General features: G+C 65.0%; 72 protein-coding genes, 1 other RNA gene and 2 pseudogenes (1 of these 75 cut by a window edge). 47 read left to right on the top strand and 28 right to left on the bottom strand.

Translation table 11 applies throughout. From position 1 onward, the window contains the following. The first annotated feature begins 242 nt into the window (after window positions 1–242). The 5 genes from rpmH (at window position 243) to mnmE (ending at window position 6,882) form a co-directional block, all read left to right on the top strand. Window positions 243–383 carry a 50S ribosomal protein L34 gene (rpmH, locus tag VZ068_RS21730; RefSeq protein WP_002805908.1) on the top strand — a complete coding sequence of 47 codons (141 nt, stop codon included), beginning with the start codon at window positions 243–245 and terminating at the stop codon, window positions 381–383. A 38-nt stretch (window positions 384–421) separates the two neighbouring features. Next, window positions 422–859 carry a ribonuclease P protein component gene (rnpA, locus tag VZ068_RS21725; protein ID WP_055852557.1) on the top strand — a complete coding sequence of 146 codons (438 nt, stop codon included), beginning with the start codon at window positions 422–424 and terminating at the stop codon, window positions 857–859. Window positions 860–884: 25 nt separating this feature from the next. After that, complete coding sequence (gene yidC / locus VZ068_RS21720; protein ID WP_259158831.1) at window positions 885–2,609, top strand: membrane protein insertase YidC; 1,725 nt, start codon at window positions 885–887, stop codon at window positions 2,607–2,609. Window positions 2,610–2,688: 79 nt separating this feature from the next. Beyond that, complete coding sequence (locus VZ068_RS21715) at window positions 2,689–5,394, top strand: polysaccharide deacetylase family protein (RefSeq protein ID WP_349656476.1); 2,706 nt, start codon at window positions 2,689–2,691, stop codon at window positions 5,392–5,394. A gap of 144 nt (window positions 5,395–5,538) precedes the next feature. Then, window positions 5,539–6,882: a tRNA uridine-5-carboxymethylaminomethyl(34) synthesis GTPase MnmE gene (mnmE, locus tag VZ068_RS21710; RefSeq protein WP_349656475.1), complete on the top strand. Its 1,344-nt coding sequence runs from the start codon at window positions 5,539–5,541 to the stop codon at window positions 6,880–6,882. Window positions 6,883–6,983: 101 nt separating this feature from the next. On the opposite strand, the gene VZ068_RS21705 is transcribed toward mnmE, so the two are convergent. Further along, window positions 6,984–10,028: a TonB-dependent receptor plug domain-containing protein gene (locus VZ068_RS21705; RefSeq protein ID WP_349656474.1), complete on the bottom strand. Its 3,045-nt coding sequence runs from the start codon at window positions 10,026–10,028 to the stop codon at window positions 6,984–6,986. Window positions 10,029–10,795: 767 nt separating this feature from the next. Further along, on the bottom strand, window positions 10,796–11,638 hold the full coding sequence (locus VZ068_RS21700; RefSeq protein ID WP_349656473.1) for a phosphatase PAP2 family protein: 843 nt from the start codon (window positions 11,636–11,638) through the stop codon (window positions 10,796–10,798). Between the two features lie 195 nt (window positions 11,639–11,833). Between VZ068_RS21700 and VZ068_RS21695 the strand changes: the two genes are divergently transcribed. Both VZ068_RS21695 and VZ068_RS21690 read left to right on the top strand, forming a co-directional pair. Continuing rightward, window positions 11,834–14,140 carry a TonB-dependent receptor gene (locus tag VZ068_RS21695; RefSeq protein WP_259158826.1) on the top strand — a complete coding sequence of 769 codons (2,307 nt, stop codon included), beginning with the start codon at window positions 11,834–11,836 and terminating at the stop codon, window positions 14,138–14,140. 249 nt (window positions 14,141–14,389) lie between these two features. Continuing rightward, entirely contained in the window at window positions 14,390–15,490 is a 1,101-nt protein-coding gene (locus VZ068_RS21690; protein WP_349656472.1) for a glycerophosphodiester phosphodiesterase, read from the top strand. A 79-nt stretch (window positions 15,491–15,569) separates the two neighbouring features. Here VZ068_RS21690 and VZ068_RS21685 read toward each other — a convergent pair whose 3' ends face one another. Both VZ068_RS21685 and VZ068_RS21680 read right to left on the bottom strand, forming a co-directional pair. Continuing rightward, window positions 15,570–16,358, bottom strand: a complete 789-nt coding sequence (locus VZ068_RS21685) for a rhomboid family intramembrane serine protease (RefSeq protein ID WP_259158824.1) — start codon at window positions 16,356–16,358, stop codon at window positions 15,570–15,572. 481 nt (window positions 16,359–16,839) lie between these two features. Further along, a complete protein-coding gene (locus VZ068_RS21680; RefSeq protein ID WP_259158823.1) occupies window positions 16,840–17,796 on the bottom strand; it encodes a TerC family protein in 957 nt (318 codons plus the stop codon). 260 nt (window positions 17,797–18,056) lie between these two features. On the opposite strand from VZ068_RS21680, the gene VZ068_RS21675 reads away from it, so the two are divergent. Both VZ068_RS21675 and VZ068_RS21670 read left to right on the top strand, forming a co-directional pair. Then, the gene (locus VZ068_RS21675; protein WP_349656471.1) at window positions 18,057–19,223 is read left to right on the top strand and encodes a class I SAM-dependent rRNA methyltransferase; all 1,167 of its coding nucleotides are present in this window, start codon (window positions 18,057–18,059) and stop codon (window positions 19,221–19,223) included. 313 nt (window positions 19,224–19,536) lie between these two features. Next, window positions 19,537–19,857, top strand: coding sequence for a hypothetical protein (locus VZ068_RS21670; protein WP_259158821.1), 321 nt, complete (start codon window positions 19,537–19,539; stop codon window positions 19,855–19,857). 338 nt (window positions 19,858–20,195) lie between these two features. Here the strand turns inward: VZ068_RS21670 and VZ068_RS21665 are convergent, their stop codons facing one another. Next, a complete protein-coding gene (locus VZ068_RS21665) occupies window positions 20,196–22,061 on the bottom strand; it encodes an Svx/AvrXca family virulence/avirulence protein (protein WP_349656470.1) in 1,866 nt (621 codons plus the stop codon). Window positions 22,062–22,637: 576 nt separating this feature from the next. On the opposite strand from VZ068_RS21665, the gene VZ068_RS21660 reads away from it, so the two are divergent. The 13 genes from VZ068_RS21660 to VZ068_RS21600 all read left to right on the top strand — a co-directional run bounded on the left by VZ068_RS21660 (window position 22,638) and on the right by VZ068_RS21600 (window position 41,610). Beyond that, window positions 22,638–23,225: an RNA polymerase sigma factor gene (locus VZ068_RS21660; protein WP_259158819.1), complete on the top strand. Its 588-nt coding sequence runs from the start codon at window positions 22,638–22,640 to the stop codon at window positions 23,223–23,225. Between the two features lie 2 nt (window positions 23,226–23,227). After that, the gene (locus VZ068_RS21655; protein ID WP_349656469.1) at window positions 23,228–24,214 is read left to right on the top strand and encodes a FecR domain-containing protein; all 987 of its coding nucleotides are present in this window, start codon (window positions 23,228–23,230) and stop codon (window positions 24,212–24,214) included. A gap of 183 nt (window positions 24,215–24,397) precedes the next feature. Beyond that, on the top strand, window positions 24,398–27,160 hold the full coding sequence (locus VZ068_RS21650; protein ID WP_349656468.1) for a TonB-dependent receptor: 2,763 nt from the start codon (window positions 24,398–24,400) through the stop codon (window positions 27,158–27,160). An 11-nt stretch (window positions 27,161–27,171) separates the two neighbouring features. Further along, on the top strand, window positions 27,172–29,304 hold the full coding sequence (locus VZ068_RS21645; protein WP_349656467.1) for a penicillin acylase family protein: 2,133 nt from the start codon (window positions 27,172–27,174) through the stop codon (window positions 29,302–29,304). 82 nt (window positions 29,305–29,386) lie between these two features. Beyond that, entirely contained in the window at window positions 29,387–29,863 is a 477-nt protein-coding gene (locus VZ068_RS21640; RefSeq protein ID WP_349656466.1) for a hypothetical protein, read from the top strand. Between the two features lie 149 nt (window positions 29,864–30,012). Then, window positions 30,013–31,266, top strand: coding sequence for a dipeptidase (locus VZ068_RS21635; RefSeq protein WP_349656465.1), 1,254 nt, complete (start codon window positions 30,013–30,015; stop codon window positions 31,264–31,266). Between the two features lie 467 nt (window positions 31,267–31,733). After that, entirely contained in the window at window positions 31,734–33,044 is a 1,311-nt protein-coding gene (locus VZ068_RS21630) for an MFS transporter (protein WP_259166483.1), read from the top strand. Between the two features lie 23 nt (window positions 33,045–33,067). After that, the gene (locus VZ068_RS21625; RefSeq protein WP_349656464.1) at window positions 33,068–34,237 is read left to right on the top strand and encodes a glycerate kinase; all 1,170 of its coding nucleotides are present in this window, start codon (window positions 33,068–33,070) and stop codon (window positions 34,235–34,237) included. 368 nt (window positions 34,238–34,605) lie between these two features. Further along, window positions 34,606–35,784 (top strand): sugar diacid recognition domain-containing protein, encoded by a 1,179-nt coding sequence (locus tag VZ068_RS21620; protein WP_349656463.1) that lies wholly within the window; start codon window positions 34,606–34,608, stop codon window positions 35,782–35,784. A 138-nt stretch (window positions 35,785–35,922) separates the two neighbouring features. Beyond that, on the top strand, window positions 35,923–37,671 hold the full coding sequence (locus tag VZ068_RS21615) for a diguanylate cyclase (RefSeq protein WP_349657788.1): 1,749 nt from the start codon (window positions 35,923–35,925) through the stop codon (window positions 37,669–37,671). Between the two features lie 269 nt (window positions 37,672–37,940). After that, a complete protein-coding gene (locus tag VZ068_RS21610; RefSeq protein ID WP_259166479.1) occupies window positions 37,941–38,330 on the top strand; it encodes a DUF2628 domain-containing protein in 390 nt (129 codons plus the stop codon). Between the two features lie 374 nt (window positions 38,331–38,704). Continuing rightward, window positions 38,705–39,040: a hypothetical protein gene (locus VZ068_RS21605; RefSeq protein WP_349656462.1), complete on the top strand. Its 336-nt coding sequence runs from the start codon at window positions 38,705–38,707 to the stop codon at window positions 39,038–39,040. Between the two features lie 95 nt (window positions 39,041–39,135). After that, entirely contained in the window at window positions 39,136–41,610 is a 2,475-nt protein-coding gene (locus tag VZ068_RS21600; protein ID WP_349656461.1) for a GH92 family glycosyl hydrolase, read from the top strand. A 291-nt stretch (window positions 41,611–41,901) separates the two neighbouring features. Here the strand turns inward: VZ068_RS21600 and VZ068_RS21595 are convergent, their stop codons facing one another. From VZ068_RS21595 to VZ068_RS21580, 4 genes and pseudogenes are all read right to left on the bottom strand, one after another. Further along, on the bottom strand, window positions 41,902–43,317 hold the full coding sequence (locus tag VZ068_RS21595) for an amino acid permease (RefSeq protein WP_349656460.1): 1,416 nt from the start codon (window positions 43,315–43,317) through the stop codon (window positions 41,902–41,904). Window positions 43,318–43,788: 471 nt separating this feature from the next. Then, on the bottom strand, window positions 43,789–44,409 hold the full coding sequence (locus VZ068_RS21590) for a glutathione S-transferase (RefSeq protein ID WP_349656459.1): 621 nt from the start codon (window positions 44,407–44,409) through the stop codon (window positions 43,789–43,791). A 200-nt stretch (window positions 44,410–44,609) separates the two neighbouring features. Further along, window positions 44,610–44,839 (bottom strand): annotated as a pseudogene (locus tag VZ068_RS21585) (hypothetical protein). A gap of 317 nt (window positions 44,840–45,156) precedes the next feature. Continuing rightward, window positions 45,157–46,080 carry a LysR family transcriptional regulator gene (locus tag VZ068_RS21580; RefSeq protein WP_349656458.1) on the bottom strand — a complete coding sequence of 308 codons (924 nt, stop codon included), beginning with the start codon at window positions 46,078–46,080 and terminating at the stop codon, window positions 45,157–45,159. Window positions 46,081–46,175: 95 nt separating this feature from the next. Here VZ068_RS21580 and VZ068_RS21575 point away from each other — a divergent pair, with 95 nt between their 5' ends. From VZ068_RS21575 to VZ068_RS21550, 6 genes are all read left to right on the top strand, one after another. After that, entirely contained in the window at window positions 46,176–47,183 is a 1,008-nt protein-coding gene (locus VZ068_RS21575; RefSeq protein ID WP_349656457.1) for a zinc-binding alcohol dehydrogenase family protein, read from the top strand. A gap of 723 nt (window positions 47,184–47,906) precedes the next feature. Further along, window positions 47,907–49,427 carry a DNA recombination protein RmuC gene (gene rmuC / locus VZ068_RS21570; RefSeq protein WP_349657787.1) on the top strand — a complete coding sequence of 507 codons (1,521 nt, stop codon included), beginning with the start codon at window positions 47,907–47,909 and terminating at the stop codon, window positions 49,425–49,427. A gap of 528 nt (window positions 49,428–49,955) precedes the next feature. Beyond that, a complete protein-coding gene (locus tag VZ068_RS21565) occupies window positions 49,956–50,339 on the top strand; it encodes a hypothetical protein (protein ID WP_259158737.1) in 384 nt (127 codons plus the stop codon). Window positions 50,340–50,472: 133 nt separating this feature from the next. Beyond that, window positions 50,473–51,024 (top strand): glutathione peroxidase, encoded by a 552-nt coding sequence (locus tag VZ068_RS21560; protein WP_259158735.1) that lies wholly within the window; start codon window positions 50,473–50,475, stop codon window positions 51,022–51,024. A gap of 55 nt (window positions 51,025–51,079) precedes the next feature. Further along, window positions 51,080–51,322, top strand: coding sequence for a hypothetical protein (locus tag VZ068_RS21555; protein ID WP_259166470.1), 243 nt, complete (start codon window positions 51,080–51,082; stop codon window positions 51,320–51,322). Window positions 51,323–51,571: 249 nt separating this feature from the next. After that, the gene (locus tag VZ068_RS21550) at window positions 51,572–52,144 is read left to right on the top strand and encodes a hypothetical protein (protein ID WP_349656456.1); all 573 of its coding nucleotides are present in this window, start codon (window positions 51,572–51,574) and stop codon (window positions 52,142–52,144) included. 189 nt (window positions 52,145–52,333) lie between these two features. On the opposite strand, the gene VZ068_RS21545 is transcribed toward VZ068_RS21550, so the two are convergent. The 6 genes from VZ068_RS21545 to VZ068_RS21520 are packed head-to-tail and all read right to left on the bottom strand — an operon-like array spanning window position 52,334 to window position 56,442. Further along, a complete protein-coding gene (locus tag VZ068_RS21545; protein WP_259166467.1) occupies window positions 52,334–53,389 on the bottom strand; it encodes a VacJ family lipoprotein in 1,056 nt (351 codons plus the stop codon). 10 nt (window positions 53,390–53,399) lie between these two features. Further along, window positions 53,400–53,693: an STAS domain-containing protein gene (locus VZ068_RS21540; protein WP_349656455.1), complete on the bottom strand. Its 294-nt coding sequence runs from the start codon at window positions 53,691–53,693 to the stop codon at window positions 53,400–53,402. Then, a complete protein-coding gene (locus VZ068_RS21535; RefSeq protein WP_349656454.1) occupies window positions 53,683–54,345 on the bottom strand; it encodes an ABC transporter substrate-binding protein in 663 nt (220 codons plus the stop codon). The genes VZ068_RS21540 and VZ068_RS21535 overlap by 11 nt, the downstream gene beginning before the upstream one ends. Continuing rightward, the gene (mlaD, locus tag VZ068_RS21530) at window positions 54,342–54,890 is read right to left on the bottom strand and encodes an outer membrane lipid asymmetry maintenance protein MlaD (protein ID WP_349656453.1); all 549 of its coding nucleotides are present in this window, start codon (window positions 54,888–54,890) and stop codon (window positions 54,342–54,344) included. Before mlaD ends, VZ068_RS21535 begins: the two co-directional genes overlap by 4 nt. A gap of 8 nt (window positions 54,891–54,898) precedes the next feature. After that, window positions 54,899–55,648: an MlaE family lipid ABC transporter permease subunit gene (locus VZ068_RS21525; protein WP_104535395.1), complete on the bottom strand. Its 750-nt coding sequence runs from the start codon at window positions 55,646–55,648 to the stop codon at window positions 54,899–54,901. Beyond that, the gene (locus tag VZ068_RS21520; protein ID WP_349656452.1) at window positions 55,648–56,442 is read right to left on the bottom strand and encodes an ATP-binding cassette domain-containing protein; all 795 of its coding nucleotides are present in this window, start codon (window positions 56,440–56,442) and stop codon (window positions 55,648–55,650) included. Before VZ068_RS21520 ends, VZ068_RS21525 begins: the two co-directional genes overlap by 1 nt. A 390-nt stretch (window positions 56,443–56,832) precedes the next feature. On the opposite strand from VZ068_RS21520, the pseudogene VZ068_RS21515 reads away from it, so the two are divergent. The 5 genes and pseudogenes from VZ068_RS21515 to VZ068_RS21495 all read left to right on the top strand — a co-directional run. Next, window positions 56,833–57,090: pseudogene (locus VZ068_RS21515) on the top strand (autotransporter outer membrane beta-barrel domain-containing protein); the annotation flags it as partial. A gap of 444 nt (window positions 57,091–57,534) precedes the next feature. Continuing rightward, window positions 57,535–60,939: an exodeoxyribonuclease V subunit gamma gene (recC, locus tag VZ068_RS21510; RefSeq protein ID WP_349656451.1), complete on the top strand. Its 3,405-nt coding sequence runs from the start codon at window positions 57,535–57,537 to the stop codon at window positions 60,937–60,939. Beyond that, window positions 60,936–64,904 carry an exodeoxyribonuclease V subunit beta gene (locus tag VZ068_RS21505; protein WP_349656450.1) on the top strand — a complete coding sequence of 1,323 codons (3,969 nt, stop codon included), beginning with the start codon at window positions 60,936–60,938 and terminating at the stop codon, window positions 64,902–64,904. Before recC ends, VZ068_RS21505 begins: the two co-directional genes overlap by 4 nt. A gap of 222 nt (window positions 64,905–65,126) precedes the next feature. Next, window positions 65,127–67,655 (top strand): AAA family ATPase, encoded by a 2,529-nt coding sequence (locus VZ068_RS21500; RefSeq protein WP_349656449.1) that lies wholly within the window; start codon window positions 65,127–65,129, stop codon window positions 67,653–67,655. Window positions 67,656–67,922: 267 nt separating this feature from the next. Beyond that, a complete protein-coding gene (locus tag VZ068_RS21495) occupies window positions 67,923–68,915 on the top strand; it encodes a virulence RhuM family protein (protein WP_349656448.1) in 993 nt (330 codons plus the stop codon). Window positions 68,916–69,148: 233 nt separating this feature from the next. Here VZ068_RS21495 and VZ068_RS21490 read toward each other — a convergent pair whose 3' ends face one another. Beyond that, a complete protein-coding gene (locus VZ068_RS21490) occupies window positions 69,149–69,403 on the bottom strand; it encodes an antitoxin (protein WP_349656447.1) in 255 nt (84 codons plus the stop codon). A gap of 136 nt (window positions 69,404–69,539) precedes the next feature. Here VZ068_RS21490 and VZ068_RS21485 point away from each other — a divergent pair, with 136 nt between their 5' ends. Both VZ068_RS21485 and VZ068_RS21480 read left to right on the top strand, forming a co-directional pair. After that, window positions 69,540–69,953: a hypothetical protein gene (locus VZ068_RS21485; protein ID WP_349656446.1), complete on the top strand. Its 414-nt coding sequence runs from the start codon at window positions 69,540–69,542 to the stop codon at window positions 69,951–69,953. Then, a complete protein-coding gene (locus tag VZ068_RS21480; RefSeq protein ID WP_349656445.1) occupies window positions 69,950–70,342 on the top strand; it encodes a hypothetical protein in 393 nt (130 codons plus the stop codon). Before VZ068_RS21485 ends, VZ068_RS21480 begins: the two co-directional genes overlap by 4 nt. 426 nt (window positions 70,343–70,768) lie before the next feature. Here VZ068_RS21480 and VZ068_RS21475 read toward each other — a convergent pair whose 3' ends face one another. After that, window positions 70,769–71,101: a hypothetical protein gene (locus VZ068_RS21475; protein ID WP_259166444.1), complete on the bottom strand. Its 333-nt coding sequence runs from the start codon at window positions 71,099–71,101 to the stop codon at window positions 70,769–70,771. Window positions 71,102–71,419: 318 nt separating this feature from the next. Here VZ068_RS21475 and VZ068_RS21470 point away from each other — a divergent pair, with 318 nt between their 5' ends. The 3 genes from VZ068_RS21470 (at window position 71,420) to VZ068_RS21460 (ending at window position 74,172) form a co-directional block, all read left to right on the top strand. After that, window positions 71,420–72,184, top strand: a complete 765-nt coding sequence (locus VZ068_RS21470; RefSeq protein WP_349656444.1) for a hypothetical protein — start codon at window positions 71,420–71,422, stop codon at window positions 72,182–72,184. Window positions 72,185–72,250: 66 nt separating this feature from the next. Continuing rightward, entirely contained in the window at window positions 72,251–72,808 is a 558-nt protein-coding gene (locus VZ068_RS21465; RefSeq protein WP_349656443.1) for a hypothetical protein, read from the top strand. Between the two features lie 551 nt (window positions 72,809–73,359). Further along, window positions 73,360–74,172, top strand: coding sequence for a peptidoglycan-binding domain-containing protein (locus VZ068_RS21460; RefSeq protein WP_349657786.1), 813 nt, complete (start codon window positions 73,360–73,362; stop codon window positions 74,170–74,172). 387 nt (window positions 74,173–74,559) lie between these two features. Here VZ068_RS21460 and VZ068_RS21455 read toward each other — a convergent pair whose 3' ends face one another. After that, window positions 74,560–74,892 (bottom strand): hypothetical protein, encoded by a 333-nt coding sequence (locus tag VZ068_RS21455; RefSeq protein WP_349656442.1) that lies wholly within the window; start codon window positions 74,890–74,892, stop codon window positions 74,560–74,562. 243 nt (window positions 74,893–75,135) lie between these two features. Here VZ068_RS21455 and VZ068_RS21450 point away from each other — a divergent pair, with 243 nt between their 5' ends. Further along, window positions 75,136–76,578 carry a hypothetical protein gene (locus tag VZ068_RS21450; RefSeq protein ID WP_349656441.1) on the top strand — a complete coding sequence of 481 codons (1,443 nt, stop codon included), beginning with the start codon at window positions 75,136–75,138 and terminating at the stop codon, window positions 76,576–76,578. A 223-nt stretch (window positions 76,579–76,801) separates the two neighbouring features. Here VZ068_RS21450 and VZ068_RS21445 read toward each other — a convergent pair whose 3' ends face one another. Beyond that, the gene (locus VZ068_RS21445) at window positions 76,802–78,679 is read right to left on the bottom strand and encodes a UvrD-helicase domain-containing protein (RefSeq protein WP_167765576.1); all 1,878 of its coding nucleotides are present in this window, start codon (window positions 78,677–78,679) and stop codon (window positions 76,802–76,804) included. A gap of 2 nt (window positions 78,680–78,681) precedes the next feature. Next, entirely contained in the window at window positions 78,682–80,988 is a 2,307-nt protein-coding gene (locus VZ068_RS21440; protein WP_349656440.1) for an ATP-dependent endonuclease, read from the bottom strand. 713 nt (window positions 80,989–81,701) lie between these two features. Here VZ068_RS21440 and VZ068_RS21435 point away from each other — a divergent pair. Continuing rightward, complete coding sequence (locus VZ068_RS21435; RefSeq protein ID WP_349657785.1) at window positions 81,702–82,592, top strand: RluA family pseudouridine synthase; 891 nt, start codon at window positions 81,702–81,704, stop codon at window positions 82,590–82,592. A gap of 30 nt (window positions 82,593–82,622) precedes the next feature. Here VZ068_RS21435 and VZ068_RS21430 read toward each other — a convergent pair whose 3' ends face one another. Next, window positions 82,623–82,868 (bottom strand): helix-turn-helix transcriptional regulator, encoded by a 246-nt coding sequence (locus VZ068_RS21430; RefSeq protein WP_323487587.1) that lies wholly within the window; start codon window positions 82,866–82,868, stop codon window positions 82,623–82,625. A gap of 111 nt (window positions 82,869–82,979) precedes the next feature. Here VZ068_RS21430 and VZ068_RS21425 point away from each other — a divergent pair, with 111 nt between their 5' ends. Beyond that, window positions 82,980–83,294 carry a hypothetical protein gene (locus VZ068_RS21425; protein ID WP_349656439.1) on the top strand — a complete coding sequence of 105 codons (315 nt, stop codon included), beginning with the start codon at window positions 82,980–82,982 and terminating at the stop codon, window positions 83,292–83,294. A 116-nt stretch (window positions 83,295–83,410) separates the two neighbouring features. Next, entirely contained in the window at window positions 83,411–84,103 is a 693-nt protein-coding gene (locus VZ068_RS21420; RefSeq protein WP_349657784.1) for a DUF2306 domain-containing protein, read from the top strand. A 30-nt stretch (window positions 84,104–84,133) separates the two neighbouring features. Here the strand turns inward: VZ068_RS21420 and VZ068_RS21415 are convergent, their stop codons facing one another. Beyond that, complete coding sequence (locus tag VZ068_RS21415) at window positions 84,134–84,565, bottom strand: hypothetical protein (protein WP_349657783.1); 432 nt, start codon at window positions 84,563–84,565, stop codon at window positions 84,134–84,136. Window positions 84,566–84,798: 233 nt separating this feature from the next. Between VZ068_RS21415 and VZ068_RS21410 the strand changes: the two genes are divergently transcribed. Next, window positions 84,799–85,200, top strand: coding sequence for an antitoxin Xre/MbcA/ParS toxin-binding domain-containing protein (locus VZ068_RS21410; RefSeq protein WP_259158615.1), 402 nt, complete (start codon window positions 84,799–84,801; stop codon window positions 85,198–85,200). Window positions 85,201–85,508: 308 nt separating this feature from the next. Then, window positions 85,509–85,582: non-coding RNA, sX9 sRNA (locus VZ068_RS21405), on the top strand. Between the two features lie 4 nt (window positions 85,583–85,586). Here the strand turns inward: VZ068_RS21405 and VZ068_RS21400 are convergent. From VZ068_RS21400 to VZ068_RS21385, 4 genes are all read right to left on the bottom strand, one after another. After that, window positions 85,587–87,194, bottom strand: coding sequence for an alpha/beta hydrolase-fold protein (locus VZ068_RS21400; RefSeq protein WP_349656438.1), 1,608 nt, complete (start codon window positions 87,192–87,194; stop codon window positions 85,587–85,589). A gap of 355 nt (window positions 87,195–87,549) precedes the next feature. Beyond that, a complete protein-coding gene (locus VZ068_RS21395; protein WP_349656437.1) occupies window positions 87,550–88,524 on the bottom strand; it encodes a DUF3800 domain-containing protein in 975 nt (324 codons plus the stop codon). Between the two features lie 201 nt (window positions 88,525–88,725). Then, window positions 88,726–89,838: a type II toxin-antitoxin system RelE/ParE family toxin gene (locus VZ068_RS21390; protein ID WP_349656436.1), complete on the bottom strand. Its 1,113-nt coding sequence runs from the start codon at window positions 89,836–89,838 to the stop codon at window positions 88,726–88,728. Further along, entirely contained in the window at window positions 89,825–90,031 is a 207-nt protein-coding gene (locus VZ068_RS21385; protein ID WP_046965129.1) for a hypothetical protein, read from the bottom strand. The genes VZ068_RS21390 and VZ068_RS21385 overlap by 14 nt, the downstream gene beginning before the upstream one ends. Before the next feature lie 247 nt (window positions 90,032–90,278). On the opposite strand from VZ068_RS21385, the gene VZ068_RS21380 reads away from it, so the two are divergent. After that, the gene (locus tag VZ068_RS21380) at window positions 90,279–90,803 is read left to right on the top strand and encodes a hypothetical protein (protein ID WP_349656435.1); all 525 of its coding nucleotides are present in this window, start codon (window positions 90,279–90,281) and stop codon (window positions 90,801–90,803) included. 21 nt (window positions 90,804–90,824) lie between these two features. Here VZ068_RS21380 and VZ068_RS21375 read toward each other — a convergent pair whose 3' ends face one another. Together VZ068_RS21375 and VZ068_RS21370 are read right to left on the bottom strand one after the other, a co-directional pair. Then, the gene (locus VZ068_RS21375) at window positions 90,825–92,090 is read right to left on the bottom strand and encodes a phospholipase D-like domain-containing protein (RefSeq protein WP_349656434.1); all 1,266 of its coding nucleotides are present in this window, start codon (window positions 92,088–92,090) and stop codon (window positions 90,825–90,827) included. A gap of 169 nt (window positions 92,091–92,259) precedes the next feature. Then, on the bottom strand, window positions 92,260–92,808 hold the full coding sequence (locus tag VZ068_RS21370) for an RNA 2'-phosphotransferase (RefSeq protein WP_349656433.1): 549 nt from the start codon (window positions 92,806–92,808) through the stop codon (window positions 92,260–92,262). Window positions 92,809–92,997: 189 nt separating this feature from the next. Here VZ068_RS21370 and VZ068_RS21365 point away from each other — a divergent pair, with 189 nt between their 5' ends. Both VZ068_RS21365 and VZ068_RS21360 read left to right on the top strand, forming a co-directional pair. After that, window positions 92,998–93,549, top strand: a complete 552-nt coding sequence (locus tag VZ068_RS21365; RefSeq protein WP_349656432.1) for a YdeI/OmpD-associated family protein — start codon at window positions 92,998–93,000, stop codon at window positions 93,547–93,549. Window positions 93,550–93,742: 193 nt separating this feature from the next. Then, window positions 93,743–94,058, top strand: the start of a protein-coding gene (locus tag VZ068_RS21360) for an MFS transporter (RefSeq protein ID WP_211914464.1). Its footprint extends 1,046 nt past the window's final position; only the first 316 of its 1,362 coding nucleotides appear in the window; it begins with the start codon at window positions 93,743–93,745; the stop codon falls past the right edge of the window.

Below are 94,058 nucleotides of genomic sequence, written 5' to 3'. Positions count from 1 at the left end.
CAAAGTGTGATCATCTGTTGCTGGCTGCGGCGCGCAGCAAGGCGCCGTGCACGCAGCCCGGAAGTGAAAAGAGGATGGACCAGACTAGCACCGTGGGCAGGCTTTTCCCAGACTTATTCACAGGTCCATCCACAGGGTGCGCGCGGTGGCATGGTGGCTAAGGCGTCCGGGGAGTTGACCCGCCCTGCAGCGGTCCTATAGAATTTCCGGTTCTATTCGTCTCCATCCATGCAGAGGGCCCCATGGCCACCAAGCGTACTTTCCAACCCAGCAACCTGAAGCGAGCACGCGACCATGGTTTCCGCGCACGTATGGCAACCGCCGACGGCCGCAAGATCCTGGCTCGCCGCCGCGCCAAGGGCCGCAAGCGCCTGAGCGCTTGATTGCCGCGCCGCTCTCCGCGGCCGAGGCAAGTCCTACAGTGAACGCATCGAACCCGTGCAGGCGATTTCCTCGCTCTGCGCGGGTTCGTACGCGTGCGCAATATACGGTCGTCTTCGACACAGCCCGTCGCACCTCCGATCCGCTGCTCAGCCTGCACTGGCGCACCGGCGACACGCCGCCGCGTCTGGGCATGGCGGTGTCGCGCAAGGTGGACACGCGTGCGGTGGGCCGTAACCGCATCAAACGCGTCCTGCGCGACGCCATGCGGCATCTGCTGCCCGAGCTTGCCGGCGGCGATTACGTGATTGTGGCCCGGTCCGCAGCTGCGAAAGCGACCAATCCACAGATTCGCGACGCCTTTGTGCGCCTGCTGCGCCGTGCCGGCGCATTGCCCCCACCTGCTGCGCCCGGCACAATGCCGCCCGCCAGGACGATGCACCCATCCTCCCTTTCCCCGACAGAGCCGGAACTGTAGTTCCGACTGAGCGAGTTGCTGCCCGATGAACCAGACCCGTGTTTTCCTGATTTTTGCCTGGCTGATGGTCGCGGCGCTGCTGTGGATGGAGTGGGGCAAGGACAAGGCGGCTGCCAACGCACCTGCTGCAGTCGCCACGCAATCGGTACCGGCTGCGCGCGATCTGGATGCCACGGCGCCGGCGGCCAATGTGCCCGCCGCCCAGGCCATCCCGCAGGCGGGCGTACCGGGTGCCGCACCGGCGGCCACCAGCACCACCACGGCTACGCCGGCGGCTGCCGGCGCCGCGCCGGTGATCACGCTGACCTCCGACGTGCTGCGCCTGAAGCTGGATGGCCGCAGCGTGCTGGATGCCGAGCTGCTGCAGTTTCCGCAGACCAAGGACGGCACCGCGCCGGTCAGTCTGCTGACCGAAGACGCCGTGCATCCCTACAACGCCACCAGCGGTTGGGCCAGCGAGCATTCGCCGGTGCCGGGCGTGGGCGGTTTCCGCGCCGAGCAGCCGGGCACCGCGTTCGAACTGGCCAAGGGTCAGAACACCCTGGTGGTGCCGTTCGTGTGGAATGGCCCCGACGGCGTGTCGATCCGCCGCACCTTCACCCTGGAACGCGGCCGCTATGCGATCTCGATCAAGGATGAGGTGATCAACAAGAGCGGCGCGCCGTGGAACGGTTATGTGTTCCGCAAGCTGAGCCGGGTGCCGACCATCCTCAGCCGTGGCATGACCAATCCGGATTCCTTCAGCTTCAACGGCGCGACCTGGTACAGCCCCCAGGAAGGCTACGAGCGTCGCGCGTTCAAGGACTACATGGACGACGGCGGCCTGAATCGCCAGATCACCGGCGGCTGGGTGGCGTTGCTGCAGCACCACTTCTTCACCGCGTGGATCCCGCAGAAGGACCAGGCCTCGCTGTATGTGCTGAACCAGGACGGCCCGCGCGACGTGGCCGAGCTGCGTGGCCCGGCCTTCACCGTGGCCCCGGGTCAGACCGCCAGCACCGAAGCGCGCCTGTGGGTGGGCCCGAAGCTGGTCAGCCTGATCGCCAAGGAAGACGTGAAGGGCCTGGATCGGGTGGTCGATTACAGCCGCTTCTCGATCATGGCCATCATCGGCCAGGGCCTGTTCTGGGTGCTGAGCCATCTGCACAGCTTCCTGCACAACTGGGGCTGGGCGATCATCGGGCTGGTGGTGTTGCTGCGCCTGGCGCTGTACCCGCTGTCGGCCGCGCAGTACAAGTCCGGTGCCAAGATGCGTCGCTTCCAGCCGCGCCTGGCGCAGTTGAAGGAACGCTACGGCGACGATCGCGTCAAGTACCAGCAGGCGACGATGGAGCTGTTCAAGAAGGAAAAGATCAACCCGATGGGCGGCTGCCTGCCGCTGTTGATCCAGATGCCGATCTTCTTCGCACTGTACTGGGTGCTGGTGGAATCGGTGGAACTGCGCCAGGCGCCGTGGCTGGGCTGGATCCAGGACCTGACCGCGCGCGATCCGTACTTCATCCTGCCGCTGCTCAACATCGCCATCATGTGGGCCACGCAGAAGCTGACCCCGACCCCGGGCATGGATCCGATGCAGGCCAAGATGATGCAGTTCATGCCGCTGGTGTTCGGCGTCATGATGGCCTTCATGCCGGCCGGTCTGGTGCTGTACTGGGTGGTCAACGGCGGCCTGGGTCTGCTGATTCAGTGGTGGATGATCCGCCAGCACGGCGAGAAGCCGAGCAAGATCATCCAGGCCAACGCCAAGTAAGTTCAAGAAGGCCCGCCGCAAGGCGGGCTTTCTGCATGCACGCCTGTTTCCGTTTGTTGCCATCGCCAAGGACGCCATCGTGAAGCCATTGCCATTGCATCGCCTGTTGCTGTGCGCAAGCTGCGTGGGACTGCTGGCGCTGGCCGGCTGCGGCAAGCGCTATGCCGGCACCGCGGCACCTGCTTCGGCAGCGGCGACCGGTGGCGCTGCCGATGCCGCTGCGCAAACGGGCGACGCCGCCAATGCGCGTGCGCTGATTGCCCAGCTGCGCGAACAGCTGGATCGGCACCGCCGCATCATCGTGTTGCTGGCCGACGAGGACAAACAGAGCCCGCGCGATCGCGCCACCTCCAGCAGCGTGGGACAGCAGCTGTTCCATGAAAATCTGGAACAACGCGAACGTATCGCAGCAGCGTTCGAGACGGTGCTGATCTCCAGGGATGCCAGCCGGTTCGCGACGATCGGCGCGGTGCTGGACGAAGTGGAATCGGCGCCGGATCTGTTCGATGCCGACCGCCTGGCGTTTGCCGAGGTACTGCGCGAACTGCATGCGCGCATCGGCAAGGATTCGGCGCTGCCGGCAGTGAAACTGCATCAACGTATCGGCGAGGACCTGGAGGCGCTGGATGAGATCGAGCGCAGTTACAACACCGAGCTGACGCAGATCTTCAGTCGCTTCGATCGCAACCGCGCGATCGTGCCCAAGCGCGAAAAGTGGGACGACTACGTGGCGCATCTGCGAAAGTTGTACACGCGCGAAACCATCCTGCGCGACCACGGCGTGGTGGAACCGTATCCGTTCTCCGCGCGCGATAGCGACAGCGAAGTATTCGGCCGCGACCTGCCGCCAAAGACGGTGGTGCTGACCTTCGACGACGGCCCGCACAAGGCCTATACCGAAGAGATCGTGGCGATCCTCAAGCGCTACGACGTGCCTGGCGTGTTCTTCGAAGTGGGGCGCAACCTCGGCAGCCTGGACGCCGACGGCAAGCCGAAGCTGGCGCCATTGTCCAAGATCAGCCACACGCTGATGGAGGAAGGCTATGCGGTGGGCAATCACAGCCTGACCCATGCGCAGTTGTCCAAGACCACCGGCGATGCGTTGCGCAGCCAGGTGCTCGATACCGATACCTTGCTGCGTGCGGTGGACGACAAACGTGCGCCGCTGTTCCGGTTTCCGTATGGCGCGCGCAATGCGGAAGGGCTGCAGCTCCTGGGCGAAGCCGGGTTGAAATCGATCATGTGGAACATCGACTCGCTGGACTGGGCCGACCCGGTCCCCGAATCGATCGTGCAGCGCGTGCTCGACCAGGTAAACAAGGAACAGCGCGGCATCGTGCTATTCCATGATATTCACGACCGCGCGGTGAAAGCCTTGCCGCAGATCCTGGATCGGTTGATCGCCGACGGCTATCAGTTCGCAGGCTGGAACGGCCGCGAGTTTTCGGTGGCACGGGCACCCAGTGCGGTAGCCGACGCAACGGTGACCACCGGTTACGCCAAGTCGTGGGCCATCGTGATCGGTATCGACGACTACGCGCACTGGCCCAAGCTCGAATACGCAGCCAACGATGCGCAGGCGATCGCCAGCACCCTGACCGGGCCGCTGGGATTTCCGTCCTCGCAGGTGATCGTGCTGAAGAACAGCCAAGCCACCCGCAACAACATCCTCGCCGCCTTCCATGACCGACTTGGGGAGGGGCGCGCGCAGACCAACGACCGCGTGTTCGTGTTCTTTGCCGGCCACGGTGCCACGCGTCGGCTCGCCTCCGGACGCGACCTGGGCTACATCATTCCGGTCGATTCGGACCCGGAGCATCTGGCCAGCGATGCGATCGCGATGAGCGACCTGCAGAATATCGCCGAAAGCCTGCAGGCCAAGCACGTCTTGTTCGTGATGGATGCCTGCTACAGCGGGCTTGGGTTGACGCGTGGCGGGCCGACCTCAAGTGCCTACCTGCGCGAGAACGCGCGGCGGATCGCGCGCCAGATGCTCACCGCCGGTGGAGCCGATCAACAAGTGGCCGACAGCGGGCCGAACGGGCATTCGGTGTTTACCTGGGTGCTGCTGCAGGCGCTGGCCGGCAAGGGCGATCTCAATGGCGATGGATTGATCACCGGCACCGAGCTGGCTGCGTATGTCGCGCCGGCAGTATCGGCGGTGTCTGCGCAGACGCCGGCATTTGGTAGCTTGCCGGGATCGCAAGGCGGCGAGTTCGTTTTCCAGGTACCCAGCGGCGAAGAATTCCTGACTGCGGGCACTGCGCAGTTGTCGGCCGATGCGATCGCGCTCAACGGACGCGTGGATGCGGCGCGTCCTGCCGCCACGACCGCCGGCGCGGCGGTGGCGGCGGCGCCGGTCACCGTAAAGACCTTGCAAGGTGGCGAAGCCAGGCTGGTCTTGCCGACGGCAGTCAAGAGCAGCGATCGCCAACGTGCGCAACTGGCAAACGAGCGTGGTCTGCAGCTGTACAAGGAAAAACGCTATGCCGAAGCCGCCGAGCAATTTGCCGAAGCCTTGAAGCTACGCCCGGATTTTGCGCTGGCGGCGAACAATCTTGGGTTCGTGTATTACCGCCAGGAGCGCTTTGCCGAATCGGCGCGCTGGCTGGAAAACACGCTCAAGATCGATCCATCGCGCGCGGTAGCCTATCTCAATCTTGGCGATGCCTACGCCAAGGCGGGCGAGCGCGACAAGGCGCGCAAGGCGTACTCGACTTATCTGGAACTGCAGCCACAAGGCAGCGGTGCGGCACAGGCGCGTGCGCAGTTGCAGTCGCTTTGATGCATGGTGGCGAGCAGCATGGGCATGTGCACTTTCGAAGAAAAACGCGTGCCATCTAAAGCCCGGCCACCGGTCATGCGCCTGAACGCGATGCCGGTGGTTCGATTACCTGTCTGATTTCCAGTCCACGCAAGAGCAGTGCCCATGTCCGCTTCCACGTCCACCATCGTTGCCATTGCCAGTGCTGCCGGAACCGGCGGGGTGGGCATCGTGCGGCTGTCCGGGCCGCAGGCGGTACAGATCGCAACACAGCTGGGCATTGCGCCATTGCAGCCGAGGCATGCGTACTACGCGCGCTTTCGCGATGCGCGGGGCGATGTCATCGATGACGGCATCGCGGTGTGGTTCAACGCGCCACGCAGTTTCACCGGCGAAGACGTGGTGGAGCTGCAGGGTCATGGCAGCCCGGTGGTGTTGCGCCAACTGGTTGCACGCTGCATTGCACTGGGCGCACGCCAGGCGCGTGCCGGCGAGTTCAGCGAACGCGCATTTCTCAACGGCAAACTCGATCTGACCCAGGCCGAAGCGATTGCGGATCTGATCGCTGCCGGCGATGCGCGTGCGGCACGTGCGGCGCGGCGTTCGCTGGACGGCGTGTTCTCGCGCCGCATCGATGCGGTGGGCGAGCGCCTGACGCGCTTGCGCGTGCATGTGGAGGCGGCGATCGACTTTGCCGACGAACCGCTCGATACATTGGGCGGCACGCAGGTACGCGAAGGATTGCAGCAGGCGCGTGGATTGCTGGCGCAGCTGCTGCGCGATGCCGAACGCGGGCGCAAGCTGCGCGATGGCCTGCATGCGGTGTTGATCGGACCGCCCAATGCAGGCAAGAGCTCGTTGCTCAATGCGCTGGCCGGTAGCGATCGTGCCATTGTCACCGATGTCGCCGGCACCACGCGCGATACATTGCATGAAGCGATCCAGCTCGATGGGTTCGAGTTGACCCTGGTCGACACCGCCGGCCTGCGCGATGGCGGCGATGCGATCGAACGCGAGGGCATGCGCCGCGCGCGTGCCGAATTGCAGCGTGCCGATCTGGCGCTGGTGGTGGTCGACGCACGCGACCCGCAGGCCGCGCGCGATGCCATCGGCGATGGCATCGACGCCGTGCCGCGTCAGCTGTGGATTCATAACAAATGCGATCTGCTGGACAACAGCGCGCCGCTGCTCGATGCCAACGCAGTGGCAGTCTCGGCAACGACCGGCCTGGGACTGGAGCAGCTGCATACCCGCCTGCGCGAGCTGGCGTTAGGCGACGGCAGCGAAAGTGCGGGCGGCGAATTCTCCGCACGCACCCGGCATGTGAATGCGCTACGACGTGCCGAGCAACATGCGGACGCGGCCGATCTGGAACTGGGGTTCGAACAACTCGAACTTGCCGCCGAAGAGCTGCGGCTCGCGCATGCAGCGCTGGGCGAGATCACCGGCAAGCTGAGCGCCGACGAGTTGCTGGGCAAGATCTTTTCGAGCTTCTGCATCGGCAAGTGAGCGGCGCTCTGCGATGCGGGCGTGACGAAGACTTGTAAATGGACAAACAAAAATCCGGCCTTTTCAGGCCGGATTCGTAAGGCACACATCGATGCGACTATTTAAAAGTCGTAGCGGGCAGTCAACCGGAACGAGCGTGGCGTCTGATAGTTCACATCGTTCAAGTAGTTCGGGCTGATCACATCACGCGAGGCCTCACTGAACTCGTTGTACTCGGTGACGCGATCGTTGTTGAACAGGTTGAAGACATCAAGCTTGATGCGCAGCTTGTTATCGGCCCAGTTGGGGACGTAGGCCGCCGCCAGATCGAAGGTCCAGGTCCATGGCGTGCGGCCCTCGTCGCCACGTTGACGTAGCACGCGCGTACCTTCAGCGTTCAAGCAATAGAAGCTCGAGCCACTGTAGCCGCTGAGGTTGCCCTGGTCAGGCTGCGGGATGTCATCCAGCGGGATATAGCCCTGGCAATTGACTGGGCGCCCGGACTGAAGGACCAGGTTTCCGCCAAACTGCCATTCCGGCGTGAGGTTATAGGCGCCGAACAGCTTCAGGGTGTGCTGGCGATCGTTCGGGGTCGGCCCATAAGTGCCGTCGGTGAACAGGCGGTGGTCGAAGTCCTGGGTGAGGCCGGCGTCCTCCTGTTCCAGCGTGGAATTGACGTAGCCCTCGACGTTTCCGCGTGTCCTGGCAAACGTATACGAGCCCTGGAAGTTGAACTTTTCGCCAGTACGCTCCCAGAAGAACTCCAGAGCGGTATGCAGGCGGCGGTATTCGGGCAAGCCAAGATACGAGGCCGGCAGGGTCGCAAGTTCCAGTTCGCCATCGCCATTGAGATCGACGTTGATGGTCACATCGCTGCCGGGATTCAAGAAGTAGCAGCTGGGCACCGAGCCTGGATCGAAATCCGGGTAGCCGTTATCCGCCGCCCAGTCGATCCAGGGATTGGTGGTGCAGGTGTCGTCCATCCCGGACTTCACTTCGCGGCGGATCATGCGCACGCCCGCCATCCAGTTTTCCGTCAACTGCAGTTGGCCACCGAGGATGATCTCGTCCTGATACATCGGCGACAAGTTCGTGGACGCGACAGAGGCCGGATTCGGCGCCGTGAGCGAGCCATTGGTCTGGGTCTGGCCAATCTGCGCACCTTGGCCCACTGGCGTGCCATCGGCTTCGCTCCAGCCATTGACGAAGTACCAGTTGGACACGGTCGATTCGGCGCCTGTGGCGCGGATACTGGAGTTGGTCGCCACCGGGATGTAATAGCGGCCTGCGGTACCGAACAGCTTCAAGCTGGAATCGCCCAGCACATCCCAGGAGAAGCCCAGGCGCGGTGCCATTTTGTAATCGGATTCAATCCAGGCAATGCCATCTCCGTTCTTGTTCTCAAATTTCTCACCGCGCAAACCCAGCACGGCAAGGAAGTTTTCGGTGACTTGCCAGTTGTCTTCCAGGTAAAACGCGCTGTTGGTGTTTTCGTATGTGGAGCTGCTGCTCTGAAACACGCGCGAACGTGCATACAGCGCATTGCGCGGCACCAGTTGACCGTTGACCGTGCGACCAGGCCGGCCTGCGAATGCGCCGGTGGCTACCGAATTGCCAGGCACCGTGTAATACGCCCAGTTGATGCCACCGGCATAGGTCCGGCCACGGTGGCTGGATTCGTACTTTTCCTGATCCACGCCGAAGCGCAACCGGTGATCGCCCAGCACCCATTCGCCATCGACACGGAACGCTTTGCGGATGTCTTCGTCAGGCTCGGCATCGCGGTCGGCGATGGTGGAGATCGTGCCCGGGTTGCAGCCGATGTATCGGTCGACCACGCTGGTGGTCAGGCCGAAGCTGTAGGCCCAGGGGCATTCGCTGCCGGCCGGATCGGCAGGCAGGCGTGAGTCAATCAGATTACTCAGGTAGCCGTATTGCGCCGACAAGGTGAAGTTGTCAGTGAAGTAGCCGGTGTATTTGAGGATGCCGATCTTGCCGCCGTTTTCCATCTCGTACTGCTCGATCGGCACTTCGTGCCGGCCGACGTTGTAGCGGTTGTCGCCATTGGCGTCGGTGGCGTATTCGTAGGTGCGGTATTTGGTCTTGGCCTGGTTGTAGATGCCGGTGAATTCGACCAGGTTGCTGTCGTTGATGTACCAATCGAGCTTGACCAGGCCCTGCGGGGTCGTGTCACTGACGCGCCGGCTGGTCAGTGCATAGAAGTTGTCTTCGGTCTCCTGGCGGCCTTCCACCATTGCAAAGAAGAACAAGCGGTCCTTGATGAGCGGGCCGCTGGCATACGCAGAGTAAATGGTGCTGTCGAACTGATCGTCGCTGCGGTATTGGTACAGCGGGTCTGACGCGTCGGGGTCGCGTTCGCGGACGTTTTTACCTGCCGCCGCGCCCCAGTCCGGTGCCCATTCCACGCTGCCGCCGTAGTGCCACTCGTTGGAGCCGGCCTTGGTGACGATGCTGACGATGCCGCCCAGCGAGCGGCCGTATTCGGCGCCATATCCGCCGGTCTTGATCTGCAGCTGACCAATGCTCTGGAACGGCAGATTGGCGAACGACAGGAACGTGCGCATGTTCGTGACGTCGAAGCCATTGATGTAATAGCCGTTCTCGGCCACCGACGATCCGCCGAACGAGGCAAGGTTGCCTGCACCGAGCCCGCTGTCGCCCCGGACCGCGCCAGGCGCGAGCAGCGCGACCGAAGACACGTCGCTGGCCACCGGCAGCGAGACCATCTGGTCGGCGGTGAACACCGTGGTCGATTCCACCGAGGAGACGTCGATGGGGTTGAACGCCTGCGCGCCCACCACTTCCACCCGGTCCAGCGTGGTGGCATCGCCACCAAGCGATACCTGCGCGCCGCTGCCGACCTTGACCTCCACCTCTCGGGTCAGCCCGTTGGAGGTCACGATGTATTTGCCCGGGGGGAGTTGGCTGAAAGTGAATCGGCCATCTGCAGCGGCGGTGGCCGAACGGCTCACGCCCGTTTGCGGGCTCTGGATGGCGATTGTGCTGCCGGGCTGCCCACTACCGAAAATGGAGCCAACCGCGCTCTGCGCCTGCACTCCTCCGATCACGCACATGCCTAGCGCCAGGCTCAGCGCGCTGCGCTTGATGTTGCTGGATAACGAACTACGGACCCCTGGACGCGTCATTCCTCTCTCTCCTGATGAACTCGGTCGCGAACACTGCAGACGTGGGACTCGACTGCGAGCGCAGTCGAGGGGGAACTGGGATTCAGGACGTCATGTAGACAACCTGAACGGATGTCACATTCCTGAAGCCTGTCTGAAGATTAATCGAATATGTACAAAAATGTCATCATCCGGCAACTTTGGCAAATTCAGTGCTTTTGGGCCAGGATTTGGACGCGCGGATGCTGTAAGGAAATGAAGTAATCGGTCGTCGTGCACCGACGCTGGATCGGTGCCGCCGGGGCGGGGGCGAGGCGGTCGAAGCGGTGCGAGGCCAGCGGCGGCGGCGTGCTGCGTCAGATATCGCGGAACAGGCATCGCGCCTGCTCGAGAGATGCGTGCATATCGACCCTGTGCGACCAGGCAGCGTGGGTCCACCGATCAGGGAAGCCAGGCTGGATCGGCATTACATCGAAAGCGCGGTCTTGAAGCGGCGTCCAATTCGATTGGAGCGCCAGCAGCAAAGTGCACGGCACTGTCCGGCCTGATGCCGGTCCTGCATGGCTTGGCTGCTCGATCCATCAATCAGTGGCGCATCGATCATCGCTAGCGCGCTGCTGCCAGCGCCCCTGGCGCGCGGAGGCTCCCGCGTCGCTGTCGCACCTGCGTCCGGCGGCATGGTGCCTGATGCGCGCTGGCCGACCAGTTCGACAACAACACTGCGCCGAGATCAGTGTGCTCAGGTCGGGACGGCAGCTGCCTGCTTACAGAGCAGGCTTCGCTGCTACCTAGAGCACTTCCGGCAACACGGCCTGCAAGGCATCTGTTTCCACCGCGCATGCATCCGGTGCGACAGGCTTGGCCGTTGCGATCTCCCCGCGTGCGGCAGCAAGATCCTTTTGAAATTCCGGGTTGCTGTGCAGCGCGGTGACGGTGGCCGCGCCCATGATGCGGCCCTGCAGGACATCGCTCTGCCAATGCACGTTGCACACCAGGCGGCTGTCGCCGAAGGCGCGGCCGCGTGCCAGGAGCGCGTTGCGCTGGGCGGGAGCGAGTTCCGACAGGATCAGGCCCCAGGCCCAGCCGATGGCGGTGTGGCCGGACGGGTAGGAGCCATTCTTGCGCAGGGCCGCATCGTCGGCCGGGGTACACATCGGTTGTCCGTTGCGCATGAACGGGCGTGGGCGCTGATAGCGTGCCTTGGCGGCGCTGGTGCTGCTGCTGGCGTCGCGCATGCTGCGTTCGAGCAGGCGCAGCAGATGCGGTGTGCCGGCCTGGTCGATCTGCACGCCGAGCGCGCAGCTGAAGTGGCTGGCGGCATCGGGAAAGCTCAGTACCGCGTCGCGCGTGGCCAGGTCCCAGCGCGGTGTGCCGCGCAGCGCGAGCATGGCCTTGGCGATGGCCTCATCGTTGGCGAGCGCGGCACTGCCGTCCTGCGGCGGGGGCGGCACCAGCTGCAGGCTGTCGGGCAACTGCGGTTTTTCCAGATATCCCTGCGCGTCGCTGGCGAGCACCGAATCCGCCGGCTTTGCCGGTTGCCGCGCAGTGGCCACGCCGCTGCCGATCAACAAGGCGGCAAGGGCGAGGCCTGCCAGCGTCTGTTGGCAGTGGCGAGCGATGCGGTGGGCCATGACGATTCCTCGAAGCAGCACGACTGGACGAGCGCGCAGATTACGACGTGCAGATGACACGCGCATGCCAGCACAACGCAGTCGCAGCGCGGGATACGCAGTAGTTGTCTCGGCACTGTCATCTGGGCGTCGCATCGACGCAAGACAGCTGTCGCACGCTTGCCGTCATCTTTTGACTCTTCCCCCATGCCTCTCATGCCCAAGACCCATCTGTTAAGTGCTGCCGTGTTTACCGCGCTTGTGCTGTCGCCAGCCGCACGTGCTGCCGATACGCCGGCCGAGGTGTCCGCCGATACCGGTTCCACCGTGCAGCAACTCGATGCGGTATCGGTGATTGGCCAGGGCGAAACGCGCCAGGTGCAGCGCATCACCCAGCAGGACATTCCGGTGCTGCCGCCAGGCACCAGCATCCAGAAACTGCTCAACCGGATGCCGGGCGTCAACGTGCAATCCAACGATGCCTTCGGTGCCAATGAAGAGTCGCAGACGATCAGCCTGCGCGGCTTCAACGGCACGCGCCTGGGCTACACGCTCGACGGTTTGCCGCTGGGCGATAACGCCTACGGCAATTACAACGGCCTCAACATCAGCCGCGCATTGATCGCAGAAAACTTCGGCGGCGTGGAGCTGGCGTCGGGCATCGGTGCGTTGGGCACCGCGTCCACCAGCAACCTGGGCGGCACCATCCAGTACTACTCGGCCGACCCGTCCAGCGTGTTCGGTGGGCAGGTGTCGCAGACGGTGGGGTCCGATGCCAACCGTCGCACCTTCCTGCGCGTGGATACCGGCGACTACAACGGATTTTCTGCGTATCTGTCGGGTATCGAAGCCACCGCGGACATGTGGGCGCGCCCGGAATCGCCGACTACTACGCGGCAGTTCAACGCCAAGGGTGTGTATCAATTCGATGGCGGAAAACTGACCGCCTTTGCCGATACCTCGCGCACCTCGCAGGCCGACTATTCCTATCTGTCCAAGAGCGGCATGGCGCGCGGCCTGGGCTGGGACTGGAACCTGTATGCGCCGGACTGGAACCGCGCCCTGGCAGCGGCGTACTGCGCGCCGGCCACACGCAATGCCGCACGCTGCGGCTTCAGTGGCGGCGTGGACAACGTGGACGATGCGTACTACCAGAGCCGTGCGTTGCGCGACGACGACCTGTTCTACGTGGCCGGCGACTTCCAGCCCAACGATGCGATCAGCCTGCACACCCAGGTCTATCACCACGAAAACAAGGGCCAGGGCCACTGGTGGTCGCCGGGCCAGGCCTCCAATCCGGGCACGCCGCAAGCACTGCCGATCTCCATCCGCAGCACCAACTACTGGATCAACCGCACCGGCGGCATCGCTTCGCTGGGCTGGGACCTGGGCCCGCATCATCTGGAAGCCGGCCTGTGGTACGAGCGCAACCACCACGATGTAGAGCGCAATTTCTACTGGATCGATGGCCCGGTCAGCGACGACAAGTTCCTGCAGAATCCCAACCGCCGCCTGTTCTCGCAGAACTACGTGATCACCACGCGGCAGTTCTATGTGCAGGGCAACTTCAAGTTTCTCGATGAGCGTCTGAGCCTGGATCTGGGCATCAAGAGCCCGAGCACCGAAATGACCGCACGCGAGACGCCGGGCATCGCGGTGGAAGCGCCGGTGGCGACCGGGTCGATCAAGGCCAGTGAGTCGGTGCTGCCGCAGATCGGGCTGGGCTATCGGCTGGCCGAAGGCCAGGAAGTGTTCGCTTCCTATGCAGAAAACATCGCCGCGTTCCAGGGCGGTGGTGCCGGTGGTCCGCTGCTGGTGACGCAGGCCTCGTTCGATGCCAGCGTCGGTGCGCTGGAGCCGGAAAAATCGCGCACCGTGGAAGCGGGCTATCGCTTTGTACGCGACCGTTTCGAAGCCTCGCTGGTCGGCTACGACGTCACCTTCGACAACCGTCTGCTCTCGCTCAACCCCTGCGCCAGCATCCAGCAGGGCACCACGCCCGCCTGCACCACGCGCTTTTTCAACGTTGGCTCGGTGAGCAGCCGCGGTGGCGAATTGACGGTGATCTGGAAGCCTACCAGCTACCTGCAGTGGTACAACTCGGCCTCGATCAACCGCTCCACCTATGACGACAACTACGTGCAGAACGGGGTGATCATTGCGACTGCCGGCAAGACCACGGTCGATACGCCCAAGCGCATGTTCGCCAGCGAAATCGCCTTCAACTACGCCGGCTGGAACGTCAATCTACGCGGCAAGTACACCGGTGAGCGCTTCTACACCTACACCAACGATCAGGGCTTTGGCGGCTATACCTCGTTCGATGCCGGCGCCGGCTACGAATTCGGCCAGGTCGGCGTGTTGCAGGCGCTCAAGCTCTCGCTCAACGTCACCAACCTCACCGACAAGCGCTACGCTTCCAACCTCACCGCGTTCGCCAACAGCGATCCGAATGGCCGGCAGCTGGCGTTTCACGCCAGTGCGCCGCGGCAGGTGTTTCTGACGCTGGATGCCAAGTTCTGACGACGGGATTGGGGAGTCGGGATTGGGGATTGGTAACAGCGGGTCTTGTTGCTGCTGACTGATTCCCGTGTCGACCGATGTGGATGGTTTTAGAGTGGCTGGCAAGGCTTGGCGCGTGGTTGTCAGGCGGGTACGGACGATGGGGAGGACGCGGGGTATGCGGTCGTACACGCCGCCTCGATCATCGGCCGAGCTCGCCTGGCAGTGACGCAGTGGGTGTTGATGGCTGCTTTTTCGTTGGAGAGAGGCATGATGCAGTTCCACCGTGTGTTGGTGTTGGGAGCGATGATGGTCGGCATGAGCGGGCCCGCGTTGGCAGAGGCGCCGTTGGCGAAAACGGTGCAGATCTTTGCGCACCGTGGTGCCAGCGCGTTGCGCCCGGAGCACACCCTGGCCGCGTATGCCAAAGCCATTGCCGATGGCGCGGATTTTGTCGAGCCGGACCTGGTGTCCACCAAGGATGGCGTGCTGGTGGCGCGTCACGAGAACGAGATCGGCGGCACCACCGATGTGGCCAGCCATCCGGAGTTTGCCGCGCGCAAGACGCGCAAGACCATCGATGGCCAGGCAATGGACGGCTGGTTCACCGAGGACTTCACGCTTGCCGAATTGAAGACCTTGCGCGCACGCGAGCGCTTGCCGCAGTTGCGTGGCAAGCGCTGGGACGGGCAGTTTCAGATTTTGACCTTCGACGAGATCATCGATTTCGTCGCAGCCGAATCTGCCGCGACCGGGCGCACGATCGGGCTGATTCCGGAGATCAAGCACCCGAGCTATTTCAGTGGGCTGAATCTGGCGATGGAAGACAAGGTGCTGACCACCTTGCAGGCGCATGCCTACACCCGTACCGCGCCGGTGGTGATCCAGTCGTTCGAGACCGGCAACCTGCGCTACCTGCGCGGCAAGATCGGGCGCAATAGCAATATTCGCTTGCTGCAGCTGCTGGGCGGCGCGCAGATGGCGCTGCCCGATGCGGGCGTGGGCAACGCGCCGCGCACCTACGCGCAGATGATTACGCCCGAAGGGCTGAAGCAGGTCGCCAGCTACGCCGATGCGATCGGCCCGGACATCCGCAGCATCATTCCGCTGGATGCGCAGCAACGCCTGGGCACGCCGACCAGCCTGGTGCACGACGCGCATGCGGCAGGACTGCAGGTGCAGCCGTATACCTTCCGCCCGGAGAATTACTTTTTGGCTGCCGAAAACCGCAGCAGCAGCGCGGTGACCGAGCGTAACGACGCCGGTGCACTGGCCGAACTCAAGACCTATCTGGACGCCGGCATCGATGCCTTCTTCGCCGACGACCCGGGCCTGGCGCGGCGCGCATTGCAGGGGCGCGCAACGCGTTAAACGCATCTGCGATCTGTAGGAGCGCGCTTGCGCGCGATGAGGCCCTCTCGGTAACGCCCCATCGCGCGCAAGCGCGCTCCTACGTTCCCGGCGGGCGCTCGCGCGGCGGGAAGTGCAGCACCACGTTTTCCGAGCCGTCTTCCTGGCGTTGCCAGAGCACCGGTACCTGACGTGGAGGTGGCGGTTCCAGCATCGCGTGTTCGGGGTTGTTCACTTCCCACGCAGCATCTTCGTCCTCGTCTTCCCAGCTGTAGCGCGGCCTGGCCTGCTGCGGGTCGCGCAGGCGCAACAGCAGCGCGGCGATCAGGCCGGCCACTGCGCCGCCCAGATGCGATTGCCAGGACACGCCGGCTTCGTGCGGCAGGATGGTCACCAACATGCCGCCGTAGAACAGGAAGGCGATCATGCTGGTGGCGATCGCCGGGCGGTCGCGGCGCAGCAGGCCCAGCACGAACACCAGGAACATCAGCCCGTGGGTGACGCCACTGGCGCCCAGATGGCGGCTGCCAGGCTCGCCCAACAACCACGCCCCCAGGCCCGAGCCCAGCCACAGCAACGGCAATGCCATGGCGGTGGCGCGCGGATACACGCTGCCGGCCAGCGTGCCCAGGATCAGTAGCGCCGCCGCGTTGGCGCCCAGGTGCGCGAGCGAGCCGTGCAACAGCGGTGCGGTGAGGATGCCGATCAGGCCGTCTGCCTGCAGCGGCGCCACCGCCCAGGCGCGCCAGTCGAACATGCCCTGCGCGGTGAACACCGCCACCAGCAGCAACACGGCCGCCAGGCTGAAGTTGAAGGCACGCAAGATCCTGGAACGGTCCAGGCGGTCTTGGGTGGTGGTGTCGTCGGTGGCAACAGGAGGCGGTGTCATACCTTCACGGATGGCGTCGCGTGGGTTTTTTTACAAGCCTCTCCGGCGCGGGATAAGCAGGCCCGGCGACGGGATAATCCAGTCCCGCCGCCGATCATTGGCGCAGCGATTTACGTGACATCACGCAGGTGGCCGGGGCGCGCGACCGAACGTGCCGCAGCATCCCGCCCCCACCGGTTCGGCCCGGGAACGCCCCAGCGACCTGGAGCCTGAATCCTGGCGGCCTTGAGAGGTGATTGAACGGCGGGGATGCGTCGGTCGTAGGGCGGACGATCTGCGGCTTGGCTGCAGGGCCCTTGCCCGCCCACCGTCGCGGGACACGCCGCAAGTACGTCCCTGTAGGCTCTTACACGGCATCCATGCCGCGTAAGGTCCCGCGACGGTGGCAGGCAGGGACCAGTCGAGAGAGTCGGTGTGCGCAGTTGCCAGCAATGCACATGGAACTACCGTTCCCGATTCCCGATTCCCGAATCCCAGCCCCTCAGTGCCCGGCCGGCTTGGGCGGGCGCAGCAGGCTCAGCACGATGGTGGCAACCAGGATCGTGACCACCACCGCCAGCGACACCAGCACCGGGATCTTGTAGAAATTGATGATCATCATCTTGGTGCCAATGAACACCAGGATCACCGCCAGACCATACGGCAGCAGGTGGAAGCGGTCGGCCATGCCGGCCAGCAGGAAGAACATCGCGCGCAGGCCCAGCACGGCGAACACGTTGGAAGTCAGCACGATGAACGGGTCGGTGGTGATCGCGAAGATCGCCGGGATGCTGTCCACCGCGAAGATCACATCGATCACCGCGATCAGGATCAACACCACAAACAGCGGGGTGAACCAGCGTTTGCCGTCTTTCATCACACTGAGCAGGTTGCCGTGATACTGCGGGCTCAGGCGCAGATGGCTGCGCATCCAGCGCAACACGGGGTTGGTTTCCAGATCCGGCTCCTTGCCGGCGGAAAACCACATCTTGATGCCGGTCAGCAGCAGGAACGCGCCGAACACGTACAGCAGCCAATGGAACTTGGCCAGCAGCATCGAGCCGGCGAAGATCATGATCGCGCGCAGGACAATCGCGCCCAGTACGCCAATGATCAGCACGCGCTGGCGCTGTTCCTCCGGCACGCCGAAGTAGGTCATGACCATCAGGAACACGAAGATGTTGTCGACCGCCAGCGATTTTTCGACCAGGTAGCCGGTGAGGAACTGCAGCCCGATCTGGTCGGCCTGCGCATCGCCCAGCGTGCCCTGCAGGTACCACCACAGCCCGGCGTTGAAGGCCAGCGCCAGCAGCACCCAACCGATGCTCCACCAAGTGGCCTCCTTGAAGGTCACCTTGTGGGCGCCGCCATGGCGCATCAGCACCAGATCGATCAGCAGCGCGGCGATCACCACGACCCCGAAACCGCCCCATAACCAGACATTGCCAATGGTTTGCATAAAGAATCCCGAAAAGTGAAACGACCTGGACAGCCGGTGGGCTGAGGCCTTGTGACACGGAAATCGTGGATTCCGGGTGACGGACCTTCGCCTGCGCGGCGAAGGTCTCGCTCGCAACCGGCCTGGCCGGTTGCCGTTGCACCGGAGCCTGGCTGGCAGGACTCGTCATGACGGCGACAACGTTGGGAGCTACTCCCCTTCTGGCGCCGATTCTGCGGGCAGGGGCCGGGCACGTCAATCCAGCCGGATACAATAGGTGAATGAATACTCCTGTCCCCGTCGTCCGACTCAAGAATGCGTGGCGCTCCAGCCACCCGTGGATCTTCCAGAAGCTGGTGGAAAAGCCCGCCGCCAAGCCCAAACCCGGCACCATCGTCGATGTGGTCGGCGTGGATGGGGAGTGGGTTGGCCGCGGCTTCTACAACGGCCACTCGCGCATCGCCGTGCGCATCCTGGAGACCGACCAGTCGGTGCCGGTGGATGCGGGCTGGTTCTCGCGCAAGATCGCCGCGGCAGTGAGCCTGCGCCGCGACTGGCTCAAGCTCGACGCGGTGTCCGATGCCTGGCGCGTGGTGCACAGCGAAGGCGACGGCCTGTCCGGCCTGGTGGTGGACCGCTACGGCGATCTGGTGGTGGTGGAGTTCTTCGCCGCCGGCATGTTCCGCCACCGCGAATGGATCTACGAGGCGCTGCGCGCGCAGTTCCCGGGCTGCCGCTTCCACAGCTTTGCCGATGAACACGTGCAGAAGCAGGAAAGCTTCGATTTCCACGGCAACACCACCACCGAAGCGTCGGTGATCACCGAGTACGGCATCAGGTTCCGTGCCGACCCGGCCGGTGCGCACAAGACCGGCTTCTTCGCCGACCAGCGCGAGAACCGCCAGTGGCTGAGCGAGCAGGTCGAAGGCAAGAGCGTGCTGGACCTGTGCTGCAACACCGGCGGCTTTGCGGTGTATGCGGCCGCGCGCGGTGCGTCCGAGGTGCTGGGCGTGGACATCGACGAGGACGTGATCGCCATCGCCAAGGGCAACGCCAAGCTCAACAACGTGCGGCCGAAGTTCGTGCAGGCCGACATCTTCCCGTGGCTGCGCGATGCGTCCAATCGCGGCGAGCAGTTCGATGTGGTGATCCTGGACCCGGCCAAGATGACCCGCGACCGCGAGCAGGTGATCCCGGCGCTGAAGAAGTATCTGGACATGAACAAGCTGGCGCTGGGCGTGGTCAAGCCCGGCGGCCTGTTCGCCACCTTCTCGTGCACCGGGCTGGTGGCCGAGCAGGAGTTCCTGGACATGCTGCGGCGCGCCTCGTATTTCTCCGGGCGCACCATCCAGATCCTGAAGGTGGCCGGTGCCGGTCCGGATCACCCGTTCATGGCGCATGTGCAGGAATCGCGCTATCTCAAGGCGGTGTTCTGCCGCGTGGTGTGATGGCGGTGGCCGTGAGGCAGCGGGCGATGCGTAGCGCCCGTTGCGTGCTTGTGCAGGTCAATGGCATTGCAGACTTGGCCGCCAAACGATGACGTCACACGGCGGCGGCGGCGGCTGCCGGCAAGCGGTGCAGGGCGGGCACTGGCAAGTGGCCACCGCATCGCCTGGCGTGTGATGGTGCGTGCAGCGCGGATGACGCGATGCAACTGTGGTCCATCGTGCAACAGGCGTAACCCGTGCGCAACGGCAACGGTGTATCGCAGCGCGCTGCAGCCGGGATTCAACGCAGACATTCACTAGGGAGCGGCAGCCGATGAGGTCCAGCGACGAAGACGAACGCAAGGCACTGCGCCGTTTGCTGCGCGAGATCGAGCGGCCCCATGCCAGCCTGCTGGCCAGCAACTGGCCGGTGTTTGGCGTATGGCTGCTGTTTTCCGGGGCCTTCATGTATTTGTTCCAGACCGGCAGCGGCTCGCCGTTGCATCCGTTGACGCTGGCGCTGGGCTCGACCTGCCTGGGCGTATTCGGCGCCTGGATCGTGCTGCGCTCGGTGTGGGCGCGGCAGTGGCTGCATCTGCGCGAGCACGTCGATGTGGACAGCGTGCGCGCGCGGTTGGCCGAACTCGAGGATTGAGCCTGCGTCGAACGTGCAGTGATGCATGGCAGCGCCAACCTGCATCGCTGGTGCGCATGCGGCCTTGGCGCTGCAGCAGATGCACGCCTGCAGGCGATCGCAGGCAACCCCACCCATCGCGAAGGACCGCGCGCCGATTCGAACGGGCGGCAGCGGTGATGCGGTGAGGTGACTGGAACAAGCAAGTCATAGCCGACGTACCGGGCCAGGCGACCCGCACTTGCCAGTGACGCGCGCAATCGGCGTACGCGTTGCGCGCGTCCACCGATGGCTGTCCCTGGCCTGTCTGTCGTGTCTTGTCGGACTGATGCGCAGTTGCTGTGTGCAGCTGCGCCAGATCACCAGCCGGCCGGTCGCGCGGTGATTTCCGGCACCGCCTGGCGCAGGTCTGCACCGAACTCCGGGTTGGTCATCGTGGCCGGATCGATAAATCCGTAGAACACCCCCTGCACAGGCGAGGCGCCTTGTTCTTCGACATCGCCACGCAACTGGGCGGTGCCGCCGACGTTGATGGCACCGAACGCGCCCGGCCCCATGAACACCGTATGCGCCTGCGCATTGGCGCCGATGGTGGCGCCTGGATGCCACACGGTGAGCCCGCCGAGCACCGCGTTGCCCTGCACCGTGCCGCCCATCACCGTGGCGCGGCCATCGATGCGCGCATTGCCCAGCACATTGCCGGCCAGCACACGTGCGCGTGGCCCCACGTAAGCGGTGGAGGCGACGTTGGCAGTGTTGGCGACCCAGCCGCCGCCGTTGGCGTGGCGACGCCCCACCGGGGTGGGCGTGGGCGCGTTGGGCTGACTGCCGGCCGGCGCGGCATTGGTCAACGTCACGCTCCACGGGTAGCGGTAGATCGCGTAGTAGGACTGGTCCCACTTGATCTGCTGCATGGTGCTGGGGGCGCCCATCACCATCAGATACACCGCGCGGTCGCCGCTCTTCAGCGGCACGCTGACGTTGGCCTTGGCGCCGCGCTGCAGCGTGCTGTAACGTGCCTTGCCGGTACTGTCGATGGCCACCACGCCCCAGCGCCAGTCCGAGTCCGGGTTGGGAATGCTGGGTGGGTCGTTGAGCAGGCCGGGCAGGCTGGTGACCGCAGGTGCGCTCTGCACCTGTCCCTCGAAGGCGACCTGCATCGTGGTGGCGCCGCTGGCGGGGATCAGCTGCACCAGGTTGTAGCCCCAGCGCTGCGGCGCCCATTCGAACGGCACGCGATAGCGGTTGGCCTGGCCGGCCACCGGGTCGAGCACGGTCATGCGCAAGGCGCGGTCGCGGTTGTCCCAGTCCTGGGTGCGCTGCGGGTCGAACGACAGATTGCTGCCGTAGCGCGCCCGATACAGCACGCCCTGGTCGCTGCCGTCGGGATTGGTGTAATCCCAGTTGACGTTACGCATCGCCCAGTCGCCGAATACATCGTTCATCTGCGACTGCGTCCAGCCCATGTTGGCCTTGATCACCGAGAACGGATCGGCGCTGCGCCGCGCCGGGTTATCGATGCGCGGCGCCTTGCTCCACATGTCGTTGATGATGGCGTAGCCGTAGCGGTTCTTCAGATACTCCATGAACTGCCAGTTGCAATAACGGTCGCGCGTGGAGCCCAGATACACATGCGGGTAATTCACCAGCATGCTGGAGCAATGCACGTCGCTGCTGTGGAATTCCGGCAGCTGATGGGTCATCCAGTTGGCGTGCGATTCCCAGATCCAGCCGGTGTACTCGGACTCCTGCAAACCGCCGGCCTGGTACTGCAGTGCATGGGTGAGTTCGTGCGCCAGACCCCAATGGTCGCGCAGGCCGCCCGGCGCCATCCACATGCCCATGCCGCCGCTGCCGGTGGCACCGCCACTCAGGCCGAAGCTCGGGTCCAGATGCAGGTTGGCCTTGTACTTGGTGGCCACGTTGCAGAACGGCTCGGGAAACTGCAGGCGATTGATGAAGGTGTCCCAGACCATTTCCAGGTGCTCGCCGGCGGCGCGCACGTCCGCATCGGAGACGCCGTTGCCATTCCAGCGGAAGGCGAAGTGCGCCGTTTCGTAGCGCACCGGCGGCATGCCGACTTCATTGACGCGCGCGACCCAGCTGCCGGCCGTGCATGCCGCGCTGGCGCTGGAGGCCGCGCCCAGGCCGGTGGCGATCATGGTGGCGGCCAACAGGCGGCGGGTGAGCTGCCGACGCGGCAGCGGAGACGATGCGGTGGACATGACAATGCTCTCGCAGACAGGGAATGGAACACGCACGCGCAGCCACACGCACGCAGCCGGGCGTGGTGTCTGAGTGAGCTGGGGAATGCCGCCGGCAGCGGGGACTGCGCAAGTGTGCGGAGCCGCGCGCACCGTGCAATTGATTCAATGATGTATTTTTCCGAACTGCAACGCGTGCATCGCTCGTGCTGTGGCGCGGGTCGGAGTTGTGCGCTCCGGTACGGCAGCGACGCGATGGCGATACGTGACGCACGTCTGGCGCATGCGCATCTGTGGACACGTTGAGCGATCGCGACGATCGGCCGCGCACGCAACGCTGACGTGCGCTCGCATCTGGCGCGATCGCGCAGTCGGTGCGCCAGGCCCGCCTGCTCCCAGCACCCAGGGTCCGAACCCCGTACCTACCGCGATTGATGCGGCGGGTAGTGCCGCAACGTCACCCCACCCGTCATACGCAATGGCGGATCTGTGCCCCTGGTCCATCGTTGACAAGGGAGCAGGGGATTGGCTCGACACTCGGAGAATGCAATGACGTCCTCACCGCAGCGTGCCGACACCGCACAGGCCATGGCCTAGATGCCGGCCATCGACTCACAGCGCGCCGCCTGGCTGGCGACGCAGATCCTGCCGCACGAGCCGGCGCTGCGGCGCTGGCTGCGCAAGCACGCTCCCGGCAACGTCGATTGCGACGACGTCATCCAGGAGACCTACGCCATCCTGGCCGGGCTGGGCGAGGTGGCCCACATCGCCAACCCGCGCGCCTATCTGTTCACCGCCGCGCAGTCGGTGCTGCTGCAGCAGGTGCGCCGCGCCAGGATTGTTTCCATCGAAAGCGTGGCGGAAATCGAGCGCCTGGACATCACACAGGACGAGCGCTCACCCGAGCGCCACGCCATTGCCGGTCAGGAGCTGCGCCGCATCGGTGAAGCGCTGGCGGCACTGCCGGACAAATGTCGCCAGGTATTTGTGCTGCGCAAGGTCGACGGCCTGTCGCAGCGCGAGATCGCCGCGCGGCTCGGAATCAGCGAGAACACCGTGGAAAAACACATCGTCAAGGGACTGCGTTTGCTGATGGCCCGGATGGGCCGCAGTGCCGCCCCCGCACCGGCCGCCACTGCCGGCACTGTGGCGTCGCAGCGCGTCGAAGAGCAGCACGGGCACTAGGCATGAGCGAAATCGACGACATCGCCGCTGCCTGGGTGGGACGCGAGGACGGCGACCGCCTGACCCAGGCCGAGCGCACACAGCGCGACCGCTGGCTGGCCGCCGATGTGCGCCATCGCGGCGCCTATGCGCGTGCGCATGCAGTGCACCTGCACTTCGATCGCGCGCGTGCGTTGGGGCAGGGCTTTACCGCCGAAGCGACGCAAGCACGCCGCACGCATCGACGCGGCACCTGGCTGGCTGCACTCGCTGCCAGCGTGGTCGCTGCGGCCACCGGCATGCTGGCATTGCAGCAGTCCGTCCCTGGGCATGATGGCGCGCCCGGCAGTGAAGCGCCCGGCAGCGGCCATCACCTCACCCGCATCGGCGAGGTGCTGCGGCTGCCGTTGGCAGACGGCTCGGCAGTGACGCTGAACTCCGGCTCGGAAGTGGTGGTGGAGTTCAGCGCCAACCGGCGCCAGATCCAGTTGCTGCGCGGCGAGGCCTTGTTCGATGTGGCCAAGGATCGCCACCGCCCGTTCGTGGTGATGGCGGCCGGCTCGCAAGTGCGCGCGGTCGGCACCAGCTTCAGCGTGCGCCGCCGCCAGGACGATGCAGTCAAGGTCGTGGTGCGCGAAGGCACCGTTGAAGTGGATGCCGACCAGCGCGCACCGCAACGGGTGGCAGCCAACATGCTGGCCATGGTCAGCCCGACGCGGGCAGTGCAGCTGCAGCCGCTGGATGCGCAACGCGTGCAGCAGCTGTTGGTCTGGCGCGACGGCATGATCGCCTTCGATGGCGACACGCTGGCGCAGGCGGCCGCCGAATTCGCCCGCTACAACGACATGCGCATCCTGATCGACGACCCCGCCGTAGCGCGACGCACCGTGGTCGGCCTGTACTCGGCCAACGATCCGGAAGGCTTCGCACGCGCCGTCGCACTGAGCATGGGTCTGCAGATCGAACACACCCGTGGCGGCATCCATCTGCGCGGGGCAATCGCGCAGTGATGCCCATCGATCTGCAGCCAGGCCGCCGGCAGCTGCGATGTCGATGTCGATGTCGATGTCGATGGCGGAAACGCGGCGGCTGCGCATCCAACCAGATGCGAGCAAGACAACAACGGTGACGACGACCAGACAGCGGCGCACGCGCGCCAGCGGAGAGCAGTGATGCAGGCAGCAACCAGGCGTTTGAGCAAGGCAATCGCGGCGGCAACCGCAATGATGGCAGCGGGACATGCGTTGGCAGCGTCACCGCAGGGGCGCACGTTCTCGCTACCGGAGGGCAATGCGGTGGCGGCATTGCCCGAATTCGCGCGGCAGGCCGGCGTGCAGATCGTGGCGCCGGGCGAGTATCTGCAGCAGGTGCGCACACCGGCGGTGCAGGGCACGCTGGAATCGCGCGTGGCATTGCGGCAGTTGCTGGCCGGCACCGGCTTGAGCGTGGTCCAAGACGATGGCGAACGCATCACGCTGGCCTCGGCGCAGCCGCTGACGGCCGCGTTGCACGGGCATCCCGGTGCGGGCTACGCACAGGTGGGCGCATCCGCAACCACGCAGCCAGCCGCCGCACCGCCCGCAGATGCCGCAGTCGGCAACCTGGATGCGGTGGTGGTCACCGGCGCGCGCGGCGTGCAGCGCACCGTCACCGAAAGTCCCACCCCGATCGATGTGATCGGCGCGGCGGAACTGGAAAAGACCGGCCGCCCGGGCCTGCTGGCGGCGCTCAACGATCTGGTGCCCTCGTTCAATGCACCGGCCAAATCCGGCAACGGCACCTCGTATGTCATCGCCACCGGCGGGCTGCGCGGGCTCAACCCGGATCACACCCTGGTGCTGGTCAACGGCAAGCGCCGCCATCGCACCGCCAGCATCAACATCGCCGGCATCGTCGGCCGCGGTTCGGTGCCGGTGGACATGAGCCTGATCCCGGTCTCGGCGGTGGACCATATCGAAGTGCTGCGCGATGGTGCGGCCGCGCAATACGGCTCGGATGCGATCGCCGGCGTCATCAACATCCTGCTCAAATCCGATGCCGACGGCGGCAAGGCCGACATCCTGTGGGGCCAGAACATCGACCGCGCCGATGGCGACAGCAGCAGCGCCAGCATCGGCAAGGGCCTGGCACTGGGTAGCGACGGCTTCGTCTATCTGGCCGCCGACGCCCGCTATCAACAGACCTCCAACCGCGCGGTGCCGGTGGCCGACGACTACCGGCTGTACTACCCGGTCAACGGCCAGCCGGACCCGCGCGAGGCCACCGCCAGCCGCCTGATCACGCGCAACTTCGGCCAGCCCTGGCAGAAGGGCGCCAACCTGTCCTACAACGCCGAACTGGGCCTGGGCGGCGAGCTGCGTGGGTATTCCTACGCCACCTACAGCCGCCGCCTGAGCGACCTGGAATGGTCGTTCCGCAATCCCAACGCCAACAACACCCTGCAGGAGATCTATCCGGACGGGTACAGCCCGCGCCTGCGCATCGACGAGACCGATTACGAGTTCACCGCCGGCATCAAGGGCCTGTGGGGCCAGTGGGATTGGGACCTGGCCACCAGCTACGGCAGCAACGCCTCCGAACGCGACGGCCTGCACACGCTCAACGCCAGCCTGGGGCCGACCAGCCCCACAGAATTCTATCTCGGCCAGCTGACCTCCACCGACTGGACCACCAGCCTGGACATCACCCGCGGCCTGCAACTGGCCGAGCGCCCGCTGCAGGTGTCGCTGGGTGTGCAGCATCGCTACGAAAAATACGAGATCCAGGCCGGCGAGCAGGCGGCCTATGCGGCCGGCAACTACGTGTTCCCGGCCGGGCATCCGCGCGCCGGGCAGGCGCCGCCGCCCGGCGCGCAGGGCGCGATCACCTTCCAGCCCGACGAAGCCGGCAGCCTGGATCGCAACAGCGGCGCGGCCTATGTCGACCTGACCTGGGACGTGGCCGACAGCGTGTCGCTGGGCCTGGCCGGACGCTACGAGCGCTTCGACGATTCGGCCGGCGACACCGCGGTGGGCAAGTTCACCGCGCGCTGGGCCATTACCCCGACCTTCGCGCTGCGTGGCGCGGCCAGCACCGGCTTCCGTGCGCCGGCCCTGGCGCAGGCCCTGTACGCGGCCACCAACAGCAGCTGGCGCACGCTGGACAACGGCGACCGCGAGCTGTTCCTGGCCAAGACGCTGCCGGTGGATTCCCCCGCCGCGCTGGCACTGGGGGCCGAACCGCTGAAGCCGGAGGAATCCACCAATGCCAGCATCGGCTTCACCTACAACCCCACGCGCGCGCTCAGCCTCACCGTGGATGCCTACCGCATCGATCTGGACGACCGCATCGGCATGACCGGCTACATCACCGGTGCGGCGATCACCGACCTGCTCACCCGCGCCGGCGTGTCAGGTGTCGACAGCGCGCAGTACTTCACCAACGCCATCGACACCCGCACCGAAGGCGTGGACGTGGTGGCGACCTGGCGCATGGAGGCCGGCGATTGGGGCCGGGTCAACTGGAACCTGGGCTACAACTACAACACCACCGAGATCACCCGCATCGCCGACAACCCGGCCGCACTGGACTCGCTGGGCGCCGGCTACGAACTGTTCGACCGTGCCTCGCGCGGCTACCTGTCGCGCACGCCGCGCAGCAAGCTGCTGCTGGGCGGCAATTGGGTGATCGGCGACTTCGCGCTCAACGTGCGCGTCAACCGCTTCGGCAGCTTCGACGTGCTGGAAAACAACCCGGCCAACGACGAACACGTGCCGGCCAAATGGATCACCGATCTGGAAGCGTCCTACGCACTGTCCGGGCGCATCACCTGGACGCTCGGCGCCAACAACCTGTTCAACCAGTACCCGAACAACATCGGCGCGGTCGCCAGTACCGGCAGCGGTTTCTATGTGACCAGCGTGCCGTACGGCTTCACCGGCGGGTCCTACTACACCAAGTTGACCTACACCTTTTGAGGAGTGACCCAGTGCCGCGACTTTCTTCGATGCGGGCGCATGCGCGCAGCGCTTCCATCCGCGCAGGGCTGTTGATCGCGTTGGTATGCGCTCCGCTGGCGGCGCTTGCCGGCGCCGGCAAGGACACCGGCGAGATCCTTTGGGACCGCTACGGCGTGCCGCATGTCTATGCCAGGACCGAAGCCGGCACCTTCTACGGCTTCGGCTGGGCACAGACCCATAGCCACGGCAATCTGCTGCTGCATCTGTATGGCGAAGCACGCGGCCGCGCCGCCGAATACTGGGGCGAAAAGTACGCCGAACAGGATCGCTGGCTGGCCACCAATGACGTCTACCCGCGCGCGCAGCAGTGGTACCGGCAGCAGGCCCCGGGCTTCCGTGCCGACCTGGACGCCTTCGCGCAAGGCATCAACGACTACGCGGCCGCACATCCCGAGGCGCTGGATGCAGAGGTCAAGGTGGTGCTGCCGATCACCGGCGTGGACGTGGTGGCGCATGCGCACCGGCTGATGAATTACGTCTACATCGCCTCGCCGGCCAAGGTGCTGGGCGAGCCGCCCAAGGATGGCCAGGCGCGCGATGGCTCCAACGCCTGGGCGCTGATGCCAAAGAAAACCCGCGATGGCCACGCCATGCTGCTGGCCAACCCGCATCTGCCCTGGGGCAGTGGCTTTTTCACCTACTACGAAGCACATCTCAACGGGCCGGGTGTGGATCTGTACGGCGCCACCCAGGTCGGCCTGCCGATCCTGCGTTTCGGCTTCAACAAGCAGCTGGGTTTCACCAATACGGTGAACACGCTGCTGGGCCAGACCACCTACAAACTCACGCTGTCGGGCGAGGGGTATCTGCTGGACGGCAAGGTGCTGCCGTTCAAGCGTGAAACCAAAGCGCTGAAGGTTCGTCAGGCCGATGGCTCGCTGAAGGAAGAAACGCTGCAAGTGCGGCATGCGATGCAGGGCCCGGTGTTCGAGCGTTACGACGGCAGCACCGTGGCGCTGCGTGTGGCCGGCCTGGATCGTCCCGACATGCTCAAGCAGTACTGGGACATGGGCAAGGCGCAGGACTTTGCGCAGTTCCAGCGCGCGCTCAAGCAACTGCAGGTGCCGATGTTCAACATCGTCTACGCCGACAACGCCGGCAACGTGCTGTTCCTGGACAACGGCATCCTGCCCAAGCATGCGCAAGGCGATTTGAAGTACTGGAGCGGCCTGGTGCCAGGCGATACCGCGTCCACGCTATGGCGCGATGTGCACAGCTACGACGAGCTGCCCAAGGTGATCAACCCGGCCGGCGGTTTCGTGCAGAACACCAACGATCCGCCGTGGTTGGCGAGCTGGCCGCGCGTGCTGGACCCAAGCGCATTTCCGGCCTATGTCGCACCCACCGGGCCGATGTCGTTGCGGGCGCAGAACTCGGTGAAGATGCTGGCCGAACACGACAAGATCGACTTCGATCAGCTGGTCGCGCTCAAGCGCACGGCGCAGGCGCTTGCGGCCGATCGCACATTGCCGCAGCTGTACGCCGCTGCGGCGGACAGCACCGACCCGGACATTCTCGCCGCGATCAAGGTGCTCAAGGCCTGGGACCGCCACTTCGAAGCCGACAGCCGTGGCGCGTTGCTGTTCGAGGAATGGGCGCGCCTGTTCACCGGCGATGCGCGCTACCTCTCGCAGGCCGGCTACGCCACGCCGTGGTCGCTGGAGGCGCCATTGACCACACCCAGCGGCCTGAAGGACCCGGCGCAGGCGCTGCGCCAACTCAAGCAGGCCGTCGCCAGCACCAAGAAGACCTATGGCGCGATTGATCGGCCGTACGGCGAAGTTTCGCGTTTCCATCTCGGCGATGTCGATGTGCCTGGCCGCGGCGGCTTCGGCAATCTCGGCGCGTTCGACGTCATCACCTGGAACCCGCCCAACGCCGCCGGCCAACGCCTGCCGCAGCACGGCGAAACCTGGGTGTCGCTGGTGGAGTTTTCCACTCCGCTCAAGGCCAAGGGGCTGATGAGCTACGGCAATGCCAGCCAGCCTGGTTCGGCGCACATCAGCGACCAGCTGCCACTGCTGTCCAGGGGCGAGTTCCGCACCTTGTGGACCACGCGCGAGCAGGTCGAACAGCACCTGGAATCGCGCACCGACTTCTGATGCCCACCTTCCGACGATCGCCCAACTCCAAGCAGCTACCCGACAGCACCGCCCACCATCCCAGCATCCAAGGACACCGCCCATGCGCACCTTTCTGACCGCCGCCTTGTTCGCCGTCTCGGCGTTGACTGCCACGTTCGCCGCATCGGCGGCCGATCCGCACGACGGCGCCTGGACCCTGGTGGAATCCAAATCCAACTGGAGCGACGGCAAGTTTCCCAAGGGCATGCGGCTGACCATCAACGTGCAGTTCTCCGACAACCGCATCGAGTACCACTCCATCAACACCACCCGCCCGGACACGCCGTACAAGGTCGATTACGTCACCACGCTGGATGGCAAACCCAGCCCGCTCAACGAGCAGGCGCGCTTCAACCAGATCGCGGTGAGCAAGACCGGCGCCGACACCTACCAGATCCTCAAGATGAAGGACGACGACGTGATCGTCGGCGAGTTCTGGACCTTTTCTGCCGACGGCAAGACGCTGATCCGCAATGGCGTGGGCAAGTCGCCGGAAGGCAAATCCAAGGCCTATCACGAGTTCTTCGTACGCAAGTGACGCGTTGGTGCGTGGTCGCAGGCGCTGATGTCTGCGATTGCGCATCGCGTCAGCCCGCGCCCCGCGCACTCACGTTCTGCGTTCAGCGCAGGGATCGGCCGATCCCTGCGCGGCTATGATCGATACACCCCCACCTTCTGCGAGCTGCCATGACCCTGTATCGCCTGTGCACTGCCATCGCGCTGAGTCTGGCCGTGGCCGCACCCGGCCACGCGCTGGAGTTTTCCAAGGCCGAGCTGGCGCGCGCCACCGCGCTGCAACAGCGCCTGGTCACGCTGGATTCGCATCTGGACACGCCGGCCAACCTGGAGCGCCCCGACTTCGACGTCTTGCAGGCGCATGCCGGCAACCGGCTGTCGCAGGTGGATTACCCGCGCATGGTCGAAGGCGCGCTCGATGGTGGCTTCTGGGCGGTCTACACCGGGCAGGGCAATCGCAGTGCGGCCGCGCACCTGGACGATCGCGATGCCGGCCTGCAGCGGTTGTTGAAGATCCACACGCTGCTGGCCGCGCAACCGCAGCGCTTCGCCTTCGCCACCACGCCGGCCGATGCCGCGCGCATCAAGGCCGATGGCAAGCGCGTGGTGTACATCAGCATGGAAAACGCCAGCCCGCTGGTGGCCGACCCCACGTTGCTGCGGTTCTATTACGCGCAGGGCCTGCGCCTGATGAGCACCGTGCATTTTCTCAACAACGAGTTCGCCGACTCGGCCACCGACCCCAAGGGGCCGGAGTGGAAGGGCCTGAGCCCGGCCGGCAAGCAACTGGTGCAACAGGCGCAGGCGCTGGGCATCGTGATCGACCAATCGCATGCCTCCGATGCGGTGTTCGACCAGTTGATCGCGCTGTCGCCGGTGCCGATCGTGCTCTCGCACAGCGGCGCGCGTGCGGTGTTCGACCATCCGCGCAATATCGACGACGCGCGGCTGAAGGTGCTGGCCGCACACGGCGGCGTGATCCAGGTGAATTCCTATGGCGGCTACCTGGTCGACAGCGGCGCCAGCCCCGAGCGCAAGGCCGCCGAGAAGGCGCTGACCGAGCAGTACGGCGGCTGGGAGCACATCAAGATCGCCGACGGCACCGCCCTCAGCGCCGCGCTCAAGGACCTGGATGCGCGCTACCCGATCAAGCGCGCCACCGAGGAGGATTTCTTCGCCCATCTGGAGCATGTGCTCAAGGTGGTCGGGCCCGAACACGTGGGCATTGGCATGGACTGGGACGGCGGCGGTGGCGTGGTCGGCCTGGAAGACGTCTCCGACCTGCCGCGCATCACCGCCTGGCTGCTGCGCAAGGGCTACACCGAGCCGCAGATCGCCGGCATCTGGGGTGGCAACCTGCTGCGGGTGATGGGGCAGGCGCAGGCGTATGCGGTGGGGAATGGGAAATCGGGAGTGGGGAAGTAGTGCTGGGATTGGGGATTGGGGAGTCGGGATTCGCAAAGCCGGTCTGTCGTGCGGGGCTGTTCCTGCATAGGGCCGGGCGGTGGGGCACCGGCGTAGTTGTTGGTGCAGGGCTGGGATGCAGGCGCGTTGCTGCTGCGGCATCGCTGGATTGGCTGATCGGGGAGCGGAGTGCGTCAGCGCTAGCTATAGGCAGGTGGTCGCGTGGCCGTGCTGCATTGGGGCGGCCAGCTCTGCACTAGCCGCATGACGGGCAGTGCGACCGCCGCGGCGCTCCGAGCCTGCAGCACCCCGGGTGCCTGGTACGGATTTGGGCATTTGCACAAAAACCGGCGTTTGCCTGCCCGCGGATTGGCAGCAGCCTGACGATGCTTCCGGGAAAAACCTCCAACTAGAATGCGCCGACCCCTGTGTGGTGCCGGTGCCAGGGCACTGCGCGCCGGTGGGCCCACCGACTGCTGGAGCGTGCGATGACCCAAGCCTCCCGGCCCCTGCCGCCCTCCGACGGCCTGGGTCCCACCTACCGCAGGATCCTGTGGCGGCTGATCCCGTTCCTGTTCGTCTGCTACCTGTTCAATTACCTGGACCGGGTCAACGTCGGCTTCGCCAAGCTGCAGATGCTGGGCGATCTGGGCATGAGCGAGACGGTGTATGGATTGGGCGCGGGCATCTTCTTCATCGGCTACCTGGCCTGCGGGGTGCCGAGCAACCTGATCCTGCAGCGCATCGGTGCGCGCCGCTGGGTGGCGATCATGATGGTCAGCTGGGGCCTGCTCTCCACCTGCCTGATGTTCGTGCGCACCCCCGCCGGTTTCTACACCCTGCGCCTGCTCACCGGTGCGGCCGAGGCCGGCTTCTTCCCCGGCATCGTGCTGTACCTGACGCGCTGGTTCCCACGCGCGCAGCATGGCCGGGTCATGACCGTCTTCATGTCGGCCATCCCGATCTCCGGGGTGCTGGGCGGGCCGTTGTCGGGCTGGATCCTCAGCCACTTCTCGGCCGGGCAGGGCGGTCTGGCCGGCTGGCAATGGATGTTCCTGCTGCAGGGTCTGCCCACCGTGCTGCTGGGCATCGGGGTGTGGTTCCTGCTCAGCGACGGCGTGCAGCAGGCGAGCTGGCTGGACCCGCAGGAGAAGCAGGCACTGACCCGCGCGCTGGCCGCCGACGAAGCAGGCAAGCCGGCCGGTGCCTCCACCTCGCTGGGCGCGGTGCTGCGCAACCCGGCGGTATGGATGCTGGGCACGGTGTACTTCTGCATCCAGAGCGGGGTGTATGCGATCAATTTCTGGCTGCCCTCGATCATCCAGGGCAGCGGTGTCACCGACCCGACCCGGATCGGCCTGATGAGCGCCATCCCGTATCTGGCCGCGGCGGTATTCATGGTGCTGATGGGCCGTTCGGCCGACCGCCGCGGCGAACGCCGCTGGCATCTGGTGATCCCGTTGCTGATGGGCGCGGCCGGCCTGTGCATCGCCGCCAGCGTCACCGACAACCTGGGCCTGGCCCTGTTCGGCATGACCCTGGCCACGATGGGCGCGGTCAGCGGCTTGCCGCTGTTCTGGCCGCTGACCAACGGCTTTCTCACCGCCGCGGCTGCGGCCGGCGGGCTGGCGCTGATCAACTCCACCGGCCAGGTTGCCGGCTTCGTCAGCCCGTACCTGGTGGGCTGGATCAAGGACGCCACCCACAGCACCGAGCTGGCGCTGTACGTGCTGGCCGGGGCCATGCTGCTGGGCGCGGCGCTCGTGCTGCGGGTGCCGGCACGCGCGGTGAACCAGTGATGTCCATCCAGGCGAGTGTCCCCATGAAGATCGTCATCGCCCCCGATTCCTACAAGGAAAGCCTGTCCGCGCTGGAGGTGGCCACCCAGATCGAGGCCGGCTTCCGCGAGGTGTTTCCCGATTGGCACTACAGCAAGGTGCCGGTCGCCGATGGCGGCGAGGGCACGGTCGACGCCCTGGTGGCGGCCACCGGCGGGCGGGTGATCGCCTGCACGGTCAGCGGCCCGCTCGGCACCCCGGTGCCGGCGTTCTTCGGCCTGACCGGCGACGGCCGCACCGCGGTGATCGAAATGGCCGCCGCCAGCGGTCTGGCGCTGCTGCCGCCGGCCGAGCGCGCGCCGCTGCGCACCAGTACTGCGGGCGTGGGCGAGTTGATCCTGGCCGCGCTGGATGCCGGCGCGCGGCGCTTCATCATCGGCATCGGCGGCAGCGCCACCAACGACGGCGGCGCCGGCCTGGCGCAGGCCCTGGGCGTGCGGTTGCTGGATGCGCGCGGCGAGGCGATCGGCCCCGGCGGCGGCGCGCTGGCGGCGCTGGCCCGGATCGAGACCGACGGCCTGGACGTGCGCCTGCAGGACTGCCACTTCGAAGTGGCCTGCGATGTGGACAACCCACTGATCGGCCCGACCGGCGCCTCGGCGGTGTTCGGCCCGCAGAAAGGCGCCACCCCCAGCATGGTGCGCCAGCTCGATAGCAACCTGCAGCACTACGCCAACCTCCTGCAGCGCGACCTCGGTGTGCAGCTGCACGACCTGCCCGGCGGCGGTGCGGCCGGCGGCCTGGGCGCGGCGCTGGTGGCATACCTGGGCGCGCAGTTGCGCCCGGGGGTGGAGATCGTGGCGCAGGCGCTGGGGCTGGATGCGCTGATCGCCCAGGCCGATCTGGTCATCACTGGCGAAGGCCGTCTGGACAGCCAGAGCCTGCACGGCAAGACCCCGGTGGGCGTGGCGCGGGTGGCGCAGCGGCACGGCAAGCCGGTGATCGCCATTGCCGGTTGCCTGGGCAACGGCGCCGCGCTGCTGCATGGGCATGGCATCGATGCGATGTTCGCGGTGGTGCATCGCGCCTGCACGGTGGAGCAGGCGCTGGCCGAAGCCGCCGGCAACGTGCGCATCGCCGCACGCAATGTGGCGGCGGCGCTGCAGGTGGGCAGGGCGTTGGCGCCGGCGCCGGCAGCCGGAGACGGCCGCTGACGGCAGCGCATGGATTCCTGACGCAGGCCCTCCTCGTGCCACCTGTCCCGCTGCAGCACATCGCCGCGCAGAGCAGGCCTGGCGCCCGCAGGGCGACCGCGCGACGCGGCGCGTTGCCGGTTTGACTGCCACCGATTCCGGGAAGCCGGCTGCTCACCGACGACGGGTGCGCAGCGTGCCGGCAGCAGGCGTCGCAGCGCGCCGCATCTTCGCCCGACGCATCCGCATCGAACCGCGCGCGGCAGGCTGTCAGCAACGGCGGTCGAAGCACCCGCCGCCGCACCCTGCACCGTCACACACGTATCGAACATGCATGCGCCGACCATGGCACCGTGAACTCCCTCGATCGCGTCAACAGACCCCAGCCCATGCTCACGCTCGACCGCACCCTGGCGCAGTCCATCGTCGACCGCGCGATGACCATCCTCGACGGCAACGTCAATGTGATGGACCACACCGGCGTCATCATCGCCAGCGGCGAGCCGGCGCGCCTCGGTCAGCTGCACGAGGGCGCGCTGCTGGTGCTGTCCAGGCAGGGCCGGGTGGAGATCGATGCGGCGCTGGCGCAGCAACTCGATGCAGTGCGCCCCGGCGTCAACCTGCCGCTGATCGCCGATGGCCGCATCGTCGGCTGCGTCGGGCTCACCGGCGACCCGCAGCGGATCGGGCAACAGGCCGAACTGGTGCGCATGGCCGCCGAAGCCATGCTGGAGCAGGCCGGCCTGCTGCGCCTGCTGGCCCGCGATGCGCGCCTGCGCGAGGAAGTCACGCTCGGCCTGATCCGCGCCGACGGCCCCACCCCGGCACTGGCCGGCTGGGCCGAACGGCTGGGCATCGCGCTGGACCTGCCGCGCGTGGCCGCGGTCATCGAAGTGGAAAGCGACACCCTCGACCTGGACGCCATGCTGGTGGAACTGCAGCGCCTGCACACGCTGCTGTCCACGCCCGAGCGCGGCAACCTGATCGCCGCCACCGCGCTCAACGAACTGGTGGTGCTCAAGCCCGCACTGGACCGCCGCGGCCACTGGGACGTGGACGAACAACGCCGCCGCGCGCACAGCTTGCTCGAGCGCATGCGCGCCAGCAGCCCGCTGCGGATCCGCCTGGCGCTGGGGCAGTACTTCCCGCAGCCCGGCGGGCTGGCGCTGTCGCACCAGATCGCGCGCACCACCATGCGCATCGGCAAGGCGCGCGCGCCGCAGGCCGATGCGTTCTTCTACGACGACCATCGCCTGCCGGTGCTGGTGGACGACCTGCGCCAGGCCTGGCAGGCCGAGGAACTGCGCAAGCCGCTGCAGGCGCTGCTGGCACAGGATCGTCGCGGCGACCTGTTGCAGACCCTGTCGGTCTGGTTCGGTGCCGGCATGCGCATGGCATCCACTGCCAAGACACTGGCCATCCACCGCAATACGCTGGATTACCGCATGCAGCGCATCGCAGAACTGTGTGGCGTGGACCTGCGCAACACCGACGACTGCGTACGCCTGTATCTGGCCTTGCAGATGCGCGATGACGGCGCCGCCCCGCAGGCCGATGCCCACACCTGACGGCGCGCCGGCAACCCGGCACCGGCACGCCCCGGCGCCGCTGTGTGCAATGGCGCACGGAACGTCGCGCGGCCGTCGCTAACAGGTATGCCCGGTCCGATAGACTGGGCGGATTACCGGGCACGAGCGAGCTTGCCGTTGAATCAGCGCGACACCGTTGCGTCATCCACCACCCGCGAAGCGCAGCGTCTGGCGCGGCTGGCGCTGTTGCAGGTGATCGACACCGACTCCGAACCGTTCTTCGATGCGCTGGCGGCGGCCGCGCAGGCCATCGCAGGCACGCCGATCGCGCTGGTGTCGCTGGTGGACGAGCATCGGCAATGGTGGAAGGCCAATATCGGCTTGCCCGGCGTGTCCGAGACCGCGCGCGAGCTGGCGTTCTGCGCCTACGCCATCCAGAGCGATGCGGTGATGGAAGTGCGCGATGCGCCGGCCGACCCGCGCTTTTGCGACAACGCCTTGGTCACCGATGCGCCCGGCATCCGCTATTACGCCGGTGCCCCGATCGTGCTGTCCGACGGCTTGCGCATGGGCACGGTGTGCGTGATCGACCAGCGCCCGCGTCACCTGGAGCCGGCCCAGCTGGCGGCCTTGCAACAGCTTGCCAAGGTCGCCGCCGAAGGCCTGGAGCAGCGCCGCGAGATGCTCGAGCGCGCCGACACCAATGCCCGGCTGCAGCAGCGGCTGCGTGAGAGCGAGGCGTTCCTGGAACGCACCGGGCGGGTGGCCGGCGTGGGCGGCTGGGAAGTGGACGTTGGCACCAATACGCTGACCTGGTCGAATGAAACCTGCCGGCTGCACGACCTGCCGCCGGGCTACCAGCCCACCCTCGGCGAAGCCATCGCGTTCTATCCGCTGGAAGCGCGCGCGGTGATCACCGAGGCGGTGGATGCCTGCGTCAATGAGGGCATTGCCTGGGATCTGGAGCTGCCGTTGATCAGCAGCACCGGTCGCCACCTGTGGGTGCACAGCACCGGCGCGGTGGAACATGTGGATGGCCGCATGCGCCTGGTCGGCGCCATCCAGGACGTCACCGACCGGCACCGTGCGGTGGATGCGCTGGCGGCCAGCGAACGCAAGTTCCGCAAGATGTTCCAGTACAGCCTGGGGCTGATCTGCACCCACGACATGGAGGGCCGGCTGATCAGCGTGAATCCGGCGGCGGCGCGCTCGCTGGGCCGCAGCGTGGAAGAGATGGAAGGCCGCTCGCTGTTCGAGCTGATCCGCCCGGAGCGACATGGCGGCCTGCGCGGCTACCTGTCGCGCATGGTGCTGGACGGCCAGGATTCGGGCGTGATCGAACTGGTGGCCGGCGATGGCAGCCTGCGTCACTGGAAGTACCACAACGTGCTCGACGTGGAAGCCGACGCCACCCTGGTCCTGGCCCACGCCCAGGACATCACCAACCAGTATCAGCAGGAAAAACAGTTGCTGGAATGGTCGTTCACCGACCCGCTGACCAACTGCTCCAATCGCCGCCTGCTGGACGATCTGGACAGGCGCGATGCCAGCGTGCGCTGGGGCTGCGTGGTGGTGGACCTGGACAAGTTCAAACTGGTCAACGACACCTACGGCCATCAGCGCGGCGATGAAGTGCTGGTGCAGATGGCCTGGTTTCTCAACGATCCGCTGCGCCGCCAGGACCACCTGGTGCGGCTGGGCGGCGACGAATTCCTGGTGCTGCTGCACCAGGCCAGCGAGCAGCAGCTGCAAGGGCTGGTGCGCACCTACCTGGCCGCCGGCGACAACGCGCCGATCCAGTTCACGCTGGGCACGGCCTTGCGGCAGGAAGGCGAAGCGCTGACCGCGGTGGTCGACCGCGCCGACCATGCGCTCTACGCGCGCCGCCGCGCGCGCCGCGGCACCGGTGTCAGCCAGCAGCGATAGCGGCTGGCCTTGCAGGACCCTGGCCTTGGGCCTCGTATTGGAGTCGGCCGGGCACTCCCTGGCCCGCGTGCGCTGGCCGGCGCCGCCGCCGCGCGCGCCCCGGCACTGGTGTCAGCGAGCAGCGACAGCGGCTGGTATTGCGGGACGGAAGTCGGCCGGGCAATCGCCGGCTCATGTGTGGGCCGGCTGGTGTCGAGCTCGCTGTAAAACACGTGCCGCTGAATACGCAATCGCCTATCATGTAACCGTTTTCAACTACATGGATTGGAATGGACACCTTTGACCGCACCCAGCTCAGCCCCAAGTGGCAGTTCCGCTTCGACTTCTTCGACCGTCACGGCGGCCCCAAGGATCCTGCCTACAAGGAAGCGCTGAAGACACTGCCGTTCGGCGAGAAGCTCAAGGTCGGCATGAACTTCTATGCGCTGTTCTTCGGCTTTATCTACTTCTTCATCCTGGGCCTGTGGCGCAAGGCGTTGGGCTTGATCGGCATCGGGTTGGTGGTGGGCATCATTGCCTCGTTCCTGCCCGGTTCGCTGGGCAATGCTTTGAGCATCCCGCTGGCCCTGCTGGCCGGCATGAGCGCCAACTACGCCTACTACCTGGACAAGGTAAAGGGCAGCACCAGCTTCAACCCTTTCGAAGGCATGCGCTGGTAAGTCACGGCCGCCAGGCGGCGGACCCTCCCACTGCCGCCCTGACGCCAAGCCCGGTCCGACGACCGGGCTTTTTTTATGGGCGGCTCATAGACGGGCCGTACCCGCCGCTCCCTCCCACCGACCTCGTCCACTGCCGTGCACACGTGTCAGAAGACGTCTGCTGCAACGGCGGCTGGCACCGCTCGCCGCCCCTCGCCCTGCGCTTGCAGTTTCAGCTATTCCCCCGCAGCGCCTCCTGGTAGATCCGCAGCGCCTGTCCGGCAATGGCTACCCACCCGGCTGCGTGCAGCGAGGATCCGCCATGCACTCAAGCCAGCTCATCTGTTGGTTCTGCTGACAACAGGCCCGGCACCAGGACTGAATCGATCAAGGCCTTGATCCAATTGAATTTCAATCCCAAGAGTCTGCTTGAGGCCGCCAGCCTTGCTGTGACGCGGCGTGGAGCATGGGACGCCGAATGCTTACTCTTTGCCATCTGCCAGAGCACCCGCAAGTACTACGGCCGCGCGGGCCCGGCGATCACCTGGAACGTCAATCCTGGCTACCGCATCACCCCGGCGATGAAGCTCAACCTCTACGTCAACAACCTCTTCAACAGCACCGGCTACAACCACAAGGACCCGTACAAGCTCGATCACGAGTTCTACAACAGCCGCCTGTTCCGCCCGGTCGGCCGCGAGATCGCGGCAGAATACGTGTTCGATTTCTAGAACGCAGTTGCGCGTGTCTGCCGGTGCCCCGGCGCGGCAGGCACGCTTCCCACCTGCGACGTTCGCGTCGCCCTCTCCCCCGAGGTGATTCCCGCATGTTGTCTGCCGTGTCCCGTGCCACCGCTGCATCGTCCCTGTCCTGCTCCTGGTGGCGCCGCGCCGCCGCCGGCCTGTGCCTGCTCGGCGTCACGCTGGCTGGCCCGCTGGCTGCGCAGGACCCGGCACAGGTCAACACCTTCATCGGCAGCAAGGACGACGGCAATACCTTTCCCGGCGCGTCGGCCCCATTCGGCCTGATCCAGGTCAGCCCGATCGGCGCCCACTACGCCGGCTGGCGCTACGATGACCCCAGCATCCGCGGCTTCGGCCATTCGTTCCTGTCGGGGGCCGGCTGCTGGGAGCAGGGTGGGCAGGTCTCGGTGCTGCCGGTCACCGGCAGCATCGGCCCGGGCGGCGATTTCGATACCAGCGACGCCAAGGCCTTCGACCACAAGCGCTACGCCGCCCGCTACACCCACGATGGCGAAGTCGGCCAGGCCGGCTACTACAAGGTGCGGCTCACCGACTACGGCGGCATCGACGCCGAAGCCAGCGCGCTCACCCGCGCCGCTGCCGAGCGTTACACCTTCGCGCCCGGCGCCGACACCGGCCATGTGCTGATCAACGTGGCCCAGGCCAACGACCGCCACGTGGTGATCGGCAGCCAGGTGCAGATCGTTGGCGACCGCGTGGTCGAAGGCAAGCTGGTCACGCAAAGTTTCTGCGGCGGCCATGAATACACCACCTGGTTCCGGCTGGAGTTCGATCGTCCGTTCACCGCGCACGGAGTGTGGGGCGAAGACGGCGGCGTACCCGGCACGCGCCACGGCATGGGCGGCGAACTCAAGCCCAACGGCGCCTGGCTCAGCTTCCCGCTGGGCAAGGGCAAGCATGCGCGCGCGGTGACCGTGATCAGCGCCATCTCGCACGTGGATGCCGAGGGTGCACGCAACAACCTGCGCGCCGACGGCATGCTCGGCGGCAAGCTGCTGGGCCTGGAGCAGATGCGCCAGCGCGCGCAACAGGCCTGGCGCAAGGAACTGGCCAGCCTGCAGCTGGCCGGCGCCAGCGCCGACGATCGCACGGTGGCCTACACCGCGCTGTATCACGCCTTGTTGCAGCCGCTCACCGGCAGCGATGCCGATGGCCGCTACCGCGGCTTCGACGATGCGATCCATCGCGCCGATGGTTGGACCTACTACGAGTATTTCTCGCTGTGGGACACCTATCGCTCGCAGAACCAGCTGCTCGCCTTGATGCAACCGGCGCGCGCGCGCGACATCGGCCGCTCGCTGCTGGCCATCCACGAGCAGGGCGGCTGGCTGCCGCGCTGGGGCTATGCCAACTTCGACACCAACATCATGACCGGCGATCCGGTCACGCCCTTCATGGTCGACCTGTGGCGCTTCGGCGCGCTGCAGGGCAACGAAGCCCAGGCCTACGCCGCGTTGCGCCAGAACGCCTTCGGCCAGCCGCCGATCAACTCGCGGCATTCGGGGCGCTCGGGCAACGCCAGTTATCTTGCCAATGGCTACGTGCAATACGACCGCGCCTTCCCTTCCAAGGGCATGGACGTGGACCCGCACCACGGCGGCTCGGCCACGCTGGAATACGCGCTGGCCGATTGCGCGCTGGCGCAGATGGCGCAGGCGCTCGGCCACCCCGACGACAGCGCGCTGCTACGCACACGCGGCGGCAACTGGCACAACGTCTGGGACGCCGGCGTGCGCGATGCCGACACCGGCTTCAGCGGCTTTCCGCGCCCGCGGCTGGAAGACGGCAGCTGGTACGCACCCTCGGACGATCACTACAGCCCACGCTCGCAGCACGGCTTCCACGAAGGCACCGCCTGGCAATACCAATGGCTGGTGCAGCAGGACATTCCCGGCATGCTGCAGGCCATGCACGGCAGCGAGCAGGCCGGCAAACGCCTGGACGCCTTCTTCGCCTACGAGGACCTGCTCAAGGATCCGCTCAACGGCGCGCGCACGCACTGGGTGGTCGGCCCGTACAGCTACTACAACCAGTACCGCTACAACCCCAACAACGAGCCGGACCTGCATGCGCCGTGGATGTACACGTTGATCGGCCAGCCATGGAAGACCGCCACCGTGGTGCGCGCTGCGCAGCAGTTGTTTACCAACGCACCCAACGGCGTCACCGGCAACGACGACCTCGGCACGATGTCGGCCTGGTACCTGTTCAGTGCGCTCGGCCTGTATCCGGCGGTGCCGGGCAGCGGGCAGTTCCTGCTGCACGCCCCGCGCTTCAAACGCGCCACGCTGGAGCTGGGCAACGGCAAGCGCCTGCGCATCGACGCCCCCGGCGCGGACGGCCGCGCGCTGCAATACGTGGACAGCGTGCGTTTCAACGGTAGACCGCAGCGGCAGGTGTTCCTGGACTGGGCCCAGCTGCAGCAGGGCGGCACGCTGTCGGTTGCGCTCACCAGGCAGGCACCCACGCAAGGCTGGGGCACCCAGGCGGATGCACGTCCAACCTCGTTCTGCGCCACACCTGCAGCAGCGCAGTGAGCGCAAGCGTCGCTGCGTCGAGCGAGCGACGCCTGGCCTGAGCCGCTCTCCTTCGGGCGAGAAGGCGCTACTTGCGCGCCGTGGCGCGCGTGCGCTGGAGCGCCCGCGGCGCAAGCGCGGACCAGTAGTGTGCAGCTTGAAGCCCCTCTCCTGGCGGAGAGGGGTTGGGGTGAGGGTACGGGGCAAAGCCACTGACCAAGGTGGATGACACCAGGCTTCGCCCGTCCCCTCATCCGGCCCTTCGGGCCCTCTTCTCCCCCCATGCAGGGGGACAATGTCCCGCCGGGAGAACTACTGCACCTTCGCCAGCCGGCTATTGCGCCGCCCATAGGCCAGGTACACCAGCACGCCCAGCGCGTTCCACAGCAGGAACCAGCCCTGCGTGGTGCTCGGCAGGCTCCAGAACAGATACAGGCAGCCCAGGATCGCCACCGGTCCCACCACCCAGGCCAGCGGCGTACGGAAGGCCCGCGCACGGCTGGGCTCGCGCACGCGCAACACCAGCAGGCACGCCGCCACCGCCGTAAACGCGGCCAACGTACCGGCGTTGGCCAGCGCGGCGATCTCGTCCAGCCGCGCCACACCCGCCAACGCGGCCACCAGCACCGCGGTGAACAAGGTGATCGCCACCGGCGTGCCGGTGCGTGCGTTGACCTTGGACAGGCCGCGCGGCAACAGGCCATCACGCGACATCACGAAGAAGATCCGGCTCTGCCCGTACAGGAATGCCAGCAGCACCGTCGGCAGCGCGATGATCGCCACCGCACCGATCACCAGCGCCGCCTTGCCGTGGCCGAGTTCGCGCATGATCAGCGCCAACGGCTCCGGGCTCTTGCCGAACACGGTAAAGCTCATCGCGCCCACCGCCGACAACGCCACCAGCACGTAGATCAGCGTGCAGCCGATCATCGAGCCGACGATGCCGATCGACAGATCGCGCCCCGGGTTCTTGGTCTCTTCGGCCGCGGTGGAGATCGCATCGAAGCCGTAGAAGGCAAAAAAGATGATCGCCGCTGCCGCCATCACCCCGCGCTCCACGCCATCCGGGCCCATCGCCTTGGAGAAGCCATACGGCATGAACGGCTGCAGGTTGGCGCTGTTGAACGCCGGCAGCGCGATCGCCACGAACACGCCCAACGCAATGGTCTTCAACACCACCAGCACCGCGTTGAGCGTGGCGCTTTCCTTGGTGCCGGCCATCAGCATGCCGGCCACCAGGAAGGTGATCACCACTGCCGGCAGGTTCACGATGCCGCCGGCATGCGGCCCGGCAATCAAGGCATGCGGCAGATTGACCCCCAACCACTGCAGGAACCCGACGAAATAGCCCGACCAGCCCACCGCCACGGTGCTGACCACCAGCGAATATTCCAGCACCAGGCTCCAGCCCACCACCCAGGCGATGCTCTCGCCGAGCGCGGTATAGCTGTAGGTATAGGCGCTGCCGGCGGCCGGCATCATCGTGGCCATCTCCGCATACGCCAGCGCCGCGCAGGCGCACACGATGCCGGCCGCCACGAACGACAGCAGCACCGCCGGCCCGGCCTTGTCCGCGCCCACGCCGATCAAGGTATAGATGCCGGTGCCGACGATCGCGCCGATGCCCAGCGCGATCAGGTGCGGCCAACTCAGGCTGCGCACCAGTTGCCGGCCAGCCTCGTGCACGGTGACCTGATCGATGGATTTGCGCCTGAGCCAAGACGACATGCGGACCTCGAAGGAACCAAAAGAATCCCCGAGTGTCGCCCAACGCGCTGCAGCAAAGCTATCGGTCCAAGGTCATGCGGCCGAAGCGGGCAGGGCGCGCGTTGCCTGGCAGCAGAACGACAAGTCGCACCCTCCATGCCGCGATTCCTGCAACGAGCGCGCCGTCGCCCGGGCCGGAACGGTCGGTGCAGACCTTGTGGGGCTGCGTCCGGCTCGGGCGCACGCACAGGCAGGATGCGCAAGCGTCTGGCGGGACGTGGCCCAGGTGCCGAGCGCGAGCGGCCTGGTGGCGGGCGCTGCTTACCGGGTGTGTGCCTGCGATCGGCACGCACGGCCGTGCAGGCGCTGCGCGGCCGCCAGGCCAACGCTGCCACGCAGCGACCCGCGCGACGGCGATGACCGCGCGATCTGCCGTATGCCATGCGCACTCGCAGCGTCTGGCATGCGCCCTGCGGCCATGGCACGACGCATTCAAGGCGCGGTGCAGCCGTGGCGCTGAAAGCCCGCCCGGGTCTTCAACAGCGCGTAATACGCCGCAACCGCCGCCAGCGGCGGGCGCTCGATGGGACTGGCGAACCAGCGCTGCGTGGACACGCCCAGCACGATATCGGCCAAGGTAAAGCCCGCGCCCAGCACATAAGGCCCGGCGCGCTGCAGCTGCGCCTCCAGGATGGTCATGTGCCGGTTCCACTCGGACACGCTGGTCGCGATGCTGTGCAGATCGGTATGCGCCGCACTGCCGCGCACGGTGGCCATGAACGCGTAGCGCCAGGCGGTGTTGAGTTCGGTGGCCTGCCAGTCCATCCATTGTTCGACCAGCGCGCGCGCGGCCGGCGCGGCCGGCAGCAGATCCGCGCGCTGGCTGTGTGCGGCCAGATAGCGGCAGATGGTGTTGGACTCCCACAACACCAGGTCGCCATCGCGCATCACCGGAACCAAGCCGTTCGGGTTGAGCGCCAGAAACTCGGGTGTGTCTACCGCGGCGAACCCGCTGCCATAGGCATGCAGGCGGTAGTCCAGCGCCAACTCGTCGCATAGCCACAGCACCTTGCGCACGTTGATCGATGTCGGCTTTCCGTAGATGTCCAGCATAGGCGCCCGAGGATGGATGTGGTGAGTGCGCGGAGACGACGGCGCTGGTTGCTGCGCTGCGTTTTGCGAATGCGTCGATGCATCATCGCAGCAGCACGGCTGCCGCGTCTGTGTTCAACGCAGCGGCTGCTGCAATGTGCATTTGTATCTTCGTGCAACCGTGCAGAGCGACGCGTGCAACCTGCTCCGTCGCCGCTCGGCTACAACGCACTCTTGTCCGCATCCCTGTCGCGCACGCTCTGGCTGATATACGTGCTCAAGCCGCGCCCCGCCTTGGCCAGGCGCTGCATGGTCGCCACCACCTCTGCGCCGGCGCTGTCGGCGGTGTACACATAGGTTTGGCCACTGCCAAAGCGCACGGCGATCGCTCCGTCTGCCAACGCATAGGCCCAACGCCGGAGTGGCCTTGGCGATTGCCGTAGCGCTGCATCGACGGCAAGCGGCGGGCTGATATGCACGCAGGCCAGAAGCCGCGCAGTGACGGGCGCCTCAACGAGCGCGGCAGTCGCGCAGACCTATGCCGCGCTGCGATGGCATGTTGGTCGTAACCGACGCTTCGCCTTCCTCAACGGAATCGCCCTGGCGAGGCCGCCGAATCCACTACCGAAGCGTATCGATCCCGCAGCAGCGGGGCGCAGGAACGCCGATGCATCCGCTGCGGGCGCAATGCGCCTGGCCCGTCCAACGATACGTGCGGCTTGCCGAAGCGCGTGTCCATTCATCGCGTCCATCTTCCGGCGCAGCAGGTCAACGCGCATCGGAAGCCAGCGGGTACAACGCCGTCATCGCCTGGCAGCGCTGCGTGAACTCTGCATGCAGCTGGCGGATGGCGGGTGAGAACTGTTTGCGATGTGGGCAGACCAACTGCAGCGGCAGCCGGTCGCCGTATACGGGCAGCACCACCTCCAGGCGCCCCGCCTGTACATCGGCGCAGATATCCAGCCACGATTTGTAGGCGATGCCTTCGCCGGCTACCGCCCACCGCCGCACCACGTCGGCGTCGTCGCACAGCATCGCCCCGCGTACCGGCACGGTCTGGCGGCGGCCATCGACCTCGAACTGCCAGCGCTCATACGGGCGCCCGGCCAGCACGTACAGCAGGCAGGCATGGTCGCGCAGTGCCTCCAGCGTGTCCGGTCGCCCATGCCGGCGCAGATAGTCCGGCGCGGCCACCAGCACCCGGCGGTTGTCCGGTGCCAAGGGCAGCGCCACATGCTCGGCATCGTCGATGCGCCCGAGCCGGAACGCCACATCCACCGGCGCGCGATACAGGTCCGCCACCTGGTCGGACAGGTGCAGGCGCAAGGTGAGCCGTGGATGGGCCGCGCGGAACGCGGTCAGCCAGGGCAGCAGCACGTTGCGTCCCAGATCCGAAGGCGCGGTCACCTGCAACAGCCCGTGCAGTGCCTGGTCGCCGCCGCGCACCTGCTCGCGCCCATCGCGCAGCAGCTCCAGCACCTGGCGTGCGTAGGGCAGGTATTGCTCGCCCTCGGCGGTGAGCCGCAGGCTGCGCGTGGAGCGCGCAAACAGGCGCAGGTCCAGCGCCCGCTCCAGCCGGGCGACGGCCGCACTCGCCTGGCCGGGCAGCAGGTCGGCCTCGCGCGCGGCGCTGGAAAAACTGCCCAGCGCGGCGGTGCGCACGAACAGTGCCAGGTCATCGAACCGGACCATCTTCTCTCCAATGGTGAAACTGCTTGCGCAGTTTGCCGGTTTTTCCGGGAATCGCGATGGCGCACCCTGCAGTTCCCCGCTCAACGGTCAGCCCCATGAAAGCCATCGCCTATCCGCAACACGGCCTGCCCATCGACGACCCGCGCGCGCTGGTCGCGCTCGAGCTGCCAATGCCCGAGCCCGGCCCGCGTGACCTGCGCGTGCGCATCCATGCCATCTCGGTCAATCCGGTCGACACCAAGGTGCGCGCCAATGCGCCGGTGGAGTCGCCGCGCGTGCTGGGCTGGGATGCCAGCGGCGTGGTCGATGCAGTGGGCAGCGAGGTGAGCCTGTTTCAACCTGGCGACGCGGTGTACTACGCCGGCGCGCTGACCCGCCCGGGCACCAATGCCGAATACCATCTGGTGGACGAGCGCCTGGTCGGCCGCAAGCCTGCCACGCTCGACGACGCGTCCGCCGCGGCGCTGCCGCTGACCGCCATCACCGCCTGGGAGCTGCTGTTCGACCGCCTGCGCATCGCCGAAGGCGGCGGCCAGGGCCAGGCCCTGCTGGTGGTCGGCGCCGCCGGTGGAGTCGGCTCGATCCTGGTGCAGCTGGCGCGCACGCTGACCAGGCTGACCGTGATCGGCACCGCCTCGCGCCCGCAGACCCAGGATTGGGTGTATGCGCTCGGTGCCCACCATGTCATCGACCACACCCAGCCGCTCAGCGAGGGCTTGCAGCGCATCGGCATCGCCCAGGTCGAGCACGTCGCCAGCCTGACCCACACCGACCAGCACTTCACTCAGCTGGTCGACGTGCTCGCGCCGCAGGGCCAGCTGGCGCTGATCGACGACCCGGCCACGCTGGATGTGCTGCCGCTCAAGCGCAAGAGCGCGTCGCTGCACTGGGAATTCATGTTCACCCGCTCGCTGTTCGCCACCGACGACATGATTGCCCAGCACCACCTGCTCAACCGCGTCGCTGCGCTGGTGGACAGCGGTACGCTGCGCAGCACGCTGGGCGAGCACTATGGCTGCATCAGCGTCGACAACCTGCGCCGCGCCCACGCCGCCCTGGAATCGCATCGCACCCGCGGCAAGCTGGTACTGGAAGGGTTCTGACTGCAGCCAGGCATGGATCGCGCCATGTTCCGGTGCGCCGAGCAATGCGTGCTTGCCGCAGAGCGGGCGTCTGGGCGGGGTCGGCCTCGAACAGGCCCGGGCGCAGCGCGATGCACAGGACGCGGCGCACTGCAGCGTCCAGCCGCCGCCCGGAATCGCCGACGTGCAGCGCCCGGGAGCCGCTACGCGTCAGTGTCTCTGCCGACGTGTCGCCGCGTGCGACCCTGCCGGGCGCAGGTCGTGCGATCGCCAGACACGGCATTGCGCACGCGCACCGCTGGGCGATGTGCATTGCGGAGCGATACGCGCCAGGTCGTCGTGGGCGACTGCGCACGTCGCAGTAGGTCATGCGGCGATCGTGTCGGTCCGACGATGCGACCGAAGCGATGTCGTTGCCGGATGGCCTGCATGGTCTTCTGCGACGACCGCCGCGCTCATCCCGCGCGCAGGCGATCGCCACCGCTTGCAGATCGCAGCTGTCGGCGCGTGGCAACGATTGGCTACCGACAAGCTAAGTGGCGCACGGCCCGGCTCGCCACGTCGTTAGCCGCACTGAAGTCGCCGATGCGCATTGCCGCAGGCGCAACGTCCCGAGCGCCTGCGGCCTGATCACCGACCACCCAGGCCGCCTCGCACCGACGCAGCCGCTGCGACCGGCCCGGCTACACTTCACGCATGTCATCCGAATCCCTGATCCTTCTCGGACTCCTCGTGGTAGTCCTGGTGTTGCAGCTGCTGGCCCTGCTGCGGCGTCCCTCCACCACTGCGCTGGAGCATGCGCTGCGCAGTGAACAACGTGACGGCCGCGGCGAACTGCGCGAGCAGCTCGAAGGCCTGGCGCGCCAGCAGGACGGCCGCCTGGAAACCTTTGCGCGCAATCTCACCGAACTGTCCACCCGCACCGACCAGCGCCTGGACCTGCTGCGCGACGCGCTTGGCGAAGACGCCCGCAAGGCGCGCGAGGAAAGCGCCCTCGCGCAACAACGCACCGGCGAACTGCTCACCCTGCGGCTCACCGAATTGCGCACCCAGCTCGATGGCTTCGGCCAGCAGCAGGAAACCCGCATCCAGGTGTTCGGCCAGCAACTGACCGAGCTGATCGCACGCACCGACACCCATATGGCCGCGCTGCGCGACGCGCTGGCCGAAGATGCCCGCAAGGGCCGGCAAGAGGCCGGCGAGTCGCAGCAGCGCTTCACCGAGGCGCTGGGCCAACGCCTGACCGAACTCACCCAGCGCAATGAACTGCGCATCGGCGAAATGCGCGCCACGCTGGAACAACAGCTGGCCAACCTGCAGAACGACAATGCCAGCAAGCTGGAACTGATGCGCGCCACCGTCGACGAAAAACTGCAGACCACGCTCAATACACGGCTGGATGCGTCTTTCAAACTCGTCTCCGAGCGCCTGGAGCAGGTGCAGCGCGGCCTGGGCGAAATGCAGCAGCTGGCCACCGGCGTCGGCGATCTCAAGCGCGTGCTGAGCAACGTCAAGGACCGCGGCGGCTGGGGCGAAGTGCAGCTGGAGAACATCCTCGAGCAGACGCTGACGATGGAGCAGTACGCGCGCGGCGTGCGGGTCAAACCCGACAGCGCTGAAGCAGTGGACTTCGCGATCCGCCTGCCAGGGCGCGGCGATGACACGGTGGTGTGGTTGCCGGTCGACGCCAAGTTCCCGCGCGAGGACTACGAACGGCTGATCGACGCGCAGGAAAAAGGCGACCTGGACGCGATCAAGAATTCCACCGCGCAGCTGGAGCGCGCCATCCGCGTGCAGGCCAAATCCATCAGCGACAAGTACGTTTGCCCGCCGCACACGACGGATTTCGCGGTGATGTTCCTGCCGACCGAAGGCCTGTACGCCGAGGTCATCCGCCGCGCCGGCCTGGTCGATCTGCTGCAGCGCGAACATCGCGTGGTACTGGCCGGCCCGACCACGTTTACCGCCCTGCTCAACAGCCTGCAGATGGGCTTCCGCACGCTGGCGATCGAAAAGCGCTCCAGCGAGGTCTGGCAGGTGCTGGGCGCGGTGAAGAGCGAGTTCGGCAAGTTCGCCGGCATTCTGGAGAAGGCCGAGCGGCAGATCAGCACCGTCGGCAAGAGCCTGGGCGAAGCCAGCCGCAAGACCCGCACCATCGAACGCCGCCTGCGTGGCGTGGAAACGCTCTCCGGCGACCAATCCCAGGCGCTGCTGGACGATGCCGCAAACGGCATCGACGACGACCCCGGCGACGAGCAGGAATGATCCACCCTCAGACGCCAGCTCACACCCAGCACACGTAGGAGCGCACCCGGGCGCGACAGGCATTACCGATAACGCCCCATCGCGGCCAGGTCCGCTCCTACAACGCTGGCTGCAGCAAACGGCAATGGCTTGACGCTACTTCCGGCGACAGGCAGCAGTGATCCACAGATGGCATCGCAACAACCAACAGACAGCACACCGTAGGAGCGCACCCGGGCGCGACAGGGCATTACCGATAACGCCCCATCGCGGCCAGGTCCGCTCCTACAACGCCGGCTGCAGCAAACGGCAATGGCTTGGCGCTACTTCCAGCGACAGGCAGCAGCGATCCACAGATGGCATCGCAACAGTCAACAGACAGCACACCGTAGGAGCGCACCCGGGCGCGACAGGGCATTGCCGATAACGCCTCATCGCGCCCAGGTGCGCTCCTACAACGGCAGATTTTTTTGGGCGTCCCATGCCGACCACGCCACGCAGACATCGCCACCGCGATGCTTGTAGGCCCCTTGTCCCAGAGAGATTCCCATGGCGGCCCGATGGATCCACCCGATGCTGTGCGCGCTGCTGCTGGCCGCATGTAGCAATACGCCTGCCGCCAAGTCCGGCGTTGCAGCGAGCGCGCCACCGGCTGCGAACGCAGGTTCCACCGATGATGCTGCCGCCTGCACCGCAAAAGGCGGCCAACTGCGTCCGGTAGGCCGCATGCAGATTCCGCGTTGTATCGTGCCGTATGCCGATGCCGGCAAGACCTGCACCGACAATGCCGAGTGCAGCGGCGATTGCCTGGCCACCAGCATCGTGCCGACCGGTACCGCCACCACCGGCACCTGCCAGCGCGACAGCGACCGCTTCGGCTGCCGCCAGGAAGTGATCGGCGGCATGGGCCAGGCCGCGTTGTGCATCGATTGATGGCTTCAAATATGTCCAAGCGCTTGCACGGGCCGATCAGCCGCTTGGCCCGTGCGCGTCGCTGGAGATAACTGCAAGCGCCATGAGCCAGTGGCGGTTTATGCTCTCGGCTCTACCTGTCCAGGACGTATCGATGAGCCAGACGCTGTACGACATCCCCGTGGCCCGCATCGACGGTGAGCCCGCCACGCTGGCCGACTACCGCGGCAAGGTGCTGCTGGTGGTCAACGTCGCCTCCAAGTGCGGCCTCACCCCGCAATACGAAGGCCTGGAAGCGCTGTACCGCGACAAGCACGCCGCGGGTCTGGAAGTGCTGGCGTTCCCAGCCAACGACTTCAACGGACAGGAGCCCGGCAGCGAGGCGGAGATCGCGCAGTTCTGCCAGCTCACCTACGACGTCACCTTCCCGCTGTTCTCCAAGATCGCCGTCACCGGTACCGACACCCATCCGCTGTATCAGGCCCTGACCAGCGCACGCCCGAGCGCCACCGGCGATGGCCCGATGCGCGAGAAACTCGCCGGCTACGGCATTGCCGCAAACCCCGCGCCGGGCGTGCTGTGGAACTTCGAAAAATTCCTGGTCGGCCGCGACGGCACGGTTATCGAGCGCTTCGCTCCCGACGTGCCGGCAGACGATGCGCGCTTGCGTCAGGCAGTGGATGCGGCACTGGCCGCCACTGCATGACGCAGGCAGTCGTCCTTCAATGCCAGGCAAGTTACTCGTTCGAGCCGGTGTTCTGATGCTTATCCTGAGCAGCGCCCTTGCCTGTGTAACGGGCGTGGTGCTGCTGTATCACAGCCGCCTGGCCAATCCATGTCCTGATGGCGCGCTCATCAATAGCGAGCCGGCAACTTGCTTTTACCGTGTCCAATGGACCACAGGATGGCCAATGGTGGCGGTTGCGCTTGTGGTCGGTTTTGCGTTTTGCCTGTTGTCTTCGTGGCTCTCGTTCAAAATTCAAGGTCTCCGCAAGCGGATGTGACCACGCCTAAACAGTTTTTCTGTGGTCTTTCGATCAAAGAACGAGACCAGATGTCTGCATCGAGTCCGTCGGACCCAGGCCAGGGACGGAATCAAGCGCGGTCACGCGGCAGTCAATGATGGACATCCACACGCCACGCCAAAGAATCACCCATGCTTCGCAACGACAGTGCAGCAGCGCTGGAGACGAGCACCTGATGCCAAGGCCGATGACGAGCGACTGGCCTGGCGTCTTTTCGAAGGAACCTTGATGGCCGACGACCTCACTCAACTTTTCGATCGTGCGACCATCACGCGCACGGCATCGGCCGCAGAGATTTCAGACCTGCAAGCGCAGATCGGCCCGCTGCCACCGTCCTACACGCTCTTCGCTCGCACATTCGGCTACGGCACCACCAACGGCCTTTTCGTCATCGAGATGCCCTTCAGCATGTTCGGCAATGACGGCCTGCTCGTTCGAGGTGTCGAACTCCACGACCAGGTCCATTCGCTGGTCGATCAATACCGGGAAGACGGCAGCGTGATCGGCGATCCCGATTGTCTTGAACCCTACGACGACGAAAGCCGTGACATCGCCCGTTTCTTCGAGGAGCTTCGCTTCTACGGCGGCAGCATCAACGGCGAGTTTCTGTGCTGGCGGCGCGACCAGGACGCTACGTTCAAGTTCTATGTCATCGACCGTGCCTGCTTCTCGATCCGTTGTGCCGGAACGAGCCTCATCCAATTCATCCGCAACACGCAGACCCGCAGTATTAAAACCTTGCTCGGTTCAGGCTACGAGGCATTGCCGCGTATTTTCGAAGGGGCGGCGACCGGGCCCTGAGTACACCGGCATCCGGGTCTTCCGCACACAGGTGATCTGGGTGGTTGATGGACAGAGAAAGAACGGATCGATCAGGGCATCCGTGGTGGCATCCACGCACGGACGTCATCATCTGCAGGAGGGCCATAAGCAAAAAGCCCGGGATCGCTCCCGGGCTTTCGTATTGATTGCAAACCGCAGCGCAGCCGATCAACGTACCCAGTTGGGGATCGGCATCGCATCCACCGGCACCGTGCTGTCCTTGTCTTCGCGCAGGTAGTCGGGCAGCTCGTTGTTCTTGTCGCGATGGCTGCGCAGATCGCGCACGATCTGGTAGTTGCGGCGCTGCATCCACGCATCGCGGGTCAGTGCGTATTCGTCCGGTGCTTGGTCGCGCAGCGAATCCAGCGACATCAGCTGCGAGCGCGTATCCACCAGCTGCAGGCCCTGCAGGGCGAAACGCGCGCCGCTGTCGTCGACCTGACGCAACGGCGAGAGCGGAATGTCGCCGCCCAGGCCGAAGGTGTCGCGCACGGTGCGTGGGCCGAACAGCGGCAATTCGAAGTAGCGCGAATTGCGCCAGCCCCACACACCCAGGGTCTGACCGAAGTCTTCGCTGCGACGCGGAATGCCGGCTGCGGAGGCCGGGTCGAACAGGCCGGCCACGCCCAGCGTGGAATTCATCACGAAGCGACCCAGCGACTGCACCGCATACACCGGGTGGCCCTGCAGCAACTGGTTGACCATGGTCAGCGGCGTGCCGAGATTGTCGAAGAAGTTGGTCACGCCCAGGCGGGCCGGACGCGGCACCACCTTGGTATAGCCGGTGGCCAACGGACGCGCCACGCCACGGTCCACCGCCAGGTTGAAGCGGTGCATGCCGCGGTTGTAGCGCTCCCACGGGTCGTAGGCCGGTGCGGCGCCCGGCTGTGCCGGCGCACCGTCGGCGCCGGCCTGTGGGGCGGCTGTGCCATACAGCGCAGCGAAGTCGTCTTCGGCCGAGGTCGGCGCACCTGCCGCGTCGGTACCGGCATCACCAGCGGGTTGCTGGGCGGGCGCCGCGGCCACGCTGGCAGGCACCGCATCGGGCGCGGCAAAACCGGCGGCGGCCGGTTGCGCGGTCACTCCGGAATCGTCACGCACCGGTGCTTCCGTACTGGATGGGGTATCGGCACTGGCCGACGGCGGCGCCGACTTCGGCGCCTGGCTGGCGCAGGCGCCCAGCAACAGGCAGGCCAGCAAGGGGAGGGGGCGTAACTGGGTCATGGCGTGGCGCTCAGGCCTGAAAATCGAGAGTGGGAGACAAGCGATAGGCGGCGCGCAATTCGTCCAGACCGGACGCCTCGCCCACCACCGCCACCGTGCCGTTGCCGCGTAGCCGCGCGGCCAGTTCGGCCAGCATCGCAACGCCGGCACTGTCCAGGCGTTGTACACCTGTCAGGTCCAGCGTGCGAATGCCATCGAGCTGGGCGATCGCCTGCGGCCAGGCCGCAGTGACCGCGGTACGGTCGAGCACGCCGCTCAGCGCCAGCGTGTCGCCGTTGCGTTGCACGGTGCTGTTACTTGCCATTGGCCGGTGCCGCACCGACCTGCAGGTTGCCGCTGCGCAGATCGGCGGCGACCTTGGCGATGCCCTTCTCGCGCAACGGGCCATCGAACTGGGTCTTGAAGGTCTGTACGTAGGAAATGCCTTCGATCATCACGTCGAAGATCTTCCACTGGCCACCGCTGTTGCGCATCAGGTAATCGACCGGGGTCGGGTCGTTGCCGGCACGCAGCAGGTCGGTGGAGACCTTGACGCCGCGGTTGCCCGGCAGCGCGCTCTCGGACTTGGCGCGGAAGGTCGGCTTGCCTTCGAAGTTGAGCAGCGCAGTGCCGTAGCGCTGCATCAGGTTCTCGGCCAGTGCGTCGGCAAACAGCTTGATGTCCGCGTCGGAGGCGCCACGGCCGTGCACGCCCAGCACCAGGCGGGCGGAGTAGTCGCGGTCGAAGGCCTTGTTCAATTCGCCGTTGATGTACTGGCGCAGGGCGGCCGGGTTACTGCGGAACTCGGCGCGGCGCTGGTCCAGCGTAGTCAGGATGCGGGTGCTGCTGTCGATGACGGTCTTGGTGGCCGCGCCCTGCGCGGGCGCGCTGGCGGCAGCCGGCTGCGCCAGCACGGTGGCCGGTGCGCACACCAGCAGGGTCGAGGCCAGGATGGTGGAGAGCAGGGTGGTCTTCATTGGTGTGGTTCCGTAGAGGGAGGAGCGGGCTGGGCAGGCGCGGGGGCCTGGCCATCGGTGGCGGCCGGGGCATTGCTGCCGCCACTACCGCCACCACTGAACATGTACTTGCCGACCAGCTGCAGCAGATCCACCGCCGGTTGGGTGAAGCCGATCTCTTCGCCCGGCTTGAGCGTGTCCGGGTCGCCGCCCGGCTGCAGGCCGATATAGCTCTCGCCCAGCAAGCCGCTGGTGAAGATACCGGCCGAGGTGTCGGCGGGGAGGTCCTTGTATTTGGTGTCCAGCGACAGCGTCACCACCGAATCGAACTTGGTCGGATCCAGGCTGATCTCGGACACCTTGCCGATGGTCACCCCGCCGATCTTCACCGGCGCCTGCGCGCGCAGCTGGCCGATCTGGCTGAAGCGCGCAGTCAGCGTGTACTGGCTGGATCCGAAGCCCCAGCGTTGATTGGTCGAGGCCACCGCCAGCACCAGCAGCGAGGCCAGGGTCAGCAGCAAAAAGGCGCCGACGGCGAATTCGAGTCGTGGTCCACGCATGGCCATGGGCTATCTCACCTAAACAACATTGCAGAAAGGACGAAGTTGAACATCAGCACCAGAAGCGAGGCGTTCACCACCGCGCGGGTGGTGGCGATCGAGGTGCCTTCGATGGTCGGCTCGGCGTGGAAACCCACATACGCGGCCACCAGCGCGGCGGTGCCACCGAAGATCGCCGACTTGAGCATCGCCACGCCAAAGTCGTCCCAGAAGTCCACGCTGTTGCTCAACCCCGACCAGAATGTGCCGTTGTCGATGCCCAGCACGTGCACGGCTTCGAAGTAGCCGCCGGTAATGGCCAGAGAGCAGAACACGCCGGTCAGCAGCGGCACCGTCAGCACCGCCGCCCAGAAGCGCGGCGCCACCGCCTTGGCCACCGGATCGATGGCCATCAGCTCCAGCGCCTTGATCTGGTCGGTGGCGCGCATCAGGCCGAGTTCGGCGGCGATCGAGCTGCCGGCGCGGCCGATGAACAACAGCGCAGTCAGCACCGGTGCCAGCTCGCGGTATAGCGACAGCCCCAGCAAGGTGGACAGCGCATCCGACGCACCGTAGGTGGTCAGTGTGCGGTAGCCCTGCAGGGTCAGCACCAGGCCGACAAAGGCGCCGCCGACGGCGATGATCGGCAGCGAGCGCGCGCCGACCTTGTAGATCTCGCGCACCAGCTCGGCGATGAAGTCGCGCGTGGGCACCGAGCCGCGCAGCACGGTCAGCGAGAACAGCCCGGCGCGGCCAAAGGCGCGGATCGATTCGACCATGGCCATCAGGCAGCACTCCGGTCGCGCCGCGGCGCCGCGTCGAAGGCGATCGGCCCATCCGGCTGGCCATGCAGGAACTGCTGCACCAGCGGATCGGTGCTGTCCTGCAACTGCTCGGGCGTGCCGGCGAACACGATGCCGCCATTGGCGATGACCACCGCCTGGTCGCAGATCGGCAGGGTCTCGTGCACGTGGTGGCTGACGATGATGCTGGTCAGGCCCAGGCTGTCGTTGAGGCGCTGGATCAGGCTCATGATCACGCCCGAGGCGATCGGGTCCAGCCCGGTCAGCGGCTCGTCGTAGATCATCAGCGGCGGGTCCAGCGCCAGCGCGCGCGCCAGCGCCACACGCCGTGCCATGCCGCCTGACAGTTCGCGCGGCCAGGCATCGGCGGCAGCCAGCAGGCCCACCGCATGCAGCTTCATCTGCACCAGGCGCTGCAACACCGTCGCCGGCAGACGGGTATGCGTGCGCAGCGGCAGCGCGACGTTGTCGGCCACGCTCAGGTCGGTCAGCAGGCCATTGCCCTGAAGCAGCACGCCGACGTTGCGGCGCATCTCCAGCAGTGCACGGCTCCCCTGTGGAATCGCGTTGCCGAACAAGGTCACCGTGCCGGCCACCGGGCGCAGTTCGCCGGTCAACGCCGCCAGCATCGTGGACTTGCCGCTACCGGAAGGACCGAGCACGGCAGTGATGCTGCCGCGCGGCACATCGAGCGAAACGTCGCGCAGGATCGTGCGACCGCCGCGATCGATGCGGACACCGGACAATTGCACGACAGGAGAGGCGGACGCCGTCATCGAAGCCTTTAACAGAATTCCAACGCAATAGAGTAGCCGTCACACGGCTGAACATAACCGAACCGCTGCGTGCAGTATTGTCGCATTCATGCCGCGGGCGATGTGGCCGACCATGTCGCCATCTGCGTAACAGCGTGTCCCGCAACGCACGAACTGCCGCACGGCGTGGCATCGCGGTTCAACATACGCGGCGGTAGGGTTTACCTGCTGAGAGCCTGCGGCATCATGCAGATGCAAGCGCGGCAGTGGAAGGGCGCACAAAGATCGCAATGACGCTATTGACCCTAGATTTTGCGCAGTGGGTCTCGCGTCTCTTTTCTGCAGCTGACGTGGATAGAGGAGATCGGCATCTTTCTAGCGTGGTTGGCAGTAGCCTCCAGTAGACACCCGACCCCGCAGCTGCGCGTGGAATAACAGCGCGACTTCCAGGGCCGCGGCGATGCCACGCTGAGCTACGCCGATCTGTCTGGCGGGCCGTTCTATCGCACCGGGCAAAGCGCGTTCGATCGCAATCGCCTGATGGTGGGCATCGGCGCGGCGTTGCTGACCGAACAAGGCCTGTCCACGCGCCTGGAATACCGCGGCATCACCGATGGCGACAGCGGCAACGACCAGACCTGGATGATCAATCTGGAAAAGAAATACTGATCGCGCAGCACGCGCCGCAGTAAAGGCCATGCGATGGGTCGGGCAATGCTCGGCCCATCGCATTTGCGGCCGCTGCAATCGTGGCCGGTGGAGTGCAGCGATCGCACAGGCACCCGCACCGGCGAGCTGGCATGGCAGATCCCGCACAGTGCGGCGGCAACCCCGTCATTGACGTCTGTCTGGACCAGAGCGGCTCTTGCCTGTCGCGTGGAATTGGCCATGCGCGCAGGCAGCAAGCACGTCGGCGAATGCATGAACATTCGGGCATCCCGCGCACCGGCGACGTGATACCGAGCGCAGGCACTGGCCGCGCTCGCCTGAGCGTTGCTGCATGTCCATTCCACGCACGCCGCGCATCTGCGCAGCAGGAGCGAACACATCGACGGGCCTGCACCCTGCAGGTCAACGCGCATTACCCCGGCATCCGGCACAATGCGCCCACGCATGCACGCCACCTCCGCGCCCGATTTCCGTCTCTATCCTTCCAATGCGCTGGATACCCTGGCTGCCTTGCTCGCGCAGGAGTTGCGGCAGCCGGTGACCGGTCAACCGGTGTTGCAGCCGGAGGTGGTGCTGATCCCGCAGGTGGCGATGCGGCGCTGGCTGCAGTCCACGCTGGCGGCCGAGCATGGTGTGGCGGCGAATCTGGAATTTCTGACTCCTGGCGAATTCGTCGCGCGCGCGCTGGAGTGCAACCTCGGCGCGGCCGACGACGATCTGGACATGGCCACCACGCAGTGGCGCCTGTACGCAGCGTTGCAGGCCGACCTGGGCAGCGATGCGGCATTGGCGCCGCTGGCAGGCTATCTGGCCGACGGCGATGCGCTCAAGCCGTGGGCGTTGGCCGGCGAGTTGGGCAATGTGTTCGAGAAATACCAGGCCTGGCGACGCGACTGGCTGCTGCGCTGGGAAGGCGGCGCCGACCCCGATGACCCGCAGGCGCGCTTATGGCGCAGCATCGCCTCCGGGCGGCAATACCGCGCGCGGCGCATCGGCCAGTATCTGGACCGTTACGCGCGCGCCGATGGTCCGTTGCCGCAGGGCCTACCCAAGCGCTTGTTCGCGTTCGCCATCCTCAATATTTCGCCCGACGTGCTGCGCGTGCTGGCCACGCAGGCGCGCGTGGGCACGCTGCATTTTTACCTGCCCACGCCCACGCAAGGCTATTGGGGCGATCTGCAGACCTTGTGGCAGCGTCGCCGCGAAGACGGCGCCGTGCAGCTGTTTGCCGATCAGGTGCAAGAGAATCCGCTGTTGCAGGCCTGGGGCGCGGCCGGACGCGACTTCATGGCGCTGGTCGGCGACTACGAGGTGGTGCATCCGCTGGCCGAGATCGCCGCCTATGCCGATCCGCTGGAGTCCGGCCGCCGCGCACTGGCCGACGGCGGCCTGGGCGACAGCCTGCTGCGGCGCATGCAGAGCGACCTGTTTCACCGCCGCGCGCCAGGCGTGCCTGCCGCGTTGCCGACGGTGAATCTGCACGACCCCAGCCTGCAGGTGCACGCCTGCCATACGCGCCTGCGCGAGTTGCAGGTATTGCACGACCACTTGCGCGCCTTGCTCGACGACCCACGCTTCGACCCGCCCTTGCAGCCACGCGAGATTGCGGTGTTGTCGCCCAACATCGACCCGTACGTGCCGTACCTGGACGCGGTGTTCGGCAGCCACGGCAACGACGACGCGCTGCCGTACGCGCTGGCCGATGCCAGCCCCTTGGCCAGCGAGCCGTTGGCCGAGGTGTTTTTGACCTTGCTCAAGCTGCCGATCGCACGCTTTGGGCTGCATGAAATCCTGGATCTGCTGGCCAGCGCGCCGATTGCCGAGGCCGCCGGCCTGGACGAAGCCGGGCTGGAACGCCTGCGGACCTGGCTGCACGCTGCCGGCGCGCGCTGGGGGCTGGATGCGGCGCACCGGCGTCAGCACCAGGCACCGGGCGACGACGCCTACACCTGGCGTTTCGCGCTGGACCGGCTGCTGCTCGGTCATGCCAGCGGCGCCGACGACGACATCGATGGCGTGGCGCCATGGCCGCAGCTGGAAGGCAGCGCGGTGGCCGCACTGGACACGCTGCTGCGCCTGCTGCGCGTGCTCGAACGCCATCAGTCCATCCTGGCCGAGCCGATGCCGCCCGGGCAATGGCGCGAGCGGTTGCTTGAATTGCTGGAGGCGTTGATTCCCAACGCGCCATCGGCCCCGCGCGCGCAGCGCGCGCTGGATCGGCTACGCAGCCTGATCGATCAATTCGCCCGCGATGCGCAGCGCGCCCAGTACGCCGGCAAGGTGCCGGCCGAGGTGGTGCGTGCGCACTTCGCTGCGGTGCTGGGCGAATCGGACACGCGCGCGCCGTTGCTCACCGGTGGCATCAGCTTCGGCCGCATGGTGCCGATGCGCCTGCTGCCGTTCCGCGTGATCTGCCTGCTCGGCATGAACGATGGCGACTTTCCGCGCCGCGACCCGGCCGCCGGGCTCAATCGCCTCACTGCAGAATTGGGTACCGAGCGCCGCCGGCATGGCGATCGTTCAACCCGCGAGGACGACAGGTTCTTGTTCCTGCAATTGTTCGCCTCTGCGCAGGAGGTGTTCTACCTGAGCTATCTCGGTGCCGATGCGCGCGACGGCAGCGCGCGCGAACCGTCGGTGCTGGTCAGCGAGCTGCTGGGCAGCGCTGCGCAGTACCACGCCGACCCCGCGGCAATCGACACGCTGGTGGTGCACCACCCGTTGCAGCCGTTTGCCGCCGCGGCCTTCGGTGCGGCGGGTGATCACGGCACCGACCCGCGCCGTTTCAGTTATCGCCGGCAGTGGCGCCCGGCCGTGGACAGCCTTGCCGGCCAGCGCCAGCCGCTGGCGCCTTGGGTGGCCGCTGTATTGCCGGCCGATCACATCGGCCTGCCCGCCAGCGTGTCCATCGACGATCTGCGCCGGCTGTTCGGCGACCCGGCCGGGCAGTTCCTGCGCCATCGCCTGGGGATGCGGCTGCCCGACCCGGCCAGCGAAGACAGCGATCTGGAACCGCTGCTCGCGCCCACGCGCGGGCTGGACCAATACGGCCTGCAGCAGCAGGTGTTCGAGGCGGCATTGGCGGGCGAGGTCGATGGGCTGTACGAGCGGCTGCGCGCGCGCGCATTGCTGCCATCGGGCCCGCTCGGCCGTCGTCAACTCGACGAACGCGTGGCGCAGCTGCGCCCGTATGCCGACGCCTTTCGGCAGTGGCGCGGCGATGCGCCGGCCGATTCGCGCCGCTTGCAGGTGCGCATCGGCGATACCGACGTCCACGGTCGCGTGCCCGGCTGGTATGCCGATGGCGTGGGGCGCGTGCAGGTCGGTGCGCTCAGTGGCCGCAGCGCGATCCGCCACGGCCTGGAATGGTTGCTGCTGCGCGCCGCCGGCGAGCGCGTGCCGTATGTGCGCTTTTTCGAGCAGGACGACGGCCTGGGCCCGCATCCCATCGACGCCGATCCGCTGTCGCAGACACAGGCGCAACACGCATTGGGCGAGCTGTTGCAGCTGTATCGCCATGGCCTGCACATGCCGCTGGCGTTCGCGCCCTACAGCAGCTGGAAATACCACCAGGCCGCACGCAGCGACGACCTGGACAAGGCCATCAAGGACGCCGCCGGGCAGTGGCAATCCAGCTTCGGCTGGAGCGAATCGCATAGCCCGGAACTGCGCCTGGTCAACCGCGGCCGCGACCCGTTCGCCGATGCGCAGCGCTTCGCCGAGTTCGCCATCACCAGCCATCGCGTGTACGACCTGCTCGAGCGCGGCAACGCCGATGCCACGCTGGAGCCGGAGCGTCTGATCGAGAGCTGGCGCCACTGGCACGGCGCGCAGGAAGACGCCGAATGAGCGCCAACCCCGTCACCGACCCGTACCTGCACTTGCCATTGCACGGCGTGCGCCTGATCGAAGCCAGCGCCGGCACCGGCAAGACCTTCACCCTGGCCACGCTGTTCACCCGGCTGGTGGTCGAGCGCGGCCTGCGCATCGGCCAGATCCTCGCCGTCACCTTCACCGAGGCCGCCACCCAGGAGCTGCGCCGCCGCATCCGCGAGCGCCTGGTGCTGGCCGCGACCCTGGTCCCCGACGCCTCCGTAGGAGCGGCCTTGGCCGCGACCGACCTCGCCAACGGCCCGTCGCGGCCAGGTCCGCTCCTACAGGAGGCGCCCGAGGTCCTACTCACCCGCGCCACCCCCCCCGTAGGAGCGGCCTTGGCCGCGACCGACCTCGCCAACGGCCCGTCGCGGCCAGGTCCGCTCCTACAGGAGGCGCCCGAGGTCCTGCTCACCCGCACCACCACCCCCGTAGGAGCGGCCTTGGCCGCGACCGACCTGGCCGACGACCCGTCGCGGCCAGGGCCGCTCCTACAGGAGGCGCCCGACGTCCTGCTCACCCGCGCCATCCTCGCCACCCACCTGGCCAACGGCACCGAAACACCTGCCGCCCTGCGCCACCGCCTGCAACAGGCGGTGGAAGAAATCGACCTGGCCGCCGTGTTCACCATCCACGGCTTCTGCGCGCGTGTGCTGCGCGAGCATGCGCTGGAAAGCGGCCAGGCCTTCGCCGCGCCGGAACTGCTCGCCAACGACCGCGAACTGCTCGGCGAAGTCGCCGCCGACCTGTGGCGCCAGCGCGCGGCCGATGCGGTGATGGCCGAAGACCTGATCGCGTTGTGGTCGGGCGGCCCGCCGGCCTTGGCCACCGACCTGCGCGCCTTGGTGCGGCATCCGGCGATCCTGCCGGCAGCGTCCGACGCCGGAAGCGACGATGCCGACGCACTGCTGCAGGCCGTGCACGATGCAAGCCGCGCGCTGGCAAGTGCGTTTCACGCGCACGGCACCGCGTTTTTCGAATCCATCATGTCCGCCATCGACGGCGGCATCCTGAGCAAGGTCAGCTACAAACCCGAGTGGCTGGCCTCGCTGTGGCATTGGTTCGACAGCTTCGCCGCCGCGCCATCGGTCAACACCGCCCCGCACCCCAAGCTGATCAAGCTGACCGCCGCGGAACTGGCCGCCGGCACCAACAAGAAGTTCGTCGAGCGCACGCCGGACTCGCCGCTGAGCCACGAGATCGACGGCTATCTCACCGCGCTGGCGCGTGTCGAACAATGGCGCACGCGTCGCCGCATCCGCCTGCTGCACGCCCTGCGCGAGGACGCCATCGCGCGGCTGGCACTGCTCAAGCGCCAGCGCCGCGTGCAGACCTACGACGACCTGGTCGATGGCGTGGCGCACGCGCTGGAAGGCGCGCAGGCCGATGCCCTGGTCACACGGCTGCGCGCGCAATACGCCATCGCGCTGGTGGACGAATTCCAAGACACTGACGACCGCCAGTGGGCGATCTTCTCCAACGTGTTCGGCGAGGGCCCGCTCGCGCGCGCCGCCGGCCTGGAGCCGGCGCTGTTCCTGATCGGCGATCCCAAGCAGGCCATCTACGGCTTCCGTGGCGGCGACGTGCGCACCTATCTGGCCGCCGCAGTCACTGCCGAACTCGCCCCGCCGCTGAGCCACAACTTCCGTTCGCGCCCCGGCGTGCTGGCGGCCATCGACGCGCTGTACGCGCAGGCCGGCTACGGTGAGGCCTTCCTCACCGACGGCATCGCCTTCCACCCGGTGCAGCCCGGCACCAAGCGGGTGGATGCCGACCTGCAACGCGATGGCGCCACCGCCCCGGCGCTGACGCTGTGGCGCGCGCCGGAACCGCCGCCGCCTGCGAAAGGCAAGCCCAAACCCTGGAGCGCCGGCCGCGCCCGCGAGCTGGCCACCGCCGCCTGCGTGGCGGCGATCCGCGGCTGGCTGGCCGGTGGCCGCGACGGCACTGCCACCGTCACTGGCCGCCCGGTGCAGGCCGGCGATATCGCCGTACTGGTGCGCAGCCACGGCGAGGCCACGCGCATGCAACAGGCGCTGGGCGCGGTGGGCATCCCCGCCGTGGCGGCCGGCAAACAGAGCCTGTTCGCCACCGACGAAGCGCTGGAGCTGCTGGCCCTGCTGCAAGCATTGCTCGACCCGGGCGACGACAGCCGCCTGCGTGCCGCCCTGGCCACCGTGCTGATCGGCGCGGACGCCGCCGCCATCGCCGCGCTTGCACACGATGGCGAGCGTCACCGTCGCTGGCAGCAGCAGGCGCTGGACTGGCGCGAGCGCTGGCAACGCGGCGGCCCGCTGGCCCTGATCGGCGAGCTGGGCGCCGCGCACGGGCAACGGTTGCTGGCCCTGGTCGATGGCGAACGCCGCCTCACCAACTACCTGCAGCTGGCCGAATTGCTGCAGGAAGCCGACGCCCGCGCGCTCGGCCCGCATGGCCTGGTCGACTGGCTGTCGCGCCGCATCGCCAATGCCGACGACAACGACGAAGCCCAGCAGCTGCGGCTGGAGTCGGACGCGCGCCGCGTGCAGATCGTCACCCTGCACAAGAGCAAGGGCCTGGAGTATCCGCTGGTGTTCCTGCCCTACATCGGCATCGGCCGCAGCGACAAGGGCGCCGGCCGCCATTGCGTGGTGCATGCGCCCGAGCTCGGCCGCCAGCTGCACTGGAAGACTGATAAAGAGGACCCAAGCTGGAGCGCCGCCGAAGCGGCCTGGAAGCAGGAACAACGCGCCGAAGACGCGCGCCTGCTCTACGTCGGCCTGACCCGCGCCGAGCACGCGCTGTGGATCGCCAGCGGCCCGTTCCACCAGCACGAGCGCACCGCCCTGTCCGGCATGCTGCGCGCGCTCGACGCGCTGCAGGGCGCGGCCGGCGAGGGCGCAGTGGTGGTCGACACGTCCACCCCACCGGCCACCCTGCCGCGGCTGCCGCCACCGATCGAGGCGCAGGTGCCGCCCGCGCGCACCCCGCAGCGGCATATCGCCCCGGACTGGTGGGTCTACAGCTTCACCCAGCTGGCCAACGCCGATGCCGGTGCCGCCAGCGACCCGATGGCCAGCGCCACGGTGGTCGGCAGCGGCGGCAGCGACGAGCCGGCCGGCAGCGAGGCGGTGGCAGTCGCCGCGGCCACCGAGGCCGAACCGTTCGACCCGCGCTTTGCCGGCAATCGCTTCGGCGTGGTGATGCACGACGTGTTCGAGCGCTGCGACTTTGCCGCCTGGCACGCGTGGCAGCCCGGCCAACCCGCGCCCGAGGGCCAGGCCGCGCCCATCGTCGAGGCGCTGCAACGCGGCGGCTATGCCCGGGACGAACTCGACGACGGCCTGCGCTTGCTCACCGCGCTGATCGGCCACACCCTCACCGTGGTGTTGCCCGAAGGCACCCCCCTGGCCGCGGTCCCCGAACCGCAGCGCCGCAACGAAATGGAATTCCACTTCGCCATGCGGCCCACCCGGGTCGATGCGCTGCTGGCCTTGCTGCACCGGTTTGGCGTGGTCGGCGAGCGCCAGGCCTTCGGCGCGCGCCAGCGCCTGGAAGGCCTGATGACCGGCCTGATCGACCTCACCTACACCGTGGACGGCCGCTGGTACGTGCTCGACTACAAGTCCAACCGCCTGCCCAGCTACGACGCCGACGCTCTGGCCCGCGCCATGGCGCACAGCGAGTACGCGTTGCAGGCGCTGATCTACACCGTCGCGCTGCACCGCTGGTTGCGCTTCCGCCTGGGCGACGCCTATGACTACGCCCGCGACTTCGGCGGCGTGCGCTACCTGTTCTGCCGCGGCCTGGACGCGGCGGCCTCCACCGATCCCGGCACCCCGGCCCCCGGCGTCCACGCCTGGCGTTTCGACCCGATCCTGGTCGACGCCCTGGACGCCCTGTTCGCCGGCAGCGCCCCGGAGCCGATATCCAGCAACCCAGGCACGCCCGATGCCCACTAGCGCACAGCTCGTTACCGGCGACGCACCAAGGCTGCGCTCGCACCGGGAGAGTGCACACCCGGTCAGCGCCGACGCACCAAAGCCGCTCTCCCCGCGGGGCGATAAGGCACTGGTTGCGCGCCACTGGCGCGCATGCCTTGGAGCGCCCGCGCCGCTGGCGCAGGCTGGGGCGCGGAGCGGGGGTTGGGGTGAGGGTCCGTCCGCCCGTCAGGCCTCCACCTCATGAATCACCCAAACCTCTTCAGCGCGCTCATCAAAGCCGAAGCCCTGCGCACGCTGGACCTGGCCTTCGCCCAAAGCCTGCAACGCCTGGCCCCGGAGACCGACGCCCTGGTCCTGGCCGGTGCCGCCCTCGCGTCCCTGGCAGTCACCAGCGGCCATGCCGGGCTGGACCCGGTGCGCGCCAGCATCCTGCTGGACCAACGCGACGGCCCGGCGCCCACCCTGCCAGACCCGGCCGACTGGCAACGCGCGCTCGCCGCCTCGCGCTGGGTCGATCAACCGAACCCGGAAGACCCCGCCGCCGCCGACTGCCCGCTGGTCCTCGAACACGGCCTGCTCTACCTGCGCCGCTACCGCGAGTACGAACGCCGCCTGGCGCTGGGCCTGCAGCGCATCGCCGCCCAATCGCCGCCGCCTTGCGACGCCGCCACGCTGGCCCAGCTGTTCGCACAGCTATTCCCAAACCCGTCGATCCCTCTCCCGCCTGCGGGAGAGGGTGCCCGAAGGGCGGGTGAGGGCACGGCCCCGCCCGAGCCATCCGTCTACCAGAAAGGCACGGGCCGACCCGAGCCATCCGTCTACCAGGAAGGCACGGGCCGACCCGAGCCATCCGTCTACCGGGAAGGCACGAGCCTACCCAAGCCATCCCACCATCAAGACGGCACGAACCCACCCGCCCCGTCCCACTCCCCAGACCGCCAGGCCCAGGCCGCCGCCCTGGCCCTGCGCCGCACTTTGCTGCTGATCACCGGCGGCCCCGGCACCGGCAAGACCACCACCATCGCGCGCCTGCTGCTGTTGCGCATCGCGCAAGCGCACGCATCCAACACCCCGGCCCCGCGCATCGCCCTGGCCGCACCCACCGGCCGCGCCGCCGAGCGCATGGCCGAAAGCCTGCGCCTTGCGGTTGCGCGCGCCATCGCCGACGGCATCCAACTGCCACCCACTCCCAGTGCAGCCCCGCACGGGCGAGTGCAGCAGTCACCAAACCCCGTCGCTGCCACTCTCCGTCAAGCGCCAGAGCCAGCGGACCCCAGCGCTTCCTCTTTCCCGCGAGCGACAGAGCCAGCAAACCCCGCTGTTCCCCCACTCCCGCAAGCGCCAGCAAACCCCGCCGTTTCCCCTCTCCCGCAAGCGGGAGAGGGTGCCCGAAGGGCGGGTGAGGGCCAGCCGCCCACCTGGGAATCTCTCCTCCCCACCGGCGCCAGCACCCTCCACCGCCTGCTAGGCGTCATTCCCGATTCCCCTAACTTCCGCCACACCGCAGACAACCCGCTGCCATTCGACCTGATCGTCGTCGACGAGGCCTCCATGGTCGACCTGCCGCTGATGTGCAAGCTGGTCGAAGCCGTGGCCGACGGCACCCAGCTGATCCTGCTCGGCGACGCCGACCAGCTGCCCTCGGTGGAAGCCGGCGACGTGCTCGCCGCCATCCTGCAGGCCGCCGGCCCCGGCGATACCTTGCAGCCGCAGGACGCACAGGCGCTGCAAGCGCTGCTCGGCAACGCGCCCGGCGGCACCACGCCTGCCGCCACCCACAGCGGCGGCCTGGCCGGCCACCGTGTGCACCTGCTGCGCGGCTACCGGCAAGCGCACGACTTCGCCCTCGCCCCGCTGGCCGACGCCATCCGCGCCGGCGACGCCGACACCGCCCTGGCCCTGCTGCGCAGCGGCGAGCTGGCCGGCGTGCACTTCCACGAAGACGGCGAAGACCCGCTCACCCTGGGCCGCGACGCACTGCTCGCGCACTGGCGCGCGCTGGCCGATGCACAAGACCCGGCCGCGGCCCTGCGCGATGCCGCGCGCCTGCGCCTGCTCACCGCCGTACGCGCCGGCCCGCAGGGCGCACGCGGCCTCAATGCCCGCATCGAACAACTGCTGGCCGAAACCGGCTCCGGCGCGCGCCGTCTCGGCAGCGCCTCGCCCTGGTTCCAGGGCCGCCTGCTGCTGATCACCGAAAACAGCTACCGCCACGGCCTGTTCAACGGCGACGTCGGCATCTGCCTGCGAAGCGATGCGAGTCCCTTTTCGGGGCGCAGCGACGCGGGTCCCTCTTCAGGGCGCAGCGACGAAAGCCCGCCTTCAGCGCCAGGCCAGTCCGGCGGCACCGCCAACCGCCACGCCCCAGGCACCGATAGCCGTGCCCAGGGCCCATTGGTCGCCTGGTTCGAAGGCGACGGCGACGGCCAGGTGCGCGGCTTCCACCCCGCCGCACTGCCCGCGCACGAAAGTGCCTTCGCCATGACCGTGCACAAGGCTCAGGGCAGCGAGTTCGACACCGTCTGGCTGCAACTGCCCACCCGCGACGCCCGCGTGCTCAGCCGCGAACTGCTCTACACCGGCATCACCCGCGCCCGCCGCGCCCTGCACCTGGCCGGCAGCGAAGCGGTCATCCGCGCCGCGCTCGCAAGGCACGCCGCGCGGATCTCGGGGCTGGCGTGGCGGTTGGGTGCGCAGCAGCAGGCGGCACCCGCTACGCAAGCAGCAGAACCATCCACTGTCATGCCCGTGCAGGGGTCGTTGTTCTGATGGACGCGAGCCGGCGCAATGGCAGCATCACTTACGGCAGAACGGCACGTTCGCCTATCACCGTCATCGGGCGTGCCCGGATAACCTCGTGGCCGAAGAACGCCTGGTTGTGCGGTATCGCCAGCATGGGAGGCATCGATGGCGAAAAAGCATGAAATTTCGCTCGTCCGCTCGTCCGCGGCCGAATACCTGACCTTCGTGGCCGCCGCAGGCGAGGGCGGCGTACAGGCGGCGTATGCCGACGAAAACGTCTGGCTGACGCAGAAGATGCTGGCCCAGCTCTACGATGTCGAAACCCACACCATCAACTACCACCTGAAAAAGGTGTTCGCTGACAACGAGTTGCAGGCAGATGCAGTTATTCGAAATTTTCGAATAACTGCCGCCGACGGCAAGAGCTACGACACCAAGCACTACAACCTCGCGGCCATCATCGCCGTGGGCTACAAGGTCAATTCAGAGCGCGCGGTGCAGTTCCGCAAGTGGGCCACCTCCATCATCGAGTCCTTTACGATCAAGGGCTTCGCGATGGACGACGAGCGCCTGAAGAATGATGGCACGGTGCTCGGCAAGCGCTACTTCGAAGAGCAGCTGCAGCGCATCCGCGAGATCCGTCTCTCCGAGCGCAAGTTCTACCAGAAGATCACCGACATCTACGCCACCGCCCTGGACTACGATGCCACCGCGCAGGCAACCCAGCGGTTCTTCGCCACAGTGCAGAACAAGCTGCACTGGGCCATACATGGGCGCACCGCGGCGGAAGTCGTCTACCACCGTGCCGATGCCGGCAAGCAACACATGGGTCTGACCACCTGGGCCGATGCACCACGTGGGAAGATCCAGAAGTTCGATGTGGCCGTCGCCAAGAACTACCTGACCACCGGCGAGATGGCGCAGTTGCAACGCCTTGTATCGGCCTATCTTGACCTGGCCGAGGACATGGCATTGCGGCAAATTCCGATGACCATGCAGGATTGGGAAACACGTCTGAATCGCTTCATCGAAGCGACCGACCGGCAGGTGTTGCAGGACACAGGGCGCGTCACCGCCGAGATCGCCAAAGCTCATGCGGAAAGCGAGTTCGAAAAGTACCGCATCGTGCAGGACCAGCTGTTCGTGAGCGATTTCGATCGCGTGTTGCAGCAGCTTGATGCAGGAGACCGGGTGGACGGAACCAACGAGGACTTGCGCGAAACGGAGGCGGTGCAGGAAGTGCCGAAGCGTCAGGTCCCCAATAGAAAACGCGAGCCAAAGCCATAAATCGGTCGCGGTCCAACCATTTGTGCGTTATCGGGAGCAATCGGAATCAAAAAGATAAGAGCACCTCAGCCGATATGGTGTCTCTGAAGACTGCTACATCCAACATCCTCGAGATCACACCTCGATAGGTCAGCGATGTATAGGCGAACCTGGCCTCGCCCGGCCTATTGAGATGTGACTGATGATTCCGCGTAGATCGGCTTCGCCTGCGTCGGTAAGGACTTAGCCATGCATCAGCCGCGACGGCTCTCGGCCAACTCTTCATCCAGGATGGCGCTGACGCTCTTGGTGGAAAACTTGCCGGCAAGGCCTTCCTCGACGCGTCCCTCAAGCAGGTTTTCCAACTCCCGCCATGCCTGATCGGCGCTCGCTTCGCCAGGAAAGAGACGTTCAAGCGCGTATTGTCTGATGGTCTTGCCCTGCAGAGTGGCCAACGCCTTGAGGCTCTGGTGCTGCTGGGCGCTCAGAACATTGATCAAACGGCCCATGACGAGCTCCTAAATCCACAAACCCACATTAGCGCATCTGGGCTGGTTGACCGATTGCAGAGCTTTGGGACGCCAGCGCGGGTGACGCTGTGCCGTGTTTTGACGGAAACTGCGCTCCCGGAACAGGACCGCACCGATGGACCGACGTCGCCGCAAACGGATGGAACGCTATTGGGCGCGTGCAGAAGCCAAGGCACGTGCAGCGGTCGACCGGTTGGATCCGGAGAGCTGGTTCGATCTGTGGCATACGCATCTGGATTGGGACGGTCGCGGCCGCGCCTCTGTGGAAGATCGGCAGATGGTGAACGCGGTTGCAGTGCGTGTGCTGTGCTACCTGGAGAAACGTCTGGCGCATCGTGGGGCAGCGGTGCAGCTGTGGGCAGACCTCAATTCGGACACGATGGACACGGGCATCTACGCGCACTCTGCCAATCTGAACGGCACGACCTTCCCCGCTACGCATCGGGCCGGCATCGCGTCATGCGATGGCAGTGTTCGGTATGTCGTGCAGCGTCAGCCCGCCATGGTCGGCGCGGAGGTCCGCCAGTGAGTTCCACCGACAAAGCGCATCGCACCGAATTGCGTTACGCAGTCGGTGCCCGCCAGCCCCGTGTCGCCAAGGCGCCCGTCACCGGCGCCACCTATCGGCTGGCGCACGCCTGCTTCGGTTGCCGCAGAAGTTTCAAGATCGCTCCGCGCGAGCAGATGGCTCCGTGTCCCGGCTGCGGTAACGCGCTGTGCGTGATGGGGCGCTCCTTCAAGGCACCCGCGGCCCGCAACCAGGCGCAATGGCGCAAGGTCGAGCGCCTGTATCGCGCAGGCTTTCGGTTCTTCAGTTACCGCAGCCACCCGTGCGGCGCGCTCCCGGCCAAGCTGTCGGAGGTCGATCGCTTTATCCGTGAGAACCCTGAGCACCCATTACGCCTGGGCAGTCACTAAGACCTTGCACTGCACCACACCGCGAGGCCAGGCCTGCGCCTGACCTCGTCTGCCGTCTGGCAGGCCGGGCGGCTTACTTGCCCTTCTTTTCCTGCTTGGCCGCGCGCTTTTCCTTCAGCGTCTTGGTCGGCTCTTTCTTCTGGCTCTTCTTCTGGTCCATCCCCTTGCTCATGACACCCTCGTAGTTGCTGGATTGATCGGTCGGGCAGCGCCATGACCCTGGCGTGCCTGCGCACTGTACGGCTTGCGCGGGGTGGAATGGCAGCGGCAGCGCCAGGCCGTGCGACGGGCGGTATGCCCGGCCCCGTGTCTGCTCAACGTAGCGAGCGCCAGCAGCGGCCCGGCGCAGCCGGCAGGGCCACAAATGCAAAACGCCCGCGTGCGACCGGCAAGGTCTGCACGCGGGCGCTGGCGGCAGCGGCGGCCCTACTTGGCGGCCACGCGTTGGTACTGCTCGCCGCCGGTGTTGAGGTGGCCGTTGGCCGCGTCGATGGCGAAGTTCACTGTCTCGCCATCGTTGGTGACCTCCAGCGCCCCATCCTTGTAGACCGCCGGGTAGCTCTCGGTCTTGGGCTTGCGGCTGAAGAACTTCGGCGTGGTGCTGCGGACCATGAAGGTCTCGCCATTGCGCTCTATGTCCATCGTCTCTTCCTGCGTCTGCACGTTGACCCAGTGGCCGACGAACTTCTCGCCCTCCTCCTTGGCGCAACCGCTCACCAGCAGTGCCGCAGCCAGCGCGGTGCCCATCCACTTCATCATCGTGTGTTCTCCAGTTGAGTCTGGAGCCGAGGATGGCGGGTGGGGGATGTACGGCAGGTCAAGGGACAGGAATGCTCCCAGGGGAAAACCACCGCCGTCTCGGATGCTTCATTGGCAACGACGCTCCGCCCGATCTGATGACGTGCCAAACCGATCTGACTTGCCAACCCTTCAGGAGCGAGCGGAAGCTAGCGGTGCCGTCGCGAGCCCGGTGACGTTCGCCAAGCCGCCGCAAAGACATGGTGTTTCGACCAATCCCCCTACGAAGAGCAACCGGTGACCTCTCAACTACCGCCACACGAGTCGGAACAACACAAAATGTCGAAGGAGTCTCCCTTCAACGACACTCACCCTGCGCATCCATCGTCACCAGCCGACCTGTCGCCAAGGCGGATAAGCTGGCCTCGCATCCTGCGTGTTTGTTTACTTTTTGCGCCGTTGCTCGCCATCGTGCTGTTGGCAAAGCCGATCACCTCTTCAATTGCAGGATCTGCCGAACAGTCAGCATCACCGTCGCCGCCTGCAGCTCTATCAAAGCAGGACGTCATCTTGATCTGGACAGCAGTCGCTGAGCAGCGGTACCCCGTCTATGCTGGTGCGTCAGAGGTGGACACGTCTCGCATGCGTGCAAAACGCAAACCCGTGGTGTTGCTCGATCGGTCTACCCAGACCTGTCCTGTTGAGAGGCCAGAGAAGGCGTGCGGCTCGAATCTGGATCAGAAGTTACTTTCGTCCACCGCTGCACATAGGTTCGTATCAGCAAAGGCGCGACAGGCGCTATTGCTGGCAAATGCAGCGCAGGTGCAGGTACGGCTGCCCGAGAGCACCTATGTCCATGGGGCATCTACCGATCACGTCGACGCACTGCTGACGGATATCAATTGGCCCGCCTTCTATCAGGCTTACCCGGGCACAGCCGGATATCTGCAACTCAGTGTGCCGGTCGTCGTCGATGGATCCCACTCCCTGGCATATGCGGAACAGCGTTGCGACGGACGGTGCGGCACGGGCATGCTCTATCTGCTTGCGCGCACCGGGAAAGGATGGAAGATCACCAAACGGCTTGAGCTATGGGTAAGCTGAGGTGGTCTTGAAGCAGCCGCCGAGACGGGCCTCTCAGATGCCACAGCCATAAATAAAGGAAGAAGGATGAGCATGGGTGCCTACCACTTGAATCCATCTATCGCCTTTGCTGCGGTGCTTTGTCTATCTATGGCGGGATGCACGTCGCCCGCCCACGCAGTCGCCCCGCAGCGCGAGCATCCGAGGCAGAACAACGGGCAAGCGTCGGTCGCTTGTCCCTCGAAGGATTTCAGCACTTTCCTTCAGCGCTATGCTGATGTTGCAAACGATGACGTACGTCGCCGTTTCACCAATGATCCGCTGGAGTATGAAGTCCCGACTTACACTGTCCAAGACGTAACGCCATCATCGCCGGCCACGCACATCTCCAAGCGGAAAGGACCTTCTCGCCTCGACCTATTCCCTTTTCGTTATTTCAAGGATGCAAAAGTCTTTGATCAAACTATTCCAGGGGCAAAGGGTCCCGAGCGACAAAGTGAGGTTGGCTATCCAATGTCCATTGAGGCGACCGCCGGCGACGGGCGCAGGGTGGACTTTGGTATGGAGTATGAGATGGATACTTATGTCTTCAAGCGAAGTAGGGGCTGCTGGTACTTGACTCGCGTAATCAACCTCAGAGACTGACAGGGAGTTGGTCCATGGCAACATCAGATGCTAACCAGCAGGTCCCGTATCGCGTCATCCAACTCGAATGGGAAGCTAAGAAGGGATATACCAACGAGCCTGTCGAAAACTTCGACGGCTTAGTAACTCACCACCCAAACAGCAACAGATTCGCTCGCCTGGTCAACGGTAGCGCTGTTGGCGGTGAGGCAGGTCGCACGATGGGGCTGATTGGTGGCGAAATGCAGGAGATTGAGGTCGCCAAACCGGGCAAGTCCTATGGCCTTCGTGCTGACCAGGTGTTGTTGAAGAAGGATTTCATACTTGAAGATTCCAGGTCCCCCACCGGGCCGGCTTCAAGAGCCCTCGATGTCCCATCACCTGTTGCGGGAGTAGTAGGCGCCGTCGATACGACCGGGGGGTTGGTGGAGGTTCGGGACAGACAAGGTGGTGACGTCATCCTGCGTGTCCGGCACATGTCTCCACTTCACGTAAAGGTTGGTGATCAGGTCGAGTACGGTCAGGCACTAGGCGTCCAGAGCAAGCAATCAACTGCAAAGATCCACGTACACATGGAAGTTGATACTCGCTACTACCAACACTACGAGAACTACATAGGCGATTTGGTCAGCGGCCGCCTGTCGATCGATGTAGAAAGGCGGGATCGTGGCATTGAACCTAGGCCGTTCGTGGATGACGGAACGCTCCGCATCGGTGAATCGTCCGAGATGGTTCGTAAGGTGCAGCAAACCTTGAATGCCGAGGGCTATCGCGGCGCAGACAATCAGCCACTTCAGGAGGATGGTGTCTACCGACTGTCGATGCAGGCAGCAGTGATCAACTACCAGCAGGCGCACGGTCTCTCTCAAACGGGAGACATCGACCCTGCGACATTGCAGCAGATTGCCCCGCGCACCTTCCCACCCGAGTTGAACCGTGAAGATCACAATGCTGCGCCAACCTACCGCAATATCCAGGGCGCCGTGCCCTTGCAAGACCCGCTACATCGTCAGGCCGAAGACGCTGTGCGCCGCCTGGAGCAGAGCCTTGGCCGTGACTATGACGACAACAGTGCCCGTCTGGCGGCCAGTAGCGCCCACTTGGCCAAGGCGAACGGACTGACGCAGATCGACCACGTCGTGTTGAGCAATCAGACAGTGTCCGTCGGACGCGGCGAGAACGTGTTTGTCGTCCAGGGCGCATTGGATAACCCCGCGCATCTGATGGCGCACATGAAGACGAGCGCCGCTATCGCACAGCCTGTGGAGCAATCTCTTTCGCAGCTGCAGGTGCTGAGCGAAACGCAGCGGCAGCAACAGGCACAGCAGCAAAGCCAGCAGCAGGATCAACAGCAGCTGAGTGCGCCCCAACATCGAATGGTCTGAGCAGCCGAAAGTCTTGTCTGAAAGCTCGACTCAGCGGCCGGCGAACTTATCTCTCCAATTTGGCATTTCGCTCACCAAGACGCCGCAGCCAGTGTCGTTCCATTCGCTTCATCATCGTGTGCTCTTTCCAACTGGGGCCTTGATCCGATAGCCGGTGGGGCTTATGGGCGCCAAACGCCGCCTCGAAATGCTGGCCCGAGTGCTGGATGCAACTGCCTTCAGGTGGAAACTCAACTTGACTCCGCTTACCCCCGTGACAGCGATGCCGGGCGACGGGCGGTGCATCCGGACCGGCGTTTGCTCAACGTAGTGGGCGCCGGCCCCCTAGGCGCGGCCAGCAAAGCCACAAATGCAAAACGCCCGCGTGCGTTGGCGACAGCGGCGGCCCTACTTGGCGGCCACGCGTTGGTACTGCTCACCGCCGGTGTTGAGGTGGCCGTTGGCCGCGTCGATGGCGAAGTTCACCGTCTCGCCATCGTTGGTCACCTGCAGTGCCCCATCCTTGTAGACCGCCGGGTAGCTCTCGGTCTTGGGTTTACGGCTGAAGAACTTCGGCGTGGTGCTGCGGACCATGAAGGTCTCGCCATTGCGCTCGATGTCCATCGTCTCTTCCTGCGTCTGCACGTTGACCCAGTGGCCGACGAACTTCTCGCCCTCCACCTTGGCGCAACCGCTCACCAGCAGTGCCGCGGCCAGCGCGGTGCCCATCCACTTCATCATTGTGCGTTCTCCAGTTGAGTCTGCGGCGAGGATGGCGGGTGGGGGATGTACGGAAGGTCAAGGAGTTAAAGTGATATGTCCCACGCAGGCAGCTCACAATCTAGCCGTCCGTTCAAAGACACATTTCAAAACTTATGAGTCGCATTAATATCCTGCCAGAGCGTCACGAAGGTTGCCATCGTCACGAGTGTCAGCACTTAAATAATTTTACCGCGGGAAAATTAACGGAGAGGATGTCAGAGCATGCTTATAACAGTCGCGTTTGACGTTAAAAATTATGTTGAATTAATGGAAAGTTGGCCGGTGAGGGTTGGCGATATTTCGTTATTCATTGAGTGCGAGGGTCGAGTTGTAAAGAAGGTTTGCATTTCATACTCGAATGTCGGAATTGAGAATGCGCCGCTTATAGATGAATCTTTTGGGCATCCTCCTAAAATAAATATTAATGGAGGTGCGTATGTAACAGCTGCTATAGAGAGGCTAATGGATTGGCAGGCAGTAATTTCAGGCCAGCAGATATTCGATTTGGATTTTGACAGTCACGAGATAAGGTTTCGCGCGGAAAATACTGCCGAAGACGGAAAAATCGCAATAAAATCTTTTCGCGGCTCACGTGGAGAGGCCCTAAACGCATCTTTAGACTTTGAGCAAATAGGAAGAGCATTCTTAGTTGATTCCGTTGATAAAGTAAGAGTCGAGTCAGCATCGCATTTCCGCGAGGGGCGAATTGCTTATGCGGCCGGGCGACATGTGGATGCTTACAATAATCTGTATCTTTTCATTGAGACTCGTTACTGTGATGGAAAGACCGGTAATGAAATACAGACGAAAATATTGTCTCAAGCCCCGAAATTCGTCGGGTCTCTCTCTGATGTGATAGCTAGGCTTCAAGGGGCGGAAAAGATAGATCAAATCAAATCTTCAAAGCATATTCAAAAATTGTTTGAAGTGGACACAAGTTTGTATGAAAAGATAAAAATCCTTGTGATGCTGCGGGGCAGTTTGCGTCATCACTCATTCAAAAATCCACACAGGTGGAATCCAAACAAGCAACAAGAGTATGAAGCACCGGCAAGATTTCTAAGTCTAGTAGTTGGGGAAATTGTTTTATCTGAATCAATAAATGACATATACAACCCCGATGTTCTCAAAAAATTTAGAGATATTTCAATCGGTGCTGGATTTGAAACAAGTGTCCGAGTTTCAACAAGAAGACTCGATGGGAAAGCTGCGCTGGTTATTGATCTAAGTGTTCCGACTACGGTGGCTTCGACTCGACTCTGCTTAAAGACTCTTCGCGACTCCATTGGTCTATGCAAGGAGCACGAACAATTAGCTGCCACAACTAGGATAGAAGCGACAGCCAATGGCTTAGAGTTATTTATTGCTGAGGTTGGAATCTGGGCCTATAATCCAACCCATTCCATAAAAGCAGTTTCGGAGAAAAACTCTGTCAGGTGTAGCTTCGAATACATGAAGGCAGGGGTTGTTATAACGGGGGAATTCAATATTCCAATCCAAGGTGGCGACGTAGATGTTTGGTTCGTATGGAATATATTCCTGCGCTGCTTTGAATGGATTGAAAATAGGGATCCAACCACACGCGTAGTGAATATGAAGATTTTTCTGAATAAACTTGATAGTCCGGTTATAAGGTATGCTGTTGGGGCCCAAGTGAGATTTTAGCCAGCAAAATCTTGAGTCGTGTCAGGGCGCACTTCATGGTTCACGCAGACCTTAAGGAATAGGTGGACGATAACGGAGGCGGTCCTTTTTGGTAGCATTGGCTCAAATCTAAGCGCGGTTCGTGTCAATGAAAGATCGATTTTCAAAATCATTAATTTATAATAATTTAGCTTGACTCGATTAATGGCCGTAGAACGGAAGGCAACGCCACCAGTAGGCACGGCTACCCAAGAAGCTCGGCTCCTCGGATCACGTTTTGAGGGAAAAGCTTTTTTTCAATGATCGCTGCTCGTGCCACTTCAACGTTGGGAACAAAGATCACCACTGCCAAGTCTTTAGTCGCACGTGAGCAGCAAACGTAGAAAAGTCTTCGTGTTCGATCAAGCACAGATTCTTCGCCTGCAGCAATGTGTTCATCGTCATTCTCCGACAGGGGCGTATAGCCAAAGTATTTGCCGTAAGAGTACTGCCGGTAGTTAGCCTCATCGTCATCGATTACAACCAGGACGCGCTCGAACTGCGCACCTTTGACGCCGTGATGGGTAGCGAAGGGTGATTCTTCGGAAAAATAACGTTGATAGGCCCACAGATTTTGTATTCCACAGGCTATGAAGGCTTGAACGTTGTCGTAGCCACTAGTGTGGTTGTTCTGCGGATCGTCGGCTAGATGCGCGTCGAATCGATCGTCGAGTCTAAGCAGCTCGCTATCACGCACATGTTTAAGGACGTCCAAAATAGTTGCCTGTGAGCCTTCCGCAAGCAGCTCGACAAGCGTTCGAACCGCTTGCTGTAGGTCACTGAGGACAGTCGCAGTATCTTGTCCACTTAACCGGTCCGGCTCGAGTTTCGGACTCACACTGCGCAAGATGGAAATGACATTGAAATTTTCGCCCGCTTGCTCTGAGACAACGAGCGGAAGAATGTGTTGAACGAAGGGCCGTAGTGGCCAAGCGGTTCCATCGCTGAGACCCTCACTCAGACTCATTGGCGCGCGATCATTGAGTGCGGCGTACAGGCTAGGGAAGCCGAGGCGGCTCGCTGCCATGCGGTGAACCAGTACGAGCAGGCGCACATCGCTTTCGCGCACATCATTTAGCCACTGCGTGTCATCTGTCTGCTCAGAAAGCCATTGCCTGACGGCCATTAGGCATGCAGTTCGATCTCCGTCGGACGGCAGGACGAAAAGATTGCTGGTCCCTTCCACCGGCTGCTCATGGCCATCCACCATTCGAGTCCGGCCACGAGTTTGTTCCAGCCCGTCGCCTTCGGCTCTGATAGCATTGATGACGTCGAGCACTGCTCTCGGACACCTGAAGTTCTCGGGCTTGGTAATCTCCGACCAGTCTTCGCCGAGCTCGATGGGACCAGCTCCGCCCATGTAGATCCGTTGCATTGGATCTCCGAAGAAGCCAACGCACAGCTCCGGATGCTCAGCGGCAATGGTCTGCAGTGCCATGACAACGTCCGGATGGGTGTCCTGACTCTCATCAACAAAAATGTAGGGGAAGCGCGCCGCTATGACCTGTCTCAGTAGGGGGCGCACAACGATGCAGGCCGGCGCGAGCTTCAATATGTCGTCATGGCCGAGGATGCCCTCGGCATAACTACTTCCGGTTCCGTAATCGAACTTCTCAACTTTATGTACTTCTGCAAGTTCGGCCTCAAGATCGACCATCTCCTGCTCAAGACGGGCCTTGGTCTTCTCCTGAGTCCTCGGCTTATTGAAGTGTTCGCACCGCTCTGCAATCTTCTCCTTGATGCGATCCTGAACCCATACAAGGATGTCTGAATGGAATGGCCTAACTATCGACCAAAGGAAGCTGTGGATGGTAGAGATTTGGAACAGAGGCGAGACACCTACATCTTCCGATATTTCACCCACGGCCACTTCGGTATAGGTAATGCACGCGATCTTCTGTCCGGCGCGACGTAGAGCAGGTCCACGTGTCTCGCCTAGGTGAGCAAGCGCTTTGATGAGCGAAGTAGTTTTGCCCGAGCCCGCACCCGCCACCACTACGAAAGAGCGAGGTGGCTCTCGATCAAGGCACGCCCGGACTTCTAGATCGGCCGGCGTGTCGGGACTTCCGATTCGGCTTGTCATTTCTACACCGCCTCTTCGAGAGGGATAGGGACGGGCTGGGGTTCGTTGCCATCGGGGTGACCGTTGTGTACCTCTGGTGGAGCGATCTGGTTCTCGAGCCAGGTAAGCCCTTCAGCGATGTAAGCGGGTACCAACCATTTATTCGGCTCTTCTGCTAGCAAGCCAAGTGCAAAGTCGGTCTTGCTGAAGCTCTTGCTCTGAACCCGCTTGTGAAGGCGATCAGCGAGTGTACTCAGATCCTTGTCACTGGCCTTTGGAATGCGAAGGCCAAGCGATCTGCGATCTTTGTTCTGGGACCACTGGAGGTTCTCGAGCGCGAACGCCTCCTCCAAGGTGCGCCCTGCAAGTTTCTGAGTTTCTTTGCCCCAGGTGACTTCGGTTTGGCACTGATAAGCCACCCGCACTAGAGCGTCACCATCCACTGTTCTCGCCTGAGTCTTCTGTTCAAGCGTCGCCTGCCAGAGAGCAGCCACTGTGTCAAACTTTGGGAGCCACTGAATCAGCGTTTGATTAGAGGTTGCAGCACCTGTGTGGCTTGCGATGCACGCCTTTCCAGGCTTTGCTGCTGCTTCTGGGGTGTCTTCGTCGTCTTCTCCGTCGTCCTCCTCATCATCATCCTGAGCTTCTTCGGCGCTTGGCACCGGTGGTATAGCAGCGACGGCTTCTACGCTAGCGGGTGTTACTGGGCCAAACACGCTATCCAGATCGGTAATGATTAGGCTGGTAAGGCCGAGGAAGTCGATCAGGGACTTGAATCGGTGACCGAAGGCTCCGCCGATCTCTAACACTGTGAGGTAGGTTGACTGCAGCCTAGGTGCGGACTTCTCAATCATTTGCGGCAAGAGCAACCTTTCCACGTTGCCTTCCACAAGTACGGCGCCGTCTGCGAAGAACAGGTCGCAGTGAGCGAGCTTAAGATAGCGCTCAAGGAAGGTGCGATCATCTGGCTTGGCGCTGTCATAGAACACAGAGAGATTGAGAATTTCAGAAGTCGCCGCGTTCTGTTCACGGCTTCGCCGAAAGTAGCGTATTGGACGGAAGCCTCGCTCATAGAGGATATGAGTAGAGTGGGTTGTAACAACAATCTGGCTTGTTTGGTGCTTTTTGTCTTCATCGCTGAGTGCAAGGATATCCATCACCTTTCGGATGAAAGCCTGCTGTAGCTGTGCGTGGAGATGCGCCTCCGGCTCCTCGATGAAGATCAAGTGGACAGGTGGACGATCTTCCTCGATTGCCAGCCACTGAGCATGGAGATCGAGGAGTTCCACCACCATGAAGATCAAATTCTTGAAGCCCAGACCGTTGTACCTGTCCGGCAACGTCGGTGGGTCTGGATTGCCATCATCAGCGCCTAGTGCGTAATGCACTACGGCGCCTTCACGCCCGCTCATGATCTGCGCTGGGTCGAGTGCAGAGCGGATCATCATTCGCGGGTTGGTTAGGCCTGGATAACCGAGCTTGGAAAGGCTCTTCAGCGTCGGTTCGAACACGCTCTCGAGATGCTTATTGAGCGAAACCTCAGATGCTGCCAGCGCGCTCAAAGCTTCGATGTCGTTGCCCTTCTGTTCAAGGTTGCGCTCATAAAAGCGACTAAGCACACGCGAGAGTTCCTCCGAGCGCGAGCCACCTTGACCATCGGAAAGATGCCGCTGGGCATTCAGGAAGTCGACTTGGAGAAGGTTCTTCAGAATATCCCTACCGCTATGCTCTTTTCCGCTCAGAGGTGATGGAACATAGCCGTCAATGGCGACCATGCTGGGATCAAATTTCGCGTGATCAAGAACAAAGTATCTAATCTCATATTCAGCATGAAGCCAATCGCGAAGAAAATCTTTGAGGTTACGGGGAGATGGGTCATAAGTCGGCGCTCCATCCTCTCTCTGAGGTGTCGCTTCTAGTGCGTGCTGCCTCACTCCCGTATAGCGTGTATGTGTCGCTGTTGGGTTGATCGGCGCATAAATAACGCGCATCCCAACCAAGTTGCCTTGCCAAGATATGCTGGGAAGCAGATCAACTACGCGATGAATATCGTCTTTTCCTATTTCAAACCAAATGTCAAGCTCGATTGTGGGAAGCTTGCCCATGTCGAGTCCGTCGCTTTCGCCGTACGAAATTATGTCAGGCCAAAGCTCGGAGCTAAAGTCATGAATGTTGAAGCGGCCGCGGCCACTAAACAACTGTAACGCGTGGCCAACAGATGTCTTGCCGCTGTTGTTGGAGCCAACGAAGATTGAGATGTCTGAGGCAAGGTCAATAACAACGTTGTTAAGCCGCCTAAAATTGCGTAAAGCCAGCTTTTTCAAGTACATCCTGCACCCCGCCCAATGATTACTTTAATTAAGTGTGCCTACTGGCAGATCCGTGCCATCTCTATTTGAATAAGGCGCCAAAGCTTCCAGAAAAGCAATGCCGATAGCTGGCGTCGAGGTACGAGATAAGCGCGGTGAGCTAGCAGATGCTGAGAATAATCCACTCAAATGGCGGGAACATTCCATTCGATTGGGCAATACCTTGCGACAGCGCTCCGCCCTGGTGAGCGAACCTCCAGCCGATGCCGTAGCGCACCAGTAGATAAGCAACGACTCCCTCCGAGGCCTAGCGGCCACGACACCGCGGCGGACGCTTCAACTCCGCTCGGTTTTCTTCTGCGTCCATACCCACTTCCCCAGTTCCAGGTTCGAACATAGCCACTGGAGCGTGTTTTGTCAGCAGATGATGCCTACCACTGCGATCAACGTGCCATCAACTCTCAGCGCGATGTATGTGTATGCAAAAAAAGCCCGACCTTCACGTCAAAGCTTGAGATCGCTTGTGCGTCCATGACTTCAATTGCACGCAGCGTATCGATGCGGTGAGCCAAGCTACGGTGGTGAATGACGTGCGCGCTTTCGATAACGCATGTAACGGGTGTCGCTCGAGAGTCTCCTCCTCGGATCGTAGAGCCGATGCATCGCTGCGGAGAGAATCGACGCGACAAGGTACGATCCCAGCCCATCTGCTTGAGTGCGCTTCTGCTGTCGCCATGTCTGCTCCTCGCCCGACCCTCGATGGCACTCCTGCCAGCCAGTTCCAGCTCCCGTCCGGCCCGTGGCACACGGTGTGGGAGGCGCTGTGTGCGTGCTTTCCGGTCGTTGGTGCTGACACGTGGCGTGATCGCTTCGCGCGTGGGCGCGTACTGGATGCGCAGCAGCAGGCATTGGATATCGCTGCGCCGTATCGGCTTGGTGCGGAGATCTATTACTTCCGCGAGGTCGCGGATGAGCCAATCATCGCGGCAACGGAAACGGTGTTGCATGCCGACACGCATATTGTCGTGGCTTGCAAGCCGCATTTCCTGCCCGTGGTGCCAGCCGGTGCCTACGTGCACCAGACGCTGTTGACCCGTTTGGTGCGGCGCTTCGATAACCCCGCATTGGTGCCGCTGCACCGCATCGATCGCGACACTGCCGGATTGGTTTTGTTCTCTGCCAACCCGGCCACGCGCGGGATTTACCAGGCGCTGTTCCGCGAGCGACGCATCCGCAAGCACTATCTGGCAGTCGCACCACCGCTGCCGGGGCTGACGTTTCCGTATGTGCATCGCAGCCGGCTGGAGCCGGGCGAGCCGTTCTTCCGCATGCGCGAGGGCGTGGGTGAGCCGAACAGCGAGACGGTGATCGATGTGGTCGCACGCAGCGTAGACACGTGGACGTACCGCCTGGAGCCGGTCACCGGGCGCAAGCACCAATTGCGCGTGCATATGGCCGCGCTGGGCGCGCCGATCCTGCATGACCGTTTCTATCCAGAACTGGAAGATCAGCGGCCCGATGATCCAGAGCGGCCGCTACAGTTGTTCGCGCATACGTTGGCGTTCGATGACCCGATCACCGGTGAGCCGCGGGGTTTTACAGCGACGGTCGGGCCGAATAACTAGGAACGAAGCAACACGCACTGTCCCGGTGGGTTACTTCAGTTCCTTCTCGAACTCGGTAACGAACTTGGTAAGCGAGGTTCCGCATGCATTGCAGAAATTCCGCAACTGGAGCAGATCCATCCGGCGACTGCCTCGCTCAACGTCGCTCACGTACGACTGTGGACGCTTGAGCGCTGCGCTTAGGGCCACCTGCGTCAGCCCAGCGGCGAGGCGAAGCTCGCGCAGTTGCTGCAGCAAGATGTCGTAATGGTCTTTATGGATTGACTTGGTTGGCATGGCGGCAACGTGGATAGGCCGCACTAAAGCTATATCCCCTTTTCAAATATCTGAAAAAGGGATAAATTCGTGCGGCGGATATCTCGTCCGCTCACGTCGAGGACGGATGCCATGACGACTTCGAAAACCCGCAAGACAGCTACGCCAGCAGCCAAGCTGCAACCGCACGCAGAGCCCTTCACCTTTGGCGTCACCCTGCACCAGATCGACCAGTTCCACACGCTGCTGCGCACGATCACTGCGCAGAGCGACATGGTGGCGGTGTGCAGCGGCAAGCCACTGGATGCCACCAGCTTGTCGGTTCTGGGCGAGAGCATCTTCAATGCCGCCCGTGCAGCGCGCAGTGTCGTGGACGAAATCTATGAGCAGCGGCTCGGCGGCGAGTGGCGGGACCCGGTGCCGCATGACGTGCAGCGGCACGCGTAAGCCTTCGTCCCGCATCGCTCCCAGGATCTGCGCCAGCGCTCCCGCGGCGTGTCCATGCTAGCGTGCCGCTGCCGAGAGCCGGCTGGCCGAAGGAGCGGGGCATGCGGGTCGATCCAATGCGCGACGGTGTTGCGGTTGCTGGCGGCAGGCCGGTCACTCGCGTGGCGTGGGCGCTGCTGTGGCTTGCGCTGGCCGCATTCGCGGCCGAGTTCGTGCGTCACGTGTACCTGAAGTACGCCGCGCTGGAGTCGCCGGCCTACGCGATGTTCCTTACCCGGCGTGGCTGGCTGTGGTGCCATCTGGGTGGCGGCGCCGCCGGCATCGCACTGGGCACGCTGCAGTTCGCCACGCAACGCTGGCGCAGGCACGCATGGGTGCACCGCTGGGTCGGGCGTGCGTATTTCGTCGGCATGCTGGTGGCGATGCTTGGCGCCACCGGGTTGATCGCCAGCTCGCCAGCGCCGATGGTCATCCGCGTGGCCTTCGCGGCGACGGAAGTGGCGTGGCTGGTGGTGGCCTCCGTCGGCCTGGTGGCCATCCGCCGCGGGCAGGTTGGCCAGCACCGGCGCTGGATGGTACGGGCATATCTGGTGACCCTGGCGCCAGTGATATTTCGCATCGCGCTCTATGCGGCGGTGGGGGCCGGCATTGCGCCGTCGCCGGGCACGATCGCGGCGCTGCTATGGGCCAGTTGGGTGGTGCCGTTGCTGATCCACAAGGTGGGGAGCGCCATCGCCAATGCCGCGCGCCGGCACATGCGTCTGTCCGCAGCCGCGGCGGGTGCTGGCGTCGGCATGGACGCCGGCTGAAACGGCCCCGGTGCGAGGCGCAGGCGCGGCTTAGCGCACCTTGTACAACACCGCCGCACCCGGCCGGGGCTCGAACATCGGCACGGTCTGCTGCTTGAGCGCGGTGCCCTTGGCATCCCACACCAGTGTCTCGACCGGGTAGTCATCGTTGCGGGTCATGCTGCCGATCTGCTTGACGATCACCGTCGTGGCGGCGGGCACTTCCGGGTTCCAGGCGAAGACGCCCAGGCGGCCGTAGAACACTGCTGGCGCGGCGGCATCCAGGCGACGGTCCGGGCACATGACCAGGCCGCGCTCCAGCATCACCCGCAGCGCGCCCACGGGCACGGCCTTGACGGTGGGGCCGGTGCGGTCGGTGCTATGGCCGGGGCACACATTGGCCGAGCGGGTGATCATGTCTTCGGCGACCTGCCGGTCGGGCTGGGCCAGCGCCGGCATGGCGGCGCTGGACAGGGCAAGCAGGGTAACGGCGGACTTCCAGTTCATCGGCGACTCCTCATGAGATGGCACTCCAGATCCGGCGGCCCGGGTCACCCGGTGCGCCGCCAGCAACGCGCCCAGATGCTAGCAAGGCGTTCGTTAAAGACCGCCGATGGCAATGCCGGCTGACTGACGCCGCGGCTGTCGGGAGACTCCCGATTGAGCGCGGTCATCGGCACCGTTAGCGTGCGCGCAACACCCTGCCGGACTGCACCGTGGAACGCGCCGACCTGATTGACTCCCTGCTCATCGGCATGCGCCGGGCCGAAGCGCTGCGCGCGCAACCGTCCAGCTACAGCACCGCGCACAGCGCACAGATGGCGGCCGACCACGGCAAGGCCGCCGATGCCGAGCTGGTGCTGTCGCTGTTCAAATTCACCCCGGAGCATCTCAAGTTGCTGGGCAGTGCCGGGATCGAGGCGCTGGGCGAGATCGTGTGCCACGCCTGGGCACTGCACGGCGGCAACAACGAGGCGCTGATCCGCTGGTTTCGCGAGCCGATGAATGCGCTGGATGGGCAGACCCCCGCCGCATTGGTGCGCGCCGGCAGCCTCAAGGTATTGCTGCTGGTGTTGCGCCAGCAGATGGAATGGGAGTTGCCCAAGCGCTCGGCGTAGGGGCGCGGCGATGCTGCGTCGTGGCCAATGCCGCGCTGCTTGTGCGTCTGCCCCGGTGCGTTGCGCAGTGGATTGCAGGCATTGCGATGCGGATGCGCGTTAACGCATGCAGCGGCCGTGCATGCGCTTGCACGAACGCGATGCTGCGCCTGCGGCGTTGCATCGCCGGCACCGGGAGTGCGTCAACCGCCCATGCGAAACTCCTGCGCGTACCGCCGGCGCGCCACTGGCGGTACGAAGGTGCCTGGAGCGGCCCATGAAACGAGTGTGTTCGCCGCCAGGCGGGTGCGGCCGGTGCTCGGTGCGGCATGTACCCCTGGTACCCGCCGGTTCCTCCGCGCCGCCCACATCCACCTGGCCACTGCGCGACGTTGTAGTAGCCGCTCTTACTGCTTCGGTCGCGCCACGGCGTACATTTCCGCGGCGATCTTCTTCATCAGCGCGCTGCTGTCGTCGCCTTCCTTGTACAGGTCGAAGTGGCTGCGGCCTTCCAGATAGCGGAAGTCGCTCCTGGCGCCCAGCCCGTCCAGCACCGCCTGGAATTTACGTGCCGCGCCATCCAGGTAGAACGTGTCGGCGGTGCCGACGACCAGGTGGATCTTGCCGTCCAGGTCAGGCTTGAGCATGGGCCACTGCGCAGCCACGCGCGCCGAAATGTCGTAATGGGTGCGCCAGTAGGCCACCACGGCCGGGTCCACTTTGCCGGTGTCGCGGTCGAACATCGGCAACGGGCGGCCGTCGGGCCCGCGCGGGGAAAACACCCACTCGAAGGAGGTGAGCTGGCCGCCGTACGGGCCGAGCACGCGTTCGAGCTTGGCGAAGGTTTCCAGGTCGGCCACCACCTTGCCCCCATCGCGGATCAGCGGGAACTGGCTGCCGTCCGGGCGCCGGTAGACATTGGCATTGGGTGCGTACAGGTCCGGCCCGGTGAAGTCGTGGAAGTCGCTCGAGTCGGGTGAGGTGGACCAGGTGCCGCCGAACTGCTTGGGGTAGCGCGTCTGCAGCCACAGCGTGGCCCAGCCGCCGGACGAGTGCCCGGTCAGGAACCGGCCGCTGGCCTTGCCGTCCATCCGGTACTGGCGCTCCAGCGTCGGGATCAGCTCTTCGGTCAGCGCCGTGCCCCAGGGGCCGTTGTTGACCGAGTCGGCGAACTCGTGGGTGCCGGTGGGCGTGGCCTGGTCCAGGAACACCCAGATCATCGGCGGCATCTGCTTGGCCGCCATCGCGCTCCAGGTGGCGGCGATGCTGCCGGCAAAGCGGTCGTAGTTGCCGCCAAAGCCGTGGGTGACATACACGGTGGGGTAGCGCGTGCGGGCCTTGGCGTCATAGCCGGGCGGGGTGAGCACGCGGGCGCGCAGCGACACCGGCCGGCCCCAGAACGCGCTCAGCGACGGGCTCACCATCGAGGCATCGGTGGTGTGCAGCTTGGCCTCGGGCACGGCATCGCGCACGGCTTGCGGCGCGCGTGGCGACACCTGCCACGGGTCGTCCGAGACAGGCAGCTGTGTACTGAGCGTCAGTGCGGGCAGCGCTGCCCCTTTGCCCAGGGTGACCGGCGTCACCGCGCTGAGCAGGTCGCCGCCATCGCGGCCGCTGTAGCCGTAGCTATGATCCGGGTCCAGCACGGCCTGAAACAGATAGGCGCCGGCCGGCAGCGCGGAAAACCCGCTGGGGTAGGCGATGTTATCCAGATCGATCTGCACGCTGGCCCCCGGCGCAAGCCCGGCGACTTCCTGCGCGGCCACCGCGGTGTCGCTGGGACGGAACGGGTTGGTGTCCACCGCCTCCACCTTGCCATCCTTGGCCTGCGCCTGCGCGTCCTTGGCCAGGGTGGCGAACACCAGCAGGCGCCCGGAGGCGGGCTGGTCGGTGGCGCCGCCCAGGGTGACGCGCAGCAGGCGATGCGCGGCCGCCGGCTCGGCGGCATGTGCGGCGCAGGCGCATAACAGGCCAATGGCCAGACCCAGGCGGGGAACAAGACGATGCAGGGACATGCAGATCCTTTGGAACGCAGGTGGATGAGGTGGGCACACACGGCCCTGCGCAGACTGTAGCCAGTTCCCGGCCGGCCGTGCGCCACCAACGCGAGGTCTGGTCACCGTATCCGATCTGCCCGCTCCAGCGCTCACATCATCAACCGGACGCGACACCGACTCCGCACGGTATCGCGAGCGGTAGCGTGAAGCTGGGCCGGCCCCAAGTAACCAAAACGAAAGCCAGCGTGAGTTTCAACCCGGTAAATGTCTGACAGACAGCCAATCTAATGTCGGCTTTAGATTTCGTTTTTCCCGGTGAGGCGTATTTGCTGCGGTAGATTATTTTTTGTTCTGTGGTCGAGATATTGAAAAGCTAGCGTCGAGATAGGCGCTTTCCGCTACGCCTCAATTTATTAACGATCTCAAGGATAGGTGGAGAAACTTGACTCTTGTTCTCCCCGAGTAATGTTACAGGAACTCCCTGGTCACCCTGCAAAATCATGAGGCTCCCAAGCAAATCGACGATAGGGGTAGACTGGGCTACCTTGTGCTTTAATAATCTTCGTAAGCTGGAAGCTAATAGATCTACAATTTGTACGCCGGCACATTTCTTTGAATCAACGAACTCGAGATCTTCAAGAAAAATCTTCCGAAAATTGATATTTCTAACGCCAAAATTATCCGGGTCTCCAAATTCGAATTTCGCGAAGCTTCTGTAGTCTGCACCATACACTCTAAGGATAGGCTCTATGAGCGCAATCGACATGACTAGATTATGAGTCAAACAAGTAGCCGCTTTGTCATAGGGGGAGGTTACTTCATTTTTTCTGTCTATTCGCCAAGCAAAACGCGATAGCGTATCTGGACTCTTTTGCACGAGATAGGCAGTGCCGTACGAAATTACGGCATGTAGCAGATATGCATGGCAGAGCAGTTGATTAAATAACTGTGGTGATAATTCGCTTAAGTATTTGGCATCTTTTCGGATTTCTTCTTGGCCAAATGAATGTCTGACAGACTTGGCTTGTTCAAGTAATTGATGAACAAGACGCTCCCGTTCAGTAATGGCTGCCTCCTTGCTATAGCCGGAGGTGTCAACTGCCACTGCAAAAAGTATCCCATCCAAATTGCTAAGTTCTGCTAAAAACGATGGAAGGTGGTCATTTGTGACATTTCGAAGCTTTAACTCCTCCTTGGAGCTAACGCCACAGGCTTTCTTCAAATTTAGAAGTGAATTATTTGCCGAAGTTAGTTGATCCTCTGGGATGACATAAGCTGCGACCACTGAGAACGCGTCAACATTTTCAGTCGGAGTGAATGTGCCTGATTCATCAACAAAGATAAGCATGCGTTGATCCAGAGGAGCAATATATTAATTTAGCGTCAAAAAATTTAAGGCGTTTAACTCCACGGATCAATGACATTCAACGCCATCGCTGTGAACGGTGCCGTGTCGCGAGTTGCAACGGTCAGGCCTTGCGCGGCTGCTGTTGCAGTCATCCCCGCACCAGCAGTAAGTGAAATCCGGGGCCAACCTGGCCCCTACCCCTCACCGATACGGCCCCGGCCCACGCCAGACCGGTTCGCCCTGGCGATAGACCTCCATCATGTTGATGACCTCGCGGGCATCGCCGATGGATTTCAGTTCCGGCGAATCCGGCGGCAGCAGGCGGCATTTGCTGGAGCCGCGCTTGAGCGCGACATCCAGCGGGCAGACCATGCGTTGCTGGGTGCCGGGCAGGATGATGGCGATCTCCTGCATGCCTTGTTCCTTCCACGCGCGCAGCTGGGTTTCGCTGCGCACGTCGTAATAGACCTGGAAGCCGCCGATATCCATGCTGGGCTGGGCATTGCTGCGGTCGCGGCGACGGCCTTCGCTGATGGTGGGCGTGTTGGCGCTGCCGTCTTCGGCGGCGTCGGCGGGTTCGTCGAGCATGCCCGGCGGGCGGCCGGTCCAGGTTTCCGGGCGGCGTTGCGGTGGCGATGAGGGTTCGGTCGGCGGCTGCGGCGGGGTGGGGCGCTGCACCGGTTGTGCACGGCGTTGCTCGGCCAGGCTGCCGCGGCGGGTATCGCCCTGCGGCGGCACCGGGTTCCTGGCGTTCTGGACCAGCGTCGATTGCAGCGGCGATGCGGCCGGCGGCGGCTGCACCGGCGCGGGGGTCTGCGAGGGCGGGGTGGGCGTTGGCGAGGGCGTGGGTTGCTGCGGCTGGTCGGTGTCGCCGACAAAATCCACCTTGGTCCGCCCACCGCTGGCCGAGCCTTGCGGCGGGGTCATGCTGGGGGTGGAGGCGGAGAGCAGGATCAGCAACATCAGCACATGCAGCAGCGCGCTGATCAGCGCGGCAATCCACGGCTCGATGCGTTCGATCAGCGGCTCGCTGCGGGGTAGCCAGTCGCCGGGGTCCAGATGGACGTGCAGCAGTTGCAGCGCGTCCTCGCGCACGCGGTAGACCAGCACGTAAGGCGTGTGCTTGACCACCCACTCGCGGGTACCCGGCACGCGGCCGGCATGGCCACGCCCCGGCTGCTCGGCCAGCGTGCGGGTGGCTTCCAGCACATGCCGCGCCATCGCCGCGGCAATGGTCGGGTTGAGCGCGTGGTAGTGATCCTGGGCGTGGGCGAGCTGCTTGGCGGCCGGGACAGTCCAGTCACGCCGCAACATCAACGCCCCATCTGGCGAACAGTGCGGTGACCTGGGCCGGTGCGGTGATGGCGCCCTGGTCGGCTGCGGCAATCCCGTCCAGCACCGCGGCCTGGAAGCTGGCGGCCTCCACGACGCGCACCACGTCCTGCCAGCCTGCCGTCTCGGGCAGCGTGTCGATCAGCGTCTGGGCGTGGTGCTTGATGGCGGACATGGCACTGCGGTGGGGGAGTACTGCCGGCAAGTCTACCGCCGCGGCCCGGATCCGCGTGTGGCAATGGCTGGCGCGCGTGCGCGGCGTTCACCGGATGCGGTGGCACCGGCGGCCCGCAAGCGCCGGGCCGCAAGGGTGCCCGCCACGGCGACACGCGCCCGGCCGTAGAAAGTGACACTTGGCACCTTGTCCGCGGTGCGGGCGGGTTTCATCCTGCAGCGGTCACTTCACCCACAAAGGACTGGTCATGCCCGCTGCTGCCATCGCGCCGTTTACCCCGTACCTGTCGATGGCGGCCATCGCCTTCATTTACTACCGGCGTCTGCGCCGCAGCTTTGGCCGCCAGCAGTGGAAGCCGGTCAGCACGGCGGTGCGGGCGGTCGTGCTGGTCATCGCCGCCGCCGCGCTGGCGTTTGCGCTCTACGGATTGCCGCAGGTGCGGCCGGGCATCGCGCTGGGAACGGCGGCCGGTATCGGGCTGGGTACGTTGTCGTTGCGCCATACGCATGCCGAATGGGTGGACGGCCAGGGCTGGTACACGCCCAATCCATGGATCGGCGGCGCGTTGATGCTGGTGCTGCTGGGCCGGCTGGCCTGGCGCTGGGCGTCGGGCGCCTTCAGTGAGGGTGCGGCCGCTGCCGGGTCGCAGGCCAGCCCGCTGACCATGGGGATTGCCGCTGCGCTGGTGCTGTATTCGCTGGTGCACGTGGGCGGGGTGTGGTGGCGCCTGCGCCGGCTGCGGCTGCAGGCCGGGGTGTCCGCACGGGTGTAAGAGCGCGCGGGCGATGCGGCATCACACCTGCGAGCGGAACGGAAGGACCAGCTTCTCGCCCAGCTTCTGCCGCAGCGGCCGCTTGCGCCAGCGCTCCAGCGTGTACAGCTCGGCCCGTTGCAGGTCGCGCTCGAACACCTCGGTCATCTGTGCGGCCAGGTCACGGTCGTAGACATTCAGGCTGGCCTCGTCGTTGAGGCGGAACGAGCGGATGTCGAAGTTGGTCGAGCCCACCGAGACCAGCAGGCCGTCGATGATCAGCAGCTTGGTATGCAGCATGGTGGGCAGGAATTCGTGGATGGCGATGCCGGCCTGCAGCAGCGGCTCCCAGCTGGCCTTGGAGGCCAGCCGCACCGAGACCGCATCGATGTGCTTGCCCGGCAGCAGCACGCGGATGCGCACGCCGCGCGCACGCGCTTCCAGCAGCGCGCGGGTGATCAGCGCATCCGGCACGAAGTAGGCGGCGGCCAGGTCGATGGAGCTGCGCGCCGCGGCGATGGCGATCAGGTACATCAGGTGCATGCTTTCGCTGCCGCCGGCCGGCGACGCCACGAACAGCTGCGCGTCGCTGTCGCCGGCCGGCGACAACTCGGGGTAATACTCGGCGCCGTTGAGCACGCGGCCGGTGCTCTTGATCCAGTTGTCGTTGAAGGCGGCCTGCACCTGCGCCACCACCGGGCCTTCGATGCGGTAATGCGAGTCGCGCCAGTGCTCCGGGTCCTGTGCCTCGCCCATCCACTGGTCGGCCACGCCGACGCCGCCGGTGAAGCCGATGCGGCCATCGATCACCAGCAGCTTGCGATGGGTACGGTTATTGACGCGATGCAGGTTGTACCAGGTCAGCGGACGGTAGCGGTGCACCTCCACCCCGGCATCGGTCATCTCCTCGACCAGCGACGGGTCCATCTTCAAACTGCCGCCCCAGTCGATGGTGACGCGCACCTTGACCCCGGCACGCGCGCGCTCGGACAGCGCCTGGCTGAACTCGCGGCCGATCTCGCCCGACCAGTAGATATAGGTTTCGAAGGTGATGGTCTGCTGCGCGCTGCGGATGGCCGCCAGCATCGCCGGGAAGATCTCGCTGCCGTTGTGCAGCGCCTGGATCTTGTTGCCCGGCAGGATCGCCGGGCCCAGCAATACCGACATCTCGCGTTTGAACTGCGGGTCGGAGACGTCGTAGCAGTGGCTGGGGATGTGCTCGAGCTTTTTCTCGGGCGTGGCGAAGTTGAGCAGCAGCAGCCCCACCACCAGTGTGGCGACGACCGTGGCCACGATGATCCATGTCATGCATCCAACTCCGGTTCCCCTGCCATCGACAGCCCCAAGCGGCCGGCATTCTGGCAAGGCGGGCGGCATGGGGGTTGTGAAGGCAGGCGCGTGTGCTGCGTTGCGAGGCACTGCCGCGGTGCTGTGACACACGCCGCTGCGAACAGCGGCAGTTGTCGGCGTGCGCGCGTCAGCTCGCGCGGGTCAGAAATGCCACCGGTACCGCGTCGGTGAGCCACACGCCGTTGTCGGCCTGAAAAAACTGCAGGCCCTGGTCGTGCATCTGTCCGGCCTGGATGATCAGCAATACCGGCGTGCCATAGCGTGCGCCCACGTCCATGGCGGTCTGCGAATCGGCGGACAGATGCACATGATGGCGTTGGCCAGGGCGCAGGCCTTCGCGCAGGATCGCATCGAGAAAACGCGTGGCGGTGCCATGGTAAAGCAGCGTTGGCGGTGCCTTTGCCACGTGCGCAAGGGCTACGCTCGCCGTCGAATGGCCCTGCACCGCACGCATGCGCAGGCCGTCGGCAGACAGCGCAAAGCGCTGCTTGTCGCTGCTGGAGATCACCGCGCGGATCAACTCCGCATCCAGCGCCTTGCCCTCTGCATTGGCTGCCGCAATCAACGTGGCGATGTCGGCCCAGCCGTCGCGATCCAGCACCAGCCCGATGGACTCCGGTGCATGCCGCAAGACGTAGCTGAGGAATTTGCTGGTCTCGGTGTGGTGCTTGCTCATGCTGATTGCGCTGGACGATCCGTGTGCCCGGGACGCGGCAGTTTACAGGTGGCGATGGAGCGGTTGCCTGAGCGCCGGGCAGGCGCGTTCGGTGCTGCTGTCCGGCAGTGTGCAAGGCGCTGGTGCGGCGTCTGCGCGCGGCGTGCCTGGTCGCTGCGCGTCTGTCTGCGCGGTGCTATCGTCCGCGCAATGGTCAAGCCAGCCGCCACCATCGGCTTCAAGGCGACGCTGCTGCGACCGGCAGCGCCGGCCGATGCCACCTGGTTGTTTGTGCAGCTGCCCGCCACCGCCAGCAACAAGCTGCCGACGCGCAGCATGGTCAGCGTGGACGGCACACTGGCCGGTCATCCCTTGCAGGCGACCTTGCAGCCCGACGGGCAGGGTGGGCACTGGCTCAAGGTCGAACACGCATTGCAGCAGGCCGCAGGCGTTGCGGCCGGCGCGCAGGTTGCGTTGGCGATCGCGCCGGTCGCAGAAGAACCCGAGCCGGTGGTGCCGGACGATCTGCACGCCGCGCTGGCCGCGCACCCAGGCGCGCGTTCGACCTGGGACGACATCACCGCGGTGGCGCGGCGCGACTGGATCTTCTGGATCGTCTCGGGGAAAAAGGCCCAGACGCGCGTCACGCGCATCGCCACCGCCTGCGACATGCTCGCCTCCGGCAAGCGGCGTGCGTGCTGTTTTGATCGGTCGGGGATGTACAGCAAAGCGCTTGCCGCGCCGACGCCGAAAGCGGACTGAAGCGTTAAAAAGATCTCGGTCGATGTCGCCTTGTAGCGATACAGGCAAACGCTCCGGGTTGGTTGCCACCCAGGCACAAGCCGGACGGACTAGCCGCTTGCACGACGCCTCCCTATGCGCCGAAATGCTTACATGCGTCACACAAGCGCGCACCTATACTCCCCGGGTGTCCCACCCACGAGGTTCTGATTGCATGAGCGCACCCCCAACGTCTCCGATCGCCGCCGGTTCTGGCGCAGCTCCCGGTAGCCTTCGCCGTTCGGTGTCCAATACGCTCAAGGGCTCGGCCGGCAATCTGGTCGAGTGGTACGACGTCTACGTCTACTCGGTGTTCGCCACCTATTTCGAATCGCAGTTCTTCTCCAAGGAAGACAAGAACGCCACGATGTTCGTGTGGGCGATCTTTGCGATGACGTTTTTGATGCGGCCGATCGGTGCGTGGTACTTCGGCCGCTTCGCCGACCGCTACGGCCGCCGGCTGGCGTTGACCATCTCGGTGTCGATGATGG

The sequence above is a fragment of the Xanthomonas sp. 10-10 genome (assembly GCF_040182365.1).
Classification (GTDB): Bacteria; Pseudomonadota; Gammaproteobacteria; order Xanthomonadales; family Xanthomonadaceae; genus Xanthomonas; species Xanthomonas arboricola_F.
Note: the sequence above shows the minus strand (reverse complement) of the source record. Positions and strands in the feature narration are given on the sequence as shown.

Excerpts from the sequence above, each read along its gene's own strand:
- rpmH (WP_002805908.1), top strand. The coding sequence starts at position 243 with ATGGCCACCAAGCGTACTTTCCAACCCAGCAACCTGAAGCGAGCACGC.
- yidC (WP_259158831.1), top strand. The coding sequence starts at position 885 with ATGAACCAGACCCGTGTTTTCCTGATTTTTGCCTGGCTGATGGTCGCG.
- mnmE (WP_349656475.1), top strand. The coding sequence starts at position 5,539 with ATGTCCGCTTCCACGTCCACCATCGTTGCCATTGCCAGTGCTGCCGGA.
- VZ068_RS21705 (WP_349656474.1), bottom strand. The coding sequence starts at position 10,028 with ATGACGCGTCCAGGGGTCCGTAGTTCGTTATCCAGCAACATCAAGCGC.
- VZ068_RS21700 (WP_349656473.1), bottom strand. The coding sequence starts at position 11,638 with ATGGCCCACCGCATCGCTCGCCACTGCCAACAGACGCTGGCAGGCCTC.
- VZ068_RS21695 (WP_259158826.1), top strand. The coding sequence starts at position 11,834 with ATGCCCAAGACCCATCTGTTAAGTGCTGCCGTGTTTACCGCGCTTGTG.
- VZ068_RS21690 (WP_349656472.1), top strand. The coding sequence starts at position 14,390 with ATGATGCAGTTCCACCGTGTGTTGGTGTTGGGAGCGATGATGGTCGGC.
- VZ068_RS21685 (WP_259158824.1), bottom strand. The coding sequence starts at position 16,358 with ATGACACCGCCTCCTGTTGCCACCGACGACACCACCACCCAAGACCGC.
- VZ068_RS21680 (WP_259158823.1), bottom strand. The coding sequence starts at position 17,796 with ATGCAAACCATTGGCAATGTCTGGTTATGGGGCGGTTTCGGGGTCGTG.
- VZ068_RS21675 (WP_349656471.1), top strand. The coding sequence starts at position 18,057 with ATGAATACTCCTGTCCCCGTCGTCCGACTCAAGAATGCGTGGCGCTCC.
- VZ068_RS21670 (WP_259158821.1), top strand. The coding sequence starts at position 19,537 with ATGAGGTCCAGCGACGAAGACGAACGCAAGGCACTGCGCCGTTTGCTG.
- VZ068_RS21665 (WP_349656470.1), bottom strand. The coding sequence starts at position 22,061 with ATGTCCACCGCATCGTCTCCGCTGCCGCGTCGGCAGCTCACCCGCCGC.
- VZ068_RS21660 (WP_259158819.1), top strand. The coding sequence starts at position 22,638 with ATGCCGGCCATCGACTCACAGCGCGCCGCCTGGCTGGCGACGCAGATC.
- VZ068_RS21655 (WP_349656469.1), top strand. The coding sequence starts at position 23,228 with ATGAGCGAAATCGACGACATCGCCGCTGCCTGGGTGGGACGCGAGGAC.
- VZ068_RS21640 (WP_349656466.1), top strand. The coding sequence starts at position 29,387 with ATGCGCACCTTTCTGACCGCCGCCTTGTTCGCCGTCTCGGCGTTGACT.
- VZ068_RS21635 (WP_349656465.1), top strand. The coding sequence starts at position 30,013 with ATGACCCTGTATCGCCTGTGCACTGCCATCGCGCTGAGTCTGGCCGTG.
- VZ068_RS21630 (WP_259166483.1), top strand. The coding sequence starts at position 31,734 with ATGACCCAAGCCTCCCGGCCCCTGCCGCCCTCCGACGGCCTGGGTCCC.
- VZ068_RS21625 (WP_349656464.1), top strand. The coding sequence starts at position 33,068 with ATGAAGATCGTCATCGCCCCCGATTCCTACAAGGAAAGCCTGTCCGCG.
- VZ068_RS21620 (WP_349656463.1), top strand. The coding sequence starts at position 34,606 with ATGCTCACGCTCGACCGCACCCTGGCGCAGTCCATCGTCGACCGCGCG.
- VZ068_RS21610 (WP_259166479.1), top strand. The coding sequence starts at position 37,941 with ATGGACACCTTTGACCGCACCCAGCTCAGCCCCAAGTGGCAGTTCCGC.
- VZ068_RS21600 (WP_349656461.1), top strand. The coding sequence starts at position 39,136 with ATGTTGTCTGCCGTGTCCCGTGCCACCGCTGCATCGTCCCTGTCCTGC.
- VZ068_RS21595 (WP_349656460.1), bottom strand. The coding sequence starts at position 43,317 with ATGTCGTCTTGGCTCAGGCGCAAATCCATCGATCAGGTCACCGTGCAC.
- VZ068_RS21590 (WP_349656459.1), bottom strand. The coding sequence starts at position 44,409 with ATGCTGGACATCTACGGAAAGCCGACATCGATCAACGTGCGCAAGGTG.
- VZ068_RS21580 (WP_349656458.1), bottom strand. The coding sequence starts at position 46,080 with ATGGTCCGGTTCGATGACCTGGCACTGTTCGTGCGCACCGCCGCGCTG.
- VZ068_RS21575 (WP_349656457.1), top strand. The coding sequence starts at position 46,176 with ATGAAAGCCATCGCCTATCCGCAACACGGCCTGCCCATCGACGACCCG.
- VZ068_RS21565 (WP_259158737.1), top strand. The coding sequence starts at position 49,956 with ATGGCGGCCCGATGGATCCACCCGATGCTGTGCGCGCTGCTGCTGGCC.
- VZ068_RS21560 (WP_259158735.1), top strand. The coding sequence starts at position 50,473 with ATGAGCCAGACGCTGTACGACATCCCCGTGGCCCGCATCGACGGTGAG.
- VZ068_RS21555 (WP_259166470.1), top strand. The coding sequence starts at position 51,080 with ATGCTTATCCTGAGCAGCGCCCTTGCCTGTGTAACGGGCGTGGTGCTG.
- VZ068_RS21550 (WP_349656456.1), top strand. The coding sequence starts at position 51,572 with ATGGCCGACGACCTCACTCAACTTTTCGATCGTGCGACCATCACGCGC.
- VZ068_RS21545 (WP_259166467.1), bottom strand. The coding sequence starts at position 53,389 with ATGACCCAGTTACGCCCCCTCCCCTTGCTGGCCTGCCTGTTGCTGGGC.
- VZ068_RS21540 (WP_349656455.1), bottom strand. The coding sequence starts at position 53,693 with ATGGCAAGTAACAGCACCGTGCAACGCAACGGCGACACGCTGGCGCTG.
- VZ068_RS21535 (WP_349656454.1), bottom strand. The coding sequence starts at position 54,345 with ATGAAGACCACCCTGCTCTCCACCATCCTGGCCTCGACCCTGCTGGTG.
- mlaD (WP_349656453.1), bottom strand. The coding sequence starts at position 54,890 with ATGGCCATGCGTGGACCACGACTCGAATTCGCCGTCGGCGCCTTTTTG.
- VZ068_RS21525 (WP_104535395.1), bottom strand. The coding sequence starts at position 55,648 with ATGGCCATGGTCGAATCGATCCGCGCCTTTGGCCGCGCCGGGCTGTTC.
- VZ068_RS21520 (WP_349656452.1), bottom strand. The coding sequence starts at position 56,442 with ATGACGGCGTCCGCCTCTCCTGTCGTGCAATTGTCCGGTGTCCGCATC.
- recC (WP_349656451.1), top strand. The coding sequence starts at position 57,535 with ATGCACGCCACCTCCGCGCCCGATTTCCGTCTCTATCCTTCCAATGCG.
- VZ068_RS21505 (WP_349656450.1), top strand. The coding sequence starts at position 60,936 with ATGAGCGCCAACCCCGTCACCGACCCGTACCTGCACTTGCCATTGCAC.
- VZ068_RS21500 (WP_349656449.1), top strand. The coding sequence starts at position 65,127 with ATGAATCACCCAAACCTCTTCAGCGCGCTCATCAAAGCCGAAGCCCTG.
- VZ068_RS21495 (WP_349656448.1), top strand. The coding sequence starts at position 67,923 with ATGCTGGCCCAGCTCTACGATGTCGAAACCCACACCATCAACTACCAC.
- VZ068_RS21490 (WP_349656447.1), bottom strand. The coding sequence starts at position 69,403 with ATGGGCCGTTTGATCAATGTTCTGAGCGCCCAGCAGCACCAGAGCCTC.
- VZ068_RS21485 (WP_349656446.1), top strand. The coding sequence starts at position 69,540 with ATGGACCGACGTCGCCGCAAACGGATGGAACGCTATTGGGCGCGTGCA.
- VZ068_RS21475 (WP_259166444.1), bottom strand. The coding sequence starts at position 71,101 with ATGATGAAGTGGATGGGCACCGCGCTGGCTGCGGCACTGCTGGTGAGC.
- VZ068_RS21470 (WP_349656444.1), top strand. The coding sequence starts at position 71,420 with ATGTCGAAGGAGTCTCCCTTCAACGACACTCACCCTGCGCATCCATCG.
- VZ068_RS21465 (WP_349656443.1), top strand. The coding sequence starts at position 72,251 with ATGAGCATGGGTGCCTACCACTTGAATCCATCTATCGCCTTTGCTGCG.
- VZ068_RS21460 (WP_349657786.1), top strand. The coding sequence starts at position 73,360 with ATGGAAGTTGATACTCGCTACTACCAACACTACGAGAACTACATAGGC.
- VZ068_RS21455 (WP_349656442.1), bottom strand. The coding sequence starts at position 74,892 with ATGATGAAGTGGATGGGCACCGCGCTGGCCGCGGCACTGCTGGTGAGC.
- VZ068_RS21450 (WP_349656441.1), top strand. The coding sequence starts at position 75,136 with ATGCTTATAACAGTCGCGTTTGACGTTAAAAATTATGTTGAATTAATG.
- VZ068_RS21445 (WP_167765576.1), bottom strand. The coding sequence starts at position 78,679 with ATGACAAGCCGAATCGGAAGTCCCGACACGCCGGCCGATCTAGAAGTC.
- VZ068_RS21440 (WP_349656440.1), bottom strand. The coding sequence starts at position 80,988 with ATGTACTTGAAAAAGCTGGCTTTACGCAATTTTAGGCGGCTTAACAAC.
- VZ068_RS21435 (WP_349657785.1), top strand. The coding sequence starts at position 81,702 with ATGTCTGCTCCTCGCCCGACCCTCGATGGCACTCCTGCCAGCCAGTTC.
- VZ068_RS21430 (WP_323487587.1), bottom strand. The coding sequence starts at position 82,868 with ATGCCAACCAAGTCAATCCATAAAGACCATTACGACATCTTGCTGCAG.
- VZ068_RS21425 (WP_349656439.1), top strand. The coding sequence starts at position 82,980 with ATGACGACTTCGAAAACCCGCAAGACAGCTACGCCAGCAGCCAAGCTG.
- VZ068_RS21420 (WP_349657784.1), top strand. The coding sequence starts at position 83,411 with ATGCGCGACGGTGTTGCGGTTGCTGGCGGCAGGCCGGTCACTCGCGTG.
- VZ068_RS21400 (WP_349656438.1), bottom strand. The coding sequence starts at position 87,194 with ATGTCCCTGCATCGTCTTGTTCCCCGCCTGGGTCTGGCCATTGGCCTG.
- VZ068_RS21395 (WP_349656437.1), bottom strand. The coding sequence starts at position 88,524 with ATGCTTATCTTTGTTGATGAATCAGGCACATTCACTCCGACTGAAAAT.
- VZ068_RS21390 (WP_349656436.1), bottom strand. The coding sequence starts at position 89,838 with ATGTTGCGGCGTGACTGGACTGTCCCGGCCGCCAAGCAGCTCGCCCAC.
- VZ068_RS21385 (WP_046965129.1), bottom strand. The coding sequence starts at position 90,031 with ATGTCCGCCATCAAGCACCACGCCCAGACGCTGATCGACACGCTGCCC.
- VZ068_RS21380 (WP_349656435.1), top strand. The coding sequence starts at position 90,279 with ATGCCCGCTGCTGCCATCGCGCCGTTTACCCCGTACCTGTCGATGGCG.
- VZ068_RS21375 (WP_349656434.1), bottom strand. The coding sequence starts at position 92,090 with ATGACATGGATCATCGTGGCCACGGTCGTCGCCACACTGGTGGTGGGG.
- VZ068_RS21370 (WP_349656433.1), bottom strand. The coding sequence starts at position 92,808 with ATGAGCAAGCACCACACCGAGACCAGCAAATTCCTCAGCTACGTCTTG.
- VZ068_RS21365 (WP_349656432.1), top strand. The coding sequence starts at position 92,998 with ATGGTCAAGCCAGCCGCCACCATCGGCTTCAAGGCGACGCTGCTGCGA.